Here is a 111238-nt window from a genome sequence, read left to right as displayed (position 1 = left end):
GATGTGGCTGCGCTTCTGCGCCTGGCGCCAGTGCTGCGCGCCGCTTTGAATGGCGTTCCATCGCAGATCGTAGAGCCGGATCCGGAGTTGTGCGCGCTGATCCGCGACCGTTATGAGACCGCCGCCGCCGCCGAGCCGGACGCCGGACCTTGGCTGTTGCTGCTGGTGATGGCGCGCTTTGTCCGGCCCTGGCGCGTCTTGCGGGTGTTTGAGCGCCTCACCCATCGCGAGGATGATTTGCTGGCGGGCAGCACGGACATGGCCGTGATCGGCGATGTGCTGCTGGGCGACGCCGAACATCATCTCCAGGGCTTCAGCCGCGTGCCGCGCAGCGAAGCCGGGGCGCGCGCCGCTGCGGGCGAGCTGGCGGCGTTTGCGGCGGTCACCATCGGCATGACCCGCGAGATCGGCATCCGCAAGGATGGCCCCTGGGGACGGCGCATCGTGGCCCTGCGCGCGCGCGCCAGCGAGCAGATGAGCGCCATTCATGACGCCGCCCGCCGGGCGCTTAGCAGGGCCCTGCCCGAACCGGGCCCGGTGCGCCGGCGTCCGTCCGCGCCTGACCCGTCCGATCTGGAAGCGGCGCGTGCGCTATGTCTGTTCTTGGCGCTGACCCGTGATGACGCCGGGCGCGCGGCGGTGGCCGGCGCCCATAGCATGGTGATGGAGGACATGACCGGCCTTCTTGAGCGCGCCGGGCAGGGTGCGCTGGATGATCTGCGCGCCGCAGAAGGCCCGGCCCGCGAGATCGCCGAGGCGCGCCTGGAGGCGGTGGCCGGCCTGTTGCGCGCCCTGGGGCAGGGCGAGGCGGGCGCAGTCCTCCTGCGCCGAGGCGCCGCAGCCTGCGCGGCGTAATTGCCTTCAAAAACAGCCGCCATCGGACTATTTAGGGGGCCATGAGCTCCATGACGCCCCTTGCCCTGGAAGGGCGCGCCGTTGTTGGCGCGCGCCTGGCCTCGCCCAGCGCGGCGCGCAATCGCGCTCCCATCGCTTCGGCGCTGGCCGAACGCCTGGCTGAAGGCGCGCGCGTTCTGGAAATCGCCTGCGGCACGGGCGAGCACGCGCTGGCCTGCGTCAGCGCGCGCCCTGATCTGGTGTGGACGCCCAGCGATCCCGATCCCGCCTCGCGCGCCAGCGCGGACGCCTGGGCTGTTGAGGCGCACGGGGCGATCCGTCATGCGCTGGATATTGATGTGATGCGTCAGGGCTGGGCTGAGGGCCTGAGCGCTGATGCGGTATTTTGCGCCAACATGATCCATATCGCGCCCTGGGAAGCGGCGGAAGGATTGTTCGAGGGCGCCGGCGCGCTGCTGGCCCCCGGCGGCTGGCTCTATCTCTACGGGCCGTTTCTGGAAGGGGACGCCACCGCGCCGTCCAATCTCGATTTCGACGCCAGCTTGAAGGCGCGCCATCCCGGCTGGGGCGTGCGCGCCCTGGCCGATGTGGACGCGCTGGCCGCCTCTTGCGGCTTTGAACGGGCCGAGCGGCTGGACATGCCTGCCAATAACCGACTCATCGGCTACCGCCGGAGCGCGCCAGGCCGGAGAACCTCATGATCGTGTTCACCCTGATTTGTGTGGCGCTGGGCGCGCTGGCGGCGATCTGGCTCGCCCGCCCCCTCCTGGGCGAGGGCGGCCCTGCGCGCATGGTGGGCCTGGGCGCTGGCGCGGTGCTGGCGATTGGCGCGCTGGCGGCCTACGCCGTCAATGGCATGCCCGATGCGCCCGGCGCGCCCTATGAGCCGCGCATGGCCGCGCTGCGCGATGTGGACCCGGCCACGCTCAGCCCCGCCGAACAGGAGGAATGGCTGCGCGATGTGGTGCGCCGCGAGCCGGCCGATCTGGATTCGCGCCGCCTGCTGGCGCGCTATCTGGCGTCCACCGACCGCCATCTGGAGGCCATCGCCCATCTCGAGCAGGCCCTGCGCCTGCGCACGGATGCACGCCTGCTCACCGATCTGGGCCAGATCATCATGGAGCTCAATGAGGGCGTCATGACGCCTGAGGCCCGCCGCGCCTTCCGCGCCGCCCATGACGAGGACCCGGCCCGGCCGGAAGCGGCCTATTTCCTGGGCGCGGCGGCCTATGAGGATGGCGACCGCAACACGGCGGCCGCCTATTGGGGCGGCATTCTGGCCCGGCTGGAGGCCGATGACCCCAACCGCATGCTGATCGCCTCGCGCGCCGCTGACCTGCTCTCGCGCCCGTCCATGGGCGGGGGTGATCCCGCCGCCCTGACCGAAGGCGCCGAGCGGCCCGATATCGAGGCCATGATCGCCGGCATGATTGACGGGCTGGAACAGCGCCTGGACGACGACCCGCACGATGTGTCGGGCTGGCTGACCCTGGCGCGCGCGCGCATGATGCAGGACGATCCCGCCAGTGCGGCCCGCGCCCTGGCCCGGGGCCGGGCAGTGTTCAGCGAGGACCCGGGTGCGCGCGCGCTTCTGGGCGCCCTTGGCGATGCTTTCGAGCTTGAGGAGACTGACGCGTGAGACAGGCCCGCAAACGCCTCTGGATCATCGCCGCCGGCGCGGCGGTGCTGGTCGCCGCCGCCGCGCTCGCCTTCACCGCCATGCGCGATGCGATGGTGTTCTTCTATTCGCCCGCCATGGTGGCCGAAAACCCGCCTCTGCCCGGCCAGCGCGTGCGCGTGGGCGGGCTGGTGGTCACCGGCTCGGTGGAGCGGCCATCGGCGGGCGGCGCCCATTTCACCGTCACCGACGGGCGCGCCGATATCCGTATCGAGTTCGCCGGCTCGCTGCCCGACCTGTTCCGCGAGGGCCAGGGGATCGTGGCCGAGGGCGCGTTCGATGAACAGGCGCGCTTCACCGCCCAGACCGTTCTGGCCAAGCATGACGAGACCTATATGCCGCCCGAAGTGGCGCGCGCCTTGCGGGAGTCAGGCTACTGGAATGATGGCCCGCCATCTGCAGGCCAGTATGTGGGACCGGCCTCCGGAGCGAGCCGATGATCGCAGAGATTGGCCGTTTTCTCATTGCGCTGGCCTTCATCGCCTGCCTCGCCCAGACGCTTCTGGCCTGGCGCGGCGCGGACCAGGGCGGGCGTTCGGGCGCGGCGCGCGCAGGGGCAGCCGCCGCCGAGATCGCGGTGATCGCAGCGGGCCTGGCCTTCCTGCTTTTGATCATCAGCTTCCTGCGCTCCGACTTCTCCATCGCCTATGTCGCGTCCCATTCCCATGTGGACAAGCCGCTGATCTACAAGATCTCCGGCGCCTGGGGCGGGCATGAGGGCTCGATGCTTTTATGGTGCTGGATCCTGGCCCTGTTCGGGCTGGGCCTGGCGCGCATCGGGCCGAAGGACCTGGCCCTGCGCTCGCGCGCGGTAAGTTTCCAGGGGCTGTTGTCTACGCTGTTCTTTGCCTTCCTGGCCTTCGCCTCGAACCCGTTCGAGCGCATCCTGCCCGCGCCTATCCAGGGGGCAGACCTTAACCCGATCCTCCAGGACCCGCTCCTGGCGATCCATCCGCCCATGCTCTATGTGGGCTATGTGGGCCTGTCGGCGGCCTTCGCCATCGCCGCGGCCGGGCTGGTGCAGCGATCAGGCGGGCGGGCGCTGGCCTCGGCGCTGCGGCCCTGGGCGCTGGGCGCCTGGGCCAGCCTGACCGCCGGGATCGCGCTGGGCGCCTGGTGGGCCTATTACGAGCTGGGCTGGGGCGGCTGGTGGTTCTGGGACCCGGTGGAGAACGCCAGTTTCATGCCCTGGCTGCTGGGCGCGGCGCTGATCCATTCGGCTATCGCCACCGAGAAGCGCGGGGCGTTTCCCGGCTGGACGGTGTTCCTGGCGCTGATCGCCTATATCCTGTCCATTCTGGGCGCCTTCCTGGTGCGCTCGGGCGTCATCACCTCGGTGCACGCCTTCGCCCTCGATCCCGAACGGGGCGTGTGGATTCTGGGCATGCTGGGCGTGTCGGCGGTGGCGGGCTTTTTCCTGTTCGCCCTGCGTGCAGGCTCGCTGGGCGAGGGCGACGGGTTCGAGCCCACCAGCCGCGAGGCCTTTATCGGCGCCAATAACCTGCTCCTGGCCGTGACGGCGGGCGTGGTGCTGATCGGCACGCTCTATCCGTTGTTCGTGGACATTATGGGTTGGCCGATGATCTCGGTGGGACCGCCGTATTTTGACGCCTCTGCGACGCCGCTCCTGATCCTGGCTGCTGCGCTTATGCCGCTGGCGCCCTTCCTGCCCTGGGCCAATGGCGGGGCGAAGCCGGGCCTCAAGCAGATGCGCGCCGCGCTCCTGCTTTTGCCGGTGGCGGGCGTGGTGATCGCGTTCGTCTGGTTTGGCGCGCCGGTCATGGCGGTGGCGGCCGGCGGCGTGGGCGCCTGGGCGCTGGCGGGCGCGGCCATGGATGCGCGAATCCACTGGCAGACGGCCAAATCGCGCACGGCGCGCCTGGCCCTGTCGGGCCGCGCCCTGGCCCATGCCGGGGTCGGCTTCATCGCGCTGGGCGGGGCGGCGGACGCTTCGCGTCCGGCCGACATTCACCGCGCACTGGCGCCGGGCGAGAGCATGACCATCGCCGGGCGCACCCTGACGCTGGAGGACGTGCGCCGGGCGGACGGGCCGAACTTCATGGCTGACCGCGCCACGATCCGCGTGGACGGGCGCTCCACGGTCAGGCCGGAACGGCGTTTCTACCCCGCCGCCAACCAGACCACCCGCGAGGTGGGCCTGGGCTCGGATGTGCGCGGGGACATCTATCTGTCCATTGGCGAGGCGCGCACCCGCGAGGACGGCGTGATGGCCTATGAGGTGCGCGCGGCCTTTCATCCGCTGGTATGGATGCTGGGGCTGGGCGCCTTCCTGGTGGTGACGGGCGGCGGGCTGGCCCTTTGTGCACGCGTGACGGGCGGCGTGCCCGCCAAGGTGAAGGTGAAGGTGAAGCGCGAAAGCGCTGAAGCGCCTGAAACGCCAGCCGGCGCCGGATCGGGGCAGGCATGATGATCCAGGCCCTCATCTTCGCTCTCGCCCTGCAGGCCGGTCAGCCCCAGCTGGCTCCGGAGGACGAGGCGCGCGCCCAGGCGCTGATGCGCGAGGTGCGCTGCATGGTGTGCGCGGGCGAGTCGGTCATGGATTCCAACGCGCCCATGGCCCAGGACATGCGCCGCTATATCCGCGAGCAGGTGGGCGCGGGCGCCGCCGACCCGGACGTGCGCCAGGCGCTGGTGGAGCGCTTCGGCCATGAAGTGCTCATGCGTCCCAGCTTTGATGCGCGCAATGCGCCCTTGTGGATCGCACCTTTGATCCTGCTCATGCTGGGCGGGGCGCTGTTTGTCCAGGCCATGCGCAAGCCGCGCACGAAGGCGTGAGCGCCGGCCCCCTTGCGCTGGCGCGCGCGTCTTCCCAGCCTTGTACTGCAGATCACTCAGGGAGGCCGCCATGCGCTCGGACAAGGTGAGTTTTGAAGGCGCGCTGGGCGAGACCCTGTCCGCACGGCTGGAGCGCCCGAACGGGCCGCCGCGCGGCTGGGCGCTGTTCGCCCATTGCTTCTCGTGCTCAAAGGATATCTTCGCCGCCCAGCGCATCGCCCGGCGCCTGACTCGTCACGGGTTTGCGGTGCTGCGCTTCGACTTCACCGGGCTCGGCCAGTCCGAAGGCGATTTCGCCAACACCAATTTCAGCTCCAATGTGGAGGATCTGGTGCGCGCCGCGCGCTGGCTGCAGGCCGAACATGCCGCGCCGGGCCTGCTGATCGGCCACTCCCTGGGCGGGGCGGCGGTGATCGCGGCGGCGGCCCAGATGGACTTCGTCAAGGCGGTGGCCACCATTGGCGCGCCTGCGGATGCGGACCATGTGCGCCATCACTTCACAGACAAGATCGCCGATATCGAACGCGACGGGGAGGCGGAGGTGTCGCTGGCCGGGCGGCCCTTCCGCATCAAGAAGCAGTTCCTGGATGATATAGAGGGGCGCAAGCTCGATGATATCGCCGCGCGCCTGAAGGCGGCGCTGATGATCGTTCACGCCCCGCTGGACGAGCTGGTCTCGATTGACAACGCCACCCGCCTGTTCGTGGCCGCCAAACATCCCAAATCCTTCCTCAGCCTGGATGACGCCGACCACCTGCTCACCCGCGAAGACGACGCCCATCACGCCGCCGATGTGATCGCGGCCTGGGCGCTGCGCTATGTGGAGGCAGGCCAATGGCCCGATCCGCCGCGCCCGGCTTCGGGCAAGGCGGCGAGCGTGGAGGAAACCGGGCTGGGCGGATTTCACAGCTGGGCGGCGGCGGGGCCGCACGCCTTCATCGTGGATGAACCAGAGGATGTGGGCGGGCTTGATGGCGGGCCCCATCCCAATCAATTGCTGTGCGCGGCGCTGGCGGCGTGCACCACCATGACGCTGCGCATGTACGCCAACCGTAAAAATCTTGAACTTGGGCGCATCCGCACCGATGTGACCCTGGAGCGTGAAACCGATGAGGAGAGCGGCGAGACCCGTAATGTGTTCCGCCGCACGCTGTCGGTGGAGGGCGGAGCAGGCGATCTGGAGGACAAGCTGGTGGAGATTGCCGGCAAATGCCCGGTCCACCGCACGTTGGAGCGCGCCAGCACCATCACCACCGGGATAAAGTCTCCCGAGTGAAGAGGATTACGCATCTGTAAGATCGCCGTAATATGAGTGAGAACCGGCCTCAGCCAAGGCTTGAGGCGAAACGGGATGTGTGTTCCGCGCGCGTCCCCCCAGCGACAGGATTTCCCGCCGCATGACCTTGACCCAGCGTTTGCTCGTCTCCGCCGCCGCCGGCCTGGCGCTCGCCGCCGCTGCGCCCGCCCTGACCGGTTTTGCGCCGCCCGCCTACGCCCAGACCTATGCCGCGCCCAATGGCGCGCCCATGAGCTTTGCCGATCTGATCGACCGCGTCAGCCCGGCTGTGGTCTCCATCGAGGCCGAAGGCGTTGTGCGCCCCGAGGATGGGCCAGACATGAGCCAGCTGCCGCCGCAATTCCGGGAGTTCCTGGAGCGTTTTGGCGGCGCGCCGGGACAGCAGCCCCAACGTCCGCGCCGCTCGCAGGGTTCGGGCTTCTTCATCAGCGATGACGGACTTCTGGTGACAAACAATCATGTCATCGAAGGCGCCGACACCATTCGCGTGGCGCTCAGCGATGGACGCTCCCTGACCGCCGAGATCGTCGGGCGCGACGAGCTGACCGATCTGGCGCTGCTGCGCGTGGAGCCCAGCTCGCGCCCGTTCAAATATGTGGAGCTGGCGCGCGATCTTGATATCCGCGTGGGCGACTGGGTTGTGGCCGTGGGCAATCCGTTCGGCCTGGGCGGCACCGCCACGGCGGGCATCGTCTCGGCCACCGGGCGCCAGATGAGCCCGGCCCAGGCCTATATCGACTTCCTGCAGATCGACGCGCCCATCAACCGGGGCAATTCGGGCGGACCGGCCTTTGACCTCAATGGCCGGGTGGTGGGGGTGAACTCCGCCATCATCTCGCCGACGGGGGGCAATGTGGGCATCGGCTTCGCCATCCCTTCCGACATCGCCGCCTCGATCATCGACCAGCTGATCGCCGACGGCATGGTGCGCCGGGGCTATCTGGGCATTTCACCGGCTGATCTCACCGATGATCTGCGCGACGCCATGGGCCTGGACGCCGATGTGGAGGGCGTTCTGATCAATCAGGTCCTGCCCGGCACGCCGGCTGCCCAGGGCGGTCTGCAAAACGGTGACATCGTCTTGTCCATCAATGGCGACCGGGTGTCCGGCGCGCGCGCCCTGACCCAGCGCGTGGGCGCCTTCGCGCCCACCGAACAGATCACCGTGCGCGTGCTGCGCGATGGCCGCGAGCGCAATATCCGCGTGCGCCTGGCCGAGCGTCCCGCCGATGCGGGCGGCACGGCCCAGCCGGTCACCCCGCCCGAGCCGGATGTGACGCGACTGTTCGGCATGACGCTGGAAACCCCGTCCGAGCAGGACCGCCAGCGCCTGGAGCTGGGCCAGCGCGGCTTGCTGGTGGCCGATGTGGAGCCGGACTCCGAGGCCGCCCGCAAGGGACTGCGCCCGGGCGACGCCATTCTGGAGGCGGGCGGGCGCGATGTGCGCTCGGTGGATGAGTTCCGCGCCGCCGCCGCGCAGGCCCAGTCACGCGGCCGTGCGGCGCTGCTGGTGTTCGTGGCCATGCAGGGCGGACAGCGGCGCTATGCGGCGCTGGAACTTAGCGAGATGGAATAGACCGCACGGGCGCCAGAGGCAGTCAGGCGCGCCCTTGCTGGCAGAAAAGGAAGATCACCGGCATGCGCGTTTTGATCGTCGAGGATGACCGTGAAGTCGCCCGCAATATCGCCAAAATGCTGCGCGAGTGCGGGCATGTGGCCGACACCGCCCATGATGGCGAAGACGGGCTGGAGCTGGCGCGTGACGGGGCGTTCGACGTCCTGATCGTGGACCGGATGATGCCCCGCCGGGACGGTCTGTCCATGATCGCCGCCCTGCGCGAGGAGGGCGACAAGACCCCGGTGCTCATCCTGTCGGCCCTGGGCGAGGTGGATGACCGGGTGGAGGGTCTGAAGGCGGGCGGGGATGACTATCTGGTCAAGCCCTACGCGCCGTCGGAACTGATCGCGCGGGTGGATGCGCTGGCGCGCCGGCGCAATCCCGAAGCGGTCAAGACCCGGCTGGAAGTCGGCGATCTGGAGATGGATCTGCTGGCGCGCACGGTGAAGCGGGGCGGGGAGGCCATCCTCCTGCAGCCGCGCGAATTCCGCCTGCTGGAATTCCTGATGCGCAATGCCGGCCAGGTGGTGACCCGCACCATGCTGCTGGAAAAAGTCTGGGACTATCATTTCGACCCCCAGACCAATGTGATCGACGTGCATATCTCGCGCCTGCGCGCCAAGATCGACAAGCCGTACGACACCGCCATGCTGCATACCGTGCGCGGGGCGGGCTACCGGCTGCAGCCCTGAGCGATAACGCGGAGGCGGCGTGAGCGAAACGGCGGAACCATCGGCCTGGCGCCTGCCGCCCTTCCTGCGGACAACCGCCTTCCGTCTGACGCTGTTGTCGGCGGGGCTGTTTGCGCTGTGCAGCTTCGTCATCCTTGCGCTGGTCTACGCGGCCACGGTAGGCGCTTCCATGAACCGGGCCGACGCGGCCATCGCCGCGGAGATCGCCCAGATCGAGGCGCGCTACGCTGCCGGGGGCGCCCAGGGCGCCAATCGCTATATCGTCCAGCGCTCTGTGGGCGGCGGCGAGTTTCTCTACCTTTTCCAGGATCCGGAGCGGCGGCGCATCTCGGGCAATATCTCCAGCCTGCCGGCCGCGCCCGCCGACGCCCAGGGACGTGTGCGATTCTTCTATGAGCGTGCGCCCGCCGACGGCGCCACGGGCGGCGAGGGTCGTAATGCGCGCGGCCAGATCATGGATCTCTCCGGCGGGCACCGCGTGTTTGTGGGCATGGATGTGGAGGAGGAGACGCGCTTCATCTCCAACACGCTCAATGCCGTCCTGCTGGCCTCGGCGCTGGCGCTGGGGCTGGGGCTGGTGTCGGGCGCAGTGGTCAGCCGGCGCTTTTCAAAGCGCCTGGACGCCATCAACGCGGCCGCGCGCGCCATCCGCGCCGGGCGCCTGGAAAGCCGCGCCCCGCGCAATCACACCGGCGACGAGCTCGACGAGCTGTCGGAAAACTTCAACGCCATGCTCGACCGGGTGGAGCATCTCATGCAGCGCATGCGCACGGCGGGCGATTCCATCGCCCACGATCTGCGCCTGCCGCTGACGCGCCTGCGCGGGCGGCTGGAAAGCGCGCTGATCGAAGCCGATGACGCCGAGGAGCGCGAGGCGGCGCTGCAGCGCGCCATTGGCGATGTGGACGAGCTGTTGCGCACGTTCAACGCGGTGATGTCGCTGGCCCGACTGCAGGCCGGAGAGCGCCGGCGCGCCTTCGAGCCGCTGGATCTCTCCGCCCTGATGGCCGATGTGGCCGAGCTTTACGAGCCGGTGTGCGAGGAAAAGGGCATGGAGTTCGCGCTCGACTGCCCGCCGGGCCTGCGCCTTCTGGGCGATCGCGAGCTGATCGCCCAGGCGGTGGCCAATATCCTCGACAATGCGGTCAAATACACGCCTGAAGGCGGCGCGGTGGTGCTGCGCGGCCGGCGCACGGCGGCGGGGGCGGCGGAAGTATCGGTCACCGATACCGGGCCGGGCATTCCCATGGCCTACCGCGCGCGGGTGCTGGAGCGGTTTGTGCGGCTGGAGAAATCGCGCTCCCTGCCCGGCGTGGGCCTCGGCCTGTCGCTGGTCCAGGCCATCGCCGAGGTTCATGGCGCGCGCCTGACCCTGGATGACGGCCCCGGCGCCGTGGACGGCCAGGGCCCGGGCCTGCGCATCGCCCTCACCTTCCTGGCGGGAGAGGGCTAGGCGGGCGCCTGTCATTTTCCGCGCGCCGCGCCGTGCGAAGCCTGATAGCGTCATCTTCCGGCATTATCCGGGGAGGGCGGCCATGAACGAGATCAGCCGGCGCGGCGCGATGGCGCTTGCAGGCGGGGCGGCGGTGAGCGCGATGGTCGCGGCGCGCGCCTGTGCGCAGGGCAATGGCGCAGCCCAGGACGGCCCGGCCTTTGTGCGCGATGATATCGGCGCGCTGCGCCATGTGCTGGTCCATTCGCCGGTCATGGACGACTACATGATCGAGCGCGAGAGCGGCGGTCTGGTCCCGAATCTCAACTCTCATTGGCCTGAGTTTGTCGCCCAGCATGGTCACCTCACCCGGCTCTTGCGCGAAACGGGCGCCGAGGTGCTGGAGCTTGCCGACGCGCTGCAGGGAGCCATCGATGCGGCGCGCGCTTCGGGACGCTTCGAGGCCTGGCTGTCGGGCGTGCATCCGCGCCTGTCGGGCGATGCGGACGCGGTCAGCGCCGCCACCCTTCTGGGCCGCGATCCGGCACGTCAGTACCGGCTGCGCGATATTGGCGGCTACCGCCATGATGTCAGCGATTCCAGCTCCACCATGTGGACGCGCGACGCCAGCTTCATGACGCCTAATGGCCTGGTGGTGTGCAATTCGCTCAGCCCCCGCCGCCTGCGCGAGAACATGACGCTGCGCTTCGCCCTCATGCACGCGCCCCAGCTCGCCGATTACCCGGTCGCGTTCGACGCCGTGGCCGAAGGCGTGATTCTGGAGGGCGGGGACGCCCAGATGGTGGACCGCAACACGCTCTTCCTGGGCGTGGGCCAGCGCTCCGACCCGCGCGCCGCGCCGCTGCTGGCGCGCCGTCTCAACATGGATGTGCTCGCCATCCATGTGCACCAGACCGAATACCTCACCCGCAACCAGCCCTCCATGGGCGGGGGCGCGGTGGCGGGCTTGCGCGTGCTGTTCCTGCATCTGGACACCTTCTTCACCCATGTGGCTGACCGCCATGTGCTGTGCGTGCCCTGGTTCCTGGAACACGCCCATGCCGGCGAGGACCCGTTGAGCGAATACATTCGCGGCGCGCGCACCGAGACGACCATCAGCGACAGCGACGCCTCGACCGCGCTCGATTTCCTCAAGGAGATCGGCAAGGTCACGCTCTACCGCGCCGGCACGGGCGCGAAGGAAGAACTCGAGGACATGAAGCTGGTCGATTATGTCCGCGCGCGCGGCTATCGCGTCACCCATGTGGGCGGGCGCGCGCCGGACGCCGGGCAGGAGGGCTTCAGCGCCTTCATGCGCGACACGTTGGGCGAAATGCGCCGCCAGGCCTCCAACGTGGTCGCCACAGCGCCCGGCCAGGTTCTGGCCTATGACGGCTCGCCCTTGACTGAGGCCGCGCTGGAACGCGACGGCGTCGCTGTCACCACCTTCCCCGCGCGCGAGCTCTGGGCCAATTACGGCGGGCCCCACTGCCTGACCATGCCGCTGCGGCGGGACTAGGGGGCGCGTCACCACCTTGCCCTTCTGACCGGCGCGCGCCACGCTCCGCTCCATGACCGCCGCCCTGCCGCACCGTTTGTCTGTCACCTTGCCACTGATTGATGCGGCCGGGGCGGCGCGCTGGCGCGAGCGCATTCCTGAAAGCGCCTATGCGCCCTGGGAGGCGGCGGGCGAGGCAAGGGAGCCGGGGGAGCAGGCGGGCGGGGCGTTTCTGGACGCGGTATTCGCCGCGGCGCCCTATCTGGCGCGCATCGCGGCGCGACGGCCTCAAACGCTGCAGGCCCTGGGCGAGCAATCGCCTGAAAGCGTACTGGCCCGGGCGCTGGATGCGGCGCGCGCGGCGGGTGCGCTGGAGGACGAGGCTGACGTGCTGCGCGCCTTGCGCGAGGCCAAGGCCGATTTGCATCTCACCGTGGCGCTGAGCGATCTGGCCGGCGCCTGGCCGCTGGAGGCGGTGACCCGCGCCCTGTCCGATTTCGCCGATGTGAGCGTGCAGGCCTCGCTGGCGGCCGCCGCGCGCCTGACCGGGTTCGAGGTCAGCGATCCGGACAATCCCGTGCCGGGCTATTTCGTGCTGACGCTGGGCAAGCATGGCCAGCGCAGCCTGAATTTCTCGTCCGACATTGATCTGGTCATCCTATGGGAGCCCGAGACCGCTTGCGCGCCCCAGGGCAAGGACGCCCACAAGAGCTTCAACCGCCTGGCCCAGAAGCTCGCCTTCCTGATGCAGGAGGTGACGGCGGACGGCTATGTGTTCCGCGTCGATCTGCGCCTGCGGCCCGACCCGTCCTCCACGCCCCCGGCGGTGAGCGCGGACATGGCGCGGCGCTATTTCGAGGCGGTGGGCCAGAACTGGGAGCGGGCCGCCTACGCCAAGGCGCGCTGGTGCGCGGGCGACCGCAAGATGGCGGAAGGCTTCCTGAAAGATCTCACCCCCTTCATCTGGCGCCGGGCGCTCGATTTCGCCGCCGTGGAGGATATCCGCGCGCTGGCCAAGCAGATCCAGGCGGTGGGCGAGCGCTCCAAAGTGCGCGCGGCAGGTCATGATCTGAAGCTCGGGCGCGGCGGGATACGCGAGATCGAGTTCTTCGCCCAGGTGCTGCAGCTCGCCTTCGGGGGCCGCAATCCGGCCCTGCGTCCGGCGGGTACGCTGGATGCGCTCAAGGCGCTTTCGGCAGAGGGGTTGATCGAAGCGGGCGAGGTTGATGCGCTCGCGCATGCCTACGCGGTGCTGCGCGACGCTGAACACCGCGTGCAGATGATCGAGGACGCCCAGAGCCAGACCCTGCCCGAAGCCGATGAGGCGAGGCGCGCCGTGGCGGCGTTGTCAGGCGAGGGGGATCTGGCCGCCTTCGATGCGCGCATCCGAAAGACGCTTCAGGGCGTCCACGCCCTGTTCTCGGCCCAGTTCGAAGACGGCGAGAGCCTGGCGACGCAGGCCGGAAGCCTGGTGCTCACCGGCGTGGAGCCCACGCCCGATACCCTGGCCACGCTGGACAAGCTCGGCTTCGAGGACCCGGCCATGGTGTGGGCGCGCCTGTCGGGATGGGCGGCGGGCCGGGCCCGCGCGGCCCGCACTGAACGCGCCCGGCGCCTGTTTTCACGCTTCGCCCCGCGCCTGGTGGAGGCCATTGCGGCCACTGGCGATCCGGATGCGGCGCTGGCGCGCTTCGCGGCGTTTTTCGAGGGCCTGCCCAGCGGGGTGCAGGTGCTGTCGCTTCTGGTCAACCAGCCCGAGCTCGCCCGCGAACTGATCGCCATTCTGGGCCTCGCCCCGCGCCTGGCCGAATTGCTCGCCCGCCGCCCGGCCCTGATCGATGTGATGCTGGAGCCGGCCTTCGCCCGCCCGCTGAAAGACGACGAGCCGGGGCTGGTGGCGGAGCGCTTTGCGGCGCTGGAGGGGCTGGCGTTCGAGGACAGCCTCAACACCGCCCGGCGCATCGCGCGCGAGGAGCGCCTGCGCATCGGCGCCCAGCTGCTCATCGAACGCGCCACAGCGAGCGAAGCCGGCGAGGCCTTCGCCGCGCTCGCCGACGCCAGCGTGGCGGCCATGGCCAGGGCCGCCGAAGCCGAGATGGCCCGCCGCCATGGCCCAGCGCCCGGGCGCTGGGCGGTGCTGGGCCTTGGCAAGCTGGGCGGACGCGAGCTGTCGGCTGATTCCGATCTCGATCTGATGCTGGTCTATGACGCCGATGCGGAGCGGTCTGACGGCGCCAAGCCGCTGGGGGCCGAGACCTGGTTCGTGCGCTTCGCCCAGCGCCTGGTTTCGGCGCTGTCGGCGCCCACGGAAGAAGGTGATCTCTATCCGGTGGACATGGCCCTGCGCCCGTCAGGCAGTCACGGGCCGCTGGCCGTGCGCCTGTCGCGCTTTGAGAGCTATTACGCCAGCGAGGAAGCCTGGACCTGGGAGCGCATGGCGCTGACCCGCGCGCGCGTTGTGGCCGAAGCCGGGCTGGGCGAGGCGCTGGAAGCGGCGGTCTCGGCGGCCATCGCCCGCCCTGCGGCCTCTGAAAGTATTCGCGCCGACGCCGCCGACATGCGCGCGCGCCTGGCCCGTGACAAGCCCGCCCGCTCGTCCTGGGATCTCAAGCTGCGCGAGGGCGGGATGATCGAGATCGAGTTCATCGCCCAGACCGCCCAGCTCATCGCGCGCGCCCGGTTCGACCCCGGCACCGGCCCGGCGCTGCGCCAGCTGGCCGGGGCGGGGGCTCTTGAGCGCGCGGATGTGGAGACGCTGATCGCCGCCCATGAGGATTACGCCGCCGTGACCCAGCTGATCCGCGCCGCCCATGGCGGCGGGTTTGATCCGTCGCGCGCCAGCGCGCCCTTCGCCCGGCGTCTGGCGCGTTCGGCGGGGTGCGACACGCTTGATGGGCTGGCCGAGCGCCTCAACAGCCACGGGGAACGTGTTCACAGCCTGTTTGTGCATCTGATCGGGCGGGTCTGACATTTGACGCGACGGATTAGGCCATGCCGGTGCGTAACACGGTCATCAGGGCTGGGGCCCTTTGGCAATGACAAGGTGACCGACATGAAAACCACGCTTCTGACTTCCCTGGCAGCGGCCTCGCTGGCGCTTGGCGGCGCCGCAGGTGTGCAGGCTGCAGGCTATGTGTCCGATGAACATGGCGCTTCCGCCTCTTACGGCGAGCGCGCTCATGCCGGTCCCCGGCGCGGCGCAGGCGGCATGATGATGCTGGCCGCCGCCGCGGGCGACCGCGATGCGGACCTGACCCGCGCCGATTTCGCCGCCTTCCTGGGCGAGGAGTTTGACTTCCGCGACCGCAATAATGACGGCGTCCTCAATCACGAAGACGCTTCTCCGGCGATGCAGGCCCTTAGAAGTCAACGCGCTGACAGCCCGCGCGCCCAGGCCTGGCGTGAGCGCCGGGGCAATGGCGAGGCCCGCCCGCGCGAGATTACCCGTGAGGACTTCATCGCTCGCGGTCTTGACCAGTTCGACCGCGTCGACGCCAATGATGATGGCGTCGTCACAGCCGAAGAGCGCCGCGCCGCCGCTGAACAGGCCCGCGAGCGCATGCGTGAACGCCGTGGCGGCGGTGAGCGCCGCGGACGCGGCTGGCGCCGCAATCACGGCGGCTAGGCCATCAGGAGCCATGGCATGATGCGTCCCGCCTTGCGCCTGATTTCAGGACGCCCCGGCCCTCAGGCCGGGGCAGGCGGGATGCAGGCCGCTGCAGACCGGGCGCTGGCCGAAGGCGTGGCGCGCGGGGAGCGCGAGGCGGTGGCGGCGCTGACACGGCGCTGCCTGCCCATGGTTCACGCCTTGTCGTTCAGACTATTGGGCGATTCCAGCGAGGCCGAGGACGCCGCCCAGGATGTCTTCGTGAAGGTCTGGCGCAAGATCGGGAGCTATGATCCCGGCCGGGCGAAGCTGGAAACCTGGGTGGCGCGCATCGCCATCAATACCTGCCATGACCGCCTGCGCAAACGCCGCGAGCGGCCCCTGGCGGGCGATGTCATGCCCGAGCGTGAGGATCCTGCGCCGGGCGCAGATCAGACCCTGGCGGCGGGGCAAAGCGCTGAGCAGGTGCGCCAGGCCATCGCGGCCTTGCCAGAACGCCAGCGCATGGCGCTGGAATTGCGCCATTTTCAGGATATGAGCCAGGCCGAGGCCGCCGCCTGCCTGGAGATCAGTGAAGAGGCGCTGGAATCCCTGCTGGCGCGGGCGCGGCGCGGGCTCAAGGCGGCGCTGTTGGACGAAGCGGAGGGTATGATCCGCACGCTCAGTGAAGGGCGAGGAGGCGAAGCATGATGACGCAAGACCGGTTTGAAGACCTGGCGGGACTGTATGGTCCTGACATCCAGGCCTGGCCCGAACCCGAACAGGCCGCCGCGCGCGCCTATCTTGCCGCCGAACCGGCGCTGGCCCAGGCCGCGCTGAACGCAGAGCATGAACTCGATGCGCTGCTGGACGCGGCGCCCGCGCCTGCGCCCGATCCGGCCCTTTATGACGCCGTCATCGCCAGCGGCGTGGCCGCGCGCGCTTCTGCGCCGCGCTGGGCGCCCATGGCGGCGGCAGCGGCGCTGGTGCTGGGCGTGAGCGGGGGCTGGCTGGTGAGCGCGGGCCAGATGCCGGTCAATGGCGAGGAAGCGCTTTACAGCACAGCGTTTTCCGTTCTGGCCGAAGAGGAAACAGACTGGCTTGAGGAGGCGGCGCGATGAACCGTGTGAATATCTGGATTGTGCTCTTGCTGGTTTCGGTGCTGCTCAATGGCGTGCTGATCGGCGCCGGGGCGCGTCACTGGTTCGCGCCGGAACCGTCGCCCGCCGCCGAAAGGCCGTCTTCCGGGCCGGTGATGATGCGCGGTAATTTCAGCCTGCGCGCCTTCATGCGCGCCCTGCCTGAGGACCAGCGGCCCCTGGCGCGAGAGCGCTTCGAAGCGGCCAGTCCGCATTTGCGCGAGCTGGGACGTGAGGCGATGCAGGCGCGCCGCACCGCGTCGGAAACTCTGCGCGCCCAGCCCTTTGACGCCGAAGCCGCACAAGCGGCCATGGCCGGGGCGCGTGACGCGCGCGCGCGCATGGATGCGCGCACCGAAGCGGTGATACTGGACATTCTCGAACGCATGGAACCTGAGGCCCGCGAGGCCGTGCTGGAGGCGGCGTTTGCGCCGCCCGAACGGGGGGCTCGCTTACGGCGGTCGCGCAACTAGCCTTCGCTCACAGCCGTTCCAGCTTGCACCACCTGGCCATGGCGGGTCTCGCCAGGCAGGCAGAGCGTGATGAAATCGCCAGCAATTTCATCGGGATGAGGCAGGCTTTGCGGGTCTTCACCCGGCACCGCCTTGGCGCGCATGCGTGTGCGCACCCGCCCCGGATTCAGAAGGTTCACGCGCACCGGCGTGTCGGCCAGCTCGCGCGACCAGCTCATCACCAGCGCTTCCAGCCCGGCCTTGGACGCCGCATAGGCGGCCCAGTAGGCGGGCGCGCGGCGCGCACCCACGCCTGATGTAGTGAATACCGCCCGGCCTGCGTCAGAGGCCTTGAGCAGCGCCTCAAACGCCCGGATCAGGCGGCCCGGCGCGATCAGATTGACCGCCAGCACCTCATTCCAGACCTTGGACGGGATTTGCGCCGCCGGGGTCAGGGAGCCCAGCGCGCCGGCATTGGCGATGAGGATGTCCAGCTTGCCCCAGCGCTGCCCCACCGCCTCGGCCAGTTTCTCGATGCCGTCTGCGGATGCGAGGTCCATGGGAACCAGGGTGGCCGATCCGCCGCCCGCCCTGATTGCGTCGTCCAGCTCCTCCAGCCCGCCCTGGGTGCGCGCCGTTGCGATCACATGCGCACCCGCCTCAGCCAGCGCCAGGGCGACAGAATAGCCGATGCCGCGCGAGGCGCCGGTCACCAGCGCTACGCGGCCCTCAAGCGGGCGAGATTGGGTCATGCATCCACCAGAAGCGAGAGTTGTTCATCCTTGTTGGAGCGCGCCTGATCGCGGTCCACAAGCCGGGTCGGGTATTCCCCGGTGAAGTAATGGTCGGCCAGCTGGGGCCGTTCGGGATCGCGCGCTTCGCCGCGCACCGCCCAGTACAGCCCCTCCACCGAAAGGAAGCCGAGCGTGTCGCATTCAAGCATGGCGCGCATGCGTTCGGGATTATGGCTGGCGGCCATCAGCTCCTCGCGCATGGGCATGTCTATGCCATAGAAATCGGGATGGGTGATGGGCGGGCAGGCGGAGCGGAAATGGACTTCCGTGGCGCCCGCTTCGCGCACCATGCGTACGATCTTTTTCGAGGTGGTGCCGCGCACGATGGAATCGTCAATCAGCAGAACCCGCTTGCCCTTCAGCACGGCCGGGTTGGCGGCGTGTTTGCGGCGCACGCCCAGATCGCGCTTGGCCTGGGTGGGCTGGATGAAGGTGCGTCCCACAAAGTGGGAGCGGATGATCCCCAGATCGAACGGCTTGCCGATGGCTTCGGCAAACCCCAAAGCCGCGGCCATGCCGGAGTCCGGCACCGGCACCACTACGTCAATATCGGCAGGGGTTTCCTCGGCCAGGCGCCGGCCCATGCGTTTCCTCGCCTCATAGACCGAGACCCCGTTAATGATGGAGTCGGGACGGGCGAAATAGATGTATTCAAATGCGCATGGGCGCGCCGGCGTGCGCGGGGCGTAGCGGCGCGTCTCGATGCCTTCGTCGGACACGATCACCACTTCGCCCGGCTCCACCTCGCGCAGGAAGCGCGCGCCGATCATGTCCAGCGCGCAGGTCTCGCTGGTGAAGATCACCGCGCCGTCCAGCTCGCCCATGACCAGCGGGCGGATGCCCAGCGGGTCGCGTGCGCCGATCATCTTGTCATTGGTCAGGCCCACAAGGGCGAACGCGCCCTCGATCTGGGTCAGGGCCTGGATCAGCCGGTCCACCGATTTGGTCTTTTTCGAGCGCGCGGCCAGCTGGAGAATGACCTCGGTGTCGGAGGTGGACTGGAAGATGGCGCCGCCAGCCACCAGATCGTCGCGCAAGGCGCGCGCATTGGTCAGATTGCCGTTATGGGCCAGCGCCACGCCGCCGCCGCGCACATCGGCGTAGAGCGGCTGGACATTGCGCAGCACCGCTCCGCCGGAGGTGGAGTAGCGCACATGGCCCATGGCCATGTCGCCCGCCAGCGCCTTGAGCGTGGCCGGATCGGTGAAGTGCTCGCCCACCAGGCCCAGATGGCGTTCGGAGTGGAAGCGTCCGGCGTTATAGCTGGTGATGCCGCAGGCTTCCTGGCCGCGATGCTGCAGGGCGTGCAGTCCAAAGGCGGTCAGGACTGCGGCTTCGGCTGCGCCGCGCACCCCGAACACGCCGCATTCCTCGCGCGCCCTGTCACTTTCGGCGTCATAGGCCAGGCAGGGAAAACTCATGCTACCGGCTCCCGTCGATCGTGCGCTCGATAAGGCGCCCCAGCTCGTCGTCGTCAACATCCCGGCGCTGTCCGTCTGCAGCGCCATCGCGCGCCCAGCTGCCTTCGGGCGCCAGCGATTGCAGCAGGTTCGCCGTGGCGTTGGCCACCGGATAGACCTGGGCGCGCGTCAGCCAGGACGGCTCGGCGCCGGGCAGGGTGTTCTTGAACACCAGCACCAGCAGGCCCAGGAGGACCAGGCCGCGCGCCAGTCCGAAGACGAAGCCTGCCGTGCGGTCGATCACGGTCACGTCCTCGCCGGACTTCACGCCCTTCTGCAGCGAGCTGGTGACGAAGCTGACCGCCAGATAGACCAAGAGGAACACCACGCCCAGAACGATCAGATTGGCCAGCAGATCCGAGGCGATCACCCCCTGCATCAGCCCGGCGAAGACCGGTCTTGTCCACAGGGCGGCCAGGGCGGCGGCGACGAAGGCGGTGACGGTCAGCGCCTCGCGCACGAAACCGCGCAGGAGCGCCAGAACGCCGGAGACGAACAGGATCGCCAGGGCGAAGAGGTCAAAACCGGCAATGCCTTGTTCCATGCCGCCCCCCTTATTCCGTGTCCTGGCCGAGCTGGCGCACCAGCGCCTGCACGGTGTCCACGCTGTCTATACGAAGGCCCGCCCCGTCTGCGCCATCGGGCGTCAGGGCGCGGGTGAAGCCCAGCTTGGCGGCTTCTTTCAGGCGCGCTTCGGTGCGCCCTACCGGGCGCACATCGCCGGACAGGGCGATCTCGCCGAACACGACGCCATCTGCGGGCAAGGGTGTGTCGAGGAAGGAAGAGATCAAGGCCGCCGCCACCGCCAGATCCGCCGCAGGCTCAGCGATTTTCAGTCCGCCCGCGACGTTGAGATATACGTCACGGCCGCCAAAGCCAAGGCCGCATCGCGCCTCCAGCACGGCCAGCACCATGGCCAGGCGTCCTGAATCCCAGCCCACCACCGCGCGCCGGGGCGTGCCGAAGGCGGCCGGCGCCACCAAAGCCTGGATTTCGGTCAGCACCGGGCGGGTGCCCTCCATGCCCGCGAACACCGCTGCGCCCGACGCGTTCTTGCCGCGCCCGTCCAGGAACAGGGCCGATGGGTTGGCGACTTCCTGCAGGCCGGCTTCAGCCATTTCGAACACGCCGATCTCGTCGGCCGGGCCGAAGCGGTTCTTCACCGCGCGCAGGATGCGGAACTGGTGGGTGCGCTCGCCCTCGAAATAGAGCACCGCGTCGACCATGTGCTCGACCACGCGCGGGCCGGCGATCTGGCCGTCCTTGGTGACATGGCCAACCAGCACCACCGCCGTGTTGCGCTTTTTGGCAAACCGCACCAGCTCCTGGGCGCAGGCGCGCACCTGGGCCACCGTGCCCGGCGCGGCGGCCAGCTGGTCAGACCACAATGTCTGCACCGAATCGATGACGGCGAAATCCGGGCTCTCCTTGCGCAGGCCCTCCAGAATCACTTCCAGCGAGGTCTCGGCGGCGAGCCTTACGGGCGCATCGGCCAGACCCAGCCGCCGGGCGCGGCGGCGCACCTGACCGGCGGCCTCTTCACCCGAGACATAGACCGATGTAGCGCCGTTTGCGGCCAGCCGTGCGGCGGCCTGCAGGAGAAGCGTGGATTTGCCAATGCCCGGATCGCCGCCCACCAGAACCGCAGAGCCCGGCACCAGGCCGCCGCCGGCGACCCGGTCGAGCTCGATTATGCCGGTGACCAGGCGTTCAGGATCGGGCTGTTCGCTTCCCAGATCCACCAGCTCAAGACGCGAGCGGCGGCTGGCGCGCACCGGCTGGGCCTTGGCGCCGGAGCCCATGGGCGCGCTGGCGCCAGCTTCCTCCACCAGCGTGTTCCACGCCCCGCAGGCGTCGCAGCGCCCGGCCCATTTGGCGTGCACCGCCCCGCAGGACTGGCAGACAAAAACAGTATCGGAACGCGCCATTATCCCTCGCTAGCGGCGCGCACTATAGACCGGACCGAGGCGATTCGCCGATGCCCGGCGCCCCTCACTGGCCATCCTTCGCGGCGCGCCAGGCGCGGGCGAGGCGCAAGAAGCCTTCAGGGCCGACGGTTTCAGCCCTGACGGAGGGATCAATCCCGGCCGCCTCCAGCAGAGTTTCGCTGGAGACCGGCGTGCGGATAGCGGCCTGGGCGAGGGAACGGCGCAGGGTCTTGCGGCGCTGGCCGAAGGCGCTTTCAGTGACGATGCGCAGGGCTTCGAGATCATCAAAGCGCTCCGCCTGGCTCAAGGGCTCGATCACAACAACAGCGCTATCGACCTTGGGCGGCGGGGTGAAAGCGCGGGCCGGAACCGTAAAGGCGTAGCGCGCGCGCGATACGGCGGCGGTGAGGATGGCGAGCCGGCCATAGGCGTCCCAGCCCGGGGCGGCCACCACGCGCTCGGCGACCTCTTTCTGGAACATCAACACCAGCCGGGACCACCAGACGGGACTAGCCTCCAGCCATTTGATCAAGAGCGCCGTGCCCACATTATAGGGCAGGTTCGAAGCCAGCAGGGCCGGCCCCCTGACCAGCGAGGCCTCATCCACTTTCAGCGCATCGGCCTGAACCACCTCAAGACGCCCCGGCGCGGCGAGCGCCAGCTCGCCCATGGCAGGCAGGAAGCGGGCGTCTTTCTCAATGACAATGAGGCGCTCCGCCCCGGCGCCCAGCAGGGCGCGGGTGAGCCCGCCCGGGCCGGGACCCACCTCCAGCACGGCGTGCCCGCTCATATCTCCGCACAGCCGCGCGATCTTTGCGGTGAGATTGAGGTCCAGCAGATAGTGCTGGCCAAAGCGCTTGTCGGCGCCGAGGCCATGGCGCGCGATCACATCGCGCAAGGGGGGCAGGGCGTCCAGATTCATGACTGCGCCCGGAGGCGGTTTGCGGCCATGTCTGACGCCAGCCGGATGGCCGCGATCAGGCTGTCAGGACGGGCTACGCCCTTGCCCGCAATGTCAAACGCGGTGCCGTGATCGGGACTGGCGCGCACGATCGGCAGGCCCAGCGTGACATTCACCCCGCCATGGAAATCGAGGGTCTTGACCGGGATCAGCCCCTGATCGTGATAAAGGCAGACCGCTGCGTCATACCGTTCACGCGCCTCGGCGTGGAACATGGTGTCCGGCGCCATGGGCCCAGCGATAGCCAGCCCTTCGGCGCGCAGGACGTCCAGGGCCGGAGCAAGGATATCGATCTCCTCACGGCCCAGCGCGCCGCCTTCCCCGGCGTGCGGGTTCAGTCCCGCCAGCGCCAGGCGCGGATGTTCAATGGCGAAATCGAGTTTCAGGGCATGGGCCGTCACCCTGGCCGTCTCGATGATGCGTTCCGGCGTCAGCGCCGCGATGGCCTCACGCAAGGGCTGGTGAATGGTCACCAGCGCGCAGCGCAGCCCGCCGCCCGCCAGCATCATCACCGGCCCGCGCGGGCCCTGAACCGGCGCTTCAGCCGTGAGATGGGCGAGATATTCGGTATGGCCGGGAAACTGAAAGCCCGCCTCATAGAGCCGCGCCTTGGAGACAGGATTGGTGACGAGGCCGAAGGCCTCGCCGGACAACACCGCCTGCACGCCAGCCTCTATGGAGGCCAGCGCGGCGCGCGGGCCTTGCGCGGCGGGCAGGGCGATGACGGGCAAGGCGTCGGCGAACACATCACGCGCCTCACGCCAGGACGTGACGGGTTCGGGGCGGGGCAGATCAAGGGCGAGCGCGGCCGCGTAAGCCTGGTCCGGATCGCCAGTCAGCGCAAAGCAATGCGCTTCGTCACGCAAGTCCCGCCAGGCCTTCAGCGTGATCTCCGGGCCGATCCCGTCCGGATCGCCCAGGGTCAGCGCGAGCGGGGCGCAGATCACTGGATGTCGCGGATTTCGACCGTCGCCTCACGGCGCAGATCGCGCAGCCAGCGCCGGCCCAGAAGGCCCAGTTGCTGGTCGATGAGCTGGCGTTCGATTTCCTGGCTGGTCGGCACGCCCGGCCCCGTCAGTTCGCGCTCACACAGGACGAAGACCTGCAGGCCCGCGCCGGTTTCCAGCACGCTGGTGGCCTGACCGGGCTCGAGCCCGCGCACCGCGTCACGGATCTGGGGCACCAGGGCGTTGACCGCCACAGCGCCCAGATTGGAGACAATCAGGCCTTCCACGCCCGACATGGCGCCAGACACGTCATCGCATCCGCGCAGGCGTGAAGCAGCGCGGGTCAAGGCCGGGCGTGAGGCGTCGGTGACACGCGAATTGGGTATGGTGGCCTGATAAAGGCTCAATTGCTCAACCACCCGGCCCTCGCGCCGGTCGATCAGGGCGACGATCATGAACCCGCCGGGCACCCGGATCGGGTTTGAGATGGAGCCGGTTGGCATTTGCTGCACGGTTTCCAGCACTTGCGAGCGGATTGAAGCGGCCGTGACATAACCGGTATCGCCGCCTACAGCGGCGCTGGGCGCGGCGGAGAACTGCTGGGCGATGGCTTGAAACGGCACATCATCCTGGTCGATCAGCTGATAGACCGTCTCGATGGTATTGCGCGCGCGCTCCTCGCCGCCGGATCCCGAGGGAACCTCGATCAGGATTTCCAGCATGCGAAATTGCTGCTGCTGGGCAGCGGCGACCAGACGCTCCATGGCGACATCAATCTGCTGGTCGGAGACGCGGATGCGCGAACGGAAACGGCCATTGGTGAGAATGGACCAGGCGATCTCGGCGCGCACCTGACGGCGCAATGTCTCGATGGGCACGCCTGCGTTTTCAAGATCGCGCCGCAGGGCCTGAAGGGATTCACCGCTGGACTGGGCGAGATTGGACAGGGCGTCGTCTATCTCTTCTTCATCCACTTCCAGATCGAACTCATCTGCGGTCTGCAGCTGGATGGCTTCCTCGATCAGGCCGCGAAGGGCCTGGTCCAGCACCTGGGCGAGGATGTCCTCATTGGGTTCTATCCCTGCAGAGAACAGGATGAGGCGCATGCGGTCGCGCACGTCCAGGGTCGTGATCGGCTCATCGTTCACAACAGCGGCGATGCCCTCCACCATCTGCGCCCGCGCGGCCGGGGCGGCCATCACAAGCGCCGCAAGACAGGCGGCGAGGCGCAAAAGAAGACTGGATCGCATACGTTCAACCATTGTGACTGGTGTGAGGGGCAAGATACCCATTGCGCGCTCAGGTGCAATCGCGGGACGCTGCAGGTCAGCCGTCTTCCGTCGTTGCGATGAAAAACAGCCCCGCCAGAGTGAACAGGGCGGGCGTGGTCCATGCCGCTGTTATGGGGCCGAGCGTGCCTGCTTCACCCAGGCCCAGCAAGAGCGCCTGGCTGAAAAACAACAGGAAGCCGGCCCCGGCGCCTGCGGCGGCGAAGGCGGCGGCGCCGCCAAGGCGATGCAGGCGCAAGGTCGCGCCGATGGCCAACAGGGCGGCGGCGAACAGGAGCAGTGGCTGGGCCATCAGGCTTTGCCATCGCAGTTCATAGGGCCGGCTTGATAGTCCTGCCTCGCGGGCGGAATCGATCACGCCGGGCAGGCGCCAGAACGAGACGCCCTCGGGCGAGCGCACGCGCTCGAAAAGGGCCTGGGCGCCGATGGATGTGGGCAAAGACACCTCGCCCAGCGCTTCCAGCGGATCGCCTGGCATGGCCTCGCTCGCCCCGCTCAGGGCCCAGAAGCCCCCGCGCAGCTCGGCCTGGTCTGCGAAGACTGTCCGTTCCAGGCGCGGGGCGCCTTGCGGCGTCTCCATGAAAAAGCGGAACACCGGTGCGTTCAGGGAGGAGGCGTCCGGATCAATGCTCTGGGCGCCGATGAAGACGAAGCCGTAAGGCGTGGTCTCGCGCAGCCAGATTCGCGGCGTGGACGGGGCTTCCCCGCGCGCCAGCACATGCTGGGCGCGCAAGGTTTCAAAGCGCGCATTCGTGGCCGCGCTCAGCGGATTGAGCAGCGCCGCGCCCAGCAGGCCCGCCACCAGGGTCAGCGCCCCGGCCGGGGCCAGGATGCGCCAGGCCGAATAGCCCGAGGCGCGCATCACGATCAGCTCGCTGCGCCGGTTCAGCCGGAAGAAGGTGAACAGCACCCCGAACAGCACGATGAAGGCGAGCGTGTCCTGAACCAGCTTGGGGGTTTTCAGAAGCGTCAGTTCCAGCGCCTGCAGCGCGCCCACATCGGCGCGCCGGGAGATGTCGCGGGAGGTTTCCACAAAATCGATCAGGATGATCACCGCGATGATCACGCACGCCGCGCCCACCACGCCCATCAGCGTTTGCCAGAATATATAGCGGGACAGGCGCGTGGAAATCATGCCGGCGCCCTCACGGCGCGCCGCCGCTGGCGGGCACTTCGGTCGGGCCGGGCGATCAGCCACAGCGCGGCCGCCGCCCCGGCCAGCGGCACCAGATACTGCAGGATGTTGAGATCGCTATTGTTCGAAGCTCCCGCCTGTACGGCGAACCCGGCCAATCGCAATAGGAGAGCGCCCGCGCCGGCTATGACTATGAAGCGCATATAGCCCGTGCGCCGGTGCTCGACTGACATGAAAGCGGCCGCAGCGATCAGGGCGAAAGCGATGACATAGAGCGGAGATGACAGCCGGTAATGACCTTCGGCTGCCAGGTCCTCAGGGCGCCGCGCGCGCGCGCGGTCGGCGGCGCTGGGCTGCAGGAGCTCGGGCAGGAAGCGGTCGCTTTCCTTGAAGAAGAAAGCCGACGAGGTGTCGACAAACGCGCCCAGATCAAATTCGTAGCGGTCGAAGCTCAGATTCGCCAGCGTCCCGGTCTCGTCCAGCTGGCTGAGCACGCCGTCCTCCAGCAGCATGACCGGCCCGCGGTCGCTGCGCGCAATAACGGCGCGGCGCGCGGCGTAGGCTGTGGCGCTGGTCCCGCGCCCGTCCTCGATAAAGACCCCGCGCAGCACCCGGTCATCGCCGATCTCGCGCGTATAGAAGCTGACATGCTCGCCCATGGCGATGAATTCACCTGGCCGCATCAGGCTGGCGGCGATGTCCGTGCGGATCTCGAACACCTGCTCGCGCATCTGGCGGAAGCTCATGGGCTGGACAAACAGATTGATGACCAGATTGAGCAAGAGCGCATAGACAGCCAGGCGCAAGACGGGCGACAGGCGCTGGGCCCGGCTCATGCCCGAGGCGGCGCCGATGATCAGCTCGGAATCGCTGTTGAGCCGGTTTAACGCCATGGCGCAGGCGATGAAGACCGCGACGGGCACCAGGAGGGCGATCACCTGGGGCATGGCCAGCATGGTGATCCATACAAAGCGCAGCGCCGTGTCGCGCTGGTCAGCGAGCAGGTTGAGATTGGTCAGGGACTGGGTCAGCAGGGCCAGGCCGAACAACGCCGCCAGCGCGCCAATAAACGGCCAGAGCGCCTGCCGGTATACATAGCGCTGGAACAAGGTCATGGGCAGGCTCGGGTGAGATGGACCGGCTGGCGGCGAGTATGAACTGACCGTCTTCTAACCCGGCGCGCGATGCGATACCACTGGCGCACGCCTGTCATATTCATGCGCGCGAGCGGTGTCCCTTCCCTTGCGCGCCCCGCCGATTGCGGAAAGGAAGCCCATGAAGATCAAATTCAACAACGCCGCCACCGGAGACGCCATCGCCGCCCCGGCCTATGCCGGGGGAGCCCTGTCAGACGCCGCCAAGGCGCTGGACGCGCAGGCCGGCGGCGCGCTGACGCGTGCGCTCAAGGCTTCGCGTTTCACTGGCGCGGCGGGGCAGTCGGTCATTGTGACGGCGCCGGCCGGGGTGGAGGCCGGACGTATCGTGGTGTTCGGTCTGGGCGACAAGAAAGCGGTCAATGGCAATGTACTGGAGCAGGCTGCGGCGGGCCTGGTCAAGGCGCTGCTGACCTCGGGCGCCAAGACGCTCTCGCTGCGCCTGGACGGAGCGGCGGATCTGGAAGGCGCGGCGCGCGCCGGTCTGGGCGCTGTGCTGGCCGGTTACCGCTTTGACAAATACCGCACCCGGCTGTCCGACGACAAAAAGCCGACCCTGTCTGCGGTCGAGATCGTGGTCAGCGACGAGAAAGCCGCGCGCAAGGTCTGGAAGGACTGGGAGCCTGTGGCCGAAGGCGTGGTGCTGGCGCGCGATCTGGTCAACGAGGCGCCCAATTATCTCGGCCCCGAGGAGTATGCGCGCAAGGTCAAGAAGCTCGACAAGACCGGCCTTGAAATCGAGGTTCTGGGCGAGTCGGCGATGAAGAAGCTCGGCATGGGCGCGCTTCTGGGCGTGGGTCAGGGCTCGGCCCAGGAATCCCAGCTCGTCATCATGAAATGGAATGGCGGCAAGGAGGGTGAAGCCCCGCTGGCCTTCGTGGGCAAAGGCGTGACTTTCGACACTGGCGGCATCTCGCTCAAACCGGGCGAGAAAATGGACGAGATGAAGGGCGATATGGGCGGTTCGGCCGCCGTGGTCGGCCTGATGGCGGCGCTGGCCGGGCGCAAGGCCAAGGTCAACGCCATCGGCGTGATCGGCCTGGTGGAGAACATGCCCGACGGCAAGGCCCAGCGTCCGGGTGACATCGTCACCTCCATGTCCGGCCAGACCATCGAAATCCTCAATACCGACGCCGAAGGCCGCCTCGTGCTGGCCGATGCGCTCTGGTACACCCAGAAGGAATTCAAACCCGCCTTCATGATCGATCTGGCAACGCTCACCGGCGCAATCCTGATCGCGCTCGGCCATGAGCATGCGGGTATTTTCTCCAATGACGACAAGCTCGCCGATCAGCTGTTCAAGGCCGGCAAGGCCTCGGATGAGGGCGTGTGGCGCCTGCCGCTGGGGCCTGAATATGACCGCCAGATCGACAGCGATATCGCGGACATGAAGAATCTCGGCCAGGGCCGCCTGGCCGGGTCGATCGCCGCGGCCCAATTCCTCCAGCGCTACACCAATGACGTGCCCTGGTGTCATATCGATATCGCGGGCACCGGCATGTATTCGGGTGCGAAAGACCCGCGCCTGCCGACCTTTGGCACGGGCTATGGCGTGCGCCTGCTCGACCGTCTGGTGCGTGATCATTACGAGGCGTAAGGGCGCGCCCGCGCTGCGTCCGTGAAGGATGCGGCGCGGGCCTGTCCCGTCAGGCGCGGGAGCGGGCGGTGAGCGAAATCTGGTTCTATCACCATGAGAGCGCCCGCATTGAGCAGACCCTGCCTGCGCTGCTTATGAAAGTGCTCGAACGCGGCGGGCGCGCGCTGGTGATCAGCCCGCTCGAGAGCCGGATCGAGAGCCTGGACCAGCATTTGTGGACCTTCACTGACGACAGCTTCCTGCCCCATGGCCGGGCCGACCGGCCCCGCGCCGATCAGCAGCCCGTGCTGCTGGCCCGTGAGCCGGAGAATATCAATAACGCCACCATGCTGTTCTGCCTGGACGGCGCCGACCCGGGCGACGGGGGCGGCTGGGACCGGGTGCTGGTGATGTTCGAGGCCGATGATCCTGGCGCGCTGAACGCCGCGCGAGCGCTGTGGAGCGCCCGGAAAAAGTCGCAAACGCCGGTATCTTATTATAAACAGTCCTCATCGGGCCGCTGGGAGAAATCGGGATGATGCGTTGGCTTGTGATTTGTGCGGCGGCCCTGTCCATGACAGCCTGCCAGACCATGGCTGAAAACGATGACAGCGCGGATATGGGCTATCCGGTGGTTGACCGCACCGGAGAGGGGCGCGATTGCGCTGCGCCCACCTATCAGACCCTGATCGGCCAGCCCATTTCCGAGGTTCATACCGACAGCCTGCCTTCACCCCGGCGCATCTATGCCGAAGGCGATCCGGTGACCATGGACCATCGTCCTGACCGGTTGAACATCATCACCGACCGCAATGGCGTGGTGGTGGCGGTGCGCTGCGGCTGATCGCCAAAAACTGAAAGCCCCCAAAGCCGGGGGGAGGCTTCGGGGGCGGTCAGGTCAGGTCCACAGGCAAGGGGCCCGTGAGGAAGCCGTCAGGGCATTGGGGACGCGGAAGAGCGTCTTCCTTGATTTATAGTGCCAGACACGCGCCTCTAGCAGAAATCGATAATTCCGAAGCGCTATATAGGCGGGGCCTATGAGGTTTCACCCTGAGACCCCGGGTCCGCATCAAAGCGGCCATGGCGTCCGGCGCCGGCGCTGAAACGCTGTGCGCCGTCCAGGGTTTCGCCGCTGGACAGGGTATGGAGCCCGCGGCGCGTCTCATTGGCCAGTGCGGCCTCTTCACCCAGCCCCCATTGCTCCAACGCGCTCATCCGGTCCTGTTGCAGGCAGGTTTGCGGGAAGGCGGCGATCTCGCGCGCCAGCTCGCACGCCCGGGCCAGCGCTTCGCCCTCGGGGACAACGCGGTTGGCCAGCCCGAAGGCGAGCGCTTCCTCGGCTTCCACAGCCCGTCCGGTGAGGATCATGTCCATGGCGCGCGACTGGCCGATCAGGCGGGGCAGGCGCACCGTCCCGCCATCCACCAGGGGCACGCCGAAGCGTCTGCAGAACACGCCGAAGACGGCCGTCTGCGACGCCACCCTGAGATCGCACCACAAAGCCAGCTCCAGTCCGCCCGCCACCGCATAGCCTTCCACAGCGGCGATCACAGGCTTGGATGTGACCATGCGGGTTGGCCCCAGCGGGCCGTCGCCGGTCTCTTCCACGCGCGGGCCGGTTCCGTCAGGAATGGATTTGAGATCAGCGCCGGCGCAGAAATGCCCGCCCGCGCCGGTGAGCGCCGCCACGGCGGCGTCCTCATCGGCCTCGAAGCGGCGCACGGCCTGCGCCAGCGCCGCAGCCGACGCTCCGTCCAGCGCATTGCGCACGGTCGGCCGGTTGATGGTGATGACAGCCACCGGGCCGTCGCGCTCGTAAAGTATGCTCAAGCCGCGCCCTTGCTCAGTGCAAACTGCGCCACATTGATGCGTTCGGTGCGGAAGCCCGCCTCGCAATAGGCGAAGTAGAACTCCCACATGCGCTGGAAGCGCGCATCAAAGCCCAGCGGCTGGATATCCCGCCAGGCCTGACGGAAATTGTGCAGCCAGATATTGAGCGTGCGCGCATAGTCCTGGCCGAACTGCTCCATGGCGTCCATGGCCAGCCCCGCGCGGTCGAAATGATTGCGCAGGCCCGCCACGCTGGGCAGCACGCCGCCCGGGAAGATATAGCGCTGGATGAAGTCGGCGCGCCGGGCGTAGCGCTCGAACAGATCATCTCGGATGGTGATGATCTGCAGGCCTGCGCGCCCGCCGGGATGGAGCACGTCGGCGACTTTCGAGAAAAAGCCCGGCCAGTATTCCTCGCCGACCGCCTCGAACATCTCGATGGAGGCGACCCGGTCATAGCGCCCGCTCTCGTCGCGATAGTCCTGCAGCTTGATCTCGACACGCTCGGAGAGCTGGTGGCGCTGCATGCGCTCCAGCGCATAGTCGCGCTGGGAGGGCGACAGGGTCAGGCAGGTCACGTTCGCGCCTATATCGCGGGCGGCGAACTCGGCGAACCCGCCCCAGCCGCAGCCTATTTCCAGCACGCTATGACCCGGCTGCAGATCGATCATGCGCGCCAGCGCGGCGTATTTCTCGTGCTGGGCGTCCTCCAGGGACTGGTCCGCGCCGGTGAAGCGCGCCGAGGAATAGGTCATGGAGGGGTCCAGCCACTGGCTGTAGAAGGCGTTGCCCAGATCGTAATGGGCCTCGATATTCTTGCGCGCCCCGCGCTTTGTGTTGGCGCGCAGGCGGTGCTGGATCCAGTTGATCATCCGGGTCAGCGGCCCGCCCGTGGCGATGGACGGCATCTGGTCGAGATTGGCCGAGAACACGGTCATTACCGCCGGCAGGTCCGGCGTGGTCCAGTCGCCATCCATGAAGCTTTCGGCAAAGCCCACATCACCGCCGGCGAAGACCTTGCGCACGATGGCGTAATCGAGCACCTCCATGCGCGCCTGGGGGCCGGGGGCGGCGCCGTCAAAGCGCAGCGCCGTGCCTTCGGGCAGCACCACGGTCAGCGAGCCGGTGCGCAGCTTGAGCAGCATGCGCAGCGCAAAACGGGTCATGCGCGGCACGCCCTTCAGGCTGTCAATCGCTGCGCTGTCAGCGCGCATGGCTGAAGGGTGAGCGGTCATGTCGGCGGGCTTGGTCATCGGGGCTCCGTCGAGTCTTGGCTCAAGGCCTATTGTACGGGTTTCAGCGGTCGCGGCCAAGAGAAGCCGGAGGGTGAGGCGCGGACAGGCGGGCCTGGCTGGCTTGCCCGGGCGGGACCGGGCGGGGGTGGTAGCGCGCGCCCTTCATCCAGAGCCGTAGCGCTTCGAAATGGATCGCGGAGATGGTCTTCAGGGTGGAAAAGGGCTGGCTGGCGAACAGGGACGCCAGCGCGCGCCCCGTGAGGGGCTTGCGGCGCAGGGCCATGGTGGCCATCAGGTCCGGACCGGGCTGGCGCTGCTTGAAGATGGTCAGCTGGAACTGTTCGCCCGGCGCACGCAGGGTGAATTCATAACGTCCCCCCAGATCGAAGAAGGGAGAGACGTGAAACGCCTTGTCCGCCTCCTGGCGCTCGGGCGTTTCGCCAGCGCACGGGGCGACATAGGCGTGGCGGTCACCAAACGTGTTATGCACCTGATAGATCACCCCCTTGAGGGCGCCATCCGCCCCTTCCGCGAAATAGATCGAGAGGGGGTTGAACACATAGCCGAGCACGCGCGGAAAGCACATCAGGCGCAGCCGGGCTTCACCAATGGCGATGCCGGCCTCCTCAAAGCGCGCGCGCGCCCAGTCGGTCAGGGACGAGCCGTCGCCGGGGCCGTGATCGCGCTGGCGGAAGCTGTAGAGATTGAATGTCTCCACCGAGAACAGACGGCTCATGCGCCCGGCCTCGTCCAGTCGCTCCAGATCGATGAGGATGGAGGCGATGCGGTAGCGGAAGCGGTGGGTGAAGGGCGCACGGCGTTCATGGACCGTATGGCCCAGATAAAGCTCCACCGGAGCGGGCAGGGGGGCGGACGCGGCGCTCATTCGGCCGCCGGAAGCGCGCCGGCGCGCCGGGCCGGGCTTGAGACCTGCGGGCGCGGTCCCCAGGCGCCGCCGCTGACATCGCCATCAGCGAACACCCACGGAATGGACCCGCCCAGCCGCAAGGCGGCGCGCAGGCCCGCGCGCAGGCCGTCTTCATGGAAGCCGTAACCGAGCCAGGCGCCAGCGAACCAGGTGTGCTTCACGCCCTGGATGCGGTTGAAAATGCGCTGGGCCGCCAGGCCCGGGGCGGTGAACTGGGGATGGTCATACTCGAACCGCCCGAAGGTCAGCGCCGGGTCAGGCTGGCGGCCGGGATTGAGGGTGACCATGAGCGGGCGGGACGGATCAATGCCCTGCAGTCGGTTCATGTCATAGGTCACGCACGCGCCGGCCTCGCCCGCCTCGCGCATATAGCACCAGGCCGCGCGCGCGCCCTTGCGGGCGGGCAGGAAGGACGTGTCGCGGTGGAGCACCGCCATGTTCGGAGCGTAAGGGATCGCCCCCAGAAGCTCACGCTCGTCCGCATCGGCGTCGCTGAGCAGGCGTAAGGCCTGGTCGGCGTGGCAGGCCAGGATCACCTCGTCAAAGCGCTGCTCGGCGCCGTCCGCGCCGGTAACCCAGACGCTACCGCCGTCTCGGCGCACGCTCCGGGCGCCGTCGGCCAGCGCCACACCGGCTGCTTCCAGATCGGCGGCGATGCGGCGCACATAGGTGCGGCTGCCGCCCTTGACCGTCTGCCATTGCGGGCGCGAGGCGTGCATCAGGCGGTGATTGTTGAAGAATTTGACGAAGGCCTCAGCCGGGTAATCGGCCATGGCGGCTTCGGAAGATGACCAGATCGCCGCACCCATGGGCAGAAGATAACATGCGCGGAAGCGCTCGCCCACGCCGATGCGGTCGAGATACTGACCCAGGGTCAGGCCATGAAGCGAGCCGGAAACCAGATCGCGCCGGGCGCTGGCGTTGAAGTGCACTATGTCGCGCAGCATGCCCAGAAAGCCCGGGCGGGCGAGATTGGCCGGGTCTGCGAACAGGCCCTTGAGCCCGTTGGAGGACCATTCCAGCGTCCGGTCCAGGCTGAAGCCGAAGCTCATATCGGTGCGGAATGTCTCCACGCCCAGCTCGGCGAACAGCGCGGTCATATTGGGGTAGTTGAGCTCGTTATAGACGATGAAGCCGGTGTCCACATCGATGGATGCGCCGTCATAATCGATGGTGACGGTGTTGGCGTGGCCGCCCAGCCGTGCGTCTTTCTCGTAAAGGGTGACGTCATGTGACCCGCGCAGCGCCCAGGCCGCGCCAAGGCCGGACACGCCCGCCCCGATGACAGCGATTTGCGAGCGGCGGGTCAGAACCGGTTCAATGGCCGTCATGCAATGTCCTTGATCTTCTCAAACGCCGCCAGAGCCGCCTTGCGCGCCCCGGCGTGGTCCACCATCGGTTCAGGATAGTCCGTCCCCAGCTTCACCCCTGCGCGCGCCAGCGCGAGCCCCCCGGCTGTCCATGGCGCGTGAATCACATCTGCGTCCAATCCGGCCAGCTCTGGTATCCATTTACGCACATAGGCGCCGTCCGGATCGAATTTTTCGCCCTGGGAGACCGGGTTGAAGATGCGGAAATAGGGCGCGGCGTCCGCGCCGGACCCGGCGGTCCACTGCCAGCTGGCGGCATTGCTGGCTAGATCGGCGTCCACCAGCGTGTCCCAGAACCAGGCCTCGCCCTCGCGCCAGTCGATGAACAGGTCCTTGATCAGGAAGCTTGCTGTGATCATGCGCACCCGGTTGTGCATCCAGCCGGTATGCCAGAGCTCGCGCATGCCGGCGTCCACGATCGGGTAGCCGGTCTGGCCGCGTTTCCAGGCTTCCAGCTGGTCCGGCGTGCCGGTCCAGTCGAAGCGGTCAAAGCGGGGCTGGAAATTGGCGTCGGGTAGATCCGGAAAGTGATACAGGAGGTTATAGCTGAACTCGCGCCAGCCGATTTCACTCAAGTATGTGCGCCCGCCCTCGCTGCCTGTCAGGCCAGCCTGTTCCACGCCATGCCAGACCTGACGCGGGGAGATTTCCCCGAAATGCAGATGCGGCGACAGGCGCGAGGTGCCGTGTTCAGCCGGAAGATTGCGCGTGCCGGCATAGGCCTTGACCCGGTTGGCGATGAACTCGCCCAGCCGTCCTTGTGCGCTCGCTTCACCCGGCGTCCAGGCGTCGCGCAGTCCCCCGGCCCAGTCCGGCTTTGTCGGCAGAAGGCCCCATGAGGCGAGATCCTCGCCGCCCGGGCCTTCGATCACCTGAAGCTTCGAAGGACGCCCGGCGGGCTCCGGCGGCGCATGGCTGGCCTGCAGGGCTTTCCAGAACGGGGTGAACACCCGGTAGGGCGCGCCTTTCTTGGTGGCGATGTCCCAGGGCTCCACGATCAGCGAGCCGTTGAACGAGCGCGCCTCCACGCCAGCCTGTTTGAGCGAGGTTTTTATGGCCTCGTCACGTGTGCGCGCCCAGGCCTCATAACGCCGGTTCCAGTAGACCGCGTGTGCGCCGGAGGCTTTGACCAGATCGGGGATGACGGTTCGCGCATCGCCCCTGAGGAGGGTCAGGCCAGCGCCGAAGGCCCTGAGGTCCTTGTCCAGCGAGGCCAGCGAATGATGCAGCCACCAGCGGCTGGCGCCCCCGCGCTTCCAGACACCGGGCGAGACATCATCAAGCACATAGACGCAGATCACCGGCGCGCCGCTCGCCGCGGCGGCCAGGAGGGCGGGATTATCGCTCAGGCGCAGATCCTGACGAAACCACATCAGGACGGGGGCAGGCTCTCGGGTCATCAGGGATCAGCAGCGCGCGGCGGGTGACGAAAATGCGTTTGTAGCGTAATACGCAGGTCATGATCGGGCGGATCAGTCCGCCGCTGCGCGTGCGCTGTCAGGCGCCGCCCAACACGCTGCAGGAGCTGTCCTTACGTGTCTGTAGAACCCAATAAAATCGTGCGTCTGAAGCGTCCGGGCGCGAGTGATCTCGAGATCGGCAATGGCTTGCCGCTGGTGCTGATCGCCGGCCCCTGCCAGCTGGAAAGCCGGGCCCATGGGCTGGAAGTCTCGTCTGCGCTCAAGGAGATGGCCGACAAGGTTGGCATCGGCCTGATCTACAAGACCTCTTTCGACAAGGCCAACCGCACCAGCGTGAAGGGCCAGCGCGGGCTGGGTCTGAAGGCGTCATTGCCGATCTTCGCTGAAATCCGCGAAACCACGGGCCTGCCCGTCCTGACCGATGTGCATACCGCCGAGCAATGCGCCATCGCGGCTGAAGCCGTGGATGTGCTGCAGATTCCCGCCTTCCTGTGCCGCCAGACCGATCTGCTGATCGCTGCGGCTGAAACCGGCAAGGCGATCAATGTCAAAAAGGGCCAGTTCCTGGCGCCCTGGGACATGAAGAACGTGGTCGAAAAGATCACCGGCGCCGGCAATCCCAATGTGCTCGCCTGCGAACGCGGGGTGAGCTTTGGCTATAACACGCTGGTGACCGACATGCGCGCCATCCCGATCATGGGCCGCATCGGATGCCCGGTGGTGTTTGACGCCACCCATTCGGTGCAGCAGCCCGGCGGGCAGGGCGCCTCCAGCGGCGGCCAGCGCGAGTTTGCGCCCTATCTCGCCCGCGCGGCGGTGTCGCTGGGTCTGGCGGCGGTGTTCATGGAAACCCACCCCGATCCGGACAATGCGCCGTCTGACGGTCCGAACATGATCCCGCTGGGCAAGTTCGAGGCGATCATGCGCGATCTCAAGACGTTTGACGCGATGGCCAAGGCCAATCCGGTCACGGCGCTTTAGTCCGGGAGACGCATGATGCAGCGCGAGCACGCCGCGCGGCTGTTGTCCGCCATTGCCGGACGCCGGGCCCTGGTGGTCGGCGATGTGATCCTGGACCGCTTCGTCTATGGCCGCACAGAGCGCATCTCGCGCGAGGCGCCCGTGCCGATCCTGTCGGAGACCCGGCGCAGCGTGATGCTGGGCGGGGCGGGCAATCTGGCGCGCAATATCGCCAGTCTCGGCGGTGAGGCCATGCTGGTCTCGGCCGCCGGCGAGGACGCAGAAGGCGCTGAAACGGGCGCCCTGGTGCGCGAAGCCTGCGGCGAGGACGCCGACCTGGTCACCGAAGCCGGACGCGCCACGCCGGCCAAGATCCGCTATGTGGCCCAGAACCAGCAAATGTTCTGCGTTGACCGCGATCCGCGAACGCCGGTCAGTGATGCGACCGTTGACGCCGTGTTCAAAGCCGCCGAGGCGCGGCTGGCGCGCGCCGACGTGCTGATCCTGTCTGATTATGGCCGGGGGCTGCTGACGCCGGACCTGATCGCCCGGCTGGTCGCTGCGGCGCGCAAGGCGGGTGTTCCCGTCAGCGTCGATCCGCGCGGCAAGGGCTATGAGCGCTATGACGGCGCGGCGGTGATCAAGCCCAATGCCGATGAACTGGCCGCCGAAACCGGTTTGCCGGTCAGCGATGACGCCGAGGCCGAGACGGCGCTGCGCGCGCTGAAAACCCGCCTCAAGCAAACCGACGCTCTGCTGGTCACGCGCGGCGGGGCGGGCATGACGCTTCTGGACGCCTCCGGCGCCGTCACCCATCAGCGCTCGCGCCCGCGCAGCGTGTTTGACGTATCGGGCGCGGGAGACACGGCGCTGGCCGCGCTGTCCCTGGCCATGGCCGCAGGCGTGCCGCTGAGCGAAGCCATGGCGCTGGCCGATCTCGCCGCCGGCGTAGCGGTGGGCAAGGCGGGCACCGCGGTGGTGGCGCCTGACGAGCTGATCGAGGATGCGCTGGGCGGCGCTGAAGCGCCGGTCTGGCGTATTCTGACGCGGGCGGATGCGGCGGGCCTGACTGCACGCTGGCGCGCTGAAGGCCTGCGCGTGGGCTTCACAAACGGCTGTTTTGATATCCTCCATCCTGGCCATCTGTCCGTCTTGCGCCATGCCGCCTCGGTCTGTGACCGGCTGGTGGTTGGGCTCAATGCCGACGCTTCGGTCAGCCGCCTCAAGGGCGCGGAAAGACCCATCAATACAGCCGCTTCGCGCGCGCTGATGCTGGCCTCTCTGGACATGGTGGACCGGGTGGTGGTGTTCGAGGAGGACACGCCCGAAGCCCTGATCCGGGCCCTCAACCCCCATGTGCTGGTCAAGGGCGCCGACTATATCGCAGATGAGCTGCCCGGCGCGGCCCATGTGAAATCGCGTGGCGGAGAGGTGGTGCTGGCGCCGCTGGAGCCGGGCCTGTCTACAACTGCGCTCGTCGAGCGCCTCAAACGCGGCCGTTCGGGAGACCTGCCATGACCGAGAGCTTCTATCAGCGCATGAGCGAGACCCTGAAGGAGATCGAGGCGGACGGGCTCTTCAAGCGCGAACGCGTGATCACCTCCCAGCAATTTTCGAAAATCAGCGTGCGCACCAATGGCGCGGCGTCGGACGTGCTCAATTTCTGCGCCAATAACTATCTGGGCCTGGCCAATGATCCGCGCCTGATCGCGGCCGCCAAGACGGCGCTGGACCGCTATGGCTATGGCGTGGCCTCGGTGCGCTTCATCTGCGGCGCGCAGGAGGTGCACCGCGAGCTGGAACAGCGTCTGGCGGCCTTCACCGGCCATGAGGACGCCATCCTCTACGCCGCCGCCTTCGACGCCAATGGCGGGGTGTTCGAGCCCTTGCTGGACGACAATGACGCGATCATTTCCGATGCGCTCAATCACGCCTCCATCATTGATGGCGTACGCCTGTGCAAGGCCAAGCGCTACCGCTACGCCAATTCGGACATGGATGATCTGGAGGCCAAGCTCAAACAGGCCCGCACCGACGGCGCACGCACAATCCTGATCGTCACCGACGGCGTGTTCTCCATGGACGGCTATATCGCCAAGCTGGCCGAGATCTGCGATCTGGCCGAGCGCTATGGCGCCCTGACCATGGTCGATGACTGCCACGCCCACGGCTTTATGGGCGCCAAGGGCCGCGGCACGCCGGAGCATTGCGGGGTTCTGGGCCGGATCGACATCGTCACCGGCACGCTGGGCAAGGCGCTGGGCGGCGCCATGGGCGGGTTCACCTGCGCGCGCCAGAGCGTGATCGACATGCTGCGCCAGCGCTCGCGCCCCTATCTGTTTTCCAACTCTCTGGCCCCGTCCATCGCCGGCGCCAGCCTGACGGCGCTGGATCTGGTGGAACAGGGCGATAATCTGCGCGCGCGCCTGTTCGACAACGCCAGACGCTTCCGCTCAGGGATGACCGAAGCCGGCTTCACCCTCCTGCCGGGCGAACACCCGATCATTCCGGTGATGCTGGGCGATGCGGCGCTGAGCCAGCGCATGGCCGACGCGCTGATGGGCGAGGGGGTGTATGTGATCGGCTTCTTCTACCCCGTGGTGCCCAAGGGCCAGGCCCGCATCCGCACCCAGATGAGCGCGGCCCACACCCCGGACATGATCGACCGGGCGGTACAGGCGTTTACGAAAGTGGGCCAAAAACTGGGCGTGGTGTGATGGCGGGCGGTCCCGCCCTGATCCTGGATCGCCGCTTCAGGTTCGACGGCCATGACGTGCGCTATGGCGTGATGGGGCCGGAAGATGCGCCCGTGCTCTGGCTTTTGCATGGCACGCCTTTCAACTCACAGGTCTGGCGGCGCATCGCGCCAGTGCTCGCGCGCACGCGCCGCGTTGTGTTCCATGACCTGCTTGGATACGGGGCGAGCGACAAGCCCGACGCGGACGTATCCTTGGGTGTCCAGAACGCCGTGTTCACGGCGCTGATGGCCGATCTCGGCGCCGTGCGCCCGGATGTGATCGCCCATGATTTTGGCGGGGCCACAGCCTTGCGCAGCCATCTGCTTGATCAGGTCGATTATAACGCGCTGATGGTGATCGACCCGGTGTGTGTGCGGCCCTGGGGGTCGCCCTTCGTGCAGCATGTGCGTGAGCATGAAGCAGCCTTCGCCACCCTGCCTGAATACATGCATGAGGCGCTGTTGCGCGCCTATCTCCAGACGGCGGCGGCCAGCCCGCTGAGTGCAGACGCGTATGAAGCCTATATTGCGCCCTGGCGCGGCGAGGCGGGGCAGCGGGGTTTCTACCGGCAGATCGCCCAGATGGATCAGGCTTATACCGACATGGTCGAACCGCTTTATGGCCAGATCCGCGCGCCGCTTCACATTCTGTGGGGCGAGGCCGATGCGTGGATCCCGATCGAGCACGGCCGGCGGTTCGCGTCTCTGACACCGGCGGAGACGCTCGAGCCCGTGCCGGGCAGCGGCCATCTGATGCAGGAAGACCGGCCTGAAATCATCACAGCGGCGGCGGAGCGCTTCTTTGCGCGCCATAGCCCGCTCGACTGAGCCTTTTGATATTATAGCTTGATCGTGCCCGCCTTCAGCAATCTTTCCGCCGCCTCGCTGGCGGGCAGGCGCCCTGAGGCGACGGCGCGTTCCAGCTCGCGGGCGGCGGTTTTGACGGCCTCGTCGGCGCGGAAGGCGTCGAGCACGCGCGCCTCCACCATGGACCAGAGCCAGCGCACCTGCTGGTCCGCGCGCCGCTGCTCAAGCGCTCCGGCCTGTTCCAGCGCTTGGCGGTGGGTGCTGACCGCGTCCCAGAGCCTGTCCATGCCGTCGCCAGAGAGCGCCGAGCCGGTCAGCACCACGGGCGACCAGTGGGGCGAGGCGGGGGCGAGCAGGTGCAGGGCCGCCTCCAGATCACGCGCGGCGCGCCGGGCGCGGGTGGTGTTATCCCCGTCCGCCTTGTTTACAAACAGGATTTCGGCCAGCTCCAGGAGGCCCTTCTTGATGCCCTGCAGCTCGTCGCCTGCTCCGGGCAGCATCAGGGCGACGAACACATCGACCATATCCGCAACCAGGGTTTCGGACTGGCCGACGCCGACGGTCTCAATGATCACAACATCATAGCCGGCCGCCTCACACAGCAGCAGGGATTCGCGCGTCTTGCGGGCGACCCCGCCCAGATTGCCGGCGCTGGGGGAGGGGCGAATGAAGGCGTTCGGGTCCACGGCCAGCGCGCCCATGCGGGTCTTGTCGCCCAGGATCGAGCCGCCCGTGCGGCTGGAGGATGGATCGACGGCGAGCACCGCAACCTTGCGGCCCTCGCCCGTCAGGCGGGTTCCCAAAGCCTCGATCAGGGTGGACTTGCCCACGCCCGGCACGCCCGTCATCCCGATGCGCCAGGCGCCGCCGGTGTGGTCCATGACATCGGTCAGGAGCGCGCGCGCGCGGGCTTGGTGGTCGCTGCGTGTTGATTCCACAAGGGTGATGGCCCGCGCCAGCGCGGCGCGGTCTCCGGCGATCAGGCGGTCTGCAAGCGCGTCCATGACGCCCATGGTCTAGGCTGTTCGCCGGTCTTGGCAAGCTTGACGCTTGGGAGAGTTGCGGCGAGCCTGACCGGCAAGGAGGCGCGCCATGCACAAGGATCTGCCTGAACTGATCGCCTATGCGCTCACCTTGCCCGAAGCCAGCGAGCATCATCCCTGGGGCGATATCGCCATCAAGGTGGGGGGCAAGAAGACGTTCGTCTTCATGTCAGGCGGGCGCAGCGGAACCGGCTGTGCGATCACTGCCAAACTGCCTGAAAGCGGCCAAGCGGTTCTGTCCGTTCATGAATTCGCCAGCCCCGCCGGCTACGGCCTGGGTAAGTCGGGTTGGGTGTATGCCTGCTTTGAAGAGGGCGAGGACGCGCCGGTCGAGCTGCTCAAGGGCTGGATCGACGAAAGCTGGCGCGCCATTGCGCCCAAGGCGCTGGTCAAGGCGTTCAGCGCAGGGGTTCAGCCGCGATGATGGCGGCGTCATAGGCGCCTTCGGGGCGCGGCTCGCCGGATCCGGCAATGATTTCAATGACAGCCTCGGCGCGTTCACGCGACTGGGAGCCGCCCACGCCCATGGACACGCCCAGCCCGACAGAGGAGCTGCGCCGTCCGCCGGAGCCCCAGCCGCGACCGACCGATCCGCCGACGCGTACGGGCGAGCCGCTGCGCCGGGCCTGACCCTCCTGGGAGGCGCGGCTGTCGGCGATCGTGAACCATTCCAGATCGTTATTGAGCACCACGTCGGCGGCGCGCCGGATCGCCAGGCGCTCGGCATCGCCCGGGCTCACCCCTTGCGCGCCGCGATAGCTGATGCGCCAGCGCCGGTCCTCAATGCGCATTTCGGAGAAGCCGGTTCCGTCGCGCGATGAGGAGGCCGGGCCGTAATAGGGCGCCTGGGTGGTGGCCCCGCAGGCGGCCAGCAATCCCCCGATGGCAGCGGCGGCTATCAGTCGGATAAGCTTGGTCATGCTCTGGCTCCCAACCGCAAAATCTGGACGAAACCGGCCCGTTTCGCACTCAAATAGGGCTGTTTCGTACTGAAATCGGCCCGTTTCGTACTGACGGTCCGGATCGTGCCAGACTACACCCAATTGTGGTCAAATGGCGCCCCTGTCAGACGCGGCGGTAGACGATCAGGCTGATAAAGGCGCCGACCGGCAGGCCGGTCAGAAAGCCGCACTCACCGGCGTCCAGCCAGCAGGGAGAACAGGGCTGCGCCGGCAATGCCGGCGATGATGCCGGTCAGGGGCATGGCGAAGGCGCCCGGCGCTTCGGGCAGTGTGAGGGTGGCGACATCGCGCCCGTCGGCCAGCGCCCACATCCAGCCGCCCTCATGCACGCGCCTGAGATAGACCGCCATGGCGGCGAAGCCGGCCAGCGCGCCCGCAATCCCGGCGCCCAGGGCGCCCAGGCCGCGGGTCACCAGCCAGAGCACCAGAAATGCTGCGCCCGCCGGGTAGGCGAAGGCCAGAGCGTAGAGCCAGACTTCACCGGCCAGCGGTATCAGCTCGGGCAGCGGCAGGCGTGCGGCCGTTGCGCCCTGCACCGCAGACAGGCTCATCATGGCGCCCACCGCCACAGCCGCCCCGAACGCCGGCGCCAGCGCCGCCCCGGCCACGATTCCTGCTGAACCCGCGCGGCTCATGACGCACCTTTGACGGTCATGATGCTAATCCCCCCGACCTCCAATACGGGGAAACTATAGCGCGCCTGGCCAGGCATGGCCAAGCCGCAGCGGGTCAGACGGGACAGCGGCTATTTCTCGCTGCCATGGCAGGGGCCGCCATCGGGACCGGTATCGCCGTAGCACACGCGCAAGGGGCTGCGCTCGCGCGGGTCTTCCACGAGGCGGTTGCGCCCGTCCTCGCGGCGCTCCAGGGCGAAGGCGTCATAGAGCCCGCCGGTGGGCGTCCAGGTCTCGAACACCAGCCGGTCATGGCTGATATCGATGAGCTGGAAGGTCTGGGTGTCGGCGCCATATCGGTCGGATTCGTGCGCTGCGCGGTCATTGAGGGCGTACATCTTGTAGCCCGACACGCTGACCAGATAGACCGGACCGGCCAGAGCCTGCTGGGCGGCCTCGCGCTCCGGCCCGGCGGGCAGGCGCCATTCGCTGTAGCGGGCATAGCAATGGTCATGGCCCTGCAGGACCAGATCCACGCCATGGGCCTCGAACAGCGGCGTCCAGTGCTCCATCAGGAACTCGGTGTTCTCCGGGCGCGCACACGTGATCACCGGATGATGGAACAGGGCGATGGTCCAGCGCGCCGGATTATCGGTGAGCACCTCTTCCAGCCAGCGTGTCTGGGTCTCCAGCCCGCCCAGTTCAACGGCGGAGGTGGTGTCCAGCGTGATGATGCGCACGCCCTGATAATCGGTCACGAAAGTGGTGTCGGGCAGGCCGTCCGCGCCATTGGCCGGGACCGGGAACAGGGCCGGGAAGTGAGGCGTCAGCACGCGGGTTTCCGAGCCGTCTTCCAGATCGATCTTCACGAATTCATGATTGCCCGCAGCCGGAACCTGGGGACGCATGGCGTAATTGAGCCCGCCCGCGGCGTGCCACTGGGCCCATTCGTCGTCATGGGCGATCTCCAGGCGCGAGGCGACCAGATCGCCGGCGTGCAGGACCATGTCATGGGGGCGGGTCAGCGCCTCGGCGATGACGCGCGTGGCCACATCGCCGATGCGGTTCTGCGCATCGCCCAGATAGATCAGGCGCGTGGGCGCGAATGCATCCGAGGCGGTCACGAAGGGCAGCCAGGGGCTCCAGCCCTCCAGCCCGCGCACGCGGTAGACATAGCGTGTGGCCGGCTCCAGATCATCAAAGCGCACATGGTGATAGCGCGCCGCGCCGTCGGCGTCGGCGACAATGCGGCTCTCGCCGGTCAGGGCGCGCACGTCCGCAGCGCTCGTGGGTCCGTCGAGCACGCGGCCGATCTCGGCTCGGGTCTCGGTCTGGTCGGCATGGGTGCGGAAGCTCACCGCCATGGCGCGCGAGGCGTCAGCGCCGGGCGCCAGCGTGATGCGGTCGGCCGCGCCGCCCGGCAGGAAGGGCGCGCCCGGCGCGCGCGGCGCGTCGGTGATAGGGGTGGGCGCAGGGCGCAGCTGGGCGAGATTGTCTTGCGCCAGGGCGGGCAGGGACAGGCCCAGCACGGCGAGAGCGGCGAGCAGAAAGCGCGTCATGGCAGGATTTCCTCAAACGGCCGACGGGTTCGGGACGGGTAAGGGCATACACCGGCTCGCCGACAGTTTTGTTACATCGCAGGATTCAGCCACGCCCCGTCGCGCGCGAGAGCCAAGTGCGCTAGATACCGGCGCCAGAGAGTGCAATTCCTGTCTGGAGGCTCCCCCCATGTCCGCGACCATGACCGCCCTTGTGAAGGCCAAGCCGGAGACCGGCCTGTGGATGCAGGAGGTCGAGCGCCCTGACATCGGCCCGGATGACGTGCTGATCCGGGTGCATATGACCGCCATTTGCGGCACTGACGTGCATATCTACAAATACGATGAGTGGGCGCAGAAGAACGTGCCCGTGCCCATGGTGGTGGGCCATGAGTTCGGCGGCGTGATCGAGGCGGTGGGCCGCGACGTGACCCGGGTGAAGCCGGGCATGCGCGTGTCGGGCGAGGGCCATGTGGTGGGCGAGAAATCGCGCGCGGTGCGCGCCGGACGCTTCCATCTGGACCCCGACACCATGGGCATCGGGGTGAACATGCCCGGCGCGTTCGCCGAGTATCTGCGCATCCCGGCCTTCAATGTGGTGCCGCTGCCCGACGAGGTCTCCATGGAGCAGGCCGCCTTCCTGGATCCGCTGGGCAATGCGGTGCACACCGCCACGGCGTTTGATCTGGTGGGCGAGGACGTGCTGATCACCGGCGCCGGGCCCATTGGCATCATGGCGGCGGCCGTGGCGCGCCATTGCGGCGCGCGCCATGTGGTGGTGACCGACATCAATCCCGACCGTCTGGCGCTGCTGGAGCAGGTCTGCCCTACAGCCACGCCGGTCAACACCGCACGCGAAGACCTGCGCGATGTCATGGCGCGGCTGAACATGAGCGAAGGCTTTGATGTGGGCCTGGAGATGAGCGGCGCCGAGCCCGCCTTCCACCAGATGGTCGCGCACATGGTGATGGGCGGCAAGATCGCCATGCTGGGCCTGCCGGCCAAGCCCTTCACGCTGGACATGGGCTCGCTGATCATGCGCGCCATCACCTTCAAGGGCGTCTATGGGCGCGAGATGTTCGAGACCTGGCACAAAATGCTGGCCATGCTGCAGTCGGGCCTCGACGTTTCGAAACTCATCACCCACCGCCTGCCCGCAAAAGAGTTCCAGACCGGCTTCGACGCCATGCTGTCAGGCAAGGCCGGCAAGGTGATCCTGGACTGGCGGGGCGTGTGAGATGAGCGCGCCGGAGATGGTTCCGCTCGCATTTGAGGTCTTGCCCGAAGCCGAGATGCAGGCGCGTGCGCAAGCCTTTCATGAGGCCATGCGCACCCGGCGCACGATCCGTGACTTCTCTGACCGGCCCGTGCCGCGCGCCATTATCGAGACGGCGATCCTGACCGCCGGGACCGCGCCCAATGGCGCCAATCACCAGCCCTGGCACTTCACCGTGCTGGGGCGCGGCCCGCTGCGCACGCGCCTGCGCGAGGCCGCCGAGGCGGAGGAGCGCGCCTTCTATGCCGGCAAGGCGGGCGCGGAGTGGCTGGAGGCGCTGGCGCCGCTGGGCACGGATGCCTCCAAGCCGTTTCTGGAAACCGCGCCCTGGATCATCGCCGTGTTCGGCCAGAAGCGCGGCGGGCCGAAGCCGGGCGATGACCGGAAGAATTACTACGTCACCGAAAGCGTCGGCATCGCTTGCGGCCTGTTGCTGGCCAGCCTGCACCAGGCGGGGCTCGCAACCCTGACCCACACGCCCAACCCGATGGGCTTTCTCAGCGAAATCTGCGAGCGTCCCGCCAGCGAAAAGCCGGTCATGCTGATCGTTACGGGCTATCCTGCGCCGGATGCGGCCTATCCCGTTCATGCAGCCCGCAAGAAGCTGCTGGAAGAGATCAGCGATTTTCGATGAGGCCGGACGCCGCTGCGTGCGCATCCAGGGCGGAAACCGGCTGCGCGCCGCGCTATATCCCTCTCCATGGAGCGGTTTGCGCGATTACTGGACAGGCTGGCCTTCACCCCGCAGCGCACGGGCAAGCTGGCCCTGCTGCGCGCGCATTTTGCCGATACGCCTGACCCTGAACGCGGGCTGGCGCTGGCGGCGCTGACCGGAGCGCTGTCGTTCAAATCGGTCAAGGCCGGGGTGATCCGCGAGCTGGCGTCGCAGCGCAGCGACCCGGTGCTGTTTGCGCTGTCCTATGATTTTGTCGGCGATCTGGCCGAGACCACGGCGCTGATCTGGCCGGTGCGGCCCGGCGCCAACCGGGAGCCGGACCTGGCCGAGGTGATCGAGGGGCTGCAGAGCGCCACCCGCGCCAGCGCGCCGGGCCTGATCGAGGCCTGGCTGGATGCGCTGGACCCGGCGGGACGCTGGGCGCTGTTGAAGCTGGTGACGGGCGGCTTGCGCGTGGGCGTCTCGGCGCGCCTGGCCAAGACTGCGCTGGCCGAATTTGGCGGCGTGCATGTCCATGAGATCGAGGCGCTGTGGCACGGGCTGAGCCCGCCCTATGAGGCCCTGTTCGCCTGGCTGGAGGGGCGGGCGGACAAGCCCGTAAGCGCCGCGCGCGCTCCCTTCCGCCCGGTCATGCTCTCCCATGGCGTGGCGCCGCGTGATCTCGACGCGCTGGCGCCGTCCGACATGCAGGCCGAATGGAAATGGGACGGGGTTCGGGTGCAGGCGGTCAGCGAGGCGGGCGTGCGCCGGCTCTATACGCGCACCGGCGATGATATCTCCCACGCCTTCCCCGACGTGATCGCGGCGCTGGATTTTGAAGGCGCGCTGGACGGCGAGCTGCTGGTGCGCGCAGCCGGCGGCGCGCCTGCGCCCTTCAGCGATTTGCAGCAGAGGCTGAACCGCAAGACCGTCTCCAAGGCCCAGATGACGCGCCATCCCGCCTTCATCCGGGCCTATGATTTGCTGGTGGCGGGCGACGCCGATCTGCGCGCGCGGTCCCTGGCCGAGCGGCGCGCGCGCCTGACTGAGTTCATCGCGCCGATGGACCCTGAGCGCCTCGACCTCTCCGAGGTGATCGCGTTTGACAGCTGGGAGGCGCTGGACGCGCTGCGCGCCGATCCGCCCCATGCCCACGCCGAGGGGGTGATGATCAAGCGCCTGGCGAGCCCCTATCTGCCCGGACGCCCGCGCGGGGAATGGTTCAAGTGGAAGCGCGAGCCCTTCACCATCGATGCGGTGCTGATGTATGCCCAGCGCGGCCATGGCAAGCGGTCCGGGCTCTATTCAGACTTCACCTTCGGCGTCTGGCGCCGGGAAGACGGCGGCGAGGCGCTGACCCCGGTGGGAAAGGCCTATTTCGGCTTCACCGACGCCGAGCTCAAACAGCTTGACGCCTATGTGCGCGCCAATGCCACAGAGCGCTTCGGCCCGGTGCGCGCGGTGCGGGCGGGGCCCGGTCAGGGCCTGGTGCTGGAGATCGCGTTCGAGGGGCTGAACCGCTCTGCGCGCCACAAGTCTGGCGTCGCCATGCGCTTTCCCCGCATCAAGCGCATACGCTGGGACAAGCCCGCCGCCGAGGCCGACCGGCTGGAGACGCTGGAAGCCCTGCTGGGCTAAAGTGTGCGCGCTGGCGTGGTGCGGGAGCGGGCGGGGCGGTATGACACCGCTCGCGCGCCCCTTGCCCGCCAGAACGGAGCCTCTTCCCATGCGTGACGCCGGACGTATCGCCGCGGCCATCGAGGTGCTGGACATGGTCCTCAACCGGCATCAGCCGGTGAAGGAAGCGGTGCGCGACTGGGGCAAGGCCAACCGCTATGCCGGCTCGGGCGACCGGGCGTGGATTTCCGGCCTGGTGCTGGATAGCTTGCGCCGCAAGGCCTCGGTGAGCCATCTCATGGGCGATGACGCGCCGCGCGCACTGGCGCTGGGCACGCTGGCCCATGAGTGGGAGACGGGCCCTGACGCCGTGGCCGCGATCTTCGAGGGCGATGAACACGCGCCTGAACCCCTCACGGACGCCGAGCGCGCCGGTATGACCTCCGCCCTTACCGAGGACGCGCCCTTGCATGCGCGCGCCGAAATCCCGGACTGGCTGGCGGCGAGCTTCGAGCGCGGTTTCGGCGCTGATGCGGCGGCCGAGGGCGCGGCCATGGCCTCGCGCGCGCCGGTGGATTTGCGCATCAATACGCTCAAATCCGATCCTGAAAAGGCGCTCGCTGCGGTGCGCGCCAAGCTGAACGCCGACCCGTCCGCCCTGGTCACCACCGCCATCCGCATCGCCGCCGCCGATCCGCGCGCCAAGGCGCCGCCCGCCGACGCCATCCCCGCCTATGGCAAGGGCTGGGTGGAGGTGCAGGATCTGGGCAGCCAGATCGCCGCGCTCGCCGCCGCTCCGTCGCAAGGGCTGCAGGTGCTGGACTTTTGCGCCGGGGCGGGGGGCAAGACGCTCGCCCTGTCAGCGCTGATGAACAATACCGGCCAGCTCTACGCCTGGGATTATGACTGGCGTCGCCTGCGCGCCATCTGGCCGCGCCTGGAGCGCGCGGGCGTGCGCAATGTGCAGGTGCGCACCGGCAAGGAGGCCGAGGCGCTGGGCGATCTGGCGGGCAAGATGGATGTGGTCTTCATCGACGCGCCTTGCACCGGATCAGGCACCTGGCGCCGTCGCCCGGACACCAAATGGCGCCTGAAGGACAAGGCGCTCGCCACCCGCATCACCCAGCAGGACGAGGTGCTGGCCAAGGCCGCCAAATACGTCAAGCCGGGCGGGCGCATGGTCTATGTCACCTGCTCGGTTCTGCCCGAGGAAAACGGCGACCGGGTCAGCGCCTTCCTCGCCGCCAATGCCGGCTTCCGCGCGGTTCCGGTGATGGACGCGCTCAACGCGTCGGCCCAGCTCACCGAAGACGGCGCACTGCTGCTGGCGGCCTGCGAGGGCGAACACGGCGCCCTGCAGCTCACGCCAGCGCGCACCGGCACGGACGGGTTTTATGTGTGCGTGATGGAGCGGGCCGCCTGAACCTAATCCTCCCCCCGCGATTTCTTCCCCCGCGCCACTTCCGTCGCCAGCGCTTCCAGCTTGTGGGTCCAGAAGATGCGGAAGCGTGAGAGCCAGGCGTCGGCCTGTTCCAGCGGGGCGGGCTCGAGCCGGTAGATGCGCCTTGGGCCGTCCACGCGCGAAGTGGCGAAGCCGGAATCGCGCAGCACTTTGAGATGCTGGGAGACGGCGGCCTGGGTGATGGAGAACTCGGCGCGGATCACGTCCGTGATCTCGCCCGAGCGCAGCTCACCCTCGGCCAGCAGCTCCAGAATGCGCCGGCGGACGGGATCGCCCAGAACGTCAAAGGCGTGCATGCAGGTTAGTGCTCCTCACCCTTGAAGAAGGCGGCGGTGCGCGCTGCGGCGGCGCGCGCCTCCGCCGCGTCTGCGCCCGATGCGATATGGGCGGCGGCCCAGGCCGCGCTGGAGGCGTCCACCAGATCGCGGTAATTTTGCGAGGCGAACCACGGCCCGCTCACCTCCACCGGTGAGGTCAGGGCGCCGCTGGCGTGCAGGCCGAGACCGGCCAGCGCCAGATCCCAGCCCACGCCGCCCGCGCCGGGGCCGTATTTCGCCTCCCATTCGGGATCGATGACATAGAGATGGGTCAGCTCCAGCCGGGCCGAGCTTTCGCCGGAGGCCTCCAGCGTCACGCTGACCCAGCTGACCTGGCCGGAAAACTCCCAGGTCAGCTCCAGCCGGCGCGGCGGCTCGCACACGCTGATCTCGCCTCCGGCGTTATTCTCCACCTGGAACCGCCCGCCCTGACGCAGATCGCCCGACACCGGCGAGAACCAGCGCGCCAGACGTTCCTTCGACGTCACCGCATCCCACAAATCCTCAATCCCCGTGGGATAGTCGCGCGAGGCGACAATCGCCGCCGCCGGCCGGCCCTCATGGGTCAGCTCGCGCACCTCGCGCGCCGTGGCGCCGATGGCTGCGGCGATATCGATATGCATGTCCATGACGCGCTCCCCTGTTTTCGATGGAGCTTATATAAGTGATGGGTTATATAGGAGTCAAATCAGGCGGGGGCTGACCGACGCTGGCCGGGATGCGGCTTGCTGCGCCCGCCCCGGCGAGAGTAGTGTCAGGCCATGGACACGCTGCTCAGCCGCATCACCACCAACCCTGCCCAATGCGGCGGGCGGCCCTGCATACGGGGGATGCGGGTGTGCGTGCGTGATGTGCTCGATCTGCTGGAAGCGGGCCTCAGCTATGACGAGGTGCTGGCAGACCTGCCCTATCTGGAGCGCGATGACATCCGGGCGGCGATTGCGTTTGCGGCCGCGTAAGGCTCGAGGCCGCTATGGACCGTGACAGCGACTCGATCTTGCGGCGGCTTCGCGCGCGCTGGAAATTCCTCACGGCAGGCTGTTGTTTAGCGCTTGGAATTATCGCTGGCTTTATGCAACTCCAGAATGGACTGACGTGGTCGGAGACCGTCTTTTCACTGGGATTCCTGGTGACTGCAGTCCTTGCCCTCGGCGTAATCATCTGGGCCACCTTGCTGCGTAACCCGGACGCGCTAATCGATGTGGAGCCTGCCGACGCGGGCTGGCGCGCCGTTGGCCACCCGCGCATGGATAAGTATTTGGGGTGGATGTATGGCCTGTTCGGAGCACTTGGTGTTGCCGGCGGGGTGGCCATGGTGGTCTATGCCTTGATTGAGGCTGTGCAATCTCCCTTGCGGGCAGATCCGAACATGGCCCTTGCCGGGATCGTAATCATTCTGATTGGCGCGGTATCAGCCCTTAAGTTTTACGCCATCTACTTTGTCAAAATCAGATGGAATGACGAACAGCTTGAAATCACCCACCCTTTGTCCCGCCGTGGACCCCTGTGCTTCAGGGATATTCGGGCCGCAGGTTATGTGCGGTTTCCCAGTTATATCTGGATCAGGTCGACTGGCGGGCGCCTGATCCGGATAGACGTGATGAATATCGGGGCGCCTGAGTTATTTTATCATCTGCAGAAAGTGCTGGGTTCCCGCTTCACGTCGTGAGTGATGGCCTGAGTGCGCAACGAACTCTTCCCGCCCGGCCTGATCCGCGCTAAAGCGCGCCCATGAGCACGCCCCCTGAACACGACTCCGTCCTGATCGTCGATTTCGGCAGTCAGGTGACGCAACTCATCGCCCGGCGCCTGCGCGAGAGCGGGGTGTATTGCGAGGTCCATCCCTATAACCGGGCCGATGGCGCCTTCGTGAAGCGGTTTGCGCCCAAGGCCATCATCCTGTCGGGCTCGCCCCATTCCACCAGCTGGGAAGACAGCCCGCGCGCCGACCCCTTCATTTTCGAGGCAGGCGTGCCGGTGCTGGGCATCTGTTATGGCGAGCAGACCATGTGCGCCCAGCTGGGCGGGCGGGTGGAAAGCTCCGACCATCGCGAGTTCGGCCGGGCCGATATTCAGATCGTGGCCGACAGCCCGCTGCTGGCGGGCCTGGGCGGCGTGGGCGAGCAGGAGCGGGTGTGGATGAGCCATGGCGACCGGGTGATCGCGGTCCCGGAGGGCTTTCACGTGATCGCCACCAGTTCGGGCGCGCCGTTTGCCGCCATTGCTGACGAGGCGCGGCGCTTCTATGGCGTGCAATTCCACCCCGAAGTGGTGCACACGCCGCGCGGCGCGCTGATCCTGAAGAATTTCACCCATGAGATCGCCGGCCTGAAAGGCGACTGGACCATGGCCGCCTTCAAGGACGAGGCCATGGCCCGCATCCGCGAACAGGTGGGATCGGGCCGGGTGATTTGCGGCCTGTCGGGCGGGGTGGATTCAGCCGTCGCCGCGGTGCTGATCCACCAGGCCATCGGCGACCAGCTCACCTGCGTGTTCGTGGACACCGGCCTGATGCGCCATGGCGAGGCCGAAGAGGTCGTCACCCTGTTTCGCGAACACTACAATATCCCGCTGGTGGCCGCCGATGAGGGCGAGCGCTTCCTCTCCGCGCTGGCGGGCATTGATGACCCGGAAAAGAAACGCAAGACCATCGGCAAGCTGTTCATCGACGTGTTCGAGGAGAAAGCTCAGCTGGCCGGCGGCGCTGATTTCCTGGCCCAGGGCACGCTCTATCCGGACGTGATCGAAAGCGTCAGCTTTGATGGCGGCCCGTCCGTCACCATTAAGTCCCACCATAATGTGGGCGGGCTGCCCGCGCGCATGAACATGAAGCTGGTGGAGCCCCTGCGCGAGCTGTTCAAGGACGAGGTGCGGGCGCTGGGCCGCGAGCTGGGCCTGCCCGAGGCCTTCGTCGGCCGCCACCCCTTCCCCGGGCCGGGCCTGGCCATCCGTATTCCCGGCGCGGTTTCGAAGGAAAAGGCCGACATCCTGCGCGCCGCCGACCGCATCTATATCGAGGAAATCAAAAAGGCTGGCCTCTATGACGCCATCTGGCAGGCCTTCGCCGTGCTCCTGCCCGTGCGCACCGTGGGCGTGATGGGCGATGAGCGCACCTATGACCACGTGCTGGCCTTGCGCGCCGTGACCAGCGTGGACGGCATGACCGCCGACTACTTCCCCTTCGACCACGACTTTCTCGGCCGCACCGCCACACGCATCATCAATGAAGTGCGCGGTGTGAACCGCGTGGTCTATGACGTGACCAGCAAACCGCCGGGGACGATTGAGTGGGAGTAGGGGGCTTTATATCCCATTGACACCCCTGACCCCCGCCTTCATGTTTTGCACATGAACAAGCATATCCAGATCAGGGAAATTCCCGAGGCGACGCACAGGGCGCTCAAGGCGCGCGCGGCGGCGGAGGGGATGAGCATGAGCGAGTATCTCAAGCGTCTGATCGAGCAGGACTTGAAGCGGCCGGACTGGGCGTCGATCAGGGCGCGCCGGGCGCGGATGACAACACTGGATCTTGGCGATGAGGCCGTACGGATCATCCGCGAGGAGCGCGACAGCCGTTGATCGTTGTCGATGCATCGTTGGTGATTGACGTCCTGATCGCCCGCGAAGAGGGCGAAGTCGCTCTTGGCCGTCTCAGCCAGACAGGCGGAGCGCTTGTTGCGCCGGAAATTCTTGATTTGGAGCTGCTTCAGGTTCTCAGGCGGATGGTGAATTCGGGCCGGCTTGATCTGCGCGACGCTGAAGCTGGCTTGGAGACCCTGTCCGACCTGCATATCGAGCGATTTCCGCATGGCGTGCTGACCGACCGGATATGGCGGCTACGCAACAATCTTACAGCCTATGACGCAGCGTATTTTGCGCTCGCTGAAGCACTGGACGCGCCACTCTGGACGCGCGACACCAAGTTCGGCGGGATTCGAGGCGCAGCTGTCGTCGTTGAAGTGTTCTGAAAAGCAGGAATTTGCCCCCATGTCCGATGCCCGCCTCGACGCGCTTGAAATGCATATCGCCGAGCAGCAGCGGCTGATTGATGACCTGTCAGAGGCGCTGGCGGTGCAGCAGACAGATATCGAGCGACTGAAGGCGCTTCTGCAGCGCTCCGACAGCCGCATCGCCGAGCTGGAGGCGGTGTTTCCGGCCGCATCGCCGGAAAAGCCGCCCCATTACTGATCCGGGCGCGTTGAGGATGCGTGCGCAGCTTTGGCGCCTTTGCGGCGCCAGGCGCCTAGCGTCCCGGGCTGGCGAGGATCTGGGTGGCGGCGCGGGTGATGCCCATGACGCGCCTGCGCGCGCAGGTCTCCACCGCAGCGATCTGGTCCATGCGCCGGTGCAGCCGTCCGGCCAGCGCACTCACCCGTTCCCCGCCCAGGCTGGCGGCGCTTGAGACGAGGCCGGCGGCGCGCTCACGCACCGATGAGGCCAGGCCCGGCGCGCGCGCCATGCCCGCATGCAGGGGCGTAAGATCATTGGCGAAGTATTTCTTGTAGTCCTCGTGACCCGGGCCCATGTCGTAGCGTGTCAGGCCCAGCGCGCCCATCTGGCTGACGAGCTGAAACACCAGCAGATGGCCGGGCGAATAGCCCGCCATGTCCGGGTCATAGGCGGCCAGCCAGGGATGGAAGCAGCCCTGCGCTTCGGGTCCGAACTCGGCCGCCACGAGCCGCCCGCCTGCAGTGAAGGTGATCAGGCGCCCCTTCACCTCGCCGCCGCGGTTGTCGAACAGGGATGTCATCAGGCGCGCCGCCCAGCGCGGCGCCAGCACGTCATGCTTGCCGGTCTGGCGGTATTGCGCGCGCTTCCACGTGATCAGCTGTTCAAAGGCGCTGCGGTCGGCGCCGGCCTCAAGGCGGATCTCGCCATGATCCTCCTCCAGCCGCCGCAGGCGCCGGCGCAGATCCTTGAAACGCTTGGGATGGGCGGCCCGCAGGCGCTCCACCAGGGCTTCGGGATCTCCCTCCAGGACGCAGGCCTGCGCCGCGCCCGCTGACATCATGCCGTCAGGCGGCGTGTCGTGACCGGTATGGACGGCTGAAAAGCGTGCGCGCGACAGCCCCGCCAGCTGCAGCAGCCGGCTGGCCGGAACATCCAGTCCGGGGCGGGTCAGGATGGCGTGAACGTCTGAAAACGCCGCGCCGACGGGGCGGGCGAACCCGCCCGGGCGGCGGTGATGGGCGAATACGCCGGCCAGCCCGCGCGCGTCCCGGTAGAGCGCAAAGCGCACATCCTCGCGCACCCGTCCCACCGCGCAGGCGAAATCGGGATGCAGCAGGGGCGAGGACAGGCCGCTGAGCCGGGCCAGATTGATCCAGGCCAGACGGTCTTCACCGCCGAGCGCATCATGCCTGATTGTCTCACAATGCAACATGGCGCGGCCTCCGCAAGGGTCGCGCCCGGTCTCGCACATGACGTGCCAGTTCGAGCCGCCGCCCCGGGCGAACCACGCCGTATGCGGCAAGACGTGATGGTTCAGCCTGTCGCTCATGCAGGCTGAATCACAGGCCGTCATGAGTGGGCAGGCTCGCCCGCTCCCGGGACTTGGGTTATTTTACATTCGTATCGCGGGGCTAAGCGCCGCCGGGGAGGGGATATGGACGTTCTGATCATTGGCCTGGCGCTGCTTCTGGGCGTGCACATGGTGCGGATCCTGGGCCTGCGCGGCCCGCTGGTGCGGGTGCTCAGCGCGCCGCTCTACGCCATCTTCTATTCAGTGATCAGCGCGGTGGGCCTGGCGCTGGTGATCTATGGCCATATCCTGTCCCATCCCTCGCCCACGGTGTGGACGCCGCCGGAATGGACGCGCTGGGCGGCGCTGTTTGCGGTGCCGGCGAGCCTCATTCTGCTGACGGCGACCTATCTGCCCAGCCATATCCGATCCTTCACCCGCCATCCCATGACGCTGGGCGTGTTCCTGTGGTCGGGCGCCCATCTTATCGCCAATGGCGAGCTGGCCTCGCTGGTTCTGTTCGGCAGCTTTTTCGCCTGGTCGGTGATCCTTCTGATCGAGGGCTATGCGCGCGGCGGCGCGTTCGAGCGGCCCGGGCGCTGGAGCGCGGATCTGGCCGCCATCGCCATCGGCCTGACGGCCGCGGGCCTGTTCGCCTATTTCCATATGCAGCTATTTGGCGTGGCGGTGATCGAGTTTGCATCCGAACCGGGCGCTCCGGGCATCTGACTGTCTGAAAGCGCCCATACCGGGCGCACCCTGACAGGAGCTGAACCATGGACGATCTCGTCCCGCTTGCCCCGTTCATCATGACCGTCCTTATTGTGCTGACGGTGTTCTTCTTCTCCTCGCGCAACCGGCGCGAGGTGCTCGAGACCATGCGCGAGGCCATCCGCAATGGTCAGACGCTCGATCCCGAAACCATCAAGGCGCTGGGCATGCCCCAGAAGAAAGCCGGCAATGGCGATCTCAAATGGGGCCTTATCCTGATTGCCGTGGCGCTGGCCCTGATCGTGATGGGCTGGATGATCGCCTCGACCACGACCATGGCCGCCGGCGAGCCGGATCCGCTGATCATGATGACCGGCATCGCGGCCTTCCCCGGCTTTATCGGGCTTGTGCTGACCGGGTTCGGCGTGGTGCGCGCCCGCCGTCAGGGCAAGATTGACGGCGAAGGGTAGGGGCCGGCCATGGCCGTGCCCCCCAACGCGCCGGACGGTGATCTGGTGGCGGCCGTCATGGCCGCCGGCGACCGGCGCGCCTTCGGGGCGCTGGTCGCGCGCCACCAGCAGGCGGTGCGCGCCCTGCTCCTGCGCCTGACGCGTCAGAGCGCGCTGGCCGATGATCTGGCCCAGGAGACCTTCCTGAAGGCCTGGACGCGCATCGGCTCGTTCCGCGCCGAGGGCAGCTTCAAGGCCTGGCTGTGCGCCATCGCCTATTCCGAATTCCTGATGGGGGCGCGCAAGGCCCGCGCGGCGCGGCGCCTGAGCGAGGGCCTGGCCGCTGAGCCAGGTGAGGACAGCGCGCCGCCGGAGCCTGCGGGCGAGCGGGTCGATCTCGACCGGGCCTTGGCCGAGCTGGGAGAGGATGAACGCACATGTGTGGTGTTGTGCTACGCTTCCGGCCTCAGCCATTCAGAGGCCGCGCAGGTGACAGGCCTTCCGGTGGGCACGGTGAAATCCCATGTCAACCGGGGACGGGCCAAGATGAAACTCTGGTTCGAACGCAAGGAGGCGGCATGACCCGGCCTGATGACGAGTTTGACGCGGTCCTGCACGGCCTGTTCGAGGAGGCCGCGCCGCCGGCCCATGATGCTGATTTCAATGCCCGGGTGATGGCGCGCCTGCCTGCTGTTGAGCGCTGGCGCGCCGTGCTGGTGACGGGGGCGGCGCTGGCGGGTGCGGCAGTGGCCAGCCTTCAGGCAGCGCCGCTGCTGGGCGGGTTGACGGACTTGCTGAACGAAGCCGGCGCCCTGGCCGCCGGGGCGGTGGGCGAGCAGGCCATAGCCATGGGCCTGGTCAGCGCGGGCGCGCTGGCGCTGTGTCTGGTCCTGTCCTGGCGAGAGCTCAGATAGGCTTTACTCTTTGGGCGCCTGGGGCGGAACATTCAGGCCCGGGATCATGCGCTGGAGCACGCCGTCGCGGTCGATCAGATGGTGCTTGAGCGCCGCGCCGGCATGCAGCGCCAGCAGTGTCAGGATCAGCCAGGCGCCGGCGCTGTGCATGGAGCCGGCCAGCTCATAGAACTCTTCGGTCTGGGGCACGGGCAGGCGGGGCAGGTCAAAGCCCTCGATATTGAACAGCCGGCTGGGAAAATTGGTCGCCGACGCCGTCACCCAGCCGCCGATGGGCGCGCCGATCATCACCGCGTAGAACGCCACATGGGTGAAACGCGCCAGCCCCTTCTCCCACGGCTTCATGTGCGCGGGCAGGGGCGGGACCGGATGGGTGAACCGCCAGGCGAGCCGGCCCAGAGAGAGCAGCAGGATCGTGATGCCCACGGTCTTGTGCCAGTTATAAGCCGCCTGCACCGCCGCGAAGTCCTGCGGGCCAGAGATGTTGGCGCGCAAATCCTCCATCCACCAGCCGAAGAACACCATCCCCACCAGCAAGATGGCGATGAGCCAGTGAAAGGCGACGGCGACGGTCGTATAGGTCTTGGGCGAGGCGGACATGGGCTCACTCCGGTGCAGTGCGCAGGAACTCGGCTTCTATTCGTACCCGAACTTCATCGCCGATAAAGCCCGGCGGCAGGCGCCCGACATTAAAATCGTTGCGATTGATCACCAGATCGGCCCCGAAGCCGATGGCCCTGCGCCGCGCCAGCAGGCTGAACAGCCCGCCATAGAATTCGGTCTCCAGCGCGGCCGGGCGTGTCACGCCTTTCAGGGTGAGCTCGCCATGGATGCGCCCCGTAGTCTCGCCCGTGACCTCGATGCGGGTGGAGCGGAAGCTGATTTGCGGATGGCGGTCAGCATCCAGCCAGGCGCCGCCGCGCAGGGTCTCGTCAAAGTCCGTGTCACCGGTGGAGACCGAAGCGGCCTCGATTATTGCGGTCAGCTCTGAGGCTTCCGGGTTCGCCGGATCGAAGATCAGGCGCGCATCCAGTTCGTCAAAGCGCGCCGTGTACCAGGACAGGCCCAGATGGCGCACGCGCCAGGTGGCGGAGGCGTGTTCCCGGTCCAGCTCCCATTCACCCGCTGGCAGGCGCACAGGATCCGTGCCGGGCGCCGAGACGCAGGCGGTGAGCATGAGGCAGGCCAGGGCGAGGAGGGCGCGCATGATGAAACTCCCGTTCAGGCCGTATTGAGGGTAATGCGCTGCGCCCCCGCGTCCAGTTCACGCACCCTCTCGCGCTGGCGTGTGAAAGCGGTATGTTGCGGCTCACATCCTGATGATCGAGGCCTGCCCATGACCTATCGCGCTCCTGTCCGTGACATCCGCTTCTGCCTTGAGGAAATCGCCGCCCTGGACGGGCTCAAGCCCACAGGCGCGTTTCCCGAGCTGTCGAGCGATCTGACCGGCGCGATTCTGGATGAGGCCGCGCGCCTGGCCAATGACGTGCTCGCCCCCATCAACTGGACCGGCGACCAGCAGGGCTGCACGCTGAAAGACGGCCAGGTGACCACGCCGGACGGGTTCAGGGAGGCGTACGCCAAATTCGTCGAGGGCGGCTGGCAGGGGCTTCAGTTCAGCGCCGATCATGGCGGCATGGGCCTGCCGCGCGCGCTGGGCTGCGCGCTGATGGAGATGCTGCAAAGCGCCAACATGGCCTTCGGCCTCGGCCCCATGCTGTCCTTCGGCGCCATCGAGGCCCTGATCGCAGTGGGCTCGCCGGAGCAGCGCTCGCTCTACCTGCCGAAGATCATCTCCGGCGAGTGGTCTGCGACCATGAACCTGACCGAGCCCCAAGCAGGGTCGGATGTGGGGGCGTTGCGCACCAAGGCCGAGCCCAATGGCGATGGCTCCTGGGCGATCACCGGCCAGAAAATCTACATCACCTGGGGCGAGCACGACTGCACGGACAATATCATCCACCTGGTGCTGGCGCGCACGCCCGACGGCGCGCCGGGCACTCGGGGAATCTCGCTGTTCCTGGTGCCGAAATTCATCCCCGATGAGGCCGGCGCGCCCGGTGAACGCAATAGCGTCAAGGCCATCGGGCTTGAGCACAAGATGGGCATTCACGGCTCGCCCACCTGCACCATGGAGTTCGCAGGGGCCAGGGGCTGGCTGGTGGGCGAGGAATTCAAGGGCATGGCGGCCATGTTCATCATGATGAACTCGGCGCGCCTGAATGTAGGCGTCCAGGGCGTGGGCATCGCCGAGCGCGCCTATCAGCAGGCCTATGCCTTTGCGCTGGAGCGCCGTCAGGGCCGCGCCCTGTTTGGCGAAGGCGAGGGGCCGCACGCCATTATCGACCACCCCGATGTGCGCCGCACGCTGGCGCTGATGAAGGGCAAGATCGAGGCGGCGCGCGCCATCTGCTTCCACGCAGCGGTGGAGGCCGATTTCGCCGAGCATCATGATGATTCCGAAGAGGCGGCCTGGTCGAAACGGCGTGAGGATCTTCTCATCCCCATCGCCAAGGCCTGGTCCACCGATGTGGGCGTGGAAATCACGTCCATGGGCGTGCAGATCCATGGCGGCATGGGCTTTATCGAGGAAACCGGCGCCGCCCAGCATTACCGCGATGCGCGCATCACCCCGATCTATGAAGGCACCAACGGCATCCAGGCCATCGATCTGGTAGGCCGCAAGCTGGTGCGCGACGGCGGCAAGGCCATGGCCGAGCTGATCGAGGATATCCGCCAGACGGTGGAGGATTGCGAGACCAGCTCCAATCCCGAACTGCCCGCGCTCGCCGCCCAGTTGGGCCCGGCCTGCGACGCGCTGGAGGCGGCGTCCAAATGGATGCTGGAGGCTGACGAGGCCGACCGGCTGGCGGGCGCCACGCCCTTCCTGAAGCTGGCCGGTGATGTGACGGGGGGCTGGCTGTTATGCGTCGGCGCCGTGGCCGCCCAGCGCAAGCTGAAGGAAAAAGAGGGCGATCTGTCCTATGCCCGCGCGCGGATCGCCATGACCCGCGTCTACGCCGATACGGTGTTGTCCAGCGCGCCTGGCCTTCTGGGCGATATTCAGACCGGCGCCGCGGTGCTGTTTGAACCCGGCCTGACCATGCTGGAGAGTGCTTGAGCGATTTTATCCGCTGAGCCTTGCGGCCCCGCGCCGGGCCTGCTCTGCTAGGTTCAGACAGGAGGTCCGCCATGTTCAGAATGATAGCAAGGTTCATTTCAGGGCTGGCGCTGATAGCGCTAACATCAGCCTGCGCCCAGCCCGAGCCGGTCAGGGAAGAGCCCGGCGCGCGCGTGCTGGTCTTCTCCCACACCACGGGCTGGCGCCATGACTCCATAGAGGCGGGCGTGGAGGCGCTTGAGCTGATGGCGTCGCAACAGGGCTGGTCCTTCGAGGCGAGCGAAGACCCGGCGGTCTTCGACCAGGGGGCGCTCGATCGCACCGACGTGCTGGTGCTGCTCAGCTCCACCACGGGCGATACGCCGGAGAGCGAATGGCTTACCGATGAGGGCCGGACGGCGTTGCAGGCCTTTGTGCGCGCCGGAGGCGGGGTGGCTGCGATCCATGCCGCAGCGGATGCGCATTATCACTGGCCTTGGTACCGCCAGATGATCGGTGCGGCGTTCGAGATGCACCCGCCAGGCACGCCCGATGGCGATCTGAGCGTGGTGGATTCAGATCACCCGGCAACGCGGGAGTTGCCGGAGGCCTTCACCCGGACTGATGAATGGTACTGGTTTTCTGATTTCGACGGGAGCGTGCGCCTCCTGATGACGCTGGACGCGGCGTCCATCGGGGAGGAGGGCGGGGACGTCCCCATGGCCTGGGCGCATGAGTTTGAGGGCGGGCGCGTGTTCTATACCGCCCTGGGCCATACCCGCGAAAGCTTCACCGAGCCGCTCTTCCTGGAGCATGTGCGCGGCGGAATCGCCTGGGCGGCCGGTCTGGAAGACTAGATCCAGTACGCGCCCGGATCAGGGTGGGTGCGTCCGTCCACGAGGCGCATCAGCCCGACTACAGCACGCACCACCAGCCAGATGGCGCCCAATAGCCAGATCAGGACGCCAAGCCCGAGCAGCCAGAGCGTGGCGAAGCCCACAATGGCGATGATCAGGCCGTAAATGACGGTGCGGATCTGGAAATCATAGTGGTTTCGCAGCCAGTCCGGCGCCGTGTCGCGGCGGATGAAGGCGATCACCAGGGCGATCAGCGCGGTGATCCCGTTGGACAGGGCCAGCAGCAACAGCACGTAATTGACCAGCGCCAGCAAGCGATCTCCGGTGGGGTCGGGCCGGGCGGCTGGCGTGGTGTCGGTCATGGCGGGCGGCTCCTCGGGTCTTGTCTGGGCCAGTGTCGGTCACATCCGGGCTGGTGCGCAAGCGCGGGTCCGCAGCTGCTGATCATCTGGCGAGCGGCTTTCCTTAGCAGTGTTTCATTTGGAATTGCCGACCAGACTGGTAAGAACGAGACGGTAATATGCGCTTGCGTTGAATCAGGCGCGTTTCAGGGGTTATAGGCATGAACAATACCGCAGGCCATCCTGGCGCGCGCGCGCCCGTGATCGTGACCATGGCCGATATAGTGCCCGGGCGCGATGTGGCCGAGGTGCTGGGCATCGCCCGGGGTTCGGTCGTGCGCGCCCGCTTTTTCGGGCGCGATTTCATCGCCGGCCTGCGCAATCTGGTGGGCGGGGAAGTCACCGAGTACACCAAGCTTCTGGCCGAGGCGCGCGAGCAGGCGTTAGGCCGGCTGGTGGCCCATGCCGAAGAAATGGGCGCAGACGCGGTGGTCACCTTTCGCTTCTCCACCTCTTCGGTGATGGAGGGCAATGCCGAAATCCTCGCCTATGGCACGGCGGTGAGGCTGTCATGATGGATCAGGTCTTCACCCTGGCGCGCAAGGCGGTCAGCGAGTTTGGCGAGACGGCGCGCTTCCTGGCCGGTGTGGCGGGCGTGTGGCTGGTGCTGGTGACATTCGGTTTCGCCGCCTTTCACATCCCGTCTGAAAGCATGCAGCCCGCCCTGCAGGTGGGCGACCGGGTGCTGGTGTCCAAATTTTCCTATGGCTATTCGCGCCACTCCATGCCGCTGGGCATCGGCTACGCCTTGCCGGACAGCTGGAGCGGGCGGGTTTTTGGCGGCACGCCCGGACGCGGCGAGGTGATCGTGGTGCGCGATCCGGGGCAGCGGATCAATATCATCAAGCGGGTCATCGGCCTGCCCGGCGATACGGTGGAGCTGCGCGGCGGGCGCCTGATTCTCAACGGGGAAGTGGTGCACCGCGAGCCTGAAGGCCAGGTGCGCTATCGCGACCGGTCCGGCATGCTGGTCCAGGCCTCGGTCTATACCGAGCAATTGCCTGGCGCTGGCGGGCACCTCATCTATGAGCGTTCCGACTCCCATCCCATGGATAATATCGGCCCGTTTCAGGTGCCTACGAACCACCTCTTCCTGATGGGCGACAACCGTGACGCCTCGGCTGACAGCCGTGAGCCGGGCGGGCTGGGCTATGTGCACACCGACCATGTGGTGGGCCGGGCCTTCACCGTCCTGTTCACTTTCGCCTCCTGCCGCGAGGAAGAAGACTTGCACTGCCCGCCCTGGCGGGTCTGGCGCGGGCTCTGATCCCGTCTTAACCTGCCCGCCTGTTGCAAGCGGGAGGGCCGGGCATGTCGCTCAAGGGCAAGACGATTTTCATCACAGGCGCCAGCCGGGGCATTGGCCTGGCCATAGCCGAGCGCTGTGCGCGCGACGGGGCCAATATCGCCATCGCCGCCAAGACCGCCGAGCCGCACCCCAAGCTGGAAGGCACGATCCACACCGCCGCCGCTGCGATTGAAGCCGCTGGCGGACAGGCGCTGGCCGTGCAGTGTGATATCCGCGAGGAGGCGAGCGTGGAGGCCGCCGTGGCCCTGACCGCCAAGACGTTTGGCGGCATTGATATCGTGATCAACAACGCCTCGGCCATTTTCCCGATGCCCACGAAGGACACGCCGGTCAAGCGCTGGGACCTGATGCATCAGGTCAATGCGCGCGGCACCTATCTGGTGACCCAAAAATGCCTGCCCTGGCTGGAGAAGGCGGACAATCCCCACATCCTCGCCCTGTCCCCGCCGCTGGACATGCGCACGCACTGGTTTGCGCCCCATGTGGCCTATACCAGCTCCAAATACGGCATGAGCCTGTGCATTCTGGGATGGGCGGGCGAGTTCAAGGGCCGCATCGCCGCCAACGCCATCTGGCCGCGCACGGCGGTGGCCACGGCGGCGATCGCCAATGTGCTGGCGGGCGAGGACGCGTTCAAGCACTGCCGCAAGCCGGAGATCCTCGCCGAGACCGCCTATCGCGTGCTGCTGAAGCCGGCCGCCGAGTTCACCGGCCATTTCCTCATCGATGACAGCTTCCTGGTGAGCGAGGGCGTCACCGATCTCGACCAGTATGCGGTGGAGCCCGGACAGCCTCTCCTGCCGGACTTCTTCGTCCCCGAAGATCCGCCCGCCCCGCCGGGCGTGGAGATCATGGACATCCAGCTGGGGCATTAGCCCCGGCGCGGCCCGCGCGGCCCGGTGACTCTCATGGCCGGGACATGAGCTCTGAAAGCCGGGCCTGAAGGTGCGGAACGGCGTCCGGGCGCTCCAGAAATGCGTCAATTGTCATGAGGGTCCAGCGTTGCCCCTCGCTTCCGAACCTGATGCTCCGGATTTCATCTTCGGTGACCCTGGCCGCGCAGAAATAGGTGTCCAGTCCCGCAGGCGTGAGACTTTCATAGCGTGTCAGCGTTTGTATGCGGCCGGCTGCGATCTGCAGTCCAAATTCTTCCTCCACTTCCCGGATCACGCACTCGACAGGGCTTTCCTGATCCTCGCGGCCTCCCCCTGGCAGATCCCACAGGCCGGGGAACGGTATCCCCTGCTTCTGATCGCGCTGGTAACAGACCAGCATCGAGCCGCAGATCAGCGCGATCTTGGTTCCGCTGAACGCGTTTCCATTCCACATCCCGCGCTCCTTCATCCCGGCCTTCAACGGCGCTGAGCTTGAGTGGATTGCCAGGCGGGGCGTTGTGTCAACACACGAGAAATGCCTTTGGCGCGTGTCGCGGACGCATCAGCACAGACCGATTTCGGCGGTCAAGGCCCGCACCGGCGCCGGGTTTTTCAAGTCATGACCGCCCTGCCCCAAAAACGCCGCTTGCTTTTTTCGTATTTCGCGCATCATAGGCGGCGGAGCGTCGCACTCTGCGGACGGCGTTCGAATCGCGTCCGCCACTCTGCCGGCCCCCGTCGACGCGGGGCGCCTTCAGGCGTTCTGAACCATGTTGCTCATCGACACCTATGTCGGCCCGAGCGCGATCGAAGGGGTGGGCGTTTTCGCCGCCGAATTCGTGCGCGCCGGTCAGCCGATCTATCGCTTTGAACCGGGCTTTGACCGGCTCATCTCGCCATCCGATCTGGCGGCCATGCCTGAGTCCATCCGCCGTTTCATCGACCGCTATACCTATCCCCACCCGTCTGATTCCGCGCTTCTGGTGCTGGATGCGGACAATGGCCGCCACATGAACCACTCGAGCGATCCCAACACCAATTTCGCCGATGCGGTTTATGGCTACGCCATCCGGGACATCGCCGCGGGAGAAGAGATCACCTGCAATTACGCCGAGTTCGAGCCCGGCTTCGTGATGCTGCCCTCCATGGTCAGCAGCTATAAGCGGGCCAACGGGGCGGGGCTGCTCGCCGCGGAATAGTTGCCAACACGCGGGCGGCGGGGCTAGGCAACGGGCATGAAAACGCTCGTCCACTCTCCCGCCGCCAGTCTGGATCATCATCCGCCGCAGGGGCATCCCGAACATGCCGGGCGGCTGCAGGCCGTGCTGCGCGCTATTGAGCAGGCGGGGCTGACGCCGCGCACGCACTTCAAACCCGCCAGCCGTGCGGCGCTGGAGCGTGTGCATGCGCCTGAGCTGATTGACCGGATTGTCGCCACTGCGCCGGAGGCGGGCGAGACGGCGCTGGATGCGGACACCTGGATGAGCCCGGGCTCGCTGAAAGCCGCACTTGAGGCGGCGGGCGCAGCCCTGGACGGCGTGGACGCCGTGATGGCCGGGGAAGCCGAAGCGGTGTTCGTCGCCGCCCGCCCGCCCGGCCACCATGCCGAGCCGGACCGGGCCATGGGCTTTTGTCTGTTCAACACGGTGGCCATCGCTGCCGCCCATGCGCTGGACGTCCATGGGGTCAGCCGTGTGGCGGTGGTTGATGTCGACGTCCATCACGGCAATGGCACGCAAGCCTGGGCCCAGAATCAACCCGCCTGCCTGTTCGCGTCCATCCATCAGGGCTGGATCTATCCGGGCACTGGGGCGGCGCATGAAACCGGGCGTCATGGCAATATCATCAATGCGCCCATGGCGGCGGGCGCGTCCGGTCCGGCCTGGCGGCAGGCGGTGGAGACCGCCATCCTGCCGCGCCTTGAGGCGTTTGCGCCGGAATTTGTGTTCATATCCGCCGGGTTTGACGCGCATCGAGATGATCCGCTGGCCGGGCTGGACCTGGACCAGGATGATTTCGCCTGGGCGGCGTCGGCGCTGGCACGTGTGGCGCGCAGCCATGCCGATTCCCGGCTTGTATGCGTGCTTGAGGGCGGATACGACTGCCCCGCGCTGGAGCGCTCCGCCGGAGCCTTCCTGCGCGCCCTTCAGGCGGCGTGATTCTCGCGCCGCCCTCCGCCATCATCCAGCGTGAACGAGCCGTCATGACCTCATCCAGCGCCACGCCAGGCCAGATCATCATTGCGCGCCATGGCGAGCCGGACGCGAACCGTTATGAGATGGTGGACTGGCGCGGCTATGAGCGCTGGTGGGCGGCCTATGACGAAGCGGGACTTAAGCCAGGGCAGGTTCCGCCCGCCGGCCTGGTGGAGCAGGCCGGTCAGGCGCGCACGGTGTTCGCCTCCACCCTGCCGCGCGCCATCGAGACGGCGCGCGCCTGCGTAGGCGGGCGTGAACTGATCATCGACCCGGTGTTTGTTGAAGCGCCGCTGCCGCCGCCGCGCTGGCCGGGCCGGTTCCCGGCGCGCACATGGGGCGTGTTTGCGCGCTGCACCTGGTGGCTGGGCGCGGCCCGCGGGCGTGAGACGCGTCCCCAGGCCGAGCTGCGCGCCCGCCAGGCTGCGGCCAAGCTGGTGCAGGCGGCTGACGCCGGCCCGGTGGCCCTGTACGCCCATGGCTGGTTCAACCGCATGCTGCGCCCGGCTTTGCGCGCCCAGGGCTGGCGCTGCGTGATCGACGGCCGCGACGATTACTGGTCCTGGCGGCGTTATGAGCGTCGCTGAGGCGATGCCGGGCTGAGCAGCCGCAGGAATGAAAGGTTGATTGCGCGCCCGGTTCCGTCTTCTCTGGATGCGCTGACGCTACGGAGCCCTGACAGATGAGCGCGCCCGCCGATATCGCCAAGCTGAGTTTTGAAGCCGCGCTGGCCGAGCTGGAGGATATTGTCCACAAGCTTGAAAGCGGCGAGGTGGAGCTGGAGAAATCCATCGCGCTCTATCAGCGTGGCGCGGCCCTCAAGGCCCATTGCGAGGCGCGCCTGAAAGACGCCCAGCTGAAAGTCGACAAGATTGTCATCGGCGCGGACGGCAAGGCGTCCGCCGAGCCCGCCGAACTGGACTGACATGGACCCTGACGCCCCAGCTCTGCCCGAGATCACGCCGGACGATTTTTTCCGCGCTGATATCCGGCTGGGTGAGATTCTTACGGCCGATCCCTTTCCCGAAGCGCGCAAGCCCGCCTGGAAGCTGACCATCGATTTCGGTCCGGGCGTCGGAGTGAAGACCAGCTCGGCCCAGATCACAGAACATTATGCGCGCGAGGATCTGCCCGGACGCCGGGTGCTGGCGGTGGTCAACTTCCCGCCCCGCCAGATCGGGCCGGTGCGCTCGCAGGTGCTTGTGCTGGGCGTGCATGATGAGCAGGGCCATGTACGCCTGATCGGGGTGGACGGGCCTGCGCCATTAGGAGCGCGTCTGTCATGAAGGGGCGCGCGCTGTCCGAATACTCCACGGCTCTGAGCGAGGCCGCCGACCGGATCACGGTGGCTCTGGACGCCCTGCTGCCGCGTGCGGACGGGCCGGAAAAGCGCCTGATATCGGCCATGCGTTACGCCGCGCTGGGGCCGGGCAAGCGCATGCGGCCCTTTCTGCTGATCGAGTGCGGGCGCCTGGTGGGCGCTGACGAGCGCGCCCTTTTGCGCGCCGCCTGCGCGGTGGAGTGCGTGCACGCCTACTCGCTGGTTCATGACGATCTGCCGTCCATGGACAATGATGATCTGCGCCGCGGGCGGCCCACGGTTCACAAGGCCTATGACGAGGCGACCGCGATCCTGGCCGGGGATGCGCTGCAGACCCAGGCCTTCGCCATCCTGGCCGACCCCGAAACGCATCCCGATGCGGCCTTGCGCTGCGAGCTGGTCTCGCGGCTGGCTCAGGCGGCCGGTGCGCGCGGCATGGCTGGCGGCCAGATGATCGACATGGCCATCGAAGCAGGAGAGGAGCGCGAGATCGGCGTGATCACGCGCTGCCAGCGCATGAAGACCGGCGCGCTCATCGCGTTCTGCGCCGAGGCGGGCGCGGTGCTGGCGCGTGCGGACAAGGAGACGCGCACCGCGCTGGAGGGGTTCGCCCATGATCTGGGCCTGTGCTACCAGATCGTCGATGACCTGCTGGATGTGGAGGGCGATGAGACCCTGACCGGAAAGCGCACGCGCAAGGACGCCGGACAGGGCAAGGCCACCTTTGTAACCATTCTGGGAGTGGACGGCGCGCGTGATCGCGCGCGTCATCTCGCCGCCCAGGCCAAGGAGCATCTCGTCAATTATGGCGAAGATGCAAAATTGCTGATACAAACCGTAGACTACGTCCTGGACCGCCAGTCCTGACGACCCCTTGCCGGACGGCCCGGCCCCAGGAGCCCGAATGCCCGACACCCCCCATCTCGACCAGATCCGTGTTCCCGGCGATCTGAAGAATCGCGACCTGTCTTTCCTGAACGCCCTGGCTGAGGAATTGCGCGCCGAAACCATCGACACGGTCTCGGTCACCGGCGGGCATCTGGGCGCCGGGCTCGGCGTGGTCGAGCTGACCATCGCCCTGCACCATGTGTTCGACACGCCCGATGACATTCTGGTCTGGGATGTGGGCCACCAGTGCTATCCGCACAAAATCCTCACCGGCCGCCGCGACCGTATCCGCACCCTGCGCCAGGGCGGGGGGCTGTCGGGCTTCACCAAGCGTTCGGAGAGCCAGTACGATCCGTTCGGGGCCGCGCACGCCGCCACCTCCATCTCGGCGGCGCTGGGTTTCGCCGTGGCGCGCGACCTGAAGGGCGAGCACGAGCGCAAGGTCATTGCGGTGATCGGCGACGGCTCCATGTCGGCGGGCATGGCTTATGAGGCCATGAACAATGCCGGGGCGCTGAAGAAGAACATGATTGTCATCATCAATGACAACGACATGTCCATCGCGCCGCCGGTAGGGGCGATGAGCCATTATTTCGCGCGTCAGGTCTCCTCCAAGGGCTATCGGGACCTGCGCAAGTTCGGCAAGCACATCGCCAAGACCCTCGGGGTCGAGACCCAGGCGCGCAAGGCCGAGGAATATCTGCGCGGCATGGCCATGGGCGGCACGCTGTTTGAGGAGTTGGGCTTTCGCTATATCGGCCCGATCGACGGCCATGACCTCGAGCAGCTCACCGCCGTTTTGCGCAATGTGCGCGATGCGGACGAAGGGCCGGTGCTGATCCACGCCGTCACCCAGAAGGGCAAGGGCTACGCCCCGGCCGAGTTGTCTGACGACCGCTATCATGGCGTCTCGCGCTTCAATGTGGTCACCGGCGAGCAGCAGAAGGCGAAGGCCGGGCCGCCGGGCTACACCTCGGTGTTCGCCAAGGCCCTCATCCAAATGGGTGAAAAGGACGAGCGCATATGCGCCATCACCGCGGCCATGCCCGCGGGCACAGGCGTGGACAAGTTCGCCGCGCGCTTCCCGGACCGGGCGTTTGACGTGGGCATCGCCGAGCAGCACGCCGTGACCTTTGCGGCGGGCCTGGCGGCCGAGGGGCTCAAGCCCTTCGCCGCGCTTTATTCCACCTTCCTGCAGCGCGGCTATGACCAGGTGGTCCATGACGTGGCCATCCAGTCCCTGCCGGTGCGCTTCGCCATTGACCGGGCGGGCCTGGTGGGCGCCGACGGCCAGACCCATGCGGGCTCGTTCGATATCGGTTTCATGGGAAGCCTTCCGGGCATGGTCGTGATGGCGGCCGCCGACGAGGCCGAACTGGCGCGCATGGTGGCCACCGCCGCTGAAATCGACGATCGGCCGAGCGCCTTCCGCTATCCGCGCGGGGAAGGTACGGGCGTGGACATTCCCGCCGTGCTGGAACCGCTGGAGATCGGCAAGGGCCGCATCGTGCGCGAGGGGTCAGGGGTGGCGATCCTGTCGCTGGGCACGCGGCTGACTGAAACGCTCAAAGCCGCCGAGACGCTCAGCGCCCATGGCCTGTCAGCCACTGTGGCCGACGCCCGCTTCGCCAAGCCGCTGGATGAAGATCTGATCTTGCGCCTGGCGCGTGAGCACGAGGTGCTGGTGACCATCGAGGAAGGCGCACAAGGCGGATTCGGCGCGTTTGTGCTGCATCTCCTTGCCGAGAAGGGCGTGCTCGACCGCGGCCTGAAGATTCGCACCATGACCCTGCCCGACGTGTTCATCGACCACGACAGCCCTCACGCCATGTATGACGCTGCGCGTCTCAACGCCCGCCATATCACGGCCACGGTGCTGGATGCGCTGGGTCGCGAAGAGGATGCGGCGCGCGCACTGGCCTGAGCATCAGGCGCTTCACCGATCAGGATTGCACGCGCTGGCCAAGCGGGCGCCCGCCTGGCGCCGCTGCGCCCATTTGCTGCGCCCGCCGGGGCTTGCTAGACAGAGACATGAAGGTTCCGGCGTGATTCCGCGTCCGGGGCCGCCCGCCGTTTTGCAGGCCGCGGGGCGCCTCGCCCCGCCTGCGCCGCCAGCCAGGACTGACCGACCTTGAGCGACACGCCGGAAGACCCGATGAAGGACGAGCCCATGCATCAAGGGCCGTCCGGCCCTGCGGGCGGGCCCACCATCGCCATCGAAGACGAGATGAAGCGCAGCTATCTCGATTACGCCATGAGCGTGATCGTCAGCCGCGCCATCCCCGATGCGCGCGACGGGCTCAAGCCCGTGCACCGGCGCATTTTGTGGTCCATGCACGAGCAGGGCTACACTCACGACAAGCAATACCGCAAGTCGGCCCGCGTGGTCGGTGACGTGATCGGTAAGTATCACCCGCACGGGGACTCAGCCGTTTATGACGCGCTGGCGCGCATGGCCCAGGACTTCTCCATGGGCCTGGTGCTGCTGGACGGCCAGGGCAATTTCGGCTCGGTGGACGGCGATCCGCCCGCAGCCATGCGTTACACCGAAATTCGCATGGACAAGCCGGCGGAAGCGCTGCTGGCCGATATCGACAAGGAAACCGTCGATTTCCGCGACAACTATGATGGCAGCGAGCACGAGCCGGTGGTGCTGCCTGCGCGCTATCCCAACCTCCTGGTCAACGGGGCGGGCGGCATCGCGGTGGGCATGGCCACCAATATCCCGCCCCATAATCTGGGCGAGATCGCGGACGCCACGCTGGCGCTGCTGGACAATCCGGCCCTGCCGGACGCTGATCTGCTGGACATCGTGCCCGGCCCCGACTTCCCCACCGGCGGCGAGATCCTGGGCCGGTCAGGCGCGCGCAAGGCGCTGATGGAAGGGCGCGGTTCGGTTCTGGTGCGCGGCAAGACCTCGATAGAGACGATCCGTAAGGATCGCGAGGCCATCATCATTCACGAGATTCCCTATCAGGTGAACAAGGCGACCATGATCGAGAAGATCGCCGAGCTGGTGCGCGAAAAGCGCATTGAGGGCATCTCCGATCTGCGTGACGAATCCGACCGCTCGGGCATGCGCGTGGTGGTGGAGCTGAAAAAGGACGCCAATGCCGAGGTGATCCTGAACCAGATGTTCCGCTGGAGCCCGCTGCAGCAGAGCTTCGGGGTCAATATGCTGGCCCTGATCGGCGGGCGCCCGCAGCAGGCGGGCCTGCGCACCTTCCTGGAAACCTTCATTGATTTCCGCAAGGACGTGACCGCCCGCCGGGCCAAGTTCGATCTGAGGAAGGCGCGCGAGCGCGCCCATATCCTGATCGGCCTGGCGGTGGCGGTGGCCAATATTGACGAGATCATCCGCCTGATCCGCGCCGCGCCCGATCCGGCGAGCGCGCGCGAGCAATTGCGCGAGCGCGCCTGGCCGGCCGCGGACGTGGCCTCGCTGGTGGCGCTGGTGGCCGATCCGCGCTCGGTGATCCTGGATGACAACACCATCCGCCTGACCGAAGAGCAGGCGCGCGCCATTCTGGACCTGCGCCTGAACCGCCTGACGGCGCTGGGCCGCGACGAGATCAGCGACGAGGCTGAAAAGCTGGCCGTGCAGATCGCCGACCTGCTGGACATCCTCAAAAGCCCGGTGCGCATCCGCGAGATCATCCGCGACGAGCTGACGGCTGCGCGCGACGCCTTCGCCGTGCCGCGCCGCACCCAGTTCGCCGAGGGCGATCTGGAGATCGAGGACGAGGACCTGATCCCGCGCGAAGAGATGGTCGTCACCCTCACCCATGGCGGCTATGTGAAGCGCACCGCGCTGTCCACCTACCGCGCCCAGAACCGCGGCGGGCGCGGGCGGGCCGGCATGGCCATGAAGGACGAGGATTTCGTGGCGACGCTGTTCGTCGCCTCCACCCATGCGCCGCTGCTGTTCTTCAGCTCCGACGGCATGGTCTACAAGACCAAGACCTGGCGCCTGCCGCTGGGCGCGCCCAACAGCCGGGGCAAATATCTCACCAATCTCCTGCCTTCGCTCAATGAGGGCGCCTGGATCACCTCGGTGATGGCCCTGCCCGAGGATGAGGAAAGCTGGGACCAGTACGATGTCATGTTCGCCACCACCGAAGGCACGGTGCGGCGCAACAAGCTGTCCGACTTCGTGCAGGTCAACCGCAATGGCAAGATCGCCATGAAGCTGGAGGAAGCCGGCTCGCGCATCCTGGATGTGCGCCTGTGCCGCGAGGGCCAGGACGTGCTGCTGGTCACCGCCTCGGGCAAGGCGATCCGCTTCCCGGTGGGCGATGTGCGGGTGTTCGCCAGCCGCAATTCCACCGGCGTGCGCGGCATCCGCATGGGCAAGGGCGACAGCCTGATCTCCATGGCGATCCTCAACGGCATCGAGATCAGCCGCGCCGAGACCCGCGCCTATATCAAGCGCCGCCGCGCTGAAATGCGCAGCGAGGGTGAAGAGGCGCTGGAGGTTGAAGAGACGGCCGATGACGCCGCCGAGGAGGGCGGTGAAGACGCGGGCGAGGACATCACCCTGTCGGACGTGCGCTATATGGAGCTCTTCGCCAATGAGGAAATGCTGCTGACCGTGGCGGCCTCGGGCATGGGCAAGCGCGTCATCGCGTATGAATACTTCACGCAAGGGCGTGGCGGGCAGGGCGTGTGGACCAAGGACAAGCGCTTCCCCGAACCGCTGGCGGGCTGTTTCCCGGTCACCGAAGGCGACACGGTGATGGCCGTCACCGATGGCGGCCAGCTGATCCGCTTCCCGGTGGACTCGGTGCGCATCGCCGCGCGCGCCACCAAGGGCGTGCGCCTGATCCGTCTGGGCGAGGGCGAGAAGCTGGTGTCGGTTGTCCGCGTGGCTGAAAGCGGCGAGGATGAGGGCGATGATGAAGCCGGTGATGAAAGCCCGGGCGCCGGCCCCGCTCCCGGAGAAGGCTGAGCTGGCGCGATGATGATGGAACCGGCGACCCTGCTGGCATTTGTGCTGGCGTCAGCCGCGCTGATCGCCGTGCCTGGCCCGAATGTCGCTGTGATCGTGGCGACCGGCGCGGCCCACGGGCGGCGCGCAGCGCTGACTGTCGTGGCGGGCGCAACCCTGGCCCAGGCCGGGCAGATTGCTCTGGTGGCGGCGGGCCTGGCGGCCTTTCTGGCTGCCTTTGGCTGGACGCTGACCGTCATCAAATGGGCTGGCGTCGCCTATCTGGCATGGCTGGGCGTTAGCGCCCTGATGGCGAAAGCTCACACGGGCGAGGCGCGCCCTGTCTCTGCCCGCCGTCTTTTCGCCACTGGCGCAGCCACAGCCTTGGCCAATCCCAAGACACTGGTCTTTCACGCGGCCTTCCTGCCGCTTTTCGTCAGCCCCGACCATCCCGCCGGGCCCCAGCTTTTTATCCTGGGCGGGGTCTATATCCTGGTGGCGCTGACGCTGGACAGCCTGTACGCCGTGCTGGCGGGATGGATGAAGACCGCACTGTCGCGCTTTGACATCCAGACGCTTGCCCGGCGCGGCTCTGGCGTGCTCATGCTGTTTGCGGCGGGCTGGCTGGCCCTGCGCCGCGCTGAGTGAGGTAAGCCTGATGAAACCGCGCGTCGCGCTTTATCCCGGCACGTTCGATCCGCTGACCAACGGCCATCTCGATATCATCGGGCGGGCGGTCAAGCTCTATGACAAGCTGGTCATCGGGGTGGCGCGCAATCAGGACAAGGGTCCGCTCTTTGGCCTGGACGAGCGCGTGGAGATGGCCCGTGAACTGGCCGAGTCGGTGGCTGGCGACACAGTCATCGAGGTGCGCCCGTTCCAGGGCCTGCTTATGCATTTCGCCATGGAAGTGGGCGCCGGATCGATCATACGCGGCCTGCGCGCGGTGTCCGATTTCGAATACGAGTTCCAGATGGTCGCCATGAACCAGCGCCTTAATGCGGACATCGAAACCGTGTTCCTGATGGCCGATCCGCGCCACCAGGCCATCGCCTCGCGCCTGGTCAAGGAGATCGCGCGGCTCGGCGGCGATATCGACGCCTTCGTGCCGCCCCTGGTCAAGCACCGCCTGCTGGAGAAATTCGCCCGATGACTCGTCTTCTCGCTTCCGCCGCCGCCTGCGCCCTGATGCTTGCCGCCGCCGCTTGCGCGGAGAGCGCGGAAAACGCCGCTGAGACCGCTGAAGCCACGGCGGAAAACGCGATCGAGGCGGTTGAATCCGGCGCGCAAGCCGATGCGGCCCAGGCCATTATCGACGCCGCGCCCGAGGCCGCCTGGCGCACGGTGGATCCTGAGAACCTGTTACGCATCCGCACCCGCACCGGCATGGTCTGGGTGGAGATGGCGCCGGAATTTGCGCCCGCCCATGTGGAGCGCATCCGTGAGCTGGCGCGCTCGAACTATTTCGATTTCAAGGTCTTCCACCGCGTCATTGACGGCTTCATGGCCCAGGGCGGCGGCGCGCCGGATAATCCCAACGCCCCTTCCGGCCTGCCCCCTGTGCCCGCCGAATTCACCATCAAGCGCTCGCCGGATACGCTGGAGATCACCGAGATCCAGGAGCGGGTCATCAATCCGCGCGCCAACCGCACCCGCGCCCAGGCCGGGCACTGGAACGGCTTCCCCGCCGGCACCGTGCCGGGCGCCCAGGCCTTCATCCGCGAGGACGGCCAGGTGGAAAGCTGGCTGCTGCATTGTGACGGCGCGGCGGCCATGGCCCGCACCGCCGACCCCAATTCGGGCAACGCCCAGTTCTATATCGTGCGCGGCGAGGCCGAGCATCTGAACGCCGACTACACCGTCTGGGGCTTTGTGCGCGCCGGGATGGACGCGGTGCGCGCCATCCGGGTGGGCACGGTGGGCGAGACCCGCGGCTTCTCGCCGGACTTCATCATGGGCTTCCATATCGCCAGCGATTTGCCCGAGGACGAGCGCCCCACCGTGCAGGTCTTCGACACCGCAACGCCTGACTTCGCGCGCTATATCGAGGCTCTGACCGAGGCCAATAACGGCCGCCAGCCCGATATCTGCACCATCCCCGTTCCCGTTCGCATCACGGAGTAAGCCCCTTGTCCGACACCCTCATCTTCACCCTCGACACCGGGGGCGACGTCAAGATCCGCCTGCGTCCCGACCTGGCGCCCAAGCATGTCGCGCGCATCATCGAGCTGGCGCAGGACGGCTTTTATGACGGCATCACCTTTCACCGGGTGATCGAGGGCTTCGTGGCCCAGGGCGGCTGCCCGCGCGGCAATGGCACGGGCGGGTCCGGGGTGAAAATCCCCGCCGAGTTCAGCGCCGAGCCCCATGTGCGCGGGACCATGTCCATGGCGCGCACCAATGACCCTGACTCCGCCGACAGCCAGTTCTTCATCTGCCTGGACGCCGTGCCCTATCTGGACAACAGCTACACCGTCTGGGGCGAGGTGACCGAGGGCATGGACTTCGTCGACGCCCTGCCCAAGGGCGAACCCCCGCGCAAGCCCGGCAAGATCGTGAAAGCGGTGGTGCAGTAACGGCGCGCGGGATCACGCCCGGGCGCCGGTATCCCGGCTCGGTGGCGTCACACGAACGCGAACGGGTCTCGGTATGGCGCGGCCACCGTTGATCAGGCGACAAGCTGACGCCACCCGGCCAGGGCCGTGTCGCGGTTGGTCTTGAAATTTTCGCGGCTGTTGAGGTGGCGTTCGAGATTGAAATGGTTGTGGACTGAGGAGTGGACGGCGGCGAAGGTTTGAAGACTTCGCATATGCCGGAACCGGAGCATCGCGCGATCGCGTCTACGTTAAGGTAGATGGGAGTTTTCAGCCCGGTTGTTGAGACGCCGGCCCGTTTCCTGGTGCGCTGCGTTACCAATCTCCCGCAGGGCTGCCTTGCTCATGGAGCAGATTCTCGACGTTCCGCAGCGACAGAGGCAAGCGCACATACATTATCACGGCGAGGTGGATGAACTTCGGCAATGTCTTGAAATAGCAGAAGGGACTTTTCATCCGAAACCGCTACGAAACCGCTCCGCCCGGCTCAAGCCGGTTCCCTCTGACAATCCCTTTCAAGCGGTTTCGCTGCGGCCTCACCTCTGAAACGAACGCCTCAAGGCGTTGCGTCCTCCTGTGGCCGCGGTCCACGCCACACCGTCCGGAAGCCCAGATGTTCGGTAGAGAAGGTTTCATCGCCGGGCTGTCGCGCGGCGGGACGGTAGCGGTGGCAATAGGTGTCAGAACACAGGAACGAGCCGCCCTTGATGACGCGGAAGCCCGGACGGTCCCACATCGCCGTGGTCCATTCCCATACATTACCCGCCATGTCGTACAGGCCGTAACCGTTGGGCGGATAACAGCCCACAGGGGCGAGCCCGGCATGGCCGTCCGCGCCGCTGTCCTCGATCGGGAACACGCCCTGCCAGTGATTGGCCATATAGGCGCCGCCGGGCCGCGCCTCGCCGCCCCAGACATAGGGTTCGCCCTCCAGCCCGCCGCGCGCGGCATGTTCCCACTCGGCTTCTGATGGCAGGTCGTGGCCGCGCCAGCGCGCATAGGCCAGTGCATCCTCATAGGCGATCTGGACAACGGGCAGGGCATCGCGGCCTTCGATGCTGCTCCTGGCGCCCTGCGGGCTGCGCCAGCTCGCCTGCGGGTCAAAGCGCCACCAGGTGCGGATATCGGACCAGTCGCGGGCCTGAATACCGGGGCCGAAGACCGCGCCGCCGCCAGCCTCGGGGCCGCTGCGTTCAGCGAGCGTCACATAGCCCGTGGCTTCGACAAACCGGGCGAATTCGCCATTGGTGACGGCGTGGCGGCTGATCCAGAAGCCCTTCACCTGTTCGGTGCGCAGGGGGCGTTCCTCGGGGAAGAAATCCTGCGAACCGAGGGTCACCTCTCCGCCGGGCGCCCACACCATGCCCGTCTCCGGGCGGGCGGGATCCGGCAGGGCAATCTCCATGCACGCGTCCGGCGCCGCTTCCGGTCCGTTGCAGGCGGCGAGGAGAAGGCAGGAGGCAAGGCCGGTCAGAAGGCGCATTCAGGCTTTCCTCCGGCGCAGCCAGAAGAGCCCGCCAAGTCCGGCCAGCAAGACAAGCGGCAGGGCGAGCCATGGCCCGTATCGCTGGCCAAAGGCGCGCCAGCCCAGCATCTCGATGCGGCGCTCCCCGTCGAAATCGGGCGGAACGGGCAATACGCCAAACCGGGCCTCATAGGCTTCATAATCCGCCATCAGCTCGGCGAAGAGGTCCGGACGCTCGCCGGTGAGGTCGCGTGTCTCGCCCGGATCAAGCGTGATGTTGAACAGACGCCACTGCCCGTCGCCATAGGGGCGCATATTGCGCGTGAGCTTGTAATCACCCCGGAACAGGGCGGACTGACCGGACATTTCAAGGCCCACCGCCTCGTCCTCGCCATAGATGCGTTCGGCCTCCCCGCGCAGGAGCGGGGCGAGGCTACGCCCGGTGAAGGGCTCAAACCCCTCCAGCGCTTGCGCGCCTGCCAGATCAAGCAGTCCGGGCGCGATATCGGTGACAATGGAAAAGGCGCTCGCCTGCCGGCCCGCTTCCACGCCTGGCCCGGCGGCGATCATCGGCACGCGCAAGCCGCCTTCGCCCGCATGGAATTTGAAGAAGGAGAGCGGCGAGGCTGAGGCCGCCGCCCATTCCGGCCCGATCCAGGCATAGGTCCCGCGCTCGCCCAGCCTGTCCAGATCGCGCGAATAGCCCTGCATGGCCAGCCAGCCTTGAAAGGCGAGCCGGCGGCCGGGATCATTGAACTCCGGACCATTGTCCGAAACGATCAGGATGATCGTGTTCTCATAGCGCCCGGTCTCGCGCAGCCAGCTCACCAGACGGCCAAAATGATGATCGGCCGCTTCCAGCATGCCGGCGGCCACCTGCCGGTTCATGGCGCTTGCCGCCTGCTCGCGCGGTGACAGATCAGACCAGTTGCGTAGGCCTTCAGGAAACGCCGGCATCGGCGTGCCTTCGGGCGCCAGCCCCAAAGCGATTGCGGCGGCATGGCGCTCGCGGGCGAGCGCTTCCCAGCCTGCATCATACACCCCGTCATAGCGCTCCACATATTCGCGCGGGGCCTGCAGCGGAATGTGGTTGGCCTGGAAGGATACCACCGACAGGAAGGGCCGGTCCGGGTCTGCTTCGTCCAGATAAGTGATCATCTGATCGACAATGAAGGCGGAGGAGTAGAAATCCTCCGACAGTTCCTCCACGAACTCGAAATCCTCCCACCACTCGGCGCGCGTGTAGTGGGGCAGATAGGTGCGATGCTCCCAGTTGTCCGCGCCAGAAGAGTCCAGCACGAAGCTGCGCTCAAAGCCGCGCGCTGCGGGCAGGCTGGTTTCAGAGCGGCCCAGATGCCATTTGCCGGTAATGAGGCTGGTATAGCCCGCCGCCGACAGATGTTCGGCAATGGTGGCGACGCGGGTGTTGAGTTCGCCCTCATGGCCGGGCTGGCCCAGCTGTTCGGGCAGCATGAGATGCTCCAGCGTCGGCAGGCCGGTCAGATGGCTGTCCACGCCTGTCATCAGCATGGCCCGGCTCGGCACGCAGGTCGGCCCGACATGGAAATTGGTGAACATCGTGCCGCGCGCCGCTTCGGCGTCGAAGTGCGGGGTGCGTATCTCGCTGCCATAGGCGCCAAGATCGGTGAAGCCGATATCGTCCAGAATGACGATCAGGAAATTGGGCCGGTCTTCACCCCAGGCGGCTGGCCCGCCCAGCATCGCCAGCAGGAGGCCGAGAAGCGCCGCGCCTGAACGCCTAGTTGGGCCAGTAGACATGTTCATCACCTTCCTCATGCGGTCTTCCGAGCGGCCGGTCGACATTGACCGGCATCTCCACGATGGACGGCCAGAGCGGGTCGGCCTGTTCCGCCTCATGGGCGTCCAGAAGCGCCAGAAGGGCCGCCACGCGCGCTGGTTCGACGTCCGACAGATCGGTCTGCTCGAAGGGGTCGTTTGCAAGGTCAAAGAGCCATGTCCGGTCTGGTCTCGCCGAGACCTGCAGCTTCCAGCCCTGATGGATCACGGCGCGGTAATGCCCGCTGCGCCAGAACAATGTCTCGTGGGGCGCGCCATCGGCCTCGCCAGTGAGGAAGGGCGCCAGATCCCTCCCGTCCATCACCCGGTCCTGCGGCAGGTCCACGCCCGCAATGCCAGCCAGCGTCGGCAGGATATCAATCTGCTGCGCCAGGCCATCCATCCTGCTGCCCGGCTCGATCACGCCGGGCCAGCGCACGAAGGTGGGCACGCGGATACCGCCGTCAAAGAAGGTCGCCTTCCAGCCCCGATAGGGATCATTGATGCCGGGAATGCCGATATAGTGCGCCCCGCCATTGTCGGAGGTGAAGATCACGATCGTGTTGTCAGCAAGGCCATTGGCCTCCAGCGCGTCGAGCACTTCGCCCACGCTTCTGTCCAGCGCGCGGATCATGGCGCCGTAAACGCGCGTGGGATGGTCCTCGATATGGGCCAGAGCTTCATAGTCCTCGCGCCTGGCCTGTAGCGGTGAATGCGGCGCCCAATGGGCGAGATAGAGGAAGAAGGACCGGTTGCGGTTGGCCTCGATCACGCGCGTGGCCTCTCGCGTGAAATAATCGGTGAGATAGATGTCCGGCGCAAAGCGCGGCCCTGTGCCCTCGCGCACCGCCGCCCGGCCGACGGCCCAGTAGACTTCGTCCAGCGGATCGAAATCCTGGCGGGCTTCCACCACGCTTGCATCGCCTGCAGGCGCGTAGAGCAGGCCGGCCAGTTCCAGGCTTTCATCAAAGCCCTGCGAGACGGGATCGGAGCCCTGACTGCCGCCCAGATGCCATTTGCCGACCAGCACGGAGTGATAACCGGCCCGGCCCAGCAGTTCGGGCAGGGCGATCTCGCTGGCGGGCATGGCCATATCGGCAAACTCGCCCGCCTGCTGGTCCAGCGCATGAAACACGAAAGGCGGATCAGAGGGCTGGCGGTTCTGCGCGCGCGAGATGATGCGCGCCATGGCAGGCGGCATGGGCGTGAACTCGAAGCCGAAGCGGGTGGGATAGCGTCCGGTCATCAGCGCCGCGCGGGAGGGCGCGCAGGTCGCGCTGGCCGCATAGGTCTGCGTCAGTTGCACGCCTTCGCGCGCCAGCCGGTCGATATTCGGCGTTGGCAGCGCGCCTCCCGACAGCCCGCCATGCAGGCTGATATCATTCCAGCCCAGATCGTCGGCGACGATCAGGACGATATTGGGCAGATCCCCGCGCGCCTCGGCCGTGTCCGGCCCCTGCGCCCACTCCACCGGTCTGCTGGGGCTGATCGGATCGCGCATATCCTGTATGAGACCCGGCAGGTAGATGACATAGCGGTCAAACGCGAACCAGCCGCCAATCCCCAGCGCCAGCACGACACCTATCGCGGCAAGGCTGCGCGTACCGAACGGCCCGATGCGCATGGCGTCTCCTCCCTTGTCTTCCGCAGTTCTGCACGGCCTGTCCGATCAGGGCTTGCCGGGTGTGCGAAAATTATTATACACACGTATAATTAATATCGCCTGCCTGTCCATCAAAAATGAGAACAGACACTCCATGCCGCTCCCGCACACCGATCCTCAGGCCCCGTCACGCCGCCCCGGACGGCCCGCAAAGGCGGACCCGGACCAGCAGCGCCAGCAATTGCTGACCGTGGCGGCGGCCCATTTCGTGAAGTCGGGGTTTGAAGGCGCGTCGCTGCGCGCCATCGCCAGCGAGGCCGGGCTCGCCCATGGCCTGATCCGGCATTATTTCGGCGCCAAGGATGCGCTGTGGGAGGCGGTGGCCGACTATCTTTTCGGGCAGATGCAAGAGGCGATGGTGAACGCGATCGCCGGGCTGGACGCCAGCGACCCGGTCGCCCGCATGGAAGCGCAGGTGCGCGCCACGGTGCGCACCTCTGCGCGCATCCCCCATCTGGCGGGCTTTGTGATGCAGGCAGGCATTGCGGGCGGGGACCGCTATGACTGGCTGGTCGAGCATTATCTGCGCCCGGCCTACCAGTTCTCGCTGGAGCCTTTCCATCAATTGCGCGCAGAAGGCCGGGCGGCGTTCATCGACCCTCATTTCGCGTTCATGCTGTCCACCAATGCGGCCATCGGCCCGTTCGCGCAGGCCGCCAATGCGCGCGCGCTGGCGGGTATGGAGCTGACCGATCCGGACACCGCGGACGCCTATGCCGATGCCCTGATCGCCATCCTGAAACACGGCGTATTGCGCCAGAGCTGAACCAGGGAAGGAGATACCCCATGCTGCCCGGCGAGTATCTGATTTACGGCTGCGACCCGTCCTATTTCACCCGCATGGTGGAGGCCGCTGCGCGCTATATGCGCATACCCCACAAGGCGCTGCCGAAATCACCCGACGTGCGCGAACGGCTGGAAGCGCGAGCCGGCACGCATCTCATCCCCGTGGTGGAGACGCCTGAGGGCTGGGTCATCCATGACTCCACCTACATCATACAGCTCTTCGACATGCGCTTTCCTGACAGGGCCGTGATCCCGCCCAGCCCGGCGCAGCGCATTTTGTGCCGCGTCATCGATGACTGGATCGATGAGTGGTTCACCCGCGCCGCGCTGCATTTCCGCTGGGTGACCGATGAGGGCGCCCGCGAAGGGGCGGCGGCCATCGCGCGTGATCTGGGCGGCGCGCCAAGGGACCGTGAGCCCAATGCCGACGAACAGGCCATGGTGCAGGCCGTCGCCGATTTCATCCTGCCCTGGGGGCGCAAGGCGATGGGCGTCATGGCCGCCGGGCCGGACCATCAGGAAAAATTGCGCACCGAGCTCGCGGCCTTTCTCAAACTGCTGGAGGCGCACTACGCCGTCATGCCGGGCCTGTTTGGCGAGCGCCTGTCCATGGCGGATCTGAAAATCCTTGGCGCGATGAAGGCCCATTTCATCAGTGACAGCGTGGCCCGCGCCTTCGTGTCCGAACACGCGCCCGGCCTTATCGGCTGGACCGACCGCACATGGGAACGGGTCGATGAAGGGGAGACATGGCTCGCCGGGGACGAGATCCCCGAAACACTCGAACCGCTCTTCCCGCTATTGCTGGACGGGTTCGGCGTCTTCCTGCCGGAGAACCGCAGGGCGGTGGAAGCGGGCGAGAAATGGACGGAGTTCAAACTCGCGGGGCAGTCTTTACGCATTCTCACCCGCCCCGATGCGGAAAAGGCCCGTCAGGCCATCGTGGCCGAAATCGCGTCCATGCCCGCAGGTGATGCCAAAGCCGCCAGAGCTGCGCTCGCCAGCCGCGGCCTGCTCTTCCTCTACGAGGACTAAGCCCATGATCGATCTCTACACCGCGCCGACGCCCAATGGCTGGAAAATCTCCATCGCTCTGGAAGAGCTGAGCCTGCCCTATGAGGTGAAAGTGCTCCAGCTCCAGAAGGGCGACCAGAAGGCTCCGGACTATGTGAAGCTCAATCCCAATGGGCGCATCCCGACAATCGTTGATCACGAGGCGGGCGGGCAGGCGGTGTTCGAATCCGGCGCCATTCTGCTCTATCTCGCCGAAAAGACCGGCAAGCTGATCCCGGCAGACCCGGCCGGGCGCTGGCAGGCGATACAATGGCTATTCTGGCAGATGGGCGGGCTAGGCCCCATGCAGGGTCAGGCCAATGTCTTCTTCCGCTATCTGCCGGAGAAAATTCCGCTGGCCATTGACCGTTACCAGGGCGAGACGCGCCGCCTCTACGAGGTGATGAACACCCGGCTGGGTGAGGCGCCGTATCTGGCGGGCGAAGAATATTCCATCGCCGACATCGCCTGTTTCCCGTGGGTGTTCGCCCATTTCTGGGCCGGTGTGGATCTCGGTGGGCTGGACCATCTCAATGACTGGAAATCCCGGCTGGAACAGCGCGCCGCCGTGCTGACGGGGCTTGGCGTTCCGCCCCTGCCGGACCTTGAAAAGCTCGCCGATGCCGGGCGGGACATGGTGACCTGATGCCTGCTCCGCGCACCCTTGGCCCCGCCCTGATCACCAGCCCGGCCATCCGGACTGCCCAGCGCGCTCTCGCGGGGCTGAAACGGCGCGCGACCTTCTCCCGGCCGGCGGTGCGCTATTTCCATCAGGCCGATGATCCCTATTCCTGGCTGGCTGCGCGCGCGCTACCCCATCTTGAAGAGGCTTATGGCGTGCGCGTTTTGCCCTTCCTCGCGCCGCCACCCGACGAGGCCGCTGCGCCGGACCGGGAGCGGCTTACCGGCTGGTCGCGGCGTGATGCGCAGACCCTCGCCGCGGGGCTCGGTCTGACGCTACCGCCGGATACCGCGCCGGATGCAGACGGCGTTCGGGTGGCAGAAGCCGCTCTGGCCGGCATCACGGACGCGCGCATCTTCGCCGCCACGGCCGCGGCCATCGAACACGCCTGGCGCAGCGGCGAGGCCGTGCCGGAGGCGACGGGGAAGCCGGAGCAGGCTCTGGCCAGGGGCGCGCGCGAGCGCAGGCGCCTCGGCCATTATCTCGGCGGCACTTTCCAGTTCGAGGGCGAATGGTATTGGGGGCTGGACCGGCTGCACTATCTGGAAGACCGGCTGGCCGCGATCGCGGGGCGGAAGGCGGCGTATTTCAGCCCCCGGCGCGAGGTCACGCTTCAGCCCGCCGGGTCCAGCCGCCGGCCGGTGCTCGACGCCTTCATCTCCCTGCGCAGCCCCTATAGCTATATCGCCATGGAGCGCCTGATCGCGCTGGCGGAGGCCCACAAGGCCGAGCTGCGCCTGCGCCCGGTCCTGCCCATGGTGATGCGCGGCCTGCCCGTACCCACCGCCAAACGGCTCTATATCGTGCGCGATACAAAGCGTGAGGCGGAACGTCTTGGCCTGCCCTTCGGGCTCATCGCCGATCCGGTGGGGCGTCCAACGGAACGCGGCCTTGCCGTGACGTTCCACGCGATGAAGACTGGCAAGGGCGCAGCCTTTGCGCATTCGTTTCTGAAAGGCGTGTTCGCCGAAGGCATTGATGCTGGAAGCCGCAAAGGCCTGTTGAGGCTCTGTGAGCGGGCCGGACTGTCACAAGCGGATATGGAGGCCGCGCTGGCCGATGAAAGCTGGCGCGCTGAAGCCGAGGCCAATCGCGAGGCCATGCTGGCGCTCGGCATATGGGGCGTGCCGGCCTTCCGCGTCGATGACCGGCCCGCCCATTGGGGCCAGGACCGTCTATGGGCGGTGGAGGACGATCTCAAGGGCGAGTCAGGCGAAGGTGATCGGGTTTCGGCATAGCCGGTCCGCTGGCGAACAGACGGCTCAGACCTTATTCATGAGGCGGCACGCCGGCCAGGCCTCAAACCGGGCTGCAGCGCCGAATTCATGCCGAGCCCCAGGCCGGCAGGAGTCTGCTTGCCGCCTGACCACCGGTGGCCGCGCATACCGAGACCCGTTCGTGTTCGTCTGACACCTCTGAAATCACGCCCGTTCCAGCGCCCGAAATCACGCTGCGGCCCGAAAAACATTACTTTTCCCTGTAAACGCCAAAAGCGAACCGCGCCTCAGGCAATCTGAGACCAGGCGCCATGTCGGCCGTAAAAAACGCGGCGTCTTGCGTCTCGGCTTGCCGAACTTGCTTGCAACTGGCTGTAATGTCGGGGGAGTACCGGCCCGAAGCCGAGCCGGGCATGCCGTCCCAAGTGGCTGGCGGAGACGATGGGATTCGAACCCACGATACCCTTTTGAGGTATACTCCCTTAGCAGGGGAGCGCCTTCGACCACTCGGCCACGTCTCCACTGACCGGTTTAGCCGCCTTTGGGAAGCGCGATCAAGCCGCGTGTGCTGACCGGGCTGCTACGGGCGGGGCGGAGCGGAGCGCACGCCGCTCCCGCACACCGCCCGGGCGGCGGCGTGCGGGGGGCGTCCAAGGCGCGGATTACATCCCGCACGGGCCGTTCAGGAAGGCCTCGATCTCGGGCATCATGGCGCGGTAGTGGGAGGGATACCACGGCATCTGGTGAGGCATGTCGGGTATGATCACCATGCGCGCCTCCACCCGGTTTCGCACCGCGTTGTAGAAGTCCGTGCCGTGGAACAGCGGCACGCGCACATCCCGGTCGCCATGGAAGACCAGCACCGGCAGGCGGGCGTTGGCGGTATGGCGGGCCGGATCGAGGCCGCGCACCGTTTGACCCTGGCGCATGCGCTGGATGCGGTTCTCGCTCCAGGTATTGCCCAGTCGGGCCAGATTGGTCACCGGCGCTCCCGCGATGGCGCAGCGATAGGGCGCGTCATCGCGCACCACCGCAGCCGCCGCGGCGAAGCCGCCATAGGAATAGCCGAAAATGGCCAGGCGCTCGGGATCAGCGATGCCCTGAGCCACCAGCCAGGCCACGCCGTCATCCTTGTCGTCCTGCATGGTCAGGCCCCACTGGGCGTCGCCAGCCAGCCAGAGCTGGCGGCCATGGCCGGTGGAGCCGCGAAAGTTCGGGCGCAGAACGGCATAGCCGCGCGAGGTCAGGAACTGGGTCCAGCCCGATGAGTCCCAGCCGGTGTAATCACGCACCCACGGGCCGCCATGCGGCATGATGATGGCGGGCAGGGGGGCGTCGCCCTCGCTCCAGCCCGGCGGCAGGTCGAGTATGGCCGGAATGGTCAGCCCGTCGCGCGCCGCATAGCTGACAAAGCGCTGCTCGCCCAGCTGTTCGGGGCCGATCCACGGGCGCTCCGAGCCCAGGGTCTGCACCCGGCTGCGCTCATGGAGCAGATGATAGGCCGGCGCATGCTGGCCGCTCTCGGTGGAGAACAGCACCCGCGACAGGCCTTCGCTGTAATCCATGATGGTCACCAGCTGGCCCGGGAAGGCGTCATCCAGCCCTTCCTGGATGGCGCGCATGTCCGGGTCTATCCAGAAAATCTCGTTGCGCGGGCCGGAATAGGCGAAGCCCAGGAGCTGGTTGAAATTGTCCGCGCGCTCGCCGAGCACCACGCCCAGGGCGGAGTAGTCGGGGTGGGCCAGGATCGGCTCGTCGCTGAAGCGCCGCGTTTGCGGGTCATACCAGTAGATCGCGGCCAGGTCCGAGAACAGGTCCGTGGTCACATAGAAGCGCCCGCTGGCCTCGTCATAGCCGGTCACATTGACGATGTGGCGATCTGAAATTCTTGTGGTCAGCGGTTCGTGAACCTCGAACGCACCGGTCTGGGGGGTGGCGATGAGAATGCGCTGCTCATAATCGCCCCCGCCTATGGAGGTGAACTGGACCTGGGTCATGGGCGCGCCAGTGCGCGGATTGAACAGGCCAGGCGAGGTATTGCCTCCGGTGCGCAAAGCCAGTTCTGTAGCCCCGGTGCGCAAGTTGTAGCGGTAGATATCTGCAGCCAGCGTCAAGCTGTTGACTCGCTGGATCAGGACATGCTCCGGGTCCAGCGGCAAGGTGCTGACCAGGCTCGCCGAGCCAGCGATTTCAAGACAGCGCCGGACTTGTTCGCTGACCCCCAGGCGCCGCGAAGAGCCTGCAAAAGCCTGGTCAAATCGCGCATGGCGCACATCGGTCAGATAGGGGCGGAAGATGAAAGTGCGCGTGGTGCCGACCGACTGGCCTTCACCGCAGCCATCAAGCGCGCCTGTGAATTCCTGCCGCCCGAACACAAGCAGGCGCTCGGCCTTGAGGGCGAAGGCGGCGATGAATTTCATACGATTGCCGCTGGGCGTGATCACGGCGCCCTGATCGGGCGAATCCAGATCCCAGCTGGCCAGCGCAGTGTCTTCATTGTTGGTGCCCGGCGCGGCGATGATGGCGGCCAGGGTGCGCCCGTCCGCGCTGAGCGAAACGGACTGGATATTGGGCACGCGGGCGATGTCGTCCACGCTGATGGGCTGCGCACTGGCTGCGCCGGCCATGAGGCCGCTCACAGCGGCGGCCAGAAACATGCGTATCATGTCAGAATAACTCCCCAGACAAGGCCGGTGCGCGGATGAAAAGGCGTGCGCGCCGGTGGCGGAACAGATCGCTCTGACTTATCCATATGGCCAATTACAAGCAGGACAGGCAGGCGCAGACGTCTGGCGCGTTAACCTGTGCGCAGGTTGCGACAAGGCCGGGAATACGCGTGCCGCGGCAAGGATATATCATTCTCGCTGCGCGCTGGGTCCGCACGTCTATCTTTCCGTCTCATGAACAAGATTTAAGCGGTGTCTGGCGTCCACGGGGCTGCGCCCGCCGGCGGGCAGCGCTTTTCCCGGGGCGTGCGGGGCGCTATTTCAGGGCCATGACCGATTTGCTGATGTCCGCTCTCGCCCCGCTCAAACTGCCTTCAGACGGCCGCGCGCTGGGGGAAAGCGGGCGCATCGCCGGATGTGATCTGCGCGACGGGGTCGCCACCATCGTCCTGAAGCCCGGACCTGAAGGCGAGGATCTGGACGCCCTGCGTGCGGCGGTGGCGCAGGCGCTGGAGGGCGTGGCGGGGGTGACGCGCACCCGGGTAATCGTGGAGGCGGCGCTGACCGCCCCGGCGCGTTCGCGCCAGGCGCAGGGCCAGCCGGCCAAACCCGTGCGTGCGCCCGCCCGGCGCATCATCGCCGTGGCTTCGGGCAAGGGCGGGGTGGGCAAGTCCACCGTGGCCGCCAATCTGGCGGGTGCGTGCGTGAAGCTGGGACTGAAGACCGGGCTGATGGACGCGGACATTTACGGCCCCAGCGCGCCGCGCATTTTCGGCCTGTCTGATGCGCCAGGCCTGCGCAAGGGCGATGACGGCATCGAGCCGCTGGAAGCCCATGGCGTGAAGCTGGTCTCCATGGGCTTTCTGGTGGGCGAGCGCGATCCGGTAGTCTGGCGCGGGCCGATGGTCACCGGCGCCATCCGTCAATTTCTCACCGAGGTGAACTGGGGCGATCTTGATGTCCTGATCATCGACATGCCGCCGGGCACGGGCGACGCCCAGCTGGCCGTGGCCCAGGGCGCGCCCATTTCAGGCGTGGTGATCGTGTCCACGCCCCAGACCCTGGCGCTGGACGATGCGCGCAAGGCCGCCGCCCTGTTTGACCGCACCGAAATCCCGATCCTGGGCCTGATCGAGAATATGAGCTTCTTCCTGTGCCCCCATTGCGGGGAGGGCACGGAGATTTTCGGGCGCGGCGGCGCGCGCGCCGAGGCCGAGCTGATCGGCGCGCCTTTCCTGGGGGAGATACCGCTGCATCCCGAACTGCGCGAGGCGTCAGACGAAGGCCGGCTGGTGGCGTCGGGCGACGGGCCGGTGGCCAAGGCGTTCGTGCGCGCCGCCGAAGCCATGCTGACCCATGTGGAGGCGGCCTGGCGGCCGGCGCCGGAGATCGTCTTCACCGATTGAGCCGGGTGTGCGCCTTGCGGGTCCCGCTGACGGCGAAATCGCGATAGAAGACCGCAATCAGAACAAGGGAGGCCGTCATGGCGCAGATCGCCTTTATCGGACTGGGTAATATGGGCGCAGGCATGGCTGCGAACCTGATCAAGGCCGGCCACCAGGTGTGCGCCTTCGATCTCAATGCCGATGCGGTCGCCATGCTCGCCGCCAAGGGTGCAAAGGCGGCCGGTTCAGTGGCCGAAGCGGTGAACGGCGCCGATGGCGTGGTCACCATGCTGCCCGCCAGCGCCCATGTGCGCAGCGTCTATGCGGGCGCGGACGGCGTGCTGGCCCATGCGCCCGCCCACGCCGTGCTGATGGATTGCTCCACCATCGACGTGGACAGCGCGCGCCAGATGGGCGCTGCGGCGGCGGACAAGGGCTTCGCCTTTGTCGACGCGCCGGTGTCGGGCGGCGTGGCGGCGGCCGAGGCGGGCACGCTGACTTTCATGGTGGGCGGGCCGAAAGACGCATTCGTTAAAGCCGAGCCGGTGCTCGCTGCGATGGGCAAGGCGGTGATCCATGCCGGCGAGGCGGGCGCAGGCCAGGCGGCCAAGATCTGCAACAACATGCTGCTGGCCATCCATATGATCGGCACGTGCGAGGCGCTGAACATGGCTGAGCGCCTGGGCCTGGATATCCAGAATTTCTACGACATCGCCTCCAAGGCCTCGGGCCAGAACTGGTCTTTGACCAGCTATTGCCCGGTTCCGGGTCCCGTGCCCGCGGCGCCGTCCAACCGGGGCTACAAGCCGGGATTCGCCGCGCCTTTGATGCTCAAGGATCTCAAGCTCGCCATGGAAGCCGCGCGCAGCGCCGGCGCCAGCACGCCCCTGGGCGCCCATGCCGCGGACATCTATCAGCGCTTTGTCGATTCCGGCGGGGAGGGGCTTGATTTCTCCGGCGTGATTCAAATGATCGCATCAGATTCGGGATCAGAGGGATCGTGAATTTGCGAAGCGTTTTCAAATAGAAGGCGCGACATTCCGCCTCTGTTTCATGGGGAGACGCGTGATCTGGATTATGTCATGGTCCGGACACCATAAAGACAACACCAGGGAGAGCCGCAGCGGCTGATTGGCCCGCTGTGCAGACCAGATGGATTATCGCAGCGCCTTCAAGGCGTCCGTCGCCCGGGTCCGGGCTGAAGGGCGCTACCGGGTCTTCGCCAATCTGCGCAGGGTGCGCGGCCAGTTCCCTCGCGCGCGCTGGCGCACCGATGAGGGTGATGTGCGCGACGTGGTGGTTTGGTGCTCCAATGACTATCTGGGCATGGGCCAGAGCCCGTGCGTCACCGGCGCCATGAAACAGGCCATAGACGATGTGGGCGCGGGCGCCGGGGGCACGCGCAATATCTCGGGCACCACCAACTATCATGTCGAGCTGGAGCACTCGCTCGCCGACCTGCACGGCAAGGAAGCCGCGCTTCTGTTCACCTCGGGCTATATCTCCAACCAGGCGACGCTGGCCACGCTGGGCAAGATCCTGCCCGGCCTGATCATGTTCTCCGACGCGCTCAATCACGCCTCCATGATCGAGGGCGTGCGCCAGTCGGGCTGCGAAAAACATGTCTGGCGCCACAACGACATCGCTCATCTTGAAGAGCTGCTGCGCGCCGCGCCGGTCGATGCGCCCAAGCTGATCGCGCTGGAATCGGTCTATTCCATGGACGGCGATATCGGCCCGCTCGAAGCGGTGTGCGATCTGGCCGACAAGTATAACGCCCTGACCTATCTCGACGAGGTGCACGCGGTCGGTCTTTACGGCCTGCGCGGCGGCGGCATCGCTGAGCGCGACGGGCTGATGGACCGGTTCGACATCATCGAGGGCACGCTGGGCAAGGCCTATGGCCTGATGGGCGGCTATATCGCAGCGGATTCGGTGATCGTGGACGCGGTGCGCTCCTGGGCGCCGGGCTTCATCTTCACCACCTCGCTGGCCCCGGCCATCGCAGCGGGCGCGCGCGCCAGCGTGGAATTTCTCAAGAGCGCCCATCATTTGCGCGAGGCTCATCAGGAGCGCGCCGCGACCCTGAAAGCCCGGCTCAAAGAGGCGGGACTGCCGGTGATGGACAGCGTCACCCATATCGTGCCGGTTCATGTGGGTGATCCGGTCCTGTGCAAGCGCATGACCGATGCGCTGCTGGACGATCATGGCATCTATGTCCAGCCAATCAACTATCCCACCGTGCCGCGCGGGACCGAGCGCATGCGCTTCACCCCCACGCCCATGCATGACGACGCCATGATCGATGCGCTGGTTGAGGCCTTGCGCGCGGTCTATGTCCAGCATGCCGGCATGAAGGTGGCCTGATGGCGCCGCGCGGCCGTCTGGACGGCCGTGAGGTGATTTTCGAATTCATGACCCTGGGTCAGAGCGTGCGCGTTGCCGCTGTGGATGTGGCCACCGGCGAGGAAGTGGTGATTTCGGGCCCCGCGGGCGCCGCCCAGAGCGATCTGGAGCGCGTGGCCGCGCGCAAGCTGGCGCGACGTCTGGCGCAAACCCTGGGTCCTGAGAACAAAACGCCCCGGCGCGGAGGCCGGGGCGTTATCGTCTGATGCAAGGCGGGTGCGTTATTTCTTGCGCCCGCCGCGGCCCAGGCCGATTTCCTTGGCGAATTCGGAGCGGCGCTTGGAGTAGTTCGGCGCCACCATCGGGTAATCAGCCGGCAGACCCCATTTGCGGCGGTAGTCGTCCGGGCTCATGTCGTATTGCGAGCGCAGATAGCGCTTGAGCATTTTCAGCTTCTTGCCGTCTTCCAGGCAAACAATGTAGTCGTCGGTTACAGATTTGGAGATGGCAACCGCCGGCTTGGCCTTGGGTTCGGGCTTGGGCTCGCCGCCGGAAATGTCTTTCATGGTGGCGAATACCGATTTGATCATGTCCGGCACGCTTTCAGCCGGCACCGAATTGTGAGTCAGGAATGACGCGACAATGTCGGTGGTCATCCGCATGAGTTCTTCATTGTCGACGGAGGGGAGGGTGTCTTCGGTCACAGCTATGTTCCTTGTTGCAAGCAGGGTGAGACCCGGGAGAATCACCGCGGTCCATTGGGGATATAATTCTGATACGGCACTGACGCAAGTAATGCGCGGCATTTCATTGCAGATATTTTACTTCATGCTCTAGCGTACAGAGTAACGAATGCAGCCTTTCATTAAGACGCGGGTCATGCGGCAAACGGACCTGAATGGTTGTCCGGCGCGCGTGGCGGGCCTATGACTGGGCGAAGCACATAGCGACCCGAAGGAACTGGCCATGGCAGACGCACACGCAAGCGAACCGGCGAACCCGTTCTTCACCACCCCGCTCAATGCGGCCGATCCGGAGCTGGCCGACGCCATCGCGCGTGAAATCCGCCGCCAGCAGGACCAGGTGGAACTGATCGCTTCGGAGAATATCGTCAGCCGCGCCGTGCTGGAGGCCCAGGGCTCGCCGCTCACCAACAAGTATGCAGAAGGCTACCCTGGCAAGCGCTATTATGGCGGGTGCGAGTTCGTCGATATCGCCGAGGAGCTAGCCATTTCGCGCGCCAGGGCGCTGTTTGATTGCGCCTACGCCAACGTCCAGCCCAATTCGGGCAGCCAGGCCAATCAGGCGGTGTTCCTGGCCTTGCTCAAGCCCGGCGACAAGATCCTGGGCATGGACCTGTCGGCGGGCGGGCATCTGACCCATGGCGCGCGTCCCAACCTGTCGGGCAAGTGGTTCGAGGCTCATGCTTATGGCGTGCGCGAGAGCGATGCGCTGATCGATTATGACGCTCTGCGCGAGACCGCCCGCCAGGTGCGCCCGCAAATGATCATTGCGGGCGGGTCGGCCTATCCGCGCGTCATCGATTTCAAGGCCTTCCGCGAGATCGCTGACGAGGTGGGCGCCTATCTCCTGGTGGACATGGCCCATTTCGCCGGCCTGGTGGCGGGCGGCGCCTATCCCAGCCCGCTCCCCCACGCCCATGTGTGCACCACCACCACCCACAAGACGCTGCGCGGCCCGCGCGGGGGCATGATCGTCTCCAACGATCCGGATCTGGGCAAGAAGTTCAATTCGGCCGTCTTCCCCGGCCTGCAGGGCGGTCCGCTCATGCATGTGATCGCGGCCAAGGCGGTGGCGTTCGGCGAGGCTCTACGCCCGGAATTCAAGGCCTATGCCCGCCAGGTGATCGAGAACTGCAAGGCCATGGCCGGCGCCCTGTCCGAAGCCGGGTTTGATCTGGTCTCCGGCGGCACGGACAGCCATCTGGCGCTGGTCGATCTGCGGCCCAAATCGCTGACCGGCGATATCTCCGAGGCCGCGCTGGAGCGCGCCCACATCACCTGCAACAAGAACGGCGTGCCGTTCGATCCGGCAAAGCCCACCGTCACCTCCGGCCTGCGCATTGGCGCGCCGGCGGGCACCACGCGCGGCTTCGGCGCGGCGGAGTTCCGCCGTGTGGGCGAAATGATGGCCGAAGTGCTCGATGCGCTGGCCGCCAATCGCGAGGGGGATGCGGCGGTCGAGGCCCGGGTGCGTGAGGAAGTCGTGGCGCTGTGCGCGCGCTTCCCCATCTATCCCGAGCTGGGTTGAGCGGGTGAGGTGAGCCGTGCGCTGTCCCTTCTGCGGTCATCACGACACCCAGGTCAAAGACTCCCGTCCTGCTGAGGACGGGGGGGCCATCCGGCGCCGGCGCCAGTGCCCGTCCTGCGGCGCGCGCTTCACCACGTTCGAGCGCGTCCAGCTGCGTGATCTCCACGTCATCAAGTCCGACGGCAAGCGCGAGGCGTTCGAGCGCGACAAGCTGATGAAGTCGGTGCTGCTGGCCACCCAGAAGCGCTCCATAGAACGCGACCGCATCGAGCAGATGGTGTCGGGCATTGTTCGGCGGCTGGAAAGCGGCGGCGATCCGGACGTCCAGTCCAAGCAGATCGGCCGGCTGGTCATGGACGGGCTGCGCGCCCTCGATACCGTGGCCTATGTGCGCTACGCCTCGGTCTACAAGGATTTCCGCGAGGTGGAGGATTTCGCCACTTTCATCAAGGGCGAGCGCCTGATCGATGCGGACAAAAAGGACCCCGGCGAGGCGTCCGGGGACGAGGCATGAGCGCGCGCGCGCGCGTCACCTTGAAGCTCGCCACCAGCCTGGATGCGCGCATCGCCCTGGCCAGCGGGGCGTCGAAATGGATCACAGGTCCCGAAGCCCGCGCCCGGGTCCATGAGATGCGCGCCGCCCATGATGCGATCCTGACCGGCATCGGCACGGTGCTGGCCGATGATCCGCGCCTGACCGCCCGGCTGGACGCCGGGGCGCCAGCCCAACAGCCTGTGCGCGCCGTGCTGGATACGTCCCTGCGCACGCCGCCGGGATGCGCGCTGCTCAAAGAGGGACCGGCGGTGCTGTTTCATGGCGCGCACGCGCCGCCGTCCGGCGCGCTCCTGGCCGCAGGCGCGCGATGCGTGGCGCTGCCGCTTCATGAGGAGCGCGTGGATATCGCAGCGGCGCTGGACTGGTTGGCGGGCGAAGGCTGCCGGAGCGTGATGATCGAGGCGGGCGGAAAGGTCGCGGCCTCCGCGCTTGCGCTCGGTCGTGTGGATCGTATCGAATGGTTCCGCGCGCCGGTCCTGCTGGGCGGGGACGGCATGGCGGCGATTGCAGGCCTGGGCCTTGAGACGCTGGACGCCGCGCCCATCTTCCAGCGCACCCGCGTGATCGAATGCGGCGCGGATGTCCTGGAACGCTGGGAGCGGGTCTGAAACAATGTTCACCGGTATCGTCACCGCGCTGGGGCGCATCGCCGCCATTGAGGACGGGCCGGTGCGCCGCATCACCGTGGACAGCCCCTATGCCGCGCACAGCTTTTCGCTGGGCTGTTCGGTTAGCCATGATGGCGCCTGCCTGACCCTGGTCTCGGTCGAGCCGCAAGAGCAGGGCGCGCGTCATGTGGTGGAGGTTTCTCCCGAGACGCTGGCGCGCACCACGCTGGGCGCCTGGGCTGTGGGGACAGACGTCAATCTCGAACGCGCGCTGAAGGTCGGCGACGAGCTGGGCGGGCATATCGTCCAGGGCCATGTGGACGGGGTGGGCGAGGTGCGCGCGCGCGAGGACGTGGACGGCTGGATGCGCCTTCGCATCGCCGCGCCGGACGCTCTGGCGGCTTTCATTGCTGAGAAGGGCTCCATCGCCGTGGACGGGGTCTCGCTGACGGTCAACGCGGTGGAGGAAAACCTGTTTGATCTCATGATCATCCCCCACACTGCGGCGGTCACCACGCTGGGCCGTCTGCAGCCGGGAGCGCATGTGAACCTTGAGGTCGATGTCATGGCGCGCTACGCCGCACGCCTGATCGATTTTCGCCCGGCAGGAACCCCATCGTGAGCGAGCCCTACGGCGATACGCCGCTGTCTTCCATCACCGAGATCATCGAGGACGCGCGCCAGGGGCGCATGTTCATCCTGGTTGACGCCGAGGATCGGGAGAATGAGGGCGATCTGGTCATTCCGGCCCAGTTCGCCACTCCCGACGCGGTCAATTTCATGGCCAAGCACGGGCGCGGCCTGATCTGCCTGTCCCTGACGCGCGCGCGCGCCGACCAGCTGCGCCTGCCCCTGATGAGTTCGCGCAACCAGTCGCGCCACACCACCAATTTCACCGTCTCCATCGAAGCGCGTGAGGGCGTATCCACAGGGATATCGGCCCATGACCGGGCCCTGACCATCGCAGCGGCGATCAACCCGGCCAAGGGGGCGGAAGACATCGTCTCGCCCGGCCATGTGTTTCCGCTTGTGGCGCGCGATGGCGGGGTGCTGGTGCGCGCAGGCCATACCGAGGCGGCGGTGGATATCGCCCGGCTGGCGGGCTGCAACCCGTCCGGCGTCATCTGCGAAATCATGAATGAAGACGGGACCATGGCCCGGCTTCCCGATCTGGTGGCGTTTGCCCAGCTGCACGGGCTGAAGATCGGCGCCATCGCCGATCTCATCGCCTATCGCCGCCAGCATGACCGCTTTGTGGAGCGCCGGCTCGACACCGAGGTGACCACGCGCTGGGGCGGGCCGTTCCGCCTGTCGGTCTTTCGTTCGCTGGTGGAGGATGTGGAGCATGTGGCCATTGCGCGCGGGGACATCCGCCCCGACGCGCCGGTGCTGGTGCGCATGCACAAGGTGAGCTTCGCCGACGATCTTCTGGGCGCTGGCGGCGGGCGCAGCGGGCTCATTGAGGAGGGCATTGGCGCGCTTCAGGCTCATGACGGCCCGGGCGTGATGGTGTTCATCCGCGAGACCAATCCGTCCGCCATTACAGAGCGTTTCGGCGCCGCCCCGGCCGATCCGCCCGATGCGCGCGAGGCCCGGCGCTTGCGCGAATACGGGGTGGGGGCGCAGATCCTGCTGGATCTGGGCGTGCGCCAGATGATCCTGGTGACCACCGCCCCGCAGACCATAATCGGACTTGACGGATACGGCCTTCAGGTCGTTGAACAGCGCGATCTGGAAGGAAGCCGCCATGACTGACACCCCCCGCGTGCTCATTGTGGCCGCTCCGTTCTATGAGGACATTACCGAGCAGCTGCTGGCCGGCGCCCGTGCTGCGCTGGACGAGGCGGGCGCCCGTCATGACACCGTCATGGTGCCCGGCGCGTTCGAGATCCCCGGCGCTATCGCCATGTCCTGGCTGGGCGCCGATCCCTATGACGCCTATGTGGCGCTGGGCTGCGTGATCCGCGGCGAGACCAGCCATTACGACTATGTGTGCGGGGAGAGCGCGCGCGGTCTGATGGATCTCAGCCTGTCGGGCGTGGCCCTGGGCTATGGTATTCTGACCGTTGAGAATATCCGCCAGGCGCGCGAGCGCGCCCATGTGGACCGCAAGAACAAGGGCCGCGACGCAGCCCAGGCGGCGCTGACCATGGCGGCGTTCAAGACGAGCTGTGCGGACTGATGACCACCGAAACCGCCAACCGTTCCGAGACCCGGGCCCGGCTGCGCCGCGCAGCGCGGCTGTGCGCTGTGCAGGCGCTCTACCAGATGGAGGTGAGCGGGCAGGGCGCAGCTGCCGTGACGCGCCAGTTCCGCGACCATCATTTCGGCCATGACGGCGAGCCGGGCGACTATATCGAGGCCGATGAGGACTTCTTTGAAGACCTCCTGAAAGGCATAGTGGAGCGTCAGGACGAGGTGGACGGCCATATCTCCCAGGTGCTCAAGGAAGGCTGGCGCCTGTCGCGTCTGGACGCCACCCTGCGCGCGATCCTGAGAGCGGGCGGGTATGAGCTGCTGGCGCGCACAGATGTGCCGCCCGCCGTGGTGATCAACGAGTATGTGGACGTGGCGTCCGCGTTTTTCGATGCGCCGGAATCGGGCATGGTCAACGGCGCGCTGGACGCTCTGGCCCGGCGTCTGCGCACGGACGGGCCGTGAGCGGCGGCGGGGAATTTGATTATATAAAACGGCGCCTTGCGCCGCTCAGTTCAGGTTTTCCCGGCGCCGCGGATCTCAGCGATGACGGAGCGGTGATAACGCCCTCTGACGGCTGCGAGCTGGCCGTCACCGCCGATACGCTGGTGGCCGGCGTGCATTTCCCGAAAGATGAAGATCCCGCGCTAACCGCTTGCCGCGCCTTGAGAGTCAATCTCTCGGACCTGGCCGCCATGGGGGCGCGGCCCCTGGCCTATATGCTCTCCATCGTCTGGCCGGAAGGCGCGCCTGACGCTTTGCGCGAGGGCTTTGCCGACGGACTTGAAGACAGCCAGAAAATCTTTGGAATTCATCTGGTTGGCGGAGACACCACATCGGCGCACGGACCCTGGACCATCGCCGTGACCGCGTTTGGCGAACTTCCCGCAGGCCGGGCGGTGCGGCGCAGCGGCGCCAAGCCTGGCGATCTCCTTGTTGTCACAGGTGCAATTGGCGATGCCTGGCTGGGCCTTCAGGGCGTTATGGGCGCGCGCCCAGCCCTGGGCAACGCAGGACATGAGCGCTTGCTGCGCCAGCGTTTCAACCGTCCCGAGCCGCGTGTTGAGCTTGCGGGCGCCTTGATTGAATACGCCCATGCCGCCATCGATATCAGCGACGGCCTGATCGCCGATTGCGGTCATATCGCGCGCGCCAGCGGGCTTGATGCGGGGATAGAGCTGGAGCGCCTGCCGCTCTCTGATGCGGGACAAGCCTGGCTGGCGCTCCAGAGTGATGAGGCCGCCGCCCGCCAGCAGCTGGCTGGAGGCGGAGATGATTACGAGCTCGCGATTGCGGTTTCGCCTGACAATCTGGCGGCCCTGACCAAAGCGGCGGGCGCCCTGCCGCTCACCGTCATCGGACGGTTCGAGGCCGGTGATGCGGGCGTCAGCGTGAGCTGGCGCGGCGCGCCAGTGCGCGTCGACCGGCCCGGATTCACCCATTTTTGACGGGTCTAGCGCCAGACTGTCCCATATGAAGACCGTGCTCGCCCTCATGACCGCCCTCATGGTCCTGACGCCCGCCGCTGCGGGCGAGGAGCGCGCCTGCCCCCATGGCGATCCGCGCGCGATCAACAAGCTGGTGGCCCCGGTGGTGCGCCAGGACGGGCGCCTGGCCGGCTATGCCTTCGTCACGCCGCGCCTGTGCCTGGCGCGGGGATATTCCATGTCGAATGTGCGCGAGGAAGAGCACTTCCTGATGGACGCTCTGGTGCGCGCGGTTCACGCGAACCCGTTCATCCTGCACCAGGACGGTGTTGAAACCGACCGTTCTGACGCCGAAAACGCCTTTTCCCGCGCTGTAAACGGCCGGTTTGGCGCCAACGTCATTGCGTTTGATCTCGCTGGCGATGACATGCGCCTGATCCGGCGCTAAAGGCGCGCCCAGCGCCCAGCCTTCCCCCTGAAATCACACCCTCGCCCCCTTGTGTTGCGTGGTGCAATCGACCTGTTGCATAGTCCGCTTCATCGGGGAGGGCTTGAACTGCACGGCTGATTCCATTCCCGACCGTGCGGTGGGCGCTCAAAACAACAATCATTGCCTCGACCAAGGGGAAAATCACATGCTTATGGATGAGCTTTGGCTCTGGCTTGCCGTTGCGGCGGGCCTGATTGCGATTGCGTATGGCGTGATCCAGGTGCGCTCCATTCTGTCGGCCAGCGCCGGCACTGAGCGCATGCAGGAGATCGCCGCCGCGATCCAGGAGGGCGCGAACGCATATCTGCGCCGGCAATACATCACGATCGCCATTGTGGGCGTCGTCATCTTCGTTCTGGTCTGGCTGTTGCTGGGCCTGGTGGTGGCGGCCGGCTTCCTGATCGGCGCCATATTGTCGGGCGCAGCGGGCTTCATCGGCATGCTGGTCTCGGTGCGCGCCAATGTACGCACCACCGAGGCGGCCAAGTCCTCGCTGCAGGCGGGCCTGTCCCTGGCTTTCCGCGCAGGCGCGGTGACCGGCATGCTTGTGGCGGGCCTCGCCCTGTTGTCGGTGACGATCTATTATTTCGTGCTCACTGGCGGGAACGGCTTTGCCGCATCGGACTCCCAGCGCACCATTATTGACGGCCTTGTCGCGCTGGGCTTTGGCGCCTCTCTGATTTCCATCTTCGCGCGTCTGGGCGGCGGCATCTTCACCAAGGGCGCCGATGTGGGCGGCGACATGGTCGGCAAGGTGGAGGCGGGCATCCCCGAGGATGATCCGCGCAACCCGGCCACCATTGCGGACAATGTGGGCGACAATGTCGGCGACTGCGCAGGCATGGCCGCCGACCTGTTCGAGACCTACGCGGTGACCGTGGTGGCCACCATGGTGCTCGGTTCCATCTTCTTCCGCGGTGATGTCGGGCTGGACGCCATGATGGTGTATCCGCTGGCCATTGGCGCGGTGTGCATCATCGCCTCGATCCTGGGCGCGTTCTTCGTGCGCCTGTCGAAGGGATCGACCAATGTGATGGGCGCGCTCTACAAGGGCTTCATCGCCTCGGCGGTGTTCTCGCTGATCGGCATCGCGCTGGCGACCCATTTCCTGATCGGGTTTGAAACCGCCTTCACCGCCAGCACGGGCCTGACCATGAGCGGGGCTTCGCTGTTCGTGTGCGGCGTGATCGGCTTGGCGGTGACCGGCTTCATCATCTGGATCACCGAATACTATACCGGCACCAATTACCGCCCGGTGCGCTCGGTGGCCAAGGCGTCGGAGTCCGGCCACGGCACCAATGTCATCCAGGGTCTGGCCGTGTCGATGGAATCCACCGCCCTGCCGGCGCTGGTGATCATCATTGCGATCCTGGCCACCTTCAATCTGGCCGGGCTGTTCGGCATCGCCATTGCGGTGACCACGATGCTGGCCCTGGCGGGCATGGTGGTGGCGCTCGACGCCTTCGGACCGGTCACGGACAATGCCGGCGGCATCGCCGAGATGGCGGGCCTGGAAGGCGAGGTGCGCGACACCACCGATGCGCTGGACGCGGTGGGCAACACCACCAAGGCGGTCACCAAGGGCTACGCCATCGGCTCGGCGGGCCTGGGCGCGCTGGTGCTGTTTGCGGCCTATACCGAAGACATAAAGTATTTCGCCGCCAACGCCACGACCTACCCGTTCTTTGCGGGCGCGGACAATCTGAACTTCGCCCTGCATAACCCGTATGTGGTGGTGGGCCTGTTCTTTGGCGGTCTTCTGCCCTTCCTGTTTGCGGGCTGGTCGATGACCGCCGTGGGCCGTGCGGCCCAGGCCGTGGTCACCGAGGTGCGCCGCCAGTTCAAGGAAAAGCCGGGCATCATGAAGGGCGAGGAAAAGCCCGATTACGGCCGGGCGGTGGACATGCTGACCACTGCAGCGATCCGCGAAATGATCGTGCCGTCCATGCTGCCGGTGCTCTCGCCCATCGTCCTGTTCACCGCGATCTATTTCGTGGGCGGCAAGTTCGAGGCGCTGGCCGCGGTGGGCGCCATGCTGCTGGGGGTCATCGTGACCGGCCTGTTCGTGGCCATTTCCATGACTTCGGGCGGCGGCGCCTGGGACAACGCCAAGAAATACATCGAGGACGGCCATCACGGCGGCAAGGGCTCTGAAGCCCACAAGGCTGCGGTGACGGGCGATACGGTGGGCGATCCCTACAAGGACACCGCCGGTCCGGCTGTGAACCCGATGATCAAGATCACCAATATCGTCGCCCTGCTGATGCTGGCGGTGCTGGCGGTGCGCTTCTAGAGCGCTTGATCACTGGTCAAGAAGAACCCCGGCCTGCGCCGCAGGCCGGGGTTTTTTGTGTCCCGATGCGCCGCCGTCAGCCGTTCTGGTCGCGGTCCTTGATGAAGCCGGATAGCTGGGCCAGCAGATCGATGGGCATGGGGAAGATGATGGTGGAATTGTTCTCGCCGCCGATCTCGGTCAGCGTGCTCAGATAGCGCAATTGCAGCGCGCCGTCCTGCTCGCCCAGGATCTGGGCGGCCTCGGCCAGCTTGGCGGCGGCCTGCTGTTCGCCTTCCGCAGAGATGATCTTGGCGCGCCGCTCGCGCTCGGCCTCGGCCTGCCGGGCGATGGCGCGGATCATGGACGGGTCGAGATCCACATGCTTGATCTCCACATTGGCCACCTTGATGCCCCAGGCCTCGGTCTGGACATCCAGGATTTTCTGGATGTCGTCATTGAGCTTGTCGCGCTCGGCCAGCATCTCGTCGAGATCATGCTTGCCCAGCACCGAGCGCAGCGTGGTCTGGGCCAGCTGGCTGGTGGCCATGCGGAAATCCTCCACCTGGTTGATCGCCTTGGACGGGTCGACGATGCGGTAATACAGAACCGCGTTGACCTTCACCGACACATTGTCCTGGCTGATCACGTCCTGGCTGGGCACGTCCTCGGCCACGGTGCGGATGTCCACGCGCACCATTTGCTGGATGAAGGGGATGAGGATGATCAGGCCGGGGCCGGACGTGCCGGTATAGCGGCCCAGCGTGAAGATCACGGCGCGCTCATACTCGCGCAGGACCTTGATCGCCGACGAGAGGATGCCAAACACCAGAACGATGATGGCGATCCATAAACCGAGATTGAAACCGATGTCGGCCATAGGCGTGTCTCCTTGCTAATAGCTTCTGAAGTCAGGGTTCATTTCACCAGCTTGACGCGCAGGGTCAGACCCTCGACGCCCGTGACCTTCACCGTATCGCCTTCGGCCAGGGTATCGGCGGATACCGCTTTCCAGCGCTCGCCATCCACCATCACATAGCCGCCCGCGCCGTCCCATGAGACAACGCGGCCGGTGAGGCCGATCAGGCCCTTGTCCCCGGTGGTCACCTTGCGCCCCTGGGCGGCCAGTCCATAGCTGACCAGGAAAAAGGTCGCCGCCCCCAGCGCCACGGTGGTGGCCGCGATCAGGCGCCAGTCGATGCGCAGGCCTTCCACCTCGGTGTCCATCAGCATCAGCGAGCCTATGGCGAAGGCGGCCAGCCCGCCCAGCGCCAGCAGGCCGGAAGAGGCGAAGAAAGCCTCGGCCACCAGCAGCACCAGCCCCAGTATGATCAGCGCCGCGCCCGCATAATTCACGGGCAGGGTGTTGAGGGCGTAGAAGCCGATAATGATGAAGATCACTCCGGCGATGGCGGTCACCGGCTCCAGCCCGTTATAGAAGGACACCAACAGGCCGATAAAACCGAGATTGAGCAGGAGGAAGGCTATATTGGGATCGGTGATCACCGCCAGCGCTTCTTCGGCGAAGGTCTTCTCCACCGCCTCAATGCCGGCCCCGGCTACCTCCAGCACCACCTCGCGCCCGCCTGACAAGGTCACGGTGCGCCCGTCGGCTTCCTCCAGGAAGGCCGGCAGGCTGGCGGCGACGATCTCGATCACGCCCAGCTCCAGGGCTTCGGAATAGGAGGCGCTCACGCCTTCGCGCACGGCCTCTTCAGCCCAGTCGGCGTTGCGCCCGCGCATTTCGGCCAGCGAGCGGATATAGGCCACGGAATCATTGACCACCTTGTTGCGCATGGCCTGGGCGCTGGACGGAGCCGTGCGCTCGCGCGATGCGCTGCTGTCTTCGCCATCCCCGTCCTCGTCCGCGCTGTCGCGGGCCGGGGCGGGCGCCGGCGCGGGCGCCTCGTCTCCCCCGCCCATCTGGACGGGCGTGGCCGCGCCCACCGATGTTCCTGGCGCCATACCCGCAATATGGCTGGCATAGAGGATATAAGCGCCCGCGCTGGTGGCGCGCGCGCCGGACGGGTGCACGAATACGGCCACCGGCGTCTCTGAGGCCAGGATTGACCGGTTGATGTCGCGCATGGCGGTGTCGAGCCCGCCGGGCGTATCCATCTCGATCACCAGCATGGCCGCGCCTTCACGTTCGGCGCGGGTGATGGCGCGCTGGATATAGCCAGCATTGGCCGGACCGATCACGCCGGTCAGCTCTGCGGTCAGCACACGCGCTTCACCTGCGCGCTCCTGAGTCAGGGCGCCGGCGGCGAGCGCCGCAAAGCCCAGCGCCGCCAACAGCCAGGAGACGCTTCGCACACCCTGTTTCCACGCGATCATGCAACAGCCTCCGGTCCTGTGTCACACCCCTGACAGGGTAGCGCAATCAGGCGCTTTTCCAATGATAAATCAGCGCGTCGCCGCGTCTGCGGCGCTTTGATGCAGCCTGCGGCCCGTCTCGCGCCAAGCGCCTCGCACGCTTGCCTTATCCAGCCCGGGCGCCCATGCTGGCGGACAAACAAGACGAGGGGAGAAAGGCCGTGACCTTGCATCGCGGGCTGATCATCGCCGCCGCCGTGCTGGCGGGCGGGGCCTGGGGGCCGATTTTCCAGCCCGGCGCGCCGGGCGCGCCTGCACGCGTCATCACCGCAGAGGATGCAGTGGCGCTGAGCCGCGGGACCTTCATCGAGGCCGATGTGGTGTTCATGCAGCACATGATCGTCCACCACGCCCAGGCCGTGGAGATGGTCGAGCTGATGGCCACGCGCGCCGAACATGCCCAGGTCAAGCGCCTGGGCGAGCGCATCGCCGCCAGCCAGGCCGCCGAGATGGAGCAGATGCGCGCCTGGCTTCTGGCGCGCGGCCAGGCGCTGGAAGACCCCCATCTGGAGCACGGCCATCACCATGGTCATCAGGGCCACGGCCACCATGGACATCATGGCCATCACGGTCACGGCGCGGCGCAGGAAACCGATCCCGACCATATCGCGCTGATGCCCGGCATGCTGACTCCGGCTCAGATGCGGGCCATGGCGGCGGCTGAAGGGCGGGCCTTCGACATATTATTCCTGGAGGGCATGATCGAGCACCACCAGGGCGCCATCGACATGGTCTACGAGCTGATCGCCGCGCCTGGCAGCGGCGAGGATCCCGAGCTGTCCGATTTCCTCTCCCACGTGGTCTCTGACCAATCCGCCGAGATCTTGCGCATGCAGGTTCTCCTCACCGAACTCGACGCCGCCTGATTGTCATTGGAGTTTTCCGCCATGCGCATCCGCACCGCCCTTGCCTCGTCCGCCGCCGTGATCGCCCTGGCGCTCGCCGGGGCCGCCCACGCGCAGCAGCCGCGCAGCTTTGAACCGGATGTGCGCACCCATCTGGGCGCAGGCCTGCATGACGCCGAACAGGCGGCGTGGAATCTGGAGCTGGAGCACGCCATCGCCCCGCCGCCGGGCTTTTTCGATCCCGACGCGCTGTTCAGCCCGCGCCGCTTCATGGAGGAGACGCGCGCCGCCGAAGAGGCTGACGAGGATGATGAAGAGGCCCCTGCCGGTCCGCGCTTCACTCCGCTGGCCCTGGCCAATACCGACCTGGCGTTTGCCGGCGGGCGCGTCTTCGTAGGCAATTATAACGGCTTCAATGTCTATGACGCGAACGGGGAGGGCGAGCCCGAGCTGGTGCTTTCGGTGGTCTGTCCGGGCGGGCAGGGCGATGTGTCCGTCCATGGCGATCTGTTGTTCATGTCGGTGGAGCAGAACCGGGGCCGGCTCGATTGCGGCACGTCCGGCGCCGAGGGCGATGTCAACGAGGAGCGCTTCCGCGGCGTGCGTATTTTCGACATTTCCGATTTCAGCGCCCCGCGCCAGATCGCGGCGGTCCAGACCTGCCGCGGCTCGCACACCCACACCCTGCTGCCGCACCCGGCCGATCCGGACATCCTCTATATCTATAATTCGGGCACGTCCTTCGTGCGCGAGAGCGATGAGCTGGATATCTGCACCGACGGCCAGCCGGATGAAAACCCGGAGACCGCGCTCTATTCCATCGATGTGATCAAGGTGCCGCTGAGCGCGCCTGAAGAGGCCGCCATCATCAACCGGCCGCGCATTTTCGCCGACCGCGAGTCCGGCGACATCGCCGGGCTGTGGCGCGGCGGCCGGTTTGGCGTGGCCACCCAGCGCACCGCCCAGACCAATCACTGCCACGACATCACCGTCTATCCCGAGCTGGGCATTGCGGCGGGTGCGTGCAGCGGCAATGGCATTCTTCTGGACATTTCCGATCCGGAAAACCCGGCGCGCATCTCCGACATGTTCGATCCGGACATGGCCTACTGGCACTCGGCCACTTTCAACAATACCGGCGATGTGGTGGTGTTCACCGACGAGTGGGGCGGGGGCGTGGCGGCGCGCTGCCAGGCTGACGACCCCACCAGCTGGGGCGCCAATCTGATCGCGGCAATTGAAGACGGCGAGCTTAAAGGGCGCAGCTTCTTCAAACTGCCCACCGTTCAGGGCGCGACCGAGAATTGCGTCGCCCATAACGGCTCCCTGATCCCGGTGCCCGGGCGCGATCTGATGGTCCAGTCCTGGTATCAGGGCGGGGTCACGATCATGGACTTCACCGATCCGGACAACGCATTCGAGATCGCCTATTTCGACCGCGGTCCGGTGGACGAGGACCATCTCATCGTGGGCGGGCCGTGGTCGACCTACTGGTATAACGGGCGCATCTATTCGTCAGAGATCACGCGCGGCCTGGACGTGCTGCGCCTTCTGCCCAGCGAGCATCTGAGCCCTTCTGAAATTGCCGCCGCCGAGCGCGTGCGCGAGGACCAGGTCAATCCCCAGACCCAGACCCGCATCGTGTGGGAGGATCACCCCGATGTGGCGCGCGCCTATCTCGACCAGCTCGCCCGCTCCGAGGCGCTGGACAATGGCCTGGCCGGCCAGGTGCGCGCGCAGGTGGACCGCTGGGAGCAGGGCCGGGCCAATACCCGCACCCTGTCGCGCCTGGCCCGCCAGCTCGCCGATTACGCAGCCGAGGCCGAAGGCCGCGACGCGTCGCGCCTGAGCGAGCTGTCAGACCTGCTCTCGCGGGTGCGCTAGGAGCTCTACAAGTCCTCCAGCACCTCCAGCCAGCGGCCGGGCGGCAATGCCCGGGCGCAGTGCTGGACGCGGGCGATGACCGCATCATCTGAATCCGATGCCGCTTCGGCGGCCCAGCTGCGTACGCGCACCATCATTTGAGGCGGCGTCAGGGCATCGGGCTCAGCGCGGGTGACCGCGTTCATGGCTTCGCGCATCAGCCCGCCCAGATGCGGGCGGACATCCGGCCGGCGCTGGCCGAGATCATAGATATCGGCGGCGCAGCCCCAGGCCGCCTCGCGCGCGTCTGAGCCCGCGCCTGTGCGGTAGACGAAGGCGGGGGTGAAGCCGAAGGCGGCATCGCAAGCGCTGACCAGATGCGCAAAGGGCGGGGCGGTCACACCATCGGGGTCAATGCCTTCGTGCTCATAGGGCCCGCGCGGGCGCGCGGTCTGGCCAGTCTCGGCCTCCCACAGCCGGTCCATCTCCTGGCGCTGGAAATACATCATGCCCGAGGCGCCCAACTGGCGCCGGACCACGCTCTCGGCGCGGCGCGTCCACTCGATCTCGCCAATGGAGCGGAAATTGCTGTAGCGCTCGAAGGGCGGGGAGAGAAAGCGTTGGGTCTCTTCCGGCAGGCCGGATCCAGAATCGCTGGTCGCCACCCACCGGGACCGGCGCTCCAGATCGCTATAGACCTGATAGCAGACCACAGGCGTGGGCTCGAGTTCGGCGCAGATGGCGCCGGAAAAGTCCGGCGCGGCGCCTTGCGGCGTCAGCGGCACGCATGGCCGGTCGCTGGCGCCGGCGAGACTGAGGGCGGCAAGGGCGGTGGTGATCAGGGCCATGGCCGGGGTCTCCGCAAGGATCAGCATCGCGCCCAAGCCTATCCGCACAATCGGCTCGGCCCACCCCCTGAACAAGGGGGTCAGTTGCGCTTGGCGACCAGTCCGAAGAACACGCCGATGAACAGTGAAAAGCCGGCCCAGACGATGATGTGCAGGCTGGCGTAGGGGCCGCGCACCACCTCGTCCGTGCCTGACAAAAGAAGCCACAGAAGCGCCGTCACGCCCAGCGCATAGACGAAGCACGCGCCCGCAACGCCGAGCGCGCGCACGGCGACCGACAGGCGCGCGCCCGCGCGTGCGCGTCCCGGTTCGGGCGTGCAGCGCTGGGCCAGGTGATGGAACAGATAGGCGCACGCCCCGCCAAGGCCGATGGCGAAGGTGATGGCGACGCCGCGCACGTCTCCGTCCTCGGCCATGGCCCGCCAGGCGTCGCCGAAATCGAGCATCAGGATCGCCCCGATCAGCAGGCATATCCAAAGCGGCGCCAGGCGCGCGCCCAGCGCAGGCAGGGCTGACAGGGGCGAGGGCGCGCGCTCGCCCGCTCCGGCGGCGAGATCGCGCGCGGCGCCATAGGCGCTCCAGGGGCGGTAGCGGTCGAGGCACCATAGCCGCGCTGCGCGCATGAGCGCGGCGGAGGCGGGATTGCGCCGGATCGCCTGGTAAGGCCGCTCCAGCAGCAAAGCGCGCACCCGGCCTTCATGCTGCTCGGCCATGGCTGCGCGCATCAGCCCCTCCCACAGGCGCTGCACCGCCCCGGTCCAGTGCGGGCCTTCAATATCCAGTTTCAAGGCTTCATCGAGCTGGGCGCGGCCCTGGCGCCAGTGGGCGTCAATGCGCGCGTCCTCGCTGGCGGGCGCGTCGTCTGCATGCGCGGCGCCCAGCGGAACGCCGGGTGAGAGCCGGTCGAGTATGGCGCCGGCCAGCCGAGCGCCGTCCGGACCGTCCAGCGCCTCGCCAGCAGCGGCGAGCAGGGCGGTGAGCGTGCGCTCCCCGTCCTGCCAGGCGCCGTCCAGCCGGGTCAGGGCCTGGGCGCGCGCCTGCACGCGCTGCGCCAGCGTCTCGCAGGCTTGCGTCACAGACCGGTCGAGCCCCGCAGGCAGAACGGGCGCAGAGCGCGCTGCGAGTTCACGCAAGAGCGCGGCCAGCTCGGCCAGTCCGGCGCGCGCCGAATCCGGCTTGAGCCAGGCGTCTGGCGCCAGCCAGCGCACCCGGGCGCGCATCCGGGCGGTCAGGGCCGCCAGCTCATCGCAGAACGCCCCGGCGTCCTGCGTCAATACGGCGGGCTCCGGGCCGGCGATCATCAGTGCGCGCGCAGGCTGGATGGCGCGCATCAGCAGGATCAGGCTGGCGCTTCCGCCCGCTTCGCTTTCATCGACCAGGCTGGCGAGGCCGGAGACCGCATCGTCCAGCGCCAGGGCGTCACCGGTCTCTTGGACGAGCTCCGCCCTGAGGGCGAAGGCGGCCTCAAGGAGCGCGCTGGCGCTGCGCGGCGCGTCAGCGCCGCCGGTGAGCATGGCCAGCCGGGCCAGCAGGGCGTCCAGCGGATAATCCTCTCCCGCTGCGCTCTCATACCGGCGCCCCTCGCACAGCCGGCGCAGATGCGCCAGCACGCCTGGCGCAGGCTTGCGCGCCAGTATCAGCAACAGCCAGGGCGCGGGATCAAAGCCGGGCTGGCTCCTGAGGCCATTGCGCAGACGGTTCTCGACGGCGTCGGCGATCAGTTCGGCGCGGCCGGACTGGGCGCGCGCAGGCGCCAGAGCAGCCAGCAGGGCCGGATCGCTGATGGCGTGGACCAGCGGATAATCCACCAGCGGTCCGGCGCCCTCGCCCTCCAGGGCGATCAGGCGCAGCACCACCGCCGACATCAGATCGCCGCCACCCGCCAGCAGGCCCCGGCGCAGGGCCAGCGCCTGCGCCCGTTCGGGCGGGGGCGGGTCATGGCGCAGCTGATCGATCAGCGCATGCATCACCAGCGCGCGCGCATCCGGCGCCAGCCAGCGCCATTCGCCCTCGCCGGCGAGCGGGGCGGTGAGCGCGTCCAGACAGGCCAGCCGGGCGTTTTCATCGCCCAGCGCCTCGCGCTGGCGCAGGGCCTCCATAACGCCGCCCCGGGCCGCTTCCATTGCGGTCCAGTCCGGCGCCGGGCGCCCGGCGCGCCGCGCCCAGCTCTGCCCCGCCAGCCGCAGGGCTTCCGGTGCGGACGCCAGCGCGGGAATCGCCAGTCCGGGCGCCTCGATCACGGCGCGGGCGAGCTCGCTCATCAGCCTCAGCGCTTCCAGCCGGGCGGACATGGCGTCCTCACCTGCGAGGGATTGAGCCTGTGCAAGAGCATCAGCCAGTGCGCCGCTCATGTCCGCGCCGCCTGTGGCGCGCGCGGCCAGCAACTGGGCGAAGCGGCGCGCGGCGGGAGCGTCGCGCAAGGCGCCCGGCGTGCGCGCCATAAAGGTGAGAAGGGCGTCCGCATGGTTATGAAAATCATGGCGTCCCGCCCCACACAGCCGGGTCAGCGCCAGCATCATATTGGCCAGATCCGCCGGGGCGATCGCGGCGGATTCAGGCGTCAGGGCGGGCTGCTCAAAGGGCGTGTGCGCCCAGCCGGGCGGGCTCTGTCCGGTTTCGCCTGCGCCCGCCAGCACCAGGCTCAGCCGGCGCGCGCTGCGCCGGCCATTGAGCTTGATCGGGCTGCCGAGGCTGGCGCCGGCGGAGCGGGCGTAATCTTCCAGCGCAGCGCGCAGGTCCGGATCATCGCCCGCCAGGCGCCCGGCGGCCAGGGCCGCAGGCTGATACACGGCCGGATCCGATGCGCGCAGGCAGAACAGGAGAAAATCGCGGTCCGCATCGTCCAGGCGTCCGCGCGCGCCCAAGGCTTCGAGCTGGGCGGCGGCGGCGGCGCGGTCGCGCCATAGCGCGCTGTCATGGGCGGGCAGAACGCCAGTCATGGCGCCAGCCTAGTCTGCCCTCTGTAACCGCTCAACGCAGAAGCGGATCCGGGCGTGTCGGCACAGGTCATGTACAAGGCTTACATGCCCGGGCCCGGATTGGGCAGGGCGTGCTTGCACAGCTCGTCGGTGATGTAGGTGAAGGCCTCGTCCACGCTGTCGGTGCGGTGGATGAGGTTGAGGTCGGCGGCGTTGATGGCGCCGAACTCCACCAGCGCCTCGAGATTGAGCACCTTGTCCCAGTATTCGGTCCCGAACAGCACCACGGGCAGGGGCTTTTTCATCTTGCGCGTCTGCAACAGGGTGAGGGTTTCAAACAGCTCGTCCAGCGTGCCGAACCCGCCGGGCATCAGCACCAGCGCCTTGGCCGGATACAGGAACCAGAACTTGCGGGTGAAGAAATAGTGGAACTCGAAATTGAGGTCCGGCGTGACGTAAGGATTGTTCTTCTCCTCCATGGGCAGGGTGATGCCCAGGCCCACCGTCTCGCCGCCGGCTTCATGCGCGCCGCGATTGGCGGCTTCCATAATGCCCGGGCCCGCCCCGGTGCACACCACGAAGCGCCGCCCGCCGCAGGGCTCCAGATTGAGCGACCATTCGGTCAGGCGCCGGGCCAGCTCGCGGGCCGCCTCATAATATTGCGACATGAACAGCGCGCGCTCGGCCTTGGCCGTGTCTTCGCCTGCCACTCTGGCGGCCTCAAGGGTCGCTTCGGCCTTGTCACGCGGCGCGATGCGCGCGGAGCCGAAGAACAATATGGTATCGTTGATCTCGCGCTCTTCGAAGCGCTCCTTGGGCTGGAAGTATTCAGCCAGGATGCGCAAGGGCCGCGCGGTGGGCGAATTCATGAATTCGGGATTGGCGTAGGCTTCCATCGGATCGCCGGGCAGGGTCTCCGAGGGTGTTTCGATTACGCGCTTAATGTCTTTCTGGCTCACGTCTCTGTCTCGCTTGTCTCATGGGCTGTGATCAGACCATGAGCCCGCCAGCGAGGCGAGTGTGATGTTCAGCGCGGGCAGGCGGGATAGGCGCGTTCAGCCCCCCGCCTTGGCCCGCTCGATGGATTCCACGATCATCTCGCGCGCGCGCTCGACGCCGTACCAGCCTTGCACCTTGACCCATTTGCGCGGCTCAAGATCCTTGTAGTGCTCGAAGAAATGGGTGATGCGCGCCAGCTGGGCCTGGTGCACGTCGGTGTAATCCTTCATCTCGTCATAGAGCGGGGTGAGCTTGGCATGGGGCACGGCGAGGATTTTCTCGTCCTGCCCGCTTTCATCCTCCATCACCAGCACGCCGATGGGCCGCGCGCGCATCACGCAGCCGGGCACCAGCTCGGTCTGGCCGATCACCATCACGTCGATGGGATCGCCATCGTCCGACAGGGTGTGGGGGATGAAGCCGTAATTGCACGGATAGCGCATGGGCGTGTGCAGATAGCGGTCCACGAACAGCGTGCCCGACGCCTTGTCCAGCTCGTATTTCACCGGCTGGCCGCCATAGGGGACCTCGATGATGACGTTGATGTCTTCGGGCGGGTTCTCGCCCATCGAGATGGCTTCAATGCGCATTCAGATCTCCCTTGGAACTCTGCCGTCCGGGCGGTGCGCGCGCACACAAACCCGCACCGCGCGTTCAAGGCAAGCGCTTTTGTGCATTGCAACAGCATCAGACCGGGCCGGAGGGGCGTGCAAGGATCAAAGCGCGACCCGATTGCGCGGCGCGCGCGGCAAGGCTAGCTTTCGCTCATGACAACGATCCTTTCATGGCCCCGCCTCGCCGGCGCGTTCAGCGCCCTTGTTCTTTTCGCCGCCGCCTGCGCGCACGCGGTCAGCGATCCCACTGCGCCCGACGCCGTGGTCGCCTTTGGCGGCCCGGACCGGGTGGTGATCGAGACCGCCGATGGCCCGGTGGAGTTCCTGGCCGAGATCGCCGCCACCGACGAACAGCGCCAGCGCGGGCTGATGCACCGCGAATCGCTCGACCCGGACGCGGGCATGCTGTTCGATTTCGAGCGCGAGCAGATCGTCTCCATCTGGATGGAGAACACGCTGATCCCGCTGGACATCCTCTATATCCGCCGCGACGGGCGGATCGTGAAGATCATCGAGAACGCCGAGCCGCTCTCGCGCAGCCAGCTGCTTTCGGACTTCCCGGTGCTGGCCGTGCTGGAGATCGCCGGCGGCCGGGCGGGTGAGCGCGGAATCGAACCGGGCGATACGGTGCGCCACGCCCTGTTCGGCAATGCAATGACCGATGCGCCTGCGCCTGCGGACGACGATGGCGGCGCCGATGAGGACGGCGAAAACGGCGCTGAGGGTGAAGGCGCTGAAGACGATAGCGAAGACGATAACGCAGATGACGCAGAGGGCTGAGCGCTCGCGTCTTGCGCCCGGGCCTGAGGGCGCGTAAACCCCGTTCCGGCGCTC

112 protein-coding genes, 2 tRNA genes and 1 pseudogene (2 of these 115 running past the window's edge) are annotated in these 111238 nt (G+C 67.1%); 77 read left to right on the top strand and 38 right to left on the bottom strand.

Translation table 11 applies throughout. From position 1 onward, the window contains the following. The 16 genes from F1654_RS04075 to F1654_RS04000 form a co-directional block, all read left to right on the top strand. On the top strand, nt 1-855 hold the 3' portion of the coding sequence (locus tag F1654_RS04075; protein ID WP_150022200.1) for a hypothetical protein. It extends 477 nt beyond the left edge of the window; the window shows 855 of its 1332 coding nt (coding positions 478-1332); its start codon lies beyond the left edge, outside the window; its stop codon occupies nt 853-855. 50 nt (nt 856-905) lie between these two features. Next, complete coding sequence (locus F1654_RS04070; RefSeq protein ID WP_233205114.1) at nt 906-1556, top strand: DUF938 domain-containing protein; 651 nt, start codon at nt 906-908, stop codon at nt 1554-1556. After that, a complete protein-coding gene (locus tag F1654_RS04065; protein ID WP_150022198.1) occupies nt 1553-2494 on the top strand; it encodes a tetratricopeptide repeat protein in 942 nt (313 codons plus the stop codon). The genes F1654_RS04070 and F1654_RS04065 overlap by 4 nt, the downstream gene beginning before the upstream one ends. Continuing rightward, nucleotides 2491-2973, top strand: a complete 483-nt coding sequence (ccmE, locus tag F1654_RS04060; protein ID WP_150022197.1) for a cytochrome c maturation protein CcmE — start codon at nt 2491-2493, stop codon at nt 2971-2973. Before F1654_RS04065 ends, ccmE begins: the two co-directional genes overlap by 4 nt. Beyond that, nucleotides 2970-4961, top strand: a complete 1992-nt coding sequence (locus tag F1654_RS04055; RefSeq protein ID WP_150022196.1) for a heme lyase CcmF/NrfE family subunit — start codon at nt 2970-2972, stop codon at nt 4959-4961. Before ccmE ends, F1654_RS04055 begins: the two co-directional genes overlap by 4 nt. Continuing rightward, nucleotides 4961-5329 (top strand): cytochrome c-type biogenesis protein, encoded by a 369-nt coding sequence (locus F1654_RS04050; protein ID WP_233205113.1) that lies wholly within the window; start codon nt 4961-4963, stop codon nt 5327-5329. The genes F1654_RS04055 and F1654_RS04050 overlap by 1 nt, the downstream gene beginning before the upstream one ends. Before the next feature lie 70 nt (nt 5330-5399). Then, nucleotides 5400-6605, top strand: a complete 1206-nt coding sequence (locus F1654_RS04045) for a bifunctional alpha/beta hydrolase/OsmC family protein (protein WP_150022195.1) — start codon at nt 5400-5402, stop codon at nt 6603-6605. A 121-nt stretch (nt 6606-6726) separates the two neighbouring features. Then, entirely contained in the window at nt 6727-8202 is a 1476-nt protein-coding gene (locus tag F1654_RS04040; RefSeq protein WP_150022194.1) for a Do family serine endopeptidase, read from the top strand. 62 nt (nt 8203-8264) lie between these two features. Further along, nucleotides 8265-8936, top strand: coding sequence for a response regulator transcription factor (locus F1654_RS04035; protein WP_150022193.1), 672 nt, complete (start codon nt 8265-8267; stop codon nt 8934-8936). A gap of 19 nt (nt 8937-8955) precedes the next feature. Then, the gene (locus F1654_RS04030; protein WP_233205112.1) at nt 8956-10389 is read left to right on the top strand and encodes a sensor histidine kinase; all 1434 of its coding nucleotides are present in this window, start codon (nt 8956-8958) and stop codon (nt 10387-10389) included. A gap of 82 nt (nt 10390-10471) precedes the next feature. Next, a complete protein-coding gene (locus tag F1654_RS04025; protein ID WP_199200443.1) occupies nt 10472-11887 on the top strand; it encodes an arginine deiminase family protein in 1416 nt (471 codons plus the stop codon). A 52-nt stretch (nt 11888-11939) separates the two neighbouring features. After that, nucleotides 11940-14834: a bifunctional [glutamine synthetase] adenylyltransferase/[glutamine synthetase]-adenylyl-L-tyrosine phosphorylase gene (locus tag F1654_RS04020; RefSeq protein ID WP_150022191.1), complete on the top strand. Its 2895-nt coding sequence runs from the start codon at nt 11940-11942 to the stop codon at nt 14832-14834. An 84-nt stretch (nt 14835-14918) separates the two neighbouring features. After that, a complete protein-coding gene (locus F1654_RS04015) occupies nt 14919-15491 on the top strand; it encodes a hypothetical protein (RefSeq protein WP_150022190.1) in 573 nt (190 codons plus the stop codon). Nucleotides 15492-15509: 18 nt separating this feature from the next. Beyond that, complete coding sequence (locus tag F1654_RS04010) at nt 15510-16163, top strand: sigma-70 family RNA polymerase sigma factor (protein WP_150022189.1); 654 nt, start codon at nt 15510-15512, stop codon at nt 16161-16163. Next, nucleotides 16160-16573: a hypothetical protein gene (locus F1654_RS04005; protein WP_150022188.1), complete on the top strand. Its 414-nt coding sequence runs from the start codon at nt 16160-16162 to the stop codon at nt 16571-16573. The genes F1654_RS04010 and F1654_RS04005 overlap by 4 nt, the downstream gene beginning before the upstream one ends. Continuing rightward, on the top strand, nt 16570-17064 hold the full coding sequence (locus tag F1654_RS04000) for a periplasmic heavy metal sensor (RefSeq protein ID WP_150022187.1): 495 nt from the start codon (nt 16570-16572) through the stop codon (nt 17062-17064). The genes F1654_RS04005 and F1654_RS04000 overlap by 4 nt, the downstream gene beginning before the upstream one ends. Here F1654_RS04000 and F1654_RS03995 read toward each other — a convergent pair. The 9 genes from F1654_RS03995 to F1654_RS03955 all read right to left on the bottom strand — a co-directional run bounded on the left by F1654_RS03995 (nt 17061) and on the right by F1654_RS03955 (nt 26672). Further along, on the bottom strand, nt 17061-17795 hold the full coding sequence (locus F1654_RS03995; protein ID WP_150022186.1) for an SDR family NAD(P)-dependent oxidoreductase: 735 nt from the start codon (nt 17793-17795) through the stop codon (nt 17061-17063). The genes F1654_RS04000 and F1654_RS03995 overlap by 4 nt on opposite strands. Beyond that, a complete protein-coding gene (gene purF, locus F1654_RS03990) occupies nt 17792-19258 on the bottom strand; it encodes an amidophosphoribosyltransferase (protein ID WP_150022185.1) in 1467 nt (488 codons plus the stop codon). Before purF ends, F1654_RS03995 begins: the two co-directional genes overlap by 4 nt. Nucleotide 19259: 1 nt before the next feature. Then, nucleotides 19260-19841, bottom strand: coding sequence for a CvpA family protein (locus tag F1654_RS03985; RefSeq protein ID WP_150022184.1), 582 nt, complete (start codon nt 19839-19841; stop codon nt 19260-19262). 10 nt (nt 19842-19851) lie between these two features. Continuing rightward, a complete protein-coding gene (gene radA / locus F1654_RS03980; protein ID WP_150022183.1) occupies nt 19852-21225 on the bottom strand; it encodes a DNA repair protein RadA in 1374 nt (457 codons plus the stop codon). A 64-nt stretch (nt 21226-21289) separates the two neighbouring features. Next, nucleotides 21290-22147, bottom strand: coding sequence for a 16S rRNA (adenine(1518)-N(6)/adenine(1519)-N(6))-dimethyltransferase RsmA (gene rsmA / locus F1654_RS03975; protein ID WP_150022182.1), 858 nt, complete (start codon nt 22145-22147; stop codon nt 21290-21292). Then, entirely contained in the window at nt 22144-23133 is a 990-nt protein-coding gene (gene pdxA / locus F1654_RS03970) for a 4-hydroxythreonine-4-phosphate dehydrogenase PdxA (protein ID WP_150022181.1), read from the bottom strand. Before pdxA ends, rsmA begins: the two co-directional genes overlap by 4 nt. Further along, entirely contained in the window at nt 23130-24383 is a 1254-nt protein-coding gene (locus F1654_RS03965; RefSeq protein ID WP_150022180.1) for a peptidylprolyl isomerase, read from the bottom strand. Before F1654_RS03965 ends, pdxA begins: the two co-directional genes overlap by 4 nt. 76 nt (nt 24384-24459) lie before the next feature. Then, nucleotides 24460-25557, bottom strand: a complete 1098-nt coding sequence (locus F1654_RS03960; RefSeq protein ID WP_150022179.1) for an LptF/LptG family permease — start codon at nt 25555-25557, stop codon at nt 24460-24462. Then, complete coding sequence (locus F1654_RS03955) at nt 25554-26672, bottom strand: LptF/LptG family permease (RefSeq protein ID WP_150022178.1); 1119 nt, start codon at nt 26670-26672, stop codon at nt 25554-25556. The genes F1654_RS03960 and F1654_RS03955 overlap by 4 nt, the downstream gene beginning before the upstream one ends. Nucleotides 26673-26832: 160 nt before the next feature. Between F1654_RS03955 and F1654_RS03950 the strand changes: the two genes are divergently transcribed. From F1654_RS03950 to F1654_RS03940, 3 genes are all read left to right on the top strand, one after another. Beyond that, nucleotides 26833-28308: a leucyl aminopeptidase gene (locus F1654_RS03950; RefSeq protein ID WP_150022177.1), complete on the top strand. Its 1476-nt coding sequence runs from the start codon at nt 26833-26835 to the stop codon at nt 28306-28308. A 68-nt stretch (nt 28309-28376) separates the two neighbouring features. Then, complete coding sequence (locus tag F1654_RS03945) at nt 28377-28826, top strand: DNA polymerase III subunit chi (RefSeq protein WP_150022176.1); 450 nt, start codon at nt 28377-28379, stop codon at nt 28824-28826. Further along, the gene (locus F1654_RS03940) at nt 28823-29131 is read left to right on the top strand and encodes an I78 family peptidase inhibitor (protein ID WP_150022175.1); all 309 of its coding nucleotides are present in this window, start codon (nt 28823-28825) and stop codon (nt 29129-29131) included. Before F1654_RS03945 ends, F1654_RS03940 begins: the two co-directional genes overlap by 4 nt. Nucleotides 29132-29322: 191 nt before the next feature. On the opposite strand, the gene F1654_RS03935 is transcribed toward F1654_RS03940, so the two are convergent. From F1654_RS03935 to F1654_RS03915, 5 genes are read right to left on the bottom strand one after another with little or no spacing between them, the layout of a single operon-like run. Then, the gene (locus tag F1654_RS03935; protein WP_150022174.1) at nt 29323-30117 is read right to left on the bottom strand and encodes a crotonase/enoyl-CoA hydratase family protein; all 795 of its coding nucleotides are present in this window, start codon (nt 30115-30117) and stop codon (nt 29323-29325) included. Continuing rightward, a complete protein-coding gene (locus tag F1654_RS03930; RefSeq protein WP_233205109.1) occupies nt 30114-31370 on the bottom strand; it encodes an SAM-dependent methyltransferase in 1257 nt (418 codons plus the stop codon). Before F1654_RS03930 ends, F1654_RS03935 begins: the two co-directional genes overlap by 4 nt. 43 nt (nt 31371-31413) lie before the next feature. Beyond that, nucleotides 31414-32238 (bottom strand): DUF1365 domain-containing protein, encoded by an 825-nt coding sequence (locus tag F1654_RS03925; protein WP_150022173.1) that lies wholly within the window; start codon nt 32236-32238, stop codon nt 31414-31416. Continuing rightward, entirely contained in the window at nt 32235-33611 is a 1377-nt protein-coding gene (locus F1654_RS03920; protein ID WP_150022172.1) for an NAD(P)/FAD-dependent oxidoreductase, read from the bottom strand. Before F1654_RS03920 ends, F1654_RS03925 begins: the two co-directional genes overlap by 4 nt. After that, nucleotides 33608-35023, bottom strand: coding sequence for a cryptochrome/photolyase family protein (locus F1654_RS03915; protein WP_233205108.1), 1416 nt, complete (start codon nt 35021-35023; stop codon nt 33608-33610). The genes F1654_RS03920 and F1654_RS03915 overlap by 4 nt, the downstream gene beginning before the upstream one ends. Before the next feature lie 162 nt (nt 35024-35185). On the opposite strand from F1654_RS03915, the gene kdsA reads away from it, so the two are divergent. Genes kdsA through F1654_RS03895 form a run of 4 tightly spaced genes read left to right on the top strand, consistent with a single transcriptional unit; the run spans nt 35186 to nt 39596 of the window. After that, a complete protein-coding gene (gene kdsA, locus F1654_RS03910; RefSeq protein ID WP_150022170.1) occupies nt 35186-36052 on the top strand; it encodes a 3-deoxy-8-phosphooctulonate synthase in 867 nt (288 codons plus the stop codon). 12 nt (nt 36053-36064) lie between these two features. Further along, complete coding sequence (gene rfaE2, locus F1654_RS03905; protein ID WP_233205107.1) at nt 36065-37549, top strand: D-glycero-beta-D-manno-heptose 1-phosphate adenylyltransferase; 1485 nt, start codon at nt 36065-36067, stop codon at nt 37547-37549. Beyond that, on the top strand, nt 37546-38748 hold the full coding sequence (locus F1654_RS03900; RefSeq protein ID WP_150022169.1) for a glycine C-acetyltransferase: 1203 nt from the start codon (nt 37546-37548) through the stop codon (nt 38746-38748). The genes rfaE2 and F1654_RS03900 overlap by 4 nt, the downstream gene beginning before the upstream one ends. Continuing rightward, entirely contained in the window at nt 38748-39596 is an 849-nt protein-coding gene (locus tag F1654_RS03895) for an alpha/beta fold hydrolase (protein ID WP_150022168.1), read from the top strand. The genes F1654_RS03900 and F1654_RS03895 overlap by 1 nt, the downstream gene beginning before the upstream one ends. An 11-nt stretch (nt 39597-39607) precedes the next feature. Here F1654_RS03895 and meaB read toward each other — a convergent pair whose 3' ends face one another. Then, nucleotides 39608-40579, bottom strand: a complete 972-nt coding sequence (gene meaB, locus F1654_RS03890) for a methylmalonyl Co-A mutase-associated GTPase MeaB (protein WP_233205106.1) — start codon at nt 40577-40579, stop codon at nt 39608-39610. Nucleotides 40580-40667: 88 nt separating this feature from the next. Between meaB and F1654_RS03885 the strand changes: the two genes are divergently transcribed. Further along, entirely contained in the window at nt 40668-41042 is a 375-nt protein-coding gene (locus F1654_RS03885) for an MmcQ/YjbR family DNA-binding protein (protein WP_150022166.1), read from the top strand. Here the strand turns inward: F1654_RS03885 and F1654_RS03880 are convergent. The 3 genes from F1654_RS03880 to F1654_RS03870 form a co-directional block, all read right to left on the bottom strand. Next, nucleotides 41017-41538 (bottom strand): CC0125/CC1285 family lipoprotein, encoded by a 522-nt coding sequence (locus F1654_RS03880; RefSeq protein ID WP_150022165.1) that lies wholly within the window; start codon nt 41536-41538, stop codon nt 41017-41019. The two genes, F1654_RS03885 and F1654_RS03880, sit on opposite strands and share 26 nt — an antisense overlap. 212 nt (nt 41539-41750) lie before the next feature. Continuing rightward, on the bottom strand, nt 41751-42215 hold the full coding sequence (locus tag F1654_RS03875; RefSeq protein ID WP_150022164.1) for a hypothetical protein: 465 nt from the start codon (nt 42213-42215) through the stop codon (nt 41751-41753). Between the two features lie 110 nt (nt 42216-42325). Next, nucleotides 42326-43753, bottom strand: coding sequence for a purple acid phosphatase family protein (locus F1654_RS03870; RefSeq protein WP_150022163.1), 1428 nt, complete (start codon nt 43751-43753; stop codon nt 42326-42328). Nucleotides 43754-43922: 169 nt separating this feature from the next. Here F1654_RS03870 and tdh point away from each other — a divergent pair, with 169 nt between their 5' ends. The 4 genes from tdh (at nt 43923) to F1654_RS03850 (ending at nt 48703) form a co-directional block, all read left to right on the top strand. After that, on the top strand, nt 43923-44969 hold the full coding sequence (gene tdh, locus F1654_RS03865) for an L-threonine 3-dehydrogenase (protein ID WP_233205105.1): 1047 nt from the start codon (nt 43923-43925) through the stop codon (nt 44967-44969). Between the two features lies 1 nt (nt 44970). Next, complete coding sequence (locus F1654_RS03860; RefSeq protein WP_150022162.1) at nt 44971-45642, top strand: nitroreductase family protein; 672 nt, start codon at nt 44971-44973, stop codon at nt 45640-45642. A 66-nt stretch (nt 45643-45708) separates the two neighbouring features. After that, entirely contained in the window at nt 45709-47301 is a 1593-nt protein-coding gene (locus F1654_RS03855) for a cisplatin damage response ATP-dependent DNA ligase (protein ID WP_150022161.1), read from the top strand. A gap of 88 nt (nt 47302-47389) precedes the next feature. Next, nucleotides 47390-48703, top strand: a complete 1314-nt coding sequence (locus F1654_RS03850; RefSeq protein ID WP_150022160.1) for an RsmB/NOP family class I SAM-dependent RNA methyltransferase — start codon at nt 47390-47392, stop codon at nt 48701-48703. A 2-nt stretch (nt 48704-48705) separates the two neighbouring features. On the opposite strand, the gene F1654_RS03845 is transcribed toward F1654_RS03850, so the two are convergent. Both F1654_RS03845 and F1654_RS03840 read right to left on the bottom strand, forming a co-directional pair. Next, a complete protein-coding gene (locus tag F1654_RS03845; RefSeq protein WP_150022159.1) occupies nt 48706-49038 on the bottom strand; it encodes an ArsR/SmtB family transcription factor in 333 nt (110 codons plus the stop codon). Between the two features lie 5 nt (nt 49039-49043). Then, nucleotides 49044-49688, bottom strand: a complete 645-nt coding sequence (locus F1654_RS03840; RefSeq protein ID WP_233205104.1) for an SRPBCC family protein — start codon at nt 49686-49688, stop codon at nt 49044-49046. A gap of 132 nt (nt 49689-49820) precedes the next feature. Between F1654_RS03840 and F1654_RS03835 the strand changes: the two genes are divergently transcribed. The 6 genes from F1654_RS03835 to F1654_RS13850 all read left to right on the top strand — a co-directional run bounded on the left by F1654_RS03835 (nt 49821) and on the right by F1654_RS13850 (nt 53247). Further along, the gene (locus F1654_RS03835; protein ID WP_150022158.1) at nt 49821-50018 is read left to right on the top strand and encodes a DUF433 domain-containing protein; all 198 of its coding nucleotides are present in this window, start codon (nt 49821-49823) and stop codon (nt 50016-50018) included. Between the two features lie 14 nt (nt 50019-50032). Continuing rightward, on the top strand, nt 50033-50728 hold the full coding sequence (locus tag F1654_RS03830) for a hypothetical protein (protein ID WP_150022157.1): 696 nt from the start codon (nt 50033-50035) through the stop codon (nt 50726-50728). A 62-nt stretch (nt 50729-50790) separates the two neighbouring features. Continuing rightward, on the top strand, nt 50791-52356 hold the full coding sequence (guaA, locus tag F1654_RS03825; RefSeq protein ID WP_150022156.1) for a glutamine-hydrolyzing GMP synthase: 1566 nt from the start codon (nt 50791-50793) through the stop codon (nt 52354-52356). A 51-nt stretch (nt 52357-52407) separates the two neighbouring features. Beyond that, nucleotides 52408-52638 carry a FitA-like ribbon-helix-helix domain-containing protein gene (locus F1654_RS03820; RefSeq protein ID WP_150022155.1) on the top strand — a complete coding sequence of 77 codons (231 nt, stop codon included), beginning with the start codon at nt 52408-52410 and terminating at the stop codon, nt 52636-52638. Continuing rightward, the gene (locus F1654_RS03815) at nt 52635-53027 is read left to right on the top strand and encodes a type II toxin-antitoxin system VapC family toxin (RefSeq protein ID WP_150022154.1); all 393 of its coding nucleotides are present in this window, start codon (nt 52635-52637) and stop codon (nt 53025-53027) included. The genes F1654_RS03820 and F1654_RS03815 overlap by 4 nt, the downstream gene beginning before the upstream one ends. Before the next feature lie 19 nt (nt 53028-53046). After that, nucleotides 53047-53247, top strand: a complete 201-nt coding sequence (locus F1654_RS13850) for a SlyX family protein (RefSeq protein WP_199200442.1) — start codon at nt 53047-53049, stop codon at nt 53245-53247. Between the two features lie 55 nt (nt 53248-53302). Here F1654_RS13850 and F1654_RS03805 read toward each other — a convergent pair whose 3' ends face one another. After that, nucleotides 53303-54559, bottom strand: coding sequence for a GNAT family N-acetyltransferase (locus F1654_RS03805; protein WP_199200441.1), 1257 nt, complete (start codon nt 54557-54559; stop codon nt 53303-53305). 105 nt (nt 54560-54664) lie between these two features. On the opposite strand from F1654_RS03805, the gene F1654_RS03800 reads away from it, so the two are divergent. The 4 genes from F1654_RS03800 to F1654_RS03785 are packed head-to-tail and all read left to right on the top strand — an operon-like array spanning nt 54665 to nt 56594. After that, on the top strand, nt 54665-55249 hold the full coding sequence (locus F1654_RS03800) for an NnrU family protein (protein ID WP_150022151.1): 585 nt from the start codon (nt 54665-54667) through the stop codon (nt 55247-55249). A gap of 47 nt (nt 55250-55296) precedes the next feature. Beyond that, nucleotides 55297-55701 carry a DUF6249 domain-containing protein gene (locus tag F1654_RS03795; protein ID WP_150022150.1) on the top strand — a complete coding sequence of 135 codons (405 nt, stop codon included), beginning with the start codon at nt 55297-55299 and terminating at the stop codon, nt 55699-55701. Between the two features lie 9 nt (nt 55702-55710). Further along, complete coding sequence (locus F1654_RS03790) at nt 55711-56262, top strand: RNA polymerase sigma factor (protein WP_150022149.1); 552 nt, start codon at nt 55711-55713, stop codon at nt 56260-56262. Beyond that, complete coding sequence (locus tag F1654_RS03785) at nt 56259-56594, top strand: hypothetical protein (protein ID WP_150022148.1); 336 nt, start codon at nt 56259-56261, stop codon at nt 56592-56594. Before F1654_RS03790 ends, F1654_RS03785 begins: the two co-directional genes overlap by 4 nt. 3 nt (nt 56595-56597) lie before the next feature. Here the strand turns inward: F1654_RS03785 and F1654_RS03780 are convergent, their stop codons facing one another. Both F1654_RS03780 and F1654_RS03775 read right to left on the bottom strand, forming a co-directional pair. Continuing rightward, on the bottom strand, nt 56598-57194 hold the full coding sequence (locus F1654_RS03780; protein ID WP_150022147.1) for a cytochrome b: 597 nt from the start codon (nt 57192-57194) through the stop codon (nt 56598-56600). Between the two features lie 4 nt (nt 57195-57198). Continuing rightward, a complete protein-coding gene (locus F1654_RS03775) occupies nt 57199-57801 on the bottom strand; it encodes a YceI family protein (RefSeq protein ID WP_150022146.1) in 603 nt (200 codons plus the stop codon). Between the two features lie 129 nt (nt 57802-57930). On the opposite strand from F1654_RS03775, the gene F1654_RS03770 reads away from it, so the two are divergent. Both F1654_RS03770 and F1654_RS03765 read left to right on the top strand, forming a co-directional pair. Further along, nucleotides 57931-59715: an acyl-CoA dehydrogenase gene (locus F1654_RS03770; RefSeq protein ID WP_150022145.1), complete on the top strand. Its 1785-nt coding sequence runs from the start codon at nt 57931-57933 to the stop codon at nt 59713-59715. 71 nt (nt 59716-59786) lie between these two features. Beyond that, nucleotides 59787-60551: a ThuA domain-containing protein gene (locus tag F1654_RS03765; protein ID WP_150022144.1), complete on the top strand. Its 765-nt coding sequence runs from the start codon at nt 59787-59789 to the stop codon at nt 60549-60551. Here the strand turns inward: F1654_RS03765 and F1654_RS03760 are convergent. Next, the gene (locus tag F1654_RS03760; RefSeq protein ID WP_150022143.1) at nt 60548-60913 is read right to left on the bottom strand and encodes a DUF4870 family protein; all 366 of its coding nucleotides are present in this window, start codon (nt 60911-60913) and stop codon (nt 60548-60550) included. The genes F1654_RS03765 and F1654_RS03760 overlap by 4 nt on opposite strands. A gap of 200 nt (nt 60914-61113) precedes the next feature. Between F1654_RS03760 and F1654_RS03755 the strand changes: the two genes are divergently transcribed. The 3 genes from F1654_RS03755 to F1654_RS03745 are packed head-to-tail and all read left to right on the top strand — an operon-like array spanning nt 61114 to nt 63136. Beyond that, nucleotides 61114-61467 carry a YbjQ family protein gene (locus F1654_RS03755; RefSeq protein ID WP_150022142.1) on the top strand — a complete coding sequence of 118 codons (354 nt, stop codon included), beginning with the start codon at nt 61114-61116 and terminating at the stop codon, nt 61465-61467. Further along, nucleotides 61464-62219, top strand: a complete 756-nt coding sequence (gene lepB / locus F1654_RS03750) for a signal peptidase I (protein ID WP_150022141.1) — start codon at nt 61464-61466, stop codon at nt 62217-62219. Before F1654_RS03755 ends, lepB begins: the two co-directional genes overlap by 4 nt. 44 nt (nt 62220-62263) lie before the next feature. Next, nucleotides 62264-63136 carry an SDR family oxidoreductase gene (locus tag F1654_RS03745; protein ID WP_150022140.1) on the top strand — a complete coding sequence of 291 codons (873 nt, stop codon included), beginning with the start codon at nt 62264-62266 and terminating at the stop codon, nt 63134-63136. 31 nt (nt 63137-63167) lie between these two features. Here F1654_RS03745 and F1654_RS03740 read toward each other — a convergent pair whose 3' ends face one another. Beyond that, nucleotides 63168-63605 carry an NUDIX hydrolase gene (locus tag F1654_RS03740; protein ID WP_233205103.1) on the bottom strand — a complete coding sequence of 146 codons (438 nt, stop codon included), beginning with the start codon at nt 63603-63605 and terminating at the stop codon, nt 63168-63170. Between the two features lie 301 nt (nt 63606-63906). Here F1654_RS03740 and F1654_RS03735 point away from each other — a divergent pair, with 301 nt between their 5' ends. From F1654_RS03735 to F1654_RS03680, 12 genes are all read left to right on the top strand, one after another. Further along, nucleotides 63907-64335: an SET domain-containing protein gene (locus F1654_RS03735; RefSeq protein WP_150022139.1), complete on the top strand. Its 429-nt coding sequence runs from the start codon at nt 63907-63909 to the stop codon at nt 64333-64335. 36 nt (nt 64336-64371) lie between these two features. Next, a complete protein-coding gene (locus tag F1654_RS03730) occupies nt 64372-65295 on the top strand; it encodes a histone deacetylase family protein (protein WP_150022138.1) in 924 nt (307 codons plus the stop codon). Nucleotides 65296-65339: 44 nt separating this feature from the next. Continuing rightward, the gene (locus F1654_RS03725) at nt 65340-65918 is read left to right on the top strand and encodes a histidine phosphatase family protein (RefSeq protein WP_150022137.1); all 579 of its coding nucleotides are present in this window, start codon (nt 65340-65342) and stop codon (nt 65916-65918) included. 95 nt (nt 65919-66013) lie between these two features. Further along, the gene (locus tag F1654_RS03720) at nt 66014-66256 is read left to right on the top strand and encodes an exodeoxyribonuclease VII small subunit (protein WP_150022136.1); all 243 of its coding nucleotides are present in this window, start codon (nt 66014-66016) and stop codon (nt 66254-66256) included. 1 nt (nt 66257) lies between these two features. After that, nucleotides 66258-66617 (top strand): tRNA-binding protein, encoded by a 360-nt coding sequence (locus tag F1654_RS03715; protein WP_150022135.1) that lies wholly within the window; start codon nt 66258-66260, stop codon nt 66615-66617. Beyond that, the gene (locus tag F1654_RS03710; RefSeq protein ID WP_233205102.1) at nt 66614-67519 is read left to right on the top strand and encodes a polyprenyl synthetase family protein; all 906 of its coding nucleotides are present in this window, start codon (nt 66614-66616) and stop codon (nt 67517-67519) included. The genes F1654_RS03715 and F1654_RS03710 overlap by 4 nt, the downstream gene beginning before the upstream one ends. A gap of 37 nt (nt 67520-67556) precedes the next feature. Continuing rightward, complete coding sequence (gene dxs, locus F1654_RS03705; RefSeq protein ID WP_150022134.1) at nt 67557-69464, top strand: 1-deoxy-D-xylulose-5-phosphate synthase; 1908 nt, start codon at nt 67557-67559, stop codon at nt 69462-69464. A gap of 231 nt (nt 69465-69695) precedes the next feature. Beyond that, on the top strand, nt 69696-72488 hold the full coding sequence (gene gyrA / locus F1654_RS03700) for a DNA gyrase subunit A (protein WP_408628082.1): 2793 nt from the start codon (nt 69696-69698) through the stop codon (nt 72486-72488). A gap of 9 nt (nt 72489-72497) precedes the next feature. Continuing rightward, entirely contained in the window at nt 72498-73115 is a 618-nt protein-coding gene (locus F1654_RS03695) for a LysE family translocator (protein ID WP_233205099.1), read from the top strand. 10 nt (nt 73116-73125) lie between these two features. Then, nucleotides 73126-73620, top strand: a complete 495-nt coding sequence (coaD, locus tag F1654_RS03690; protein ID WP_150022133.1) for a pantetheine-phosphate adenylyltransferase — start codon at nt 73126-73128, stop codon at nt 73618-73620. Beyond that, entirely contained in the window at nt 73617-74591 is a 975-nt protein-coding gene (locus F1654_RS03685) for a peptidylprolyl isomerase (protein WP_150022132.1), read from the top strand. The genes coaD and F1654_RS03685 overlap by 4 nt, the downstream gene beginning before the upstream one ends. 5 nt (nt 74592-74596) lie before the next feature. Next, the gene (locus F1654_RS03680) at nt 74597-75043 is read left to right on the top strand and encodes a peptidylprolyl isomerase (RefSeq protein WP_150022131.1); all 447 of its coding nucleotides are present in this window, start codon (nt 74597-74599) and stop codon (nt 75041-75043) included. Between the two features lie 92 nt (nt 75044-75135). Here F1654_RS03680 and F1654_RS14160 read toward each other — a convergent pair. The 4 genes and pseudogenes from F1654_RS14160 to F1654_RS03660 all read right to left on the bottom strand — a co-directional run bounded on the left by F1654_RS14160 (nt 75136) and on the right by F1654_RS03660 (nt 79947). Further along, nucleotides 75136-75517, bottom strand: a pseudogene (locus tag F1654_RS14160) (DDE-type integrase/transposase/recombinase). Nucleotides 75518-75617: 100 nt separating this feature from the next. After that, nucleotides 75618-76544, bottom strand: coding sequence for a formylglycine-generating enzyme family protein (locus F1654_RS03670; protein WP_150022130.1), 927 nt, complete (start codon nt 76542-76544; stop codon nt 75618-75620). Then, nucleotides 76545-78311, bottom strand: coding sequence for an arylsulfatase (locus F1654_RS03665; RefSeq protein ID WP_199200440.1), 1767 nt, complete (start codon nt 78309-78311; stop codon nt 76545-76547). Continuing rightward, entirely contained in the window at nt 78286-79947 is a 1662-nt protein-coding gene (locus F1654_RS03660; RefSeq protein ID WP_150022128.1) for a sulfatase-like hydrolase/transferase, read from the bottom strand. Before F1654_RS03660 ends, F1654_RS03665 begins: the two co-directional genes overlap by 26 nt. 133 nt (nt 79948-80080) lie before the next feature. Between F1654_RS03660 and F1654_RS03655 the strand changes: the two genes are divergently transcribed. Genes F1654_RS03655 through F1654_RS03640 form a run of 4 tightly spaced genes read left to right on the top strand, consistent with a single transcriptional unit; the run spans nt 80081 to nt 83745 of the window. Beyond that, nucleotides 80081-80752, top strand: a complete 672-nt coding sequence (locus F1654_RS03655; protein ID WP_199200439.1) for a TetR/AcrR family transcriptional regulator — start codon at nt 80081-80083, stop codon at nt 80750-80752. A gap of 20 nt (nt 80753-80772) precedes the next feature. Then, nucleotides 80773-81807 (top strand): glutathione S-transferase N-terminal domain-containing protein, encoded by a 1035-nt coding sequence (locus F1654_RS03650; protein WP_150022126.1) that lies wholly within the window; start codon nt 80773-80775, stop codon nt 81805-81807. A gap of 4 nt (nt 81808-81811) precedes the next feature. Beyond that, complete coding sequence (locus F1654_RS03645; RefSeq protein ID WP_150022125.1) at nt 81812-82471, top strand: glutathione S-transferase family protein; 660 nt, start codon at nt 81812-81814, stop codon at nt 82469-82471. Continuing rightward, nucleotides 82471-83745, top strand: coding sequence for a DsbA family protein (locus tag F1654_RS03640; RefSeq protein WP_150022124.1), 1275 nt, complete (start codon nt 82471-82473; stop codon nt 83743-83745). Before F1654_RS03645 ends, F1654_RS03640 begins: the two co-directional genes overlap by 1 nt. Nucleotides 83746-84154: 409 nt before the next feature. Here F1654_RS03640 and F1654_RS03635 read toward each other — a convergent pair. Both F1654_RS03635 and F1654_RS03630 read right to left on the bottom strand, forming a co-directional pair. After that, nucleotides 84155-84245: transfer RNA gene (locus F1654_RS03635), tRNA-Ser, on the bottom strand. A 141-nt stretch (nt 84246-84386) separates the two neighbouring features. Next, entirely contained in the window at nt 84387-86390 is a 2004-nt protein-coding gene (locus F1654_RS03630) for an alpha/beta hydrolase family protein (RefSeq protein WP_150022123.1), read from the bottom strand. Between the two features lie 329 nt (nt 86391-86719). On the opposite strand from F1654_RS03630, the gene F1654_RS03625 reads away from it, so the two are divergent. The 4 genes from F1654_RS03625 to F1654_RS03610 all read left to right on the top strand — a co-directional run bounded on the left by F1654_RS03625 (nt 86720) and on the right by F1654_RS03610 (nt 90387). Then, nucleotides 86720-87796: an Mrp/NBP35 family ATP-binding protein gene (locus tag F1654_RS03625; RefSeq protein ID WP_150022122.1), complete on the top strand. Its 1077-nt coding sequence runs from the start codon at nt 86720-86722 to the stop codon at nt 87794-87796. A 77-nt stretch (nt 87797-87873) separates the two neighbouring features. After that, nucleotides 87874-88779 carry a 3-hydroxyisobutyrate dehydrogenase gene (gene mmsB, locus F1654_RS03620; protein ID WP_150022121.1) on the top strand — a complete coding sequence of 302 codons (906 nt, stop codon included), beginning with the start codon at nt 87874-87876 and terminating at the stop codon, nt 88777-88779. A gap of 148 nt (nt 88780-88927) precedes the next feature. Beyond that, entirely contained in the window at nt 88928-90142 is a 1215-nt protein-coding gene (hemA, locus tag F1654_RS03615) for a 5-aminolevulinate synthase (protein WP_150022545.1), read from the top strand. Continuing rightward, nucleotides 90142-90387 (top strand): DUF6898 family protein, encoded by a 246-nt coding sequence (locus F1654_RS03610; protein WP_150022120.1) that lies wholly within the window; start codon nt 90142-90144, stop codon nt 90385-90387. Before hemA ends, F1654_RS03610 begins: the two co-directional genes overlap by 1 nt. A 15-nt stretch (nt 90388-90402) precedes the next feature. Here F1654_RS03610 and F1654_RS03605 read toward each other — a convergent pair whose 3' ends face one another. Continuing rightward, nucleotides 90403-90825: a MucR family transcriptional regulator gene (locus F1654_RS03605; RefSeq protein WP_150022119.1), complete on the bottom strand. Its 423-nt coding sequence runs from the start codon at nt 90823-90825 to the stop codon at nt 90403-90405. Between the two features lie 262 nt (nt 90826-91087). Between F1654_RS03605 and glyA the strand changes: the two genes are divergently transcribed. From glyA to F1654_RS03555, 10 genes are all read left to right on the top strand, one after another. Next, nucleotides 91088-92392, top strand: coding sequence for a serine hydroxymethyltransferase (glyA, locus tag F1654_RS03600; protein ID WP_150022118.1), 1305 nt, complete (start codon nt 91088-91090; stop codon nt 92390-92392). Nucleotides 92393-92408: 16 nt separating this feature from the next. After that, nucleotides 92409-92906 (top strand): transcriptional regulator NrdR, encoded by a 498-nt coding sequence (nrdR, locus tag F1654_RS03595; protein ID WP_150022117.1) that lies wholly within the window; start codon nt 92409-92411, stop codon nt 92904-92906. After that, a complete protein-coding gene (locus tag F1654_RS03590; protein ID WP_150022116.1) occupies nt 92903-93556 on the top strand; it encodes a RibD family protein in 654 nt (217 codons plus the stop codon). The genes nrdR and F1654_RS03590 overlap by 4 nt, the downstream gene beginning before the upstream one ends. 4 nt (nt 93557-93560) lie before the next feature. Further along, nucleotides 93561-94178, top strand: coding sequence for a riboflavin synthase (locus F1654_RS03585; protein ID WP_150022115.1), 618 nt, complete (start codon nt 93561-93563; stop codon nt 94176-94178). Next, nucleotides 94175-95311 carry a 3,4-dihydroxy-2-butanone-4-phosphate synthase gene (gene ribB, locus F1654_RS03580; RefSeq protein WP_150022114.1) on the top strand — a complete coding sequence of 379 codons (1137 nt, stop codon included), beginning with the start codon at nt 94175-94177 and terminating at the stop codon, nt 95309-95311. The genes F1654_RS03585 and ribB overlap by 4 nt, the downstream gene beginning before the upstream one ends. Next, nucleotides 95304-95738, top strand: a complete 435-nt coding sequence (gene ribH / locus F1654_RS03575; RefSeq protein ID WP_150022113.1) for a 6,7-dimethyl-8-ribityllumazine synthase — start codon at nt 95304-95306, stop codon at nt 95736-95738. The genes ribB and ribH overlap by 8 nt, the downstream gene beginning before the upstream one ends. Continuing rightward, nucleotides 95738-96217, top strand: coding sequence for a transcription antitermination factor NusB (gene nusB / locus F1654_RS03570; protein ID WP_150022112.1), 480 nt, complete (start codon nt 95738-95740; stop codon nt 96215-96217). The genes ribH and nusB overlap by 1 nt, the downstream gene beginning before the upstream one ends. Beyond that, nucleotides 96214-97200 carry a thiamine-phosphate kinase gene (thiL, locus tag F1654_RS03565; RefSeq protein ID WP_199200438.1) on the top strand — a complete coding sequence of 329 codons (987 nt, stop codon included), beginning with the start codon at nt 96214-96216 and terminating at the stop codon, nt 97198-97200. The genes nusB and thiL overlap by 4 nt, the downstream gene beginning before the upstream one ends. 25 nt (nt 97201-97225) lie before the next feature. Then, nucleotides 97226-97627 carry a hypothetical protein gene (locus F1654_RS03560; protein WP_150022110.1) on the top strand — a complete coding sequence of 134 codons (402 nt, stop codon included), beginning with the start codon at nt 97226-97228 and terminating at the stop codon, nt 97625-97627. A gap of 187 nt (nt 97628-97814) precedes the next feature. After that, the gene (locus F1654_RS03555; RefSeq protein WP_233205098.1) at nt 97815-99962 is read left to right on the top strand and encodes a sodium-translocating pyrophosphatase; all 2148 of its coding nucleotides are present in this window, start codon (nt 97815-97817) and stop codon (nt 99960-99962) included. 76 nt (nt 99963-100038) lie between these two features. Here F1654_RS03555 and F1654_RS03550 read toward each other — a convergent pair whose 3' ends face one another. Together F1654_RS03550 and F1654_RS03545 are read right to left on the bottom strand one after the other, a co-directional pair. Beyond that, complete coding sequence (locus F1654_RS03550) at nt 100039-100821, bottom strand: slipin family protein (RefSeq protein ID WP_150022109.1); 783 nt, start codon at nt 100819-100821, stop codon at nt 100039-100041. Between the two features lie 38 nt (nt 100822-100859). Then, nucleotides 100860-102278, bottom strand: coding sequence for an NfeD family protein (locus F1654_RS03545; RefSeq protein WP_150022108.1), 1419 nt, complete (start codon nt 102276-102278; stop codon nt 100860-100862). Between the two features lie 200 nt (nt 102279-102478). On the opposite strand from F1654_RS03545, the gene F1654_RS03540 reads away from it, so the two are divergent. Both F1654_RS03540 and F1654_RS03535 read left to right on the top strand, forming a co-directional pair. Then, on the top strand, nt 102479-103183 hold the full coding sequence (locus F1654_RS03540; RefSeq protein ID WP_199200437.1) for a DUF305 domain-containing protein: 705 nt from the start codon (nt 102479-102481) through the stop codon (nt 103181-103183). A 21-nt stretch (nt 103184-103204) separates the two neighbouring features. After that, on the top strand, nt 103205-105046 hold the full coding sequence (locus F1654_RS03535) for an LVIVD repeat-containing protein (protein ID WP_150022106.1): 1842 nt from the start codon (nt 103205-103207) through the stop codon (nt 105044-105046). Nucleotides 105047-105051: 5 nt separating this feature from the next. Here the strand turns inward: F1654_RS03535 and F1654_RS03530 are convergent, their stop codons facing one another. From F1654_RS03530 to ppa, 4 genes are all read right to left on the bottom strand, one after another. After that, nucleotides 105052-105900 (bottom strand): hypothetical protein, encoded by an 849-nt coding sequence (locus F1654_RS03530; protein WP_150022105.1) that lies wholly within the window; start codon nt 105898-105900, stop codon nt 105052-105054. Nucleotides 105901-105953: 53 nt separating this feature from the next. Next, entirely contained in the window at nt 105954-108812 is a 2859-nt protein-coding gene (locus tag F1654_RS03525; protein WP_150022104.1) for a hypothetical protein, read from the bottom strand. 80 nt (nt 108813-108892) lie between these two features. Next, a complete protein-coding gene (locus F1654_RS03520) occupies nt 108893-109750 on the bottom strand; it encodes an LOG family protein (RefSeq protein ID WP_233205097.1) in 858 nt (285 codons plus the stop codon). A gap of 96 nt (nt 109751-109846) precedes the next feature. After that, on the bottom strand, nt 109847-110380 hold the full coding sequence (gene ppa / locus F1654_RS03515; protein ID WP_150022103.1) for an inorganic diphosphatase: 534 nt from the start codon (nt 110378-110380) through the stop codon (nt 109847-109849). A gap of 177 nt (nt 110381-110557) precedes the next feature. On the opposite strand from ppa, the gene F1654_RS03510 reads away from it, so the two are divergent. Further along, nucleotides 110558-111184, top strand: coding sequence for a DUF192 domain-containing protein (locus F1654_RS03510; RefSeq protein WP_150022102.1), 627 nt, complete (start codon nt 110558-110560; stop codon nt 111182-111184). 53 nt (nt 111185-111237) lie between these two features. Continuing rightward, nucleotide 111238, top strand: a tRNA-Pro gene (locus tag F1654_RS03505) (it continues 76 nt past the right edge of the window).

It is taken from the genome of Alkalicaulis satelles, assembly GCF_008630495.1.
Taxonomy (GTDB): Bacteria; Pseudomonadota; Alphaproteobacteria; order Caulobacterales; family Maricaulaceae; genus Oceanicaulis; species Oceanicaulis satelles.
Note: the sequence above shows the minus strand (reverse complement) of the source record. Positions and strands in the feature narration are given on the sequence as shown.

Excerpts from the sequence above, each read along its gene's own strand:
- F1654_RS04070 (WP_233205114.1), top strand. The coding sequence starts at position 906 with ATGACGCCCCTTGCCCTGGAAGGGCGCGCCGTTGTTGGCGCGCGCCTG.
- F1654_RS04065 (WP_150022198.1), top strand. The coding sequence starts at position 1,553 with ATGATCGTGTTCACCCTGATTTGTGTGGCGCTGGGCGCGCTGGCGGCG.
- F1654_RS04055 (WP_150022196.1), top strand. The coding sequence starts at position 2,970 with ATGATCGCAGAGATTGGCCGTTTTCTCATTGCGCTGGCCTTCATCGCC.
- F1654_RS04050 (WP_233205113.1), top strand. The coding sequence starts at position 4,961 with ATGATCCAGGCCCTCATCTTCGCTCTCGCCCTGCAGGCCGGTCAGCCC.
- F1654_RS04045 (WP_150022195.1), top strand. The coding sequence starts at position 5,400 with ATGCGCTCGGACAAGGTGAGTTTTGAAGGCGCGCTGGGCGAGACCCTG.
- F1654_RS04040 (WP_150022194.1), top strand. The coding sequence starts at position 6,727 with ATGACCTTGACCCAGCGTTTGCTCGTCTCCGCCGCCGCCGGCCTGGCG.
- F1654_RS04035 (WP_150022193.1), top strand. The coding sequence starts at position 8,265 with ATGCGCGTTTTGATCGTCGAGGATGACCGTGAAGTCGCCCGCAATATC.
- F1654_RS04025 (WP_199200443.1), top strand. The coding sequence starts at position 10,472 with ATGAACGAGATCAGCCGGCGCGGCGCGATGGCGCTTGCAGGCGGGGCG.
- F1654_RS04020 (WP_150022191.1), top strand. The coding sequence starts at position 11,940 with ATGACCGCCGCCCTGCCGCACCGTTTGTCTGTCACCTTGCCACTGATT.
- F1654_RS04015 (WP_150022190.1), top strand. The coding sequence starts at position 14,919 with ATGAAAACCACGCTTCTGACTTCCCTGGCAGCGGCCTCGCTGGCGCTT.
- F1654_RS04010 (WP_150022189.1), top strand. The coding sequence starts at position 15,510 with ATGATGCGTCCCGCCTTGCGCCTGATTTCAGGACGCCCCGGCCCTCAG.
- F1654_RS04005 (WP_150022188.1), top strand. The coding sequence starts at position 16,160 with ATGATGACGCAAGACCGGTTTGAAGACCTGGCGGGACTGTATGGTCCT.
- F1654_RS04000 (WP_150022187.1), top strand. The coding sequence starts at position 16,570 with ATGAACCGTGTGAATATCTGGATTGTGCTCTTGCTGGTTTCGGTGCTG.
- F1654_RS03995 (WP_150022186.1), bottom strand. The coding sequence starts at position 17,795 with ATGACCCAATCTCGCCCGCTTGAGGGCCGCGTAGCGCTGGTGACCGGC.
- purF (WP_150022185.1), bottom strand. The coding sequence starts at position 19,258 with ATGAGTTTTCCCTGCCTGGCCTATGACGCCGAAAGTGACAGGGCGCGC.
- F1654_RS03985 (WP_150022184.1), bottom strand. The coding sequence starts at position 19,841 with ATGGAACAAGGCATTGCCGGTTTTGACCTCTTCGCCCTGGCGATCCTG.
- radA (WP_150022183.1), bottom strand. The coding sequence starts at position 21,225 with ATGGCGCGTTCCGATACTGTTTTTGTCTGCCAGTCCTGCGGGGCGGTG.
- rsmA (WP_150022182.1), bottom strand. The coding sequence starts at position 22,147 with ATGAATCTGGACGCCCTGCCCCCCTTGCGCGATGTGATCGCGCGCCAT.
- F1654_RS03965 (WP_150022180.1), bottom strand. The coding sequence starts at position 24,383 with ATGCGATCCAGTCTTCTTTTGCGCCTCGCCGCCTGTCTTGCGGCGCTT.
- F1654_RS03960 (WP_150022179.1), bottom strand. The coding sequence starts at position 25,557 with ATGATTTCCACGCGCCTGTCCCGCTATATATTCTGGCAAACGCTGATG.
- F1654_RS03955 (WP_150022178.1), bottom strand. The coding sequence starts at position 26,672 with ATGACCTTGTTCCAGCGCTATGTATACCGGCAGGCGCTCTGGCCGTTT.
- F1654_RS03950 (WP_150022177.1), top strand. The coding sequence starts at position 26,833 with ATGAAGATCAAATTCAACAACGCCGCCACCGGAGACGCCATCGCCGCC.
- F1654_RS03940 (WP_150022175.1), top strand. The coding sequence starts at position 28,823 with ATGATGCGTTGGCTTGTGATTTGTGCGGCGGCCCTGTCCATGACAGCC.
- F1654_RS03930 (WP_233205109.1), bottom strand. The coding sequence starts at position 31,370 with ATGACCAAGCCCGCCGACATGACCGCTCACCCTTCAGCCATGCGCGCT.
- F1654_RS03925 (WP_150022173.1), bottom strand. The coding sequence starts at position 32,238 with ATGAGCGCCGCGTCCGCCCCCCTGCCCGCTCCGGTGGAGCTTTATCTG.
- F1654_RS03920 (WP_150022172.1), bottom strand. The coding sequence starts at position 33,611 with ATGACGGCCATTGAACCGGTTCTGACCCGCCGCTCGCAAATCGCTGTC.
- F1654_RS03915 (WP_233205108.1), bottom strand. The coding sequence starts at position 35,023 with ATGTGGTTTCGTCAGGATCTGCGCCTGAGCGATAATCCCGCCCTCCTG.
- rfaE2 (WP_233205107.1), top strand. The coding sequence starts at position 36,065 with ATGATGCAGCGCGAGCACGCCGCGCGGCTGTTGTCCGCCATTGCCGGA.
- F1654_RS03900 (WP_150022169.1), top strand. The coding sequence starts at position 37,546 with ATGACCGAGAGCTTCTATCAGCGCATGAGCGAGACCCTGAAGGAGATC.
- F1654_RS03895 (WP_150022168.1), top strand. The coding sequence starts at position 38,748 with ATGGCGGGCGGTCCCGCCCTGATCCTGGATCGCCGCTTCAGGTTCGAC.
- meaB (WP_233205106.1), bottom strand. The coding sequence starts at position 40,579 with ATGGACGCGCTTGCAGACCGCCTGATCGCCGGAGACCGCGCCGCGCTG.
- F1654_RS03885 (WP_150022166.1), top strand. The coding sequence starts at position 40,668 with ATGCACAAGGATCTGCCTGAACTGATCGCCTATGCGCTCACCTTGCCC.
- F1654_RS03880 (WP_150022165.1), bottom strand. The coding sequence starts at position 41,538 with ATGACCAAGCTTATCCGACTGATAGCCGCCGCTGCCATCGGGGGATTG.
- F1654_RS03875 (WP_150022164.1), bottom strand. The coding sequence starts at position 42,215 with ATGAGCCGCGCGGGTTCAGCAGGAATCGTGGCCGGGGCGGCGCTGGCG.
- F1654_RS03870 (WP_150022163.1), bottom strand. The coding sequence starts at position 43,753 with ATGACGCGCTTTCTGCTCGCCGCTCTCGCCGTGCTGGGCCTGTCCCTG.
- tdh (WP_233205105.1), top strand. The coding sequence starts at position 43,923 with ATGTCCGCGACCATGACCGCCCTTGTGAAGGCCAAGCCGGAGACCGGC.
- F1654_RS03860 (WP_150022162.1), top strand. The coding sequence starts at position 44,971 with ATGAGCGCGCCGGAGATGGTTCCGCTCGCATTTGAGGTCTTGCCCGAA.
- F1654_RS03855 (WP_150022161.1), top strand. The coding sequence starts at position 45,709 with ATGGAGCGGTTTGCGCGATTACTGGACAGGCTGGCCTTCACCCCGCAG.
- F1654_RS03850 (WP_150022160.1), top strand. The coding sequence starts at position 47,390 with ATGCGTGACGCCGGACGTATCGCCGCGGCCATCGAGGTGCTGGACATG.
- F1654_RS03845 (WP_150022159.1), bottom strand. The coding sequence starts at position 49,038 with ATGCACGCCTTTGACGTTCTGGGCGATCCCGTCCGCCGGCGCATTCTG.
- F1654_RS03840 (WP_233205104.1), bottom strand. The coding sequence starts at position 49,688 with ATGGACATGCATATCGATATCGCCGCAGCCATCGGCGCCACGGCGCGC.
- F1654_RS03835 (WP_150022158.1), top strand. The coding sequence starts at position 49,821 with ATGGACACGCTGCTCAGCCGCATCACCACCAACCCTGCCCAATGCGGC.
- F1654_RS03830 (WP_150022157.1), top strand. The coding sequence starts at position 50,033 with ATGGACCGTGACAGCGACTCGATCTTGCGGCGGCTTCGCGCGCGCTGG.
- guaA (WP_150022156.1), top strand. The coding sequence starts at position 50,791 with ATGAGCACGCCCCCTGAACACGACTCCGTCCTGATCGTCGATTTCGGC.
- F1654_RS03820 (WP_150022155.1), top strand. The coding sequence starts at position 52,408 with ATGAACAAGCATATCCAGATCAGGGAAATTCCCGAGGCGACGCACAGG.
- F1654_RS13850 (WP_199200442.1), top strand. The coding sequence starts at position 53,047 with ATGTCCGATGCCCGCCTCGACGCGCTTGAAATGCATATCGCCGAGCAG.
- F1654_RS03805 (WP_199200441.1), bottom strand. The coding sequence starts at position 54,559 with ATGAGCGACAGGCTGAACCATCACGTCTTGCCGCATACGGCGTGGTTC.
- F1654_RS03800 (WP_150022151.1), top strand. The coding sequence starts at position 54,665 with ATGGACGTTCTGATCATTGGCCTGGCGCTGCTTCTGGGCGTGCACATG.
- F1654_RS03795 (WP_150022150.1), top strand. The coding sequence starts at position 55,297 with ATGGACGATCTCGTCCCGCTTGCCCCGTTCATCATGACCGTCCTTATT.
- F1654_RS03790 (WP_150022149.1), top strand. The coding sequence starts at position 55,711 with ATGGCCGTGCCCCCCAACGCGCCGGACGGTGATCTGGTGGCGGCCGTC.
- F1654_RS03785 (WP_150022148.1), top strand. The coding sequence starts at position 56,259 with ATGACCCGGCCTGATGACGAGTTTGACGCGGTCCTGCACGGCCTGTTC.
- F1654_RS03780 (WP_150022147.1), bottom strand. The coding sequence starts at position 57,194 with ATGTCCGCCTCGCCCAAGACCTATACGACCGTCGCCGTCGCCTTTCAC.
- F1654_RS03775 (WP_150022146.1), bottom strand. The coding sequence starts at position 57,801 with ATGCGCGCCCTCCTCGCCCTGGCCTGCCTCATGCTCACCGCCTGCGTC.
- F1654_RS03770 (WP_150022145.1), top strand. The coding sequence starts at position 57,931 with ATGACCTATCGCGCTCCTGTCCGTGACATCCGCTTCTGCCTTGAGGAA.
- F1654_RS03765 (WP_150022144.1), top strand. The coding sequence starts at position 59,787 with ATGTTCAGAATGATAGCAAGGTTCATTTCAGGGCTGGCGCTGATAGCG.
- F1654_RS03760 (WP_150022143.1), bottom strand. The coding sequence starts at position 60,913 with ATGACCGACACCACGCCAGCCGCCCGGCCCGACCCCACCGGAGATCGC.
- F1654_RS03755 (WP_150022142.1), top strand. The coding sequence starts at position 61,114 with ATGAACAATACCGCAGGCCATCCTGGCGCGCGCGCGCCCGTGATCGTG.
- lepB (WP_150022141.1), top strand. The coding sequence starts at position 61,464 with ATGATGGATCAGGTCTTCACCCTGGCGCGCAAGGCGGTCAGCGAGTTT.
- F1654_RS03745 (WP_150022140.1), top strand. The coding sequence starts at position 62,264 with ATGTCGCTCAAGGGCAAGACGATTTTCATCACAGGCGCCAGCCGGGGC.
- F1654_RS03740 (WP_233205103.1), bottom strand. The coding sequence starts at position 63,605 with ATGAAGGAGCGCGGGATGTGGAATGGAAACGCGTTCAGCGGAACCAAG.
- F1654_RS03735 (WP_150022139.1), top strand. The coding sequence starts at position 63,907 with ATGTTGCTCATCGACACCTATGTCGGCCCGAGCGCGATCGAAGGGGTG.
- F1654_RS03730 (WP_150022138.1), top strand. The coding sequence starts at position 64,372 with ATGAAAACGCTCGTCCACTCTCCCGCCGCCAGTCTGGATCATCATCCG.
- F1654_RS03725 (WP_150022137.1), top strand. The coding sequence starts at position 65,340 with ATGACCTCATCCAGCGCCACGCCAGGCCAGATCATCATTGCGCGCCAT.
- F1654_RS03720 (WP_150022136.1), top strand. The coding sequence starts at position 66,014 with ATGAGCGCGCCCGCCGATATCGCCAAGCTGAGTTTTGAAGCCGCGCTG.
- F1654_RS03715 (WP_150022135.1), top strand. The coding sequence starts at position 66,258 with ATGGACCCTGACGCCCCAGCTCTGCCCGAGATCACGCCGGACGATTTT.
- F1654_RS03710 (WP_233205102.1), top strand. The coding sequence starts at position 66,614 with ATGAAGGGGCGCGCGCTGTCCGAATACTCCACGGCTCTGAGCGAGGCC.
- dxs (WP_150022134.1), top strand. The coding sequence starts at position 67,557 with ATGCCCGACACCCCCCATCTCGACCAGATCCGTGTTCCCGGCGATCTG.
- gyrA (WP_408628082.1), top strand. The coding sequence starts at position 69,696 with ATGAAGGACGAGCCCATGCATCAAGGGCCGTCCGGCCCTGCGGGCGGG.
- F1654_RS03695 (WP_233205099.1), top strand. The coding sequence starts at position 72,498 with ATGATGATGGAACCGGCGACCCTGCTGGCATTTGTGCTGGCGTCAGCC.
- coaD (WP_150022133.1), top strand. The coding sequence starts at position 73,126 with ATGAAACCGCGCGTCGCGCTTTATCCCGGCACGTTCGATCCGCTGACC.
- F1654_RS03685 (WP_150022132.1), top strand. The coding sequence starts at position 73,617 with ATGACTCGTCTTCTCGCTTCCGCCGCCGCCTGCGCCCTGATGCTTGCC.
- F1654_RS03670 (WP_150022130.1), bottom strand. The coding sequence starts at position 76,544 with ATGCGCCTTCTGACCGGCCTTGCCTCCTGCCTTCTCCTCGCCGCCTGC.
- F1654_RS03665 (WP_199200440.1), bottom strand. The coding sequence starts at position 78,311 with ATGAACATGTCTACTGGCCCAACTAGGCGTTCAGGCGCGGCGCTTCTC.
- F1654_RS03660 (WP_150022128.1), bottom strand. The coding sequence starts at position 79,947 with ATGCGCATCGGGCCGTTCGGTACGCGCAGCCTTGCCGCGATAGGTGTC.
- F1654_RS03655 (WP_199200439.1), top strand. The coding sequence starts at position 80,081 with ATGCCGCTCCCGCACACCGATCCTCAGGCCCCGTCACGCCGCCCCGGA.
- F1654_RS03650 (WP_150022126.1), top strand. The coding sequence starts at position 80,773 with ATGCTGCCCGGCGAGTATCTGATTTACGGCTGCGACCCGTCCTATTTC.
- F1654_RS03645 (WP_150022125.1), top strand. The coding sequence starts at position 81,812 with ATGATCGATCTCTACACCGCGCCGACGCCCAATGGCTGGAAAATCTCC.
- F1654_RS03640 (WP_150022124.1), top strand. The coding sequence starts at position 82,471 with ATGCCTGCTCCGCGCACCCTTGGCCCCGCCCTGATCACCAGCCCGGCC.
- F1654_RS03630 (WP_150022123.1), bottom strand. The coding sequence starts at position 86,390 with ATGATACGCATGTTTCTGGCCGCCGCTGTGAGCGGCCTCATGGCCGGC.
- F1654_RS03625 (WP_150022122.1), top strand. The coding sequence starts at position 86,720 with ATGACCGATTTGCTGATGTCCGCTCTCGCCCCGCTCAAACTGCCTTCA.
- mmsB (WP_150022121.1), top strand. The coding sequence starts at position 87,874 with ATGGCGCAGATCGCCTTTATCGGACTGGGTAATATGGGCGCAGGCATG.
- hemA (WP_150022545.1), top strand. The coding sequence starts at position 88,928 with ATGGATTATCGCAGCGCCTTCAAGGCGTCCGTCGCCCGGGTCCGGGCT.
- F1654_RS03610 (WP_150022120.1), top strand. The coding sequence starts at position 90,142 with ATGGCGCCGCGCGGCCGTCTGGACGGCCGTGAGGTGATTTTCGAATTC.
- glyA (WP_150022118.1), top strand. The coding sequence starts at position 91,088 with ATGGCAGACGCACACGCAAGCGAACCGGCGAACCCGTTCTTCACCACC.
- F1654_RS03590 (WP_150022116.1), top strand. The coding sequence starts at position 92,903 with ATGAGCGCGCGCGCGCGCGTCACCTTGAAGCTCGCCACCAGCCTGGAT.
- F1654_RS03585 (WP_150022115.1), top strand. The coding sequence starts at position 93,561 with ATGTTCACCGGTATCGTCACCGCGCTGGGGCGCATCGCCGCCATTGAG.
- ribH (WP_150022113.1), top strand. The coding sequence starts at position 95,304 with ATGACTGACACCCCCCGCGTGCTCATTGTGGCCGCTCCGTTCTATGAG.
- nusB (WP_150022112.1), top strand. The coding sequence starts at position 95,738 with ATGACCACCGAAACCGCCAACCGTTCCGAGACCCGGGCCCGGCTGCGC.
- F1654_RS03560 (WP_150022110.1), top strand. The coding sequence starts at position 97,226 with ATGAAGACCGTGCTCGCCCTCATGACCGCCCTCATGGTCCTGACGCCC.
- F1654_RS03555 (WP_233205098.1), top strand. The coding sequence starts at position 97,815 with ATGCTTATGGATGAGCTTTGGCTCTGGCTTGCCGTTGCGGCGGGCCTG.
- F1654_RS03550 (WP_150022109.1), bottom strand. The coding sequence starts at position 100,821 with ATGGCCGACATCGGTTTCAATCTCGGTTTATGGATCGCCATCATCGTT.
- F1654_RS03545 (WP_150022108.1), bottom strand. The coding sequence starts at position 102,278 with ATGATCGCGTGGAAACAGGGTGTGCGAAGCGTCTCCTGGCTGTTGGCG.
- F1654_RS03535 (WP_150022106.1), top strand. The coding sequence starts at position 103,205 with ATGCGCATCCGCACCGCCCTTGCCTCGTCCGCCGCCGTGATCGCCCTG.
- F1654_RS03530 (WP_150022105.1), bottom strand. The coding sequence starts at position 105,900 with ATGCTGATCCTTGCGGAGACCCCGGCCATGGCCCTGATCACCACCGCC.
- F1654_RS03525 (WP_150022104.1), bottom strand. The coding sequence starts at position 108,812 with ATGACTGGCGTTCTGCCCGCCCATGACAGCGCGCTATGGCGCGACCGC.
- ppa (WP_150022103.1), bottom strand. The coding sequence starts at position 110,380 with ATGCGCATTGAAGCCATCTCGATGGGCGAGAACCCGCCCGAAGACATC.
- F1654_RS03510 (WP_150022102.1), top strand. The coding sequence starts at position 110,558 with ATGACAACGATCCTTTCATGGCCCCGCCTCGCCGGCGCGTTCAGCGCC.